This window comes from Nocardioides marmoriginsengisoli (assembly GCF_003725695.1).
Taxonomy (GTDB): Bacteria; Actinomycetota; Actinomycetes; order Propionibacteriales; family Nocardioidaceae; genus Marmoricola; species Marmoricola marmoriginsengisoli.
Genome location: NZ_RJSE01000009.1, coordinates 225,692 through 341,034, shown reverse-complemented (window position 1 = coordinate 341,034; position 115,343 = coordinate 225,692). Strand labels below are relative to the sequence as shown.

The 115,343-nt window shown below is 71.2% G+C and carries 99 protein-coding genes and 1 tRNA gene (2 of these 100 running past the window's edge); 58 read left to right on the top strand and 42 right to left on the bottom strand.

Going from position 1 to position 115,343, the window contains the following annotated elements; all coding sequences use genetic code 11:
- The 6 genes from EFK50_RS20230 to EFK50_RS20205 all read left to right on the top strand — a co-directional run.
- Positions 1-202: the 3' portion of an ABC transporter substrate-binding protein gene (locus EFK50_RS20230; RefSeq protein WP_123229394.1), read on the top strand. It extends 650 nt beyond the left edge of the window; only the last 202 of its 852 coding nucleotides appear in the window; its start codon lies beyond the left edge, outside the window; the stop codon is at positions 200-202.
- Positions 199-1,053: an amino acid ABC transporter permease gene (locus tag EFK50_RS20225; RefSeq protein WP_183407938.1), complete on the top strand. Its 855-nt coding sequence runs from the start codon at positions 199-201 to the stop codon at positions 1,051-1,053. The genes EFK50_RS20230 and EFK50_RS20225 overlap by 4 nt, the downstream gene beginning before the upstream one ends.
- Positions 1,050-1,784 carry an amino acid ABC transporter ATP-binding protein gene (locus EFK50_RS20220; protein WP_123229393.1) on the top strand — a complete coding sequence of 245 codons (735 nt, stop codon included), beginning with the start codon at positions 1,050-1,052 and terminating at the stop codon, positions 1,782-1,784. Before EFK50_RS20225 ends, EFK50_RS20220 begins: the two co-directional genes overlap by 4 nt.
- Before the next feature lie 66 nt (positions 1,785-1,850).
- A complete protein-coding gene (locus EFK50_RS20215; RefSeq protein WP_123229392.1) occupies positions 1,851-3,011 on the top strand; it encodes a CaiB/BaiF CoA transferase family protein in 1,161 nt (386 codons plus the stop codon).
- Positions 3,012-3,030: 19 nt separating this feature from the next.
- A complete protein-coding gene (locus EFK50_RS20210; RefSeq protein WP_123229391.1) occupies positions 3,031-3,366 on the top strand; it encodes a hypothetical protein in 336 nt (111 codons plus the stop codon).
- A 69-nt stretch (positions 3,367-3,435) separates the two neighbouring features.
- Positions 3,436-5,169 carry a choice-of-anchor Q domain-containing protein gene (locus EFK50_RS20205; protein ID WP_123229390.1) on the top strand — a complete coding sequence of 578 codons (1,734 nt, stop codon included), beginning with the start codon at positions 3,436-3,438 and terminating at the stop codon, positions 5,167-5,169.
- Here EFK50_RS20205 and EFK50_RS20200 read toward each other — a convergent pair.
- The gene (locus EFK50_RS20200; protein WP_123229389.1) at positions 5,156-6,355 is read right to left on the bottom strand and encodes a PucR-like N-terminal domain-containing protein; all 1,200 of its coding nucleotides are present in this window, start codon (positions 6,353-6,355) and stop codon (positions 5,156-5,158) included. The two genes, EFK50_RS20205 and EFK50_RS20200, sit on opposite strands and share 14 nt — an antisense overlap.
- 92 nt (positions 6,356-6,447) lie before the next feature.
- On the opposite strand from EFK50_RS20200, the gene EFK50_RS20195 reads away from it, so the two are divergent.
- Together EFK50_RS20195 and EFK50_RS20190 are read left to right on the top strand one after the other, a co-directional pair.
- Positions 6,448-7,572 carry a ferredoxin reductase gene (locus EFK50_RS20195; protein ID WP_123229388.1) on the top strand — a complete coding sequence of 375 codons (1,125 nt, stop codon included), beginning with the start codon at positions 6,448-6,450 and terminating at the stop codon, positions 7,570-7,572.
- A gap of 10 nt (positions 7,573-7,582) precedes the next feature.
- Entirely contained in the window at positions 7,583-8,821 is a 1,239-nt protein-coding gene (locus EFK50_RS20190; protein WP_123229387.1) for a fatty acid desaturase family protein, read from the top strand.
- Here EFK50_RS20190 and EFK50_RS20185 read toward each other — a convergent pair.
- From EFK50_RS20185 to EFK50_RS20175, 3 genes are all read right to left on the bottom strand, one after another.
- A complete protein-coding gene (locus EFK50_RS20185; RefSeq protein WP_123229386.1) occupies positions 8,818-9,510 on the bottom strand; it encodes a hypothetical protein in 693 nt (230 codons plus the stop codon). The two genes, EFK50_RS20190 and EFK50_RS20185, sit on opposite strands and share 4 nt — an antisense overlap.
- Before the next feature lie 73 nt (positions 9,511-9,583).
- Positions 9,584-10,087: a DM13 domain-containing protein gene (locus EFK50_RS20180; RefSeq protein WP_123229385.1), complete on the bottom strand. Its 504-nt coding sequence runs from the start codon at positions 10,085-10,087 to the stop codon at positions 9,584-9,586.
- Positions 10,088-10,108: 21 nt separating this feature from the next.
- A complete protein-coding gene (locus EFK50_RS20175; protein ID WP_123229384.1) occupies positions 10,109-10,858 on the bottom strand; it encodes a VldE C-terminal domain-containing protein in 750 nt (249 codons plus the stop codon).
- A 186-nt stretch (positions 10,859-11,044) separates the two neighbouring features.
- On the opposite strand from EFK50_RS20175, the gene EFK50_RS20170 reads away from it, so the two are divergent.
- The 4 genes from EFK50_RS20170 (at position 11,045) to EFK50_RS20155 (ending at position 16,911) form a co-directional block, all read left to right on the top strand.
- Positions 11,045-12,259, top strand: a complete 1,215-nt coding sequence (locus EFK50_RS20170; protein ID WP_123229383.1) for an acetyl-CoA C-acetyltransferase — start codon at positions 11,045-11,047, stop codon at positions 12,257-12,259.
- A 132-nt stretch (positions 12,260-12,391) separates the two neighbouring features.
- Entirely contained in the window at positions 12,392-14,578 is a 2,187-nt protein-coding gene (locus tag EFK50_RS20165) for a 3-hydroxyacyl-CoA dehydrogenase NAD-binding domain-containing protein (protein WP_123229382.1), read from the top strand.
- Between the two features lie 103 nt (positions 14,579-14,681).
- Entirely contained in the window at positions 14,682-15,383 is a 702-nt protein-coding gene (locus tag EFK50_RS20160) for an ABC transporter ATP-binding protein (protein WP_246004251.1), read from the top strand.
- Positions 15,358-16,911, top strand: a complete 1,554-nt coding sequence (locus tag EFK50_RS20155) for a hypothetical protein (RefSeq protein ID WP_148046243.1) — start codon at positions 15,358-15,360, stop codon at positions 16,909-16,911. The genes EFK50_RS20160 and EFK50_RS20155 overlap by 26 nt, the downstream gene beginning before the upstream one ends.
- A 16-nt stretch (positions 16,912-16,927) precedes the next feature.
- Here EFK50_RS20155 and EFK50_RS20150 read toward each other — a convergent pair whose 3' ends face one another.
- Complete coding sequence (locus tag EFK50_RS20150; protein WP_123229379.1) at positions 16,928-17,701, bottom strand: hypothetical protein; 774 nt, start codon at positions 17,699-17,701, stop codon at positions 16,928-16,930.
- A gap of 238 nt (positions 17,702-17,939) precedes the next feature.
- Here EFK50_RS20150 and EFK50_RS20145 point away from each other — a divergent pair, with 238 nt between their 5' ends.
- From EFK50_RS20145 to EFK50_RS20115, 7 genes are read left to right on the top strand one after another with little or no spacing between them, the layout of a single operon-like run.
- Entirely contained in the window at positions 17,940-18,485 is a 546-nt protein-coding gene (locus EFK50_RS20145; protein WP_123229378.1) for an LPXTG cell wall anchor domain-containing protein, read from the top strand.
- Positions 18,486-18,495: 10 nt separating this feature from the next.
- Complete coding sequence (locus EFK50_RS20140) at positions 18,496-20,259, top strand: DUF4012 domain-containing protein (RefSeq protein ID WP_123229377.1); 1,764 nt, start codon at positions 18,496-18,498, stop codon at positions 20,257-20,259.
- A gap of 58 nt (positions 20,260-20,317) precedes the next feature.
- A complete protein-coding gene (locus tag EFK50_RS20135; RefSeq protein WP_123229376.1) occupies positions 20,318-21,565 on the top strand; it encodes an acyl-CoA dehydrogenase family protein in 1,248 nt (415 codons plus the stop codon).
- A complete protein-coding gene (locus EFK50_RS20130) occupies positions 21,562-22,374 on the top strand; it encodes an SDR family NAD(P)-dependent oxidoreductase (RefSeq protein ID WP_123229375.1) in 813 nt (270 codons plus the stop codon). The genes EFK50_RS20135 and EFK50_RS20130 overlap by 4 nt, the downstream gene beginning before the upstream one ends.
- 2 nt (positions 22,375-22,376) lie before the next feature.
- Positions 22,377-23,459 carry a phosphotransferase family protein gene (locus EFK50_RS20125; RefSeq protein WP_123229374.1) on the top strand — a complete coding sequence of 361 codons (1,083 nt, stop codon included), beginning with the start codon at positions 22,377-22,379 and terminating at the stop codon, positions 23,457-23,459.
- Positions 23,460-23,472: 13 nt separating this feature from the next.
- Positions 23,473-24,141 carry a histidine phosphatase family protein gene (locus tag EFK50_RS20120; protein WP_123229373.1) on the top strand — a complete coding sequence of 223 codons (669 nt, stop codon included), beginning with the start codon at positions 23,473-23,475 and terminating at the stop codon, positions 24,139-24,141.
- Positions 24,142-24,163: 22 nt separating this feature from the next.
- Positions 24,164-24,913 (top strand): SDR family oxidoreductase, encoded by a 750-nt coding sequence (locus tag EFK50_RS20115; protein WP_123229372.1) that lies wholly within the window; start codon positions 24,164-24,166, stop codon positions 24,911-24,913.
- Here EFK50_RS20115 and EFK50_RS20110 read toward each other — a convergent pair.
- From EFK50_RS20110 to EFK50_RS20100, 3 genes are read right to left on the bottom strand one after another with little or no spacing between them, the layout of a single operon-like run.
- Positions 24,910-26,499, bottom strand: coding sequence for a PH domain-containing protein (locus EFK50_RS20110; RefSeq protein WP_123229371.1), 1,590 nt, complete (start codon positions 26,497-26,499; stop codon positions 24,910-24,912). The genes EFK50_RS20115 and EFK50_RS20110 overlap by 4 nt on opposite strands.
- Positions 26,496-26,987 carry a PH domain-containing protein gene (locus EFK50_RS20105; RefSeq protein ID WP_123229370.1) on the bottom strand — a complete coding sequence of 164 codons (492 nt, stop codon included), beginning with the start codon at positions 26,985-26,987 and terminating at the stop codon, positions 26,496-26,498. Before EFK50_RS20105 ends, EFK50_RS20110 begins: the two co-directional genes overlap by 4 nt.
- Positions 26,988-27,037: 50 nt before the next feature.
- On the bottom strand, positions 27,038-28,504 hold the full coding sequence (locus EFK50_RS20100; RefSeq protein ID WP_123229369.1) for an MFS transporter: 1,467 nt from the start codon (positions 28,502-28,504) through the stop codon (positions 27,038-27,040).
- A gap of 140 nt (positions 28,505-28,644) precedes the next feature.
- Between EFK50_RS20100 and EFK50_RS20095 the strand changes: the two genes are divergently transcribed.
- Positions 28,645-29,220: a TetR/AcrR family transcriptional regulator gene (locus EFK50_RS20095; protein ID WP_183407937.1), complete on the top strand. Its 576-nt coding sequence runs from the start codon at positions 28,645-28,647 to the stop codon at positions 29,218-29,220.
- Here the strand turns inward: EFK50_RS20095 and EFK50_RS20090 are convergent.
- A complete protein-coding gene (locus EFK50_RS20090) occupies positions 29,201-29,746 on the bottom strand; it encodes a QsdR family transcriptional regulator (protein ID WP_123229367.1) in 546 nt (181 codons plus the stop codon). The genes EFK50_RS20095 and EFK50_RS20090 overlap by 20 nt on opposite strands.
- 80 nt (positions 29,747-29,826) lie before the next feature.
- Between EFK50_RS20090 and EFK50_RS20085 the strand changes: the two genes are divergently transcribed.
- Both EFK50_RS20085 and EFK50_RS20080 read left to right on the top strand, forming a co-directional pair.
- Positions 29,827-31,485: an FAD-binding dehydrogenase gene (locus EFK50_RS20085; protein WP_123229366.1), complete on the top strand. Its 1,659-nt coding sequence runs from the start codon at positions 29,827-29,829 to the stop codon at positions 31,483-31,485.
- Between the two features lie 70 nt (positions 31,486-31,555).
- A complete protein-coding gene (locus tag EFK50_RS20080; RefSeq protein ID WP_123229365.1) occupies positions 31,556-31,933 on the top strand; it encodes a VOC family protein in 378 nt (125 codons plus the stop codon).
- Positions 31,934-31,939: 6 nt separating this feature from the next.
- Here EFK50_RS20080 and EFK50_RS20075 read toward each other — a convergent pair whose 3' ends face one another.
- On the bottom strand, positions 31,940-32,689 hold the full coding sequence (locus EFK50_RS20075) for a TetR/AcrR family transcriptional regulator (protein ID WP_123229364.1): 750 nt from the start codon (positions 32,687-32,689) through the stop codon (positions 31,940-31,942).
- Positions 32,690-32,773: 84 nt separating this feature from the next.
- Between EFK50_RS20075 and EFK50_RS20070 the strand changes: the two genes are divergently transcribed.
- Positions 32,774-34,930 carry an MMPL family transporter gene (locus EFK50_RS20070; protein ID WP_123229363.1) on the top strand — a complete coding sequence of 719 codons (2,157 nt, stop codon included), beginning with the start codon at positions 32,774-32,776 and terminating at the stop codon, positions 34,928-34,930.
- A 12-nt stretch (positions 34,931-34,942) separates the two neighbouring features.
- Here EFK50_RS20070 and EFK50_RS20065 read toward each other — a convergent pair whose 3' ends face one another.
- Entirely contained in the window at positions 34,943-36,769 is a 1,827-nt protein-coding gene (locus EFK50_RS20065) for a CocE/NonD family hydrolase (protein WP_123229362.1), read from the bottom strand.
- Between the two features lie 31 nt (positions 36,770-36,800).
- Positions 36,801-37,427 carry a TetR family transcriptional regulator gene (locus EFK50_RS20060; protein ID WP_183407936.1) on the bottom strand — a complete coding sequence of 209 codons (627 nt, stop codon included), beginning with the start codon at positions 37,425-37,427 and terminating at the stop codon, positions 36,801-36,803.
- Positions 37,428-37,501: 74 nt separating this feature from the next.
- On the opposite strand from EFK50_RS20060, the gene EFK50_RS20055 reads away from it, so the two are divergent.
- The 6 genes from EFK50_RS20055 to EFK50_RS20030 all read left to right on the top strand — a co-directional run bounded on the left by EFK50_RS20055 (position 37,502) and on the right by EFK50_RS20030 (position 43,397).
- Positions 37,502-39,151 (top strand): FAD-dependent oxidoreductase, encoded by a 1,650-nt coding sequence (locus EFK50_RS20055; RefSeq protein WP_123229360.1) that lies wholly within the window; start codon positions 37,502-37,504, stop codon positions 39,149-39,151.
- A 74-nt stretch (positions 39,152-39,225) separates the two neighbouring features.
- The gene (locus EFK50_RS20050) at positions 39,226-40,290 is read left to right on the top strand and encodes a CE1758 family FMN-dependent luciferase-like monooxygenase (RefSeq protein ID WP_123229359.1); all 1,065 of its coding nucleotides are present in this window, start codon (positions 39,226-39,228) and stop codon (positions 40,288-40,290) included.
- Positions 40,287-40,883: a CE1759 family FMN reductase gene (locus EFK50_RS20045; RefSeq protein WP_123229358.1), complete on the top strand. Its 597-nt coding sequence runs from the start codon at positions 40,287-40,289 to the stop codon at positions 40,881-40,883. The genes EFK50_RS20050 and EFK50_RS20045 overlap by 4 nt, the downstream gene beginning before the upstream one ends.
- 75 nt (positions 40,884-40,958) lie before the next feature.
- Positions 40,959-41,261 carry a hypothetical protein gene (locus EFK50_RS22565; protein WP_221177517.1) on the top strand — a complete coding sequence of 101 codons (303 nt, stop codon included), beginning with the start codon at positions 40,959-40,961 and terminating at the stop codon, positions 41,259-41,261.
- Positions 41,209-42,741: a sensor histidine kinase gene (locus EFK50_RS20035; RefSeq protein WP_123229356.1), complete on the top strand. Its 1,533-nt coding sequence runs from the start codon at positions 41,209-41,211 to the stop codon at positions 42,739-42,741. The genes EFK50_RS22565 and EFK50_RS20035 overlap by 53 nt, the downstream gene beginning before the upstream one ends.
- On the top strand, positions 42,726-43,397 hold the full coding sequence (locus EFK50_RS20030) for a response regulator transcription factor (RefSeq protein WP_123229355.1): 672 nt from the start codon (positions 42,726-42,728) through the stop codon (positions 43,395-43,397). Before EFK50_RS20035 ends, EFK50_RS20030 begins: the two co-directional genes overlap by 16 nt.
- On the opposite strand, the gene EFK50_RS20025 is transcribed toward EFK50_RS20030, so the two are convergent.
- Together EFK50_RS20025 and EFK50_RS20020 are read right to left on the bottom strand one after the other, a co-directional pair.
- On the bottom strand, positions 43,394-44,302 hold the full coding sequence (locus tag EFK50_RS20025) for a serine/threonine-protein kinase (protein WP_123229354.1): 909 nt from the start codon (positions 44,300-44,302) through the stop codon (positions 43,394-43,396). The two genes, EFK50_RS20030 and EFK50_RS20025, sit on opposite strands and share 4 nt — an antisense overlap.
- A gap of 61 nt (positions 44,303-44,363) precedes the next feature.
- Complete coding sequence (locus EFK50_RS20020) at positions 44,364-44,747, bottom strand: hypothetical protein (RefSeq protein ID WP_123229353.1); 384 nt, start codon at positions 44,745-44,747, stop codon at positions 44,364-44,366.
- A 158-nt stretch (positions 44,748-44,905) separates the two neighbouring features.
- On the opposite strand from EFK50_RS20020, the gene EFK50_RS20015 reads away from it, so the two are divergent.
- The 4 genes from EFK50_RS20015 to recD are packed head-to-tail and all read left to right on the top strand — an operon-like array spanning position 44,906 to position 53,855.
- Positions 44,906-45,412, top strand: coding sequence for a YflT domain-containing protein (locus EFK50_RS20015; protein WP_123229352.1), 507 nt, complete (start codon positions 44,906-44,908; stop codon positions 45,410-45,412).
- 36 nt (positions 45,413-45,448) lie between these two features.
- Positions 45,449-48,700: an exodeoxyribonuclease V subunit gamma gene (gene recC, locus EFK50_RS20010; RefSeq protein WP_123229351.1), complete on the top strand. Its 3,252-nt coding sequence runs from the start codon at positions 45,449-45,451 to the stop codon at positions 48,698-48,700.
- Positions 48,697-52,047, top strand: a complete 3,351-nt coding sequence (locus EFK50_RS20005; protein ID WP_123229350.1) for a UvrD-helicase domain-containing protein — start codon at positions 48,697-48,699, stop codon at positions 52,045-52,047. The genes recC and EFK50_RS20005 overlap by 4 nt, the downstream gene beginning before the upstream one ends.
- Positions 52,044-53,855, top strand: coding sequence for an exodeoxyribonuclease V subunit alpha (gene recD / locus EFK50_RS20000; RefSeq protein WP_123229349.1), 1,812 nt, complete (start codon positions 52,044-52,046; stop codon positions 53,853-53,855). The genes EFK50_RS20005 and recD overlap by 4 nt, the downstream gene beginning before the upstream one ends.
- A 19-nt stretch (positions 53,856-53,874) precedes the next feature.
- On the opposite strand, the gene EFK50_RS19995 is transcribed toward recD, so the two are convergent.
- On the bottom strand, positions 53,875-54,756 hold the full coding sequence (locus EFK50_RS19995) for a M15 family metallopeptidase (RefSeq protein ID WP_123229348.1): 882 nt from the start codon (positions 54,754-54,756) through the stop codon (positions 53,875-53,877).
- A gap of 72 nt (positions 54,757-54,828) precedes the next feature.
- Between EFK50_RS19995 and EFK50_RS19990 the strand changes: the two genes are divergently transcribed.
- Both EFK50_RS19990 and EFK50_RS19985 read left to right on the top strand, forming a co-directional pair.
- On the top strand, positions 54,829-55,974 hold the full coding sequence (locus tag EFK50_RS19990) for an acyl-CoA dehydrogenase family protein (protein ID WP_123229347.1): 1,146 nt from the start codon (positions 54,829-54,831) through the stop codon (positions 55,972-55,974).
- A gap of 97 nt (positions 55,975-56,071) precedes the next feature.
- Positions 56,072-56,755, top strand: a complete 684-nt coding sequence (locus EFK50_RS19985) for a hypothetical protein (RefSeq protein ID WP_123229346.1) — start codon at positions 56,072-56,074, stop codon at positions 56,753-56,755.
- Here EFK50_RS19985 and EFK50_RS19980 read toward each other — a convergent pair.
- Entirely contained in the window at positions 56,752-58,092 is a 1,341-nt protein-coding gene (locus tag EFK50_RS19980) for a cryptochrome/photolyase family protein (RefSeq protein ID WP_123229345.1), read from the bottom strand. The genes EFK50_RS19985 and EFK50_RS19980 overlap by 4 nt on opposite strands.
- A gap of 78 nt (positions 58,093-58,170) precedes the next feature.
- Here EFK50_RS19980 and EFK50_RS19975 point away from each other — a divergent pair, with 78 nt between their 5' ends.
- A complete protein-coding gene (locus tag EFK50_RS19975; protein WP_123229344.1) occupies positions 58,171-58,806 on the top strand; it encodes an ACT domain-containing protein in 636 nt (211 codons plus the stop codon).
- 4 nt (positions 58,807-58,810) lie between these two features.
- Here the strand turns inward: EFK50_RS19975 and EFK50_RS19970 are convergent, their stop codons facing one another.
- Positions 58,811-59,254, bottom strand: a complete 444-nt coding sequence (locus EFK50_RS19970; RefSeq protein ID WP_123229343.1) for a nitroreductase family deazaflavin-dependent oxidoreductase — start codon at positions 59,252-59,254, stop codon at positions 58,811-58,813.
- A gap of 63 nt (positions 59,255-59,317) precedes the next feature.
- Here EFK50_RS19970 and EFK50_RS19965 point away from each other — a divergent pair, with 63 nt between their 5' ends.
- The 5 genes from EFK50_RS19965 (at position 59,318) to EFK50_RS19950 (ending at position 62,553) form a co-directional block, all read left to right on the top strand.
- The gene (locus EFK50_RS19965; RefSeq protein ID WP_123229342.1) at positions 59,318-60,268 is read left to right on the top strand and encodes a 1,4-dihydroxy-2-naphthoyl-CoA synthase; all 951 of its coding nucleotides are present in this window, start codon (positions 59,318-59,320) and stop codon (positions 60,266-60,268) included.
- A 12-nt stretch (positions 60,269-60,280) separates the two neighbouring features.
- Positions 60,281-60,433, top strand: coding sequence for a hypothetical protein (locus EFK50_RS22380; RefSeq protein WP_183407935.1), 153 nt, complete (start codon positions 60,281-60,283; stop codon positions 60,431-60,433).
- Between the two features lie 9 nt (positions 60,434-60,442).
- Entirely contained in the window at positions 60,443-61,051 is a 609-nt protein-coding gene (locus EFK50_RS22560) for a hypothetical protein (RefSeq protein WP_221177491.1), read from the top strand.
- Positions 61,052-61,186: 135 nt separating this feature from the next.
- Positions 61,187-61,729 carry a hypothetical protein gene (locus EFK50_RS19955; protein WP_123229341.1) on the top strand — a complete coding sequence of 181 codons (543 nt, stop codon included), beginning with the start codon at positions 61,187-61,189 and terminating at the stop codon, positions 61,727-61,729.
- Positions 61,726-62,553: a nucleotidyl transferase AbiEii/AbiGii toxin family protein gene (locus EFK50_RS19950; RefSeq protein ID WP_221177490.1), complete on the top strand. Its 828-nt coding sequence runs from the start codon at positions 61,726-61,728 to the stop codon at positions 62,551-62,553. Before EFK50_RS19955 ends, EFK50_RS19950 begins: the two co-directional genes overlap by 4 nt.
- Positions 62,554-62,567: 14 nt before the next feature.
- On the opposite strand, the gene EFK50_RS19945 is transcribed toward EFK50_RS19950, so the two are convergent.
- The 12 genes from EFK50_RS19945 to EFK50_RS19895 form a co-directional block, all read right to left on the bottom strand.
- A complete protein-coding gene (locus EFK50_RS19945) occupies positions 62,568-63,269 on the bottom strand; it encodes a DUF3885 domain-containing protein (RefSeq protein WP_123229340.1) in 702 nt (233 codons plus the stop codon).
- Between the two features lie 202 nt (positions 63,270-63,471).
- Positions 63,472-64,602 carry a CU044_5270 family protein gene (locus EFK50_RS19940; RefSeq protein ID WP_123229339.1) on the bottom strand — a complete coding sequence of 377 codons (1,131 nt, stop codon included), beginning with the start codon at positions 64,600-64,602 and terminating at the stop codon, positions 63,472-63,474.
- Positions 64,599-65,075 (bottom strand): sigma-70 family RNA polymerase sigma factor, encoded by a 477-nt coding sequence (locus tag EFK50_RS19935; protein ID WP_183407934.1) that lies wholly within the window; start codon positions 65,073-65,075, stop codon positions 64,599-64,601. The genes EFK50_RS19940 and EFK50_RS19935 overlap by 4 nt, the downstream gene beginning before the upstream one ends.
- Before the next feature lie 83 nt (positions 65,076-65,158).
- Complete coding sequence (locus EFK50_RS19930) at positions 65,159-65,644, bottom strand: peptidase inhibitor family I36 protein (protein ID WP_123229337.1); 486 nt, start codon at positions 65,642-65,644, stop codon at positions 65,159-65,161.
- A 42-nt stretch (positions 65,645-65,686) separates the two neighbouring features.
- Positions 65,687-66,838, bottom strand: a complete 1,152-nt coding sequence (locus EFK50_RS19925) for an FtsX-like permease family protein (protein ID WP_123229336.1) — start codon at positions 66,836-66,838, stop codon at positions 65,687-65,689.
- Entirely contained in the window at positions 66,825-67,517 is a 693-nt protein-coding gene (locus tag EFK50_RS19920) for an ABC transporter ATP-binding protein (protein WP_183407933.1), read from the bottom strand. The genes EFK50_RS19925 and EFK50_RS19920 overlap by 14 nt, the downstream gene beginning before the upstream one ends.
- On the bottom strand, positions 67,514-68,398 hold the full coding sequence (locus EFK50_RS22375) for a hypothetical protein (RefSeq protein ID WP_183407932.1): 885 nt from the start codon (positions 68,396-68,398) through the stop codon (positions 67,514-67,516). The genes EFK50_RS19920 and EFK50_RS22375 overlap by 4 nt, the downstream gene beginning before the upstream one ends.
- Positions 68,395-68,907 carry a hypothetical protein gene (locus tag EFK50_RS19915; RefSeq protein WP_123229335.1) on the bottom strand — a complete coding sequence of 171 codons (513 nt, stop codon included), beginning with the start codon at positions 68,905-68,907 and terminating at the stop codon, positions 68,395-68,397. The genes EFK50_RS22375 and EFK50_RS19915 overlap by 4 nt, the downstream gene beginning before the upstream one ends.
- A 4-nt stretch (positions 68,908-68,911) precedes the next feature.
- Positions 68,912-69,334: a hypothetical protein gene (locus EFK50_RS19910; protein ID WP_148046242.1), complete on the bottom strand. Its 423-nt coding sequence runs from the start codon at positions 69,332-69,334 to the stop codon at positions 68,912-68,914.
- Positions 69,335-69,435: 101 nt separating this feature from the next.
- Complete coding sequence (locus EFK50_RS19905; protein WP_123229333.1) at positions 69,436-70,482, bottom strand: hypothetical protein; 1,047 nt, start codon at positions 70,480-70,482, stop codon at positions 69,436-69,438.
- Positions 70,483-70,522: 40 nt separating this feature from the next.
- Positions 70,523-72,016: a hypothetical protein gene (locus EFK50_RS19900; RefSeq protein WP_123229332.1), complete on the bottom strand. Its 1,494-nt coding sequence runs from the start codon at positions 72,014-72,016 to the stop codon at positions 70,523-70,525.
- Positions 72,017-72,026: 10 nt separating this feature from the next.
- Complete coding sequence (locus EFK50_RS19895; protein WP_123229331.1) at positions 72,027-72,404, bottom strand: winged helix-turn-helix transcriptional regulator; 378 nt, start codon at positions 72,402-72,404, stop codon at positions 72,027-72,029.
- A 92-nt stretch (positions 72,405-72,496) separates the two neighbouring features.
- Here EFK50_RS19895 and EFK50_RS19890 point away from each other — a divergent pair, with 92 nt between their 5' ends.
- The 6 genes from EFK50_RS19890 to EFK50_RS22370 all read left to right on the top strand — a co-directional run bounded on the left by EFK50_RS19890 (position 72,497) and on the right by EFK50_RS22370 (position 76,638).
- On the top strand, positions 72,497-73,084 hold the full coding sequence (locus tag EFK50_RS19890; protein WP_123229330.1) for an NAD(P)-dependent oxidoreductase: 588 nt from the start codon (positions 72,497-72,499) through the stop codon (positions 73,082-73,084).
- Positions 73,085-73,117: 33 nt separating this feature from the next.
- A complete protein-coding gene (locus EFK50_RS19885; protein WP_123229329.1) occupies positions 73,118-73,813 on the top strand; it encodes an NAD-dependent deacylase in 696 nt (231 codons plus the stop codon).
- On the top strand, positions 73,813-74,460 hold the full coding sequence (locus EFK50_RS19880) for a hypothetical protein (protein ID WP_123229328.1): 648 nt from the start codon (positions 73,813-73,815) through the stop codon (positions 74,458-74,460). The genes EFK50_RS19885 and EFK50_RS19880 overlap by 1 nt, the downstream gene beginning before the upstream one ends.
- Positions 74,432-75,178, top strand: a complete 747-nt coding sequence (locus tag EFK50_RS19875) for a VIT1/CCC1 transporter family protein (protein WP_123229327.1) — start codon at positions 74,432-74,434, stop codon at positions 75,176-75,178. Before EFK50_RS19880 ends, EFK50_RS19875 begins: the two co-directional genes overlap by 29 nt.
- A 96-nt stretch (positions 75,179-75,274) precedes the next feature.
- Entirely contained in the window at positions 75,275-76,402 is a 1,128-nt protein-coding gene (locus EFK50_RS19870; protein WP_123229326.1) for an NAD(P) transhydrogenase subunit alpha, read from the top strand.
- Between the two features lie 62 nt (positions 76,403-76,464).
- Positions 76,465-76,638 carry a hypothetical protein gene (locus EFK50_RS22370; RefSeq protein WP_183407931.1) on the top strand — a complete coding sequence of 58 codons (174 nt, stop codon included), beginning with the start codon at positions 76,465-76,467 and terminating at the stop codon, positions 76,636-76,638.
- Positions 76,639-76,649: 11 nt separating this feature from the next.
- Here EFK50_RS22370 and upp read toward each other — a convergent pair whose 3' ends face one another.
- On the bottom strand, positions 76,650-77,291 hold the full coding sequence (gene upp / locus EFK50_RS19865) for a uracil phosphoribosyltransferase (RefSeq protein WP_123229325.1): 642 nt from the start codon (positions 77,289-77,291) through the stop codon (positions 76,650-76,652).
- A gap of 104 nt (positions 77,292-77,395) precedes the next feature.
- Between upp and EFK50_RS19860 the strand changes: the two genes are divergently transcribed.
- Both EFK50_RS19860 and EFK50_RS19855 read left to right on the top strand, forming a co-directional pair.
- On the top strand, positions 77,396-77,887 hold the full coding sequence (locus EFK50_RS19860; RefSeq protein WP_246004250.1) for a tRNA adenosine deaminase-associated protein: 492 nt from the start codon (positions 77,396-77,398) through the stop codon (positions 77,885-77,887).
- 25 nt (positions 77,888-77,912) lie between these two features.
- Positions 77,913-78,341, top strand: coding sequence for a nucleoside deaminase (locus EFK50_RS19855; protein ID WP_123229600.1), 429 nt, complete (start codon positions 77,913-77,915; stop codon positions 78,339-78,341).
- Here EFK50_RS19855 and EFK50_RS19850 read toward each other — a convergent pair.
- The 4 genes from EFK50_RS19850 to EFK50_RS19835 form a co-directional block, all read right to left on the bottom strand.
- Entirely contained in the window at positions 78,297-78,701 is a 405-nt protein-coding gene (locus EFK50_RS19850) for a DUF779 domain-containing protein (RefSeq protein WP_123229323.1), read from the bottom strand. The two genes, EFK50_RS19855 and EFK50_RS19850, sit on opposite strands and share 45 nt — an antisense overlap.
- Complete coding sequence (gene adh / locus EFK50_RS19845; RefSeq protein ID WP_123229322.1) at positions 78,701-80,224, bottom strand: aldehyde dehydrogenase; 1,524 nt, start codon at positions 80,222-80,224, stop codon at positions 78,701-78,703. Before adh ends, EFK50_RS19850 begins: the two co-directional genes overlap by 1 nt.
- 33 nt (positions 80,225-80,257) lie before the next feature.
- Entirely contained in the window at positions 80,258-81,559 is a 1,302-nt protein-coding gene (locus EFK50_RS19840; RefSeq protein WP_123229321.1) for an HNH endonuclease signature motif containing protein, read from the bottom strand.
- Positions 81,560-81,621: 62 nt separating this feature from the next.
- A complete protein-coding gene (locus tag EFK50_RS19835; RefSeq protein ID WP_123229320.1) occupies positions 81,622-82,821 on the bottom strand; it encodes a GAF domain-containing protein in 1,200 nt (399 codons plus the stop codon).
- A 142-nt stretch (positions 82,822-82,963) separates the two neighbouring features.
- Here EFK50_RS19835 and EFK50_RS19830 point away from each other — a divergent pair.
- Positions 82,964-83,053, top strand: a tRNA-Ser gene (locus EFK50_RS19830).
- Positions 83,054-83,182: 129 nt separating this feature from the next.
- Entirely contained in the window at positions 83,183-83,554 is a 372-nt protein-coding gene (locus tag EFK50_RS19825) for a hypothetical protein (RefSeq protein ID WP_148046241.1), read from the top strand.
- Between the two features lie 20 nt (positions 83,555-83,574).
- On the opposite strand, the gene EFK50_RS19820 is transcribed toward EFK50_RS19825, so the two are convergent.
- From EFK50_RS19820 to EFK50_RS19810, 3 genes are all read right to left on the bottom strand, one after another.
- Positions 83,575-84,555: a glycoside hydrolase family 16 protein gene (locus EFK50_RS19820; protein WP_183407930.1), complete on the bottom strand. Its 981-nt coding sequence runs from the start codon at positions 84,553-84,555 to the stop codon at positions 83,575-83,577.
- A 223-nt stretch (positions 84,556-84,778) separates the two neighbouring features.
- On the bottom strand, positions 84,779-87,892 hold the full coding sequence (locus tag EFK50_RS19815) for an ATP-binding protein (protein ID WP_123229317.1): 3,114 nt from the start codon (positions 87,890-87,892) through the stop codon (positions 84,779-84,781).
- 76 nt (positions 87,893-87,968) lie between these two features.
- Positions 87,969-88,646, bottom strand: coding sequence for a Crp/Fnr family transcriptional regulator (locus EFK50_RS19810; protein WP_123229316.1), 678 nt, complete (start codon positions 88,644-88,646; stop codon positions 87,969-87,971).
- Between the two features lie 312 nt (positions 88,647-88,958).
- On the opposite strand from EFK50_RS19810, the gene EFK50_RS19805 reads away from it, so the two are divergent.
- Together EFK50_RS19805 and EFK50_RS19800 are read left to right on the top strand one after the other, a co-directional pair.
- Positions 88,959-101,768, top strand: a complete 12,810-nt coding sequence (locus EFK50_RS19805; RefSeq protein ID WP_183407929.1) for a tandem-95 repeat protein — start codon at positions 88,959-88,961, stop codon at positions 101,766-101,768.
- 17 nt (positions 101,769-101,785) lie between these two features.
- A complete protein-coding gene (locus EFK50_RS19800; RefSeq protein ID WP_123229314.1) occupies positions 101,786-102,892 on the top strand; it encodes an N-formylglutamate amidohydrolase in 1,107 nt (368 codons plus the stop codon).
- Here EFK50_RS19800 and EFK50_RS19795 read toward each other — a convergent pair.
- Positions 102,889-104,226 carry an anaerobic C4-dicarboxylate transporter gene (locus tag EFK50_RS19795; protein ID WP_123229313.1) on the bottom strand — a complete coding sequence of 446 codons (1,338 nt, stop codon included), beginning with the start codon at positions 104,224-104,226 and terminating at the stop codon, positions 102,889-102,891. The genes EFK50_RS19800 and EFK50_RS19795 overlap by 4 nt on opposite strands.
- An 80-nt stretch (positions 104,227-104,306) precedes the next feature.
- Entirely contained in the window at positions 104,307-104,885 is a 579-nt protein-coding gene (locus EFK50_RS19790) for a hypothetical protein (protein WP_123229312.1), read from the bottom strand.
- Between the two features lie 168 nt (positions 104,886-105,053).
- Here EFK50_RS19790 and EFK50_RS19785 point away from each other — a divergent pair, with 168 nt between their 5' ends.
- The 3 genes from EFK50_RS19785 to EFK50_RS19775 all read left to right on the top strand — a co-directional run bounded on the left by EFK50_RS19785 (position 105,054) and on the right by EFK50_RS19775 (position 109,592).
- Positions 105,054-107,072: a sensor histidine kinase gene (locus tag EFK50_RS19785; protein ID WP_123229311.1), complete on the top strand. Its 2,019-nt coding sequence runs from the start codon at positions 105,054-105,056 to the stop codon at positions 107,070-107,072.
- The gene (locus tag EFK50_RS19780; RefSeq protein WP_123229310.1) at positions 107,072-107,740 is read left to right on the top strand and encodes a response regulator transcription factor; all 669 of its coding nucleotides are present in this window, start codon (positions 107,072-107,074) and stop codon (positions 107,738-107,740) included. The genes EFK50_RS19785 and EFK50_RS19780 overlap by 1 nt, the downstream gene beginning before the upstream one ends.
- A 142-nt stretch (positions 107,741-107,882) precedes the next feature.
- Positions 107,883-109,592, top strand: coding sequence for an Ig-like domain repeat protein (locus tag EFK50_RS19775; protein WP_123229309.1), 1,710 nt, complete (start codon positions 107,883-107,885; stop codon positions 109,590-109,592).
- A gap of 19 nt (positions 109,593-109,611) precedes the next feature.
- Here EFK50_RS19775 and EFK50_RS19770 read toward each other — a convergent pair whose 3' ends face one another.
- Both EFK50_RS19770 and EFK50_RS19765 read right to left on the bottom strand, forming a co-directional pair.
- Positions 109,612-111,387: a glycoside hydrolase family 16 protein gene (locus EFK50_RS19770; RefSeq protein ID WP_148046240.1), complete on the bottom strand. Its 1,776-nt coding sequence runs from the start codon at positions 111,385-111,387 to the stop codon at positions 109,612-109,614.
- Positions 111,388-111,453: 66 nt separating this feature from the next.
- The gene (locus tag EFK50_RS19765) at positions 111,454-112,248 is read right to left on the bottom strand and encodes a M15 family metallopeptidase (protein ID WP_123229307.1); all 795 of its coding nucleotides are present in this window, start codon (positions 112,246-112,248) and stop codon (positions 111,454-111,456) included.
- Positions 112,249-112,306: 58 nt separating this feature from the next.
- On the opposite strand from EFK50_RS19765, the gene EFK50_RS19760 reads away from it, so the two are divergent.
- Positions 112,307-112,843 (top strand): SigE family RNA polymerase sigma factor, encoded by a 537-nt coding sequence (locus EFK50_RS19760; RefSeq protein ID WP_342772490.1) that lies wholly within the window; start codon positions 112,307-112,309, stop codon positions 112,841-112,843.
- A complete protein-coding gene (locus EFK50_RS19755) occupies positions 112,843-113,454 on the top strand; it encodes a hypothetical protein (protein WP_123229305.1) in 612 nt (203 codons plus the stop codon). The genes EFK50_RS19760 and EFK50_RS19755 overlap by 1 nt, the downstream gene beginning before the upstream one ends.
- A gap of 5 nt (positions 113,455-113,459) precedes the next feature.
- Here the strand turns inward: EFK50_RS19755 and EFK50_RS19750 are convergent, their stop codons facing one another.
- On the bottom strand, positions 113,460-115,343 hold the 3' portion of the coding sequence (locus EFK50_RS19750; RefSeq protein ID WP_123229304.1) for an MSCRAMM family protein. Its footprint extends 63 nt past the window's final position; only the last 1,884 of its 1,947 coding nucleotides appear in the window; its start codon lies off the right edge, out of view; it ends in the stop codon at positions 113,460-113,462.

Below are 115,343 nucleotides of genomic sequence, written 5' to 3'. Positions count from 1 at the left end.
CGAGATCGAGGGCTCGTCGATCCTCGGCCAGTTCCAGCCCACGACCGGCACCCAGGAGGAGTTCGGCCTGCTGCTGGCCAAGGGCAGTGAGCTGACCGGGTGCGTCGACAAGGCGCTGGGCACCCTGAAGGACAACGGCGAGCTGGCCGGCATCGAGAAGCAGTGGCTCTCCGAGACGGTCAACGTCCCCGTCCTGAAGTGAGCTCCTCGGACCTGACCTGGGAGCCGAGCCCGCGCGAGCAGGAACGGCGCGCGGTCCGGCGGGCTCTTCGCCGCCGCCGCGGTCTGCTGGCGGCGGTCGTGACGGTCACGGTCTTCGTCGCCCTCGGGCTGGTCGTCACCAGCTCCGAGGGCTGGGACCAGTTCAAGGCACTCTTCCTGTCCTGGCACCACGCCAAGGAGGCCTTCCCGGCGATCGCCAAGGGCTTCTGGATCAACATCAAGATGTTCGTGGTCGGCGAGATCCTGATCCTGGTCGTCGGCGTGCTGGTCGCAGTCACCCGCAACACCGTCACCCCGTGGCTGACCCCGTTGCGGATCGTGGCGGTGATCTACACCGACGTGTTCCGCGGGTTGCCGACCCTGCTGGTGGTCTTCGTGATCTGCATCGGCGTCCCGGCACTGCGGATCGAGGGCATCCCCACCAACGTGACCGTGCTCGGCACCTTCGCGCTGGTGCTCTGCTACGGCGCGTACGTCGCCGAGGTGATCCGGGCCGGCATCGACTCGATCCACCCGTCGCAGATCGCCAGCGCCGAGGCGCTCGGACTCGGGCGCGCCCAGACCACCCGGTACGTCGTCCTGCCGCAGGCGATCCGCCGGGTGATGCCGCCGCTGCTCAACGACTTCGTCTCGCTGCAGAAGGACACCTCGCTGGTGGCCTCGGTCGGGGTCTTCGAGAGCCTGTTCGCCGCCCAGGACTACGGCAACTACAACTTCAACTACACCCCGCTGCTGGTCAGCGGGCTCTTCTTCCTGGCGCTGACGATCCCGTTGGCGCGTCTCACCGACTGGCTCGGGCGCCGGGCACTGATCCGGGAGCGGGGCCGATGACCGAGGTGCTCCTGCAGGTCGAGAACCTGCGCAAGTCGTACGGCGACAACGTCGTCCTCGACGACATCGACCTGACCGTCGCCAAGCACGACGTGATCTGCCTGATCGGCTCCTCGGGCTCCGGCAAGTCCACCCTGCTGCGCTGCCTCAACCTGCTGGAGCAGGTCGACGACGGCGTGATCAGCTTCGGCGGACGGGAGATCACGGACCCGCGGATCGACCCGCGCGCGGTCCGGCGCGAGATCGGGATGGTCTTCCAGGCGTACAACCTGTTCCCGCACCTGTCCGTGCTGGCGAACTGCACCCTCGCCCCGGTCCGCGCCGGCGGGGTCGGCCGGCGGGACGCGGAGGACCGGGCGCGGACCCTGCTCGCCCGCTTCGGCCTGGCCGACAAGGCGTCCGTCCACCCCGACCAGCTCTCCGGCGGCCAGCAGCAGCGGGTCGCCCTGGTGCGCGCGCTCTGTACCGAGCCGAAGCTGCTGCTGCTCGACGAGATCACCGCCGCGCTGGACCCCGAGCTGGTCGGCGAGGTGCTGGAGATCGTCCGGGCGGAGGCGGAGGCCGGGATGACGATGATCCTGGCGACCCACGAGATGGCGTTCGCGCGCGACGTCGCCACCAGCGTCTGCTTCCTGCACCAGGGCCGGATCCTCGAGCAGGGCCCGCCGGCGCAGATCTTCACGGCGCCTCGCGAGGAGCGCACCCGGGCGTTCCTCCAGCGGGTGCTCTGAGGGTCGTTCCGGGTCAACCCTCGGGCGACGGGCCGACCGTGACAGTGACTCTGTCATGATCCCGTCATGACTATCGCGCTGGGACAGGGCACCGGACCGCTCAAGGGCATCAAGGTCGTCGAGATCGCCGGGATCGGGCCGAGCCCGCACGCCTGCATGATCCTGGCCGACCTCGGCGCGGACGTGATCCGGATCGAGCGGCCGGGCGGGCAGCTGCTGACCGGCGGCAGCCACGACTTCCTCAACCGCGGCCGTCCCAGCGTGGCGCTGAACCTCAAGGACCCGGCCGCGGTGGAGACCGTGCTCCAGCTGGTCGAGGACGCCGACGTGCTGATCGAGGGCATGCGCCCGGGCGTCACCGAGCGGATGGGGATCGGGCCGGAGGACTGCCTGGCCCGCAACCCGAAGCTGGTCTACGGCCGGATGACCGGCTGGGGCCAGACCGGTCCGTGGTCCCAGGTCGCCGGCCACGACATGAACTACATCGCGATCACCGGCACCCTGCACGGCCTCGGCCAGGTGCCGGGGAAGCCGCAGTTCCCGACGAACCTGGTCGGCGACTTCGGCGGCGGCTCGACGTACCTGGTGATCGGCATCCTCGCCGCCCTGCTGGAGTCGAAGGTCAGCGGCCAGGGCCAGGTCATCGACGCCGCGATCGTCGACGGCACCGCGAACCTGAACGCGATGACCGCAGCCTTCCTGGCCGGCGGCGGGTTCAAGGAGCAGCGGGCTACGAACCTGCTCGACGGCGGTGCGCCGTACTACGACATCTACGAGACCTCCGACGGCAAGCACATGTCGGTGGGTGCGCTGGAGCCGCAGTTCTACGAGGTCCTCGTCGACCTCCTGGAGATCCGCGAGGTGGCGCCGGACCGGTTCGACGCCTCCAAGGCCGACGAGCTGCGCGCGATCCTGACCGAGAAGTTCGGCAGCCGGACGCAGGCCGAGTGGTGCGCGGTCTTCGACGGCACGGATGCCTGCGTGGCACCGATCCTGCCGATCACCGAGGCCTTCGAGCACCCGCACATGAAGGCGCGCGAGGTCTTCGTCGAGCACCACGGGCTGATGCAGCCGCAGCCGGCGCCGCGGTTCTCCCGGACCGGCGCGACGCTGTCCTCCCCGCCGGCTCCCGGTGCCGGCGCGCACACCCGGGAGGCACTGGCGGCCTGGGGGATCGACGGCGTCGACGCCCTCGTCGAGAGCGGTGCGGCCGTCCAGGTCGACTGATCCGACGTAGGGTCGGCGCGTGGTCGGCAAGCCGAGGTTCCTGGTCGTCGTGATCGTGCTGGTCGCGTTCCTGGTCGCGACCATGCTCGGGGCGGCGTACGACTACTCGCTCGGGCTGGTGCTCTCCGTCGGCGTCCTGGCGATCGGCTGGGCGGTGCTGCTCAACCTGCGCCCCGACGGACGCTTCCTGGTGCGCCTGCTGCTGATCGTGCCGCTCGCCCTCGGCGTCGCGGTGATCGCCGGCTCGGCGAGCGAGGGCGGGCGCTCGCCCACCGCGCCGTTCCTGGTGCTCGCGTCGACCACCGCGGTGCACCTCGCCGTCCTGATGGGCGCCCGCCGGTTCGGCGGGCACTGACGAGCGGTTGTCTGGACCGCGCCGTCATTCCGCTGATACGGACCTGATCGGGTCAGTATGTTGTCGCCCGTGAAGAAGATCTCGGTGCTCATCGCCGCCCTCGTCGTCCCCGCATTTCCGATCCTCGGCGCGACGCCGGCGTACGCCGCAGACAACGTGATCTGCGTGGCGAACCCGGTCGGCGTCTCCTGCAACGAGACCGCCGCCACGATCCCCGCGGCGATCGCCACGGCCAGCGCCAACTCGGTCGCCGACGTCATCCGGGTCGGCGCCGGCACGTTCTCCGACGGCCCGTACACCCTGAGCGGGGGCGCCAACGGCCTCACCCTGCAGGGGTCCGGGCCCAGCACCGTGATCACGCTGCCGCCCGGCGGCATCCAGACCTACGTGTTCGCGACCGCCGCCACCGTGCGCGACCTGAAGATCCTGATGGCGACGACCACGACCGACGGCGACCGAGGGATCTGGGCCGGTGGCGGCTCGACCGTGCGGGACGTGACGATCGACGGTCAGACGGCCCAGAACGCGACCGGCCTGCAGGTTAAGGCCTCCGTCGTCGACGACGTGAGCATCCAGATGCTCGGCACCGGCACCCGCGCGGTGTACGGCGAGGGCGGAGCCACCGTCACGGACAGCACGCTGCTCGGTGCGGACGGCTTCGCACACTCCGGGACCGGCGACCCGGACGTCCTCTCCCGGGTCACCGTCAAGGTCGGCAACGGGACCGCGATCTCCACCGACACCGGCACGGTGAACGTGGACAACGCGGTGCTCGACCTGGGCGCCAACGGGAGCACCGGCCTGCGCGCCGCGAACTTCAACCCCGGCGGCACTCCGAAGTCGATCAACGCCGACCACGTCACCATCGTCGGGGGCACCCTCGGCTCGCGCGGCGTGTGGGCCTGGTCGGCCGTCCCCGGGAAGCAGCAGGAGAGCACGATCAGCCTCACGAACTCGATCGTCCGCGGAGTGGGTGATTCGCTGGTGGTCAACGCCGGCAACGACGGCGCTCAGGGCGGTCCGAGCAATGCGACCATCAACGTCAGCTACACCGACTACAAGAACAAGTCCGAGGCCATCGACGCCAACGGCGCCGGCGGTGTCGTCTCCGGTGCCGGCAACCTCATCGACGTCGACCCGCTCTTCGTCAACCCGGGGCCGGACTACCGCCTCACTGCCGGGTCGCCGCTGATCGACAAGGGCAACCCGGCTGCCGGAGGACCGGCGACGGATCGTGACGGTCACGCCCGGGTCAGCAACCTCGTGCGCGACCTGGGCGCGTACGAGTTCGCCGACCTGGTCGCCCCGCAGACCACGATCACCGGCGGGCCGACCGGAGCTACCCGGGACCGGACCCCCACCTTCACCTTCGCCAGCGAGCCGGGCGCGAGCTTCGCCTGCGCCGTCGATGGCGGCGCGTTCGCTCCGTGCACCGGTCCGTTCACGACGCCGACGCTCGCCGACGGTGCGCACACGGTCCGGGTGCGCGCGACCGACGCGGCCGCGAACACCGATGCGAGCCCCGCGACCCGCTCCTTCAAGGTGGACACGGTTGCGCCGAACACGCGCTGGGCGAGCAAGCCCGGCAAGACGGTCCGGACCAAGAAGGTCCGGTTCGGGTTCAGGTCCTCCGAGGCCGGCTCGACGTTCCAGTGCAAGCTGGACCGCGGCGCCTGGCGGAGCTGCTCCACCCCGCGCGTGGTCGCGGTGAGCAAGGGCCGGCACGTGTTCTCGGTCCGCGCACGGGACGCCGCCGGCAACCTGGACGCGACGCCGGTCAGGCACGCCTTCAAGCGGAGGTAGCGACCGCCGACTCGCCGAGCGCGATCGTCGCGTCCCGGACGAACTCCGGGTCGGTGAGCCGGTCGCCGTACAGGTCGCGGAGCTGGCCCATCCGGTAGCGGACCGTCTGCGGGTGCACGAAGAGCGCCCCGGCGATGTCGTCGCGGCGGCCCTGGTGCAGCAGCCAGGCGTTCAGGGTCTCGGTCAGCTTGGTCCGCGAGGTCGCGCTGACCGCGTCGAGCGGTGCCAGCACCCGGGCCCGGAGGTCGGCGAGCGCGTCGGTGTCGGCGTTGAGGACGACCCGGGCGAGGTGCAGGTCGGTGTCGCCGGTGAGGCCGAGCTGGTGGGCCTGCGCCACCCGCAGGTACGACGACCGTGCCTGGGTCCAGGGCCGGGCCGGACCGACGACCGCGGTGGCGTCCGCGAGCACCCGCAGCAGCACCGTCCGGCTGCGTCCGGCTGCGGCGGGGACCAGGAGCACCACCGAGCCGGAGGCCAGGTCGACGGTGCTGGCGTCGTCGGCCAGGAAGAGCGTGCGCGGGTCGAGGAGTCCGCGTACGGAGCGCACCTTGGACTCCGGCAGCACCACCGCGGTCAGTGACGCCGGTGGTTCCCAGTCCGCGCGTTCGGCCGCTGCGGCGAGCTCGGACTCGGAGGCGCCTTCGATCAGCCGGGTCGTCAACCGGTCCAGCCGGCGCTGGCGGAGCCGCCCTGAGGTGGCGAGCTCGTCGGCGTGGCCGCTGACGCTGGCGTCGGAGAGCTCGTCGATGTAGGCGAAGACCAGCTCCGCCAGCCGGGCCAGCATGGTCGCGGCGAGGCCGTTGTTGACCGCCGCCGAGCTCATCTCCCGCCAGGCCACCCGGGCCCCGACCCGGTACGCCTGGGCGAGGGCGTCCATGCTCCGGCCGCTGCGGGCCTCGCCGCGGCCGAGCGCGTAGGCCGCCTCGAGGACGGCCTCGACCTGCTCGCCGGCGTCGATCCCCTCGCGCCGGGAGGCGAGGTCGAGGAAGCCGTCGAGCGCGACCTTGACCGCGACCTCGATGTTGCGCCCCATCCGGCCCCGGAAGGGATCGCGATAGCTCGGCACCTCGCTGATCACCGCGGCGATCACCTGCTCGGAGACGCCCTCCATGTCGTGGCGCATCTGGGTCGCGATCGCGGCAGGGAGCCGGAGCGCCATCTGCTCCCGGGCGAGGTGGTCCGCCATCGCCGCTCCTTTGTTCGTAGAGAACAAATAGTACCTGGTGATTCACGTCTTGAGGTCAGGCTTTTAACCCCGCGCCCGGTCAGGCTTGCACCATGACCGACACCCTTGTCCGCCCGAACGACCTGGATCGCTCCTGGCGCTCCCGGTTGTCGCGGGTCGCGGAGGCGGCCACGACGCCGCTGCTGCCGGCCGACTACCTCGATCTCGTGGCGCCGCTGCGCTCCGGCACCGACCTGCGCGCGCGGATCGTCTCGGTCCACCCCGAGACCCGGGACGCCGCGACCATCGTCCTCAAGCCGGGCGCGGATTGGGCCGGCCACGTGCCCGGCCAGTACCTGCGGATCGGGATCGACGTCAACGGCGTCCGCGAGTGGCGGGCCTACTCGCTGACCCACGGCCCGCGCGCCGACGGCCTGATCTCGATCACCGTCAAGGCGGTGCCGGACGGCAAGGTCAGCAACCACCTGGTGCACGCCGCGCGCCCCGGCACCCTGGTCCACCTGGAGCAGGCGACCGGCGACTTCGTGCTCGACCCGTCGCAGACCCGCCTGCTCTTCGTCACCGCCGGCTCCGGGGTCACCCCGGTGATCGGGATGCTGCGGAACCTGTTCCCGGTGACCGACGCGGGCGTGGTCGACCTGCCGCGGAGCAAGCGGCTCGACATCGTCGTCGTGCACGTCGCGCCCAGCGAGCCGGACTCGATCTTCCTCGACAACCTGCGCGAGCTCGACTCGCACGGGTCGATCACCCTCGTCCCCCGGTACGACGACCAGCACGGCGTCCTCGACGTCGACGCGCTGGCCGACCTGGTCCCGGACCTGGCCGAGCGGACGACGTACGCGTGCGGTCCGGGCGGCCTGCTCGACGCGCTCACCGAGCACCACGCCGAGAAGGGCCTGGAGCTGTTCACCGAGCAGTTCCGCGCCGGTTTCGTCGAAGCCGGTGACGGCGGCACCCTGACGATCGGCGACATCACCGTCGAGGCCGACGGCGCCACCCCGCTGCTGGACGTCGCCGAGGCCGCCGGCGCCCTGATGCCGAGCGGCTGCCGGATGGGCGTCTGCTTCGGCTGCGTCGTGCCGCTCAAGGAGGGCGCCGTCCGCGACCTGCGCAACGGCGCCATCACCACCGCCGACCCGATCTCCTCCGCCAACGGCGGAGTCCCCATCCAGACCTGCATCAACGCCGCCGCCGGCCCCTGCACCATCGACCGCTGAGGACATAGCGATGACCACGATCCAGAAGAAGCCCGTCGACCCGACCGCGCACCTGACCGCCGAGGACATCGAGAACCTCGGCAAGGAGCTCGACGCCATCCGCCAGGAGGTGCTCGACACCCGCGGGGAGCGCGACGCGCGCTACATCCGCCGGGTGATCAAGGCCCAGCGCGGCCTCGAGGCGGGCAGCCGCGCGCTGCTGCTGTTCTCGATCTTCCCGCCCGCGTGGATCGCCGGCACCACCGGCCTGAGCATCGCGAAGATCCTGGATAACATGGAGGTCGGGCACAACATCATGCACGGCCAGTGGGACTGGATGCGCGACCCGAAGATCCACTCGACGACCTGGGAGTGGGACAACGCCACCCCGTCGGACATGTGGAAGCACTCGCACAACGAGCTGCACCACACGTACACGAACGTCGTCGGCAAGGACAACGACCTCGGCTACGGGATCATGCGGGTCGACGAGGACCAGCGGTGGCAGCCGTTCTTCCTGGCCCAGCCGCTGTGGAACTTCATCAACGCCTGCTTCTTCGAGTACGGCATCGCCGCCTACGACCTCGAGCTCGGCAAGAACCTCGCCATCCCGAAGGAGAAGCGGAGCGAGGAGTTCAAGACCGGCGTCAAGCGCACCCTCGGCAAGATCCGCAAGCAGGCGACCAAGGACTACCTGGTGCACCCGGCCCTGTCGATCCCGACCGGTTCCTTCCTGCCGACCCTGGCGGCGAACGTCACCGCCAACGTGGTCCGCAACCTGTGGACGCACTCGGTGATCATGTGCGGCCACTTCCCCGAGGGTGTCGAGACCTTCGAGAAGAAGTCGATCGACGGCGAGACCCGCGGTGAGTGGTACCTGCGCCAGATGCTGGGTTCCGCGAACATCTCCGGCGGCCGGGCCCTGCACATGATGACCGGCAACCTGAGCTTCCAGATCGAGCACCATCTCTTCCCGGACCTGCCCAGCAACCGGTACGCCGAGGTCGCGCCGCAGGTGCAGGCGCTCTTCGAGAAGTACGGCCTGGCGTACCACACCGGGCCGCTGCCGAAGCAGGTCTACTCGGCCTGGCACAAGATCGTCCGGCTCTCGCTGCCGAACGGCTGGCTCGCCGAGACCACCCCGGTCAACGCCCCGAAGCAGCTCGCCAAGCTCTACAAGATGACCACCGGCGGTCCGAAGGTGCGCCGCGCCATCGAGGCACGGGACCGGCAGGAGGCCCGGCGCCGCGCCGAGGCCGACGCGGCCTAAGCCTTCTCGTCCTCCGCGGCCGCCGCCCGCGCCCGTAGCTCCTGCTTGAGCTCGTCCTGCTTGCGACGGCGCTTGACCTCGTTCGAGGCGAGCCCGATCCCGATCAGGACGGGCACCACGTACTTCGCGTTGTTCAGGATCGTCTGCACCCAGCCAGGGAGGCTGAGGTCCGGCAGGTCGATGTCCGGGAGGTCCGGGATCAGGTCCGGGAGGTTCGGCCGGGGGAGCGAGGGCAGGTTCCAGTCCGGCCAGTCGATCCGGATCGCGAACCGGGCGACCAGGAGGGTCAGCAGGATCGGCAGCACCACCTTCGCGACGCCGGCCACCACGTGCCGGGCGGCGTACCGCTTCGGGTGTGCGCGCATCTTCTCCTCGCGCAGGGCGGCCTTGGAGCCGGGCTCCGGGTCGAGGTCGATCCCGCCGAACCCGATCTGGGCGGTGAGGTCGGCGCCGGGCTCGAACCAGGTCACCTGGCGTGACCGGCCGAGCGCGGTGAACAGGCAGCGCACCGACCCGTGCCCGCCGTCCGGGTCGGTGAGCACCAGCTTGTCCTCACCGGACTTCTTCTCGATCACGGTGGTGCCGTCGACCGACCACGTGATCACCCGGGTGATCCCGCTCGGGCGCACCGAGACCCGGTGCCGGCGACCGTCGATCGCCAGCTCCCAGTTCTGCACCTCCGCAGCCATGCTCCGACCCTAGGAATTGCTCGGCACCGGCGCATCGGTCCCGGGTCTCGGTGGACCCCCGACTTTGGTCGGGTCAGGCGAGCGAGACCGGCGCGGCCCCGAACGCGACGTTGAACTTGTCGCACCAGATCACCGCGGACCTGTACGCCGCCAGGTCGGCTCCCTCGGGGATCGGGTAGTTCTGGTTGCCGTGGGTGGCCTTGAGCTCGCCGAGGCGGAGGTACTCCCCGTCGTCGTACTTGAACCAGCTGCCGCCCGGCTTCCGGTCCGAGAGCCAGACGTGCAGGTCGGGCCCGTCCGAGGACGCGAGTCCCTCCAGCCGGAGGAACCGGCGGCCGTCGGCGAGCTCGATGATCCTGGCGGTGCCGCTGGTGTCGTGCTCGGCGTCGACGAAGTCGCCGGTGGAGAGCGTGGTCGGGGTGGCGGCCGCTGACGGCACCGCGGTCGCGTTCCCGGTCGGGTGCGCGGTCGGCACCGCCTCGTCGATCTCGCTGCTGGTGAACAGCCGCCACGGTTCGAACTGCCAGACGCCGATCGCGAGCACCGCGACCACGACGACGAGCACGGCCCGCTTCATGGGTCGAGTCTAGGTCGACCCTCAGTCCGCGACATCCACGTGCACGTGGTCGCGGTGCTCGAGGATCCTGACCGTCGCCGCCGAGCGGCCCTGCTTGCTCACGTTGTAGTCGCGCCACCCGCTCCGGGAACGGCGCTCGGTCCAGATCCGGCCGTCGAAGATCACCGTGTTGATCTCGAGCCGTTCCGCGTGCGCGACGAGGTACTGGGCGAGCGCCCAGCCGCGGGTCTTGTTGGCGCCGTTGATCGGCCGGAAGAAGATGTCGAGCGCCCGGCCCTCGTAGTGCGCCGACCCCGGCATGTGCCCGGTCCGGACCCCGCCCGGGGCGAACCCGCCGAGCGGGAGGTCGCCGAACCGGGACTCGACGTCGGCGCGGACCGTCTCGGCCCGGCCGGTCAGGCCCGCGGCGCTGAGCCGGTCCGACTCGCTGTCATCGGCGCCGCCGTACCGGCAGAACAGGGCGGCGCGGGCCCTGCCGGTGAGGGCCGCGGCGACGGCCGGCGCGTCACCGGCCGGCACCCCCGCCTTCCGCACCACGGCGGTGGCGGCGTCCGCGGCCGTGCCGGAGCGCCGTACGACGGCCGCGACCGCGGTGGCCGCGCGCTCGGCCCGCTCCCGGTCGAGGTGCACGGTGCCCTCGTCGGTCCGGACCGTGCAGTCGGGGCCGGCGAGCCGGCGGACCAGGACGACGGTGACGATCGCCATCACCAGGGCGAGCCCGACCAGTACGGCGATGCCGCGGGTGGTCGGGCGTGTTCGGGTCGCTGCCATGCCCCCATCCTCGGGGCGCGGCCAAGGCGCGGACCTCCTCCTCAGGTACTGGTGAGGTAGCCCACAGGACCGTTTTCCTTGACCCTGACAGTTCTACTGTCACAATGGGAGACGGACGCCTCGGAGCGCTCCGTGCAACACCTGGGCATCAACGCTCTCCCCATTCAACGACTAGTTGGGACGGTCATGGCACAACCCGAAGCTTTTGTGTACGACGCCATCCGCACGCCGCGCGGCAAGGGCAAGAAGGACGGGTCCCTGCACGGGACGAAGCCGGTCGACCTGGTCGTGGGTCTGATCGACGCGATCCAGGAGCGCAACCCCAACCTGGACCCCAGCCGCATCGACGACGTCGTCCTCGGCGTGGTCTCCCCGGTCGGTGACCAGGGCGGCGACATCGCCAAGACCGCCGCGCTCGCCGCCGGTCTCCCCGACACCGTTGCCGGCGTCCAGCTGAACCGGTTCTGCGCCTCGGGCCTCGAGGCCGTCAACCAGGCCGCCGGCCGGGTGCGCTCCGGCTTCGAGGACCTGATCCTCGCCGGCGGTGTCGAGTCGATGTCCCGCGTGGCCATGGGCTCCGACGGCGGCGCCTGGGCGTCCGACCCGCACACCGCGTTCGCGACGTCGTTCGTGCCGCAGGGCATCGGCGCCGACCTGATCGCCACCCTCGAGGGCTGGAGCCGCGAGGACGTCGACGCGTACGCGTCCGAGTCCCAGGCGCGTGCCGCCAAGGCGCAGGCCAACGGCCTCTTCGACAACTCGGTGATCCCGGTCAAGGACCTCAACGGCCTGACCGTGCTCGGCAAGGACGAGTTCATCAAGCCGGGCACCTCGGTCGAGTCGCTCGCCGGTCTGAAGCCCTCGTTCCAGATGCACGGTGACCTCGGCTTCGACGACGTGGCGCTGCAGAAGTACCACTGGGTCGAGAAGATCAACCACGTCCACCACGCCGGCAACTCCTCCGGCATCGTCGACGGCGCCGCCCTGGTGGCGCTCGGCACCGAGCAGGTCGGCAAGGACCTCGGTCTGACCCCGCGGGCCCGGATCATCGCCGCGGCCGTCTCCGGCGCCGACCCGACGATCATGCTGACCGGCCCGGCTCCGGCCGCCCGCAAGGCGCTCGCGAAGGCCGGCCTGGAGACCAAGGACATCGACCTCTTCGAGATCAACGAGGCGTTCGCCGCGGTCGCGATGCGGTTCATGCGCGACATGGGCATCTCCGACGAGATCACCAACGTCAACGGTGGCGCGATCGCGATGGGTCACCCGCTGGGTGCCACCGGCGCGATGATCCTCGGCACCCTGATCGACGAGCTCGAGCGTCGCGACCTGAAGCGCGGCCTGGCCACGCTGTGCGTCGGCGGCGGCATGGGCATCGCCACCATTGTCGAACTGGTCTGACTCGCGGAGCGAGTCCGACCAGTTCGCCGGTCATCGAGCAGCGTCCACGGATGAGGAACGAATCCGTGAAGAGCGTGTCGAGATGCGGTGACCTGCGTGGCCAACGCAACCAAACTCTTGAAGGAAGAACCAATGTCTGAATCCGCAGTGAAGTACGAGAAGGACGCCGACGGGATCGTCGTCCTCACGCTGGACGACCCCACCGCCAGTGCCAACACGATGAACGAGCTCTACGGCCGTTCGATGGAGGAGGCCGTCGCCCGCCTGGAGTCCGAGAAGGACTCGATCACGGGTGTCGTGATCACCTCCGCGAAGAAGACCTTCTTCGCCGGCGGCAACCTGAGCGACCTGCAGAAGGTCGGTCCGGACCAGGCCGACGAGATCTTCGAGAAGGGCCAGGCCGTCAAGGCCCAGCTGCGCCGGATCGAGAAGCTCGGCGTCCCGACCGTGGCCGCCATCAACGGCGCCGCGCTCGGCGGCGGTCTGGAGATCGCGCTCGCGTTCAACCACCGGATCGCGGCGGACGCCCGCCTCGAGATCGGTCTGCCGGAGTCGACCCTCGGCCTGCTGCCCGGTGGCGGCGGCGTCGTCCGGACCGTCCGCCTGCTGGGCATCCAGTCGGCGCTGATGGACGTCCTGCTTCAGGGCACCCGCTACCAGCCGGCCGCGGCGCTGGCCAAGGGCCTGATCCACGAGATCGTCCCGGCCGACCAGCTGGTCGCCGCCGCCAAGAAGTGGGTCCTGGACAACAAGGACAACGACGAGGCCAAGGCCCAGCCGTGGGACCGCCAGGGCTACCGGATGCCGGGCGGCACCCCGTCCAGCCCCTCGCTCGCGGGCATGCTGCCGGCCTTCCCGGCGACGCTGCGCAAGCAGCTCAAGGGTGTCCGGATGCCGGCACCCGAGGCGATCATGGCTGCTGCGGTCGAGGGCGCCCAGGTCGACTTCGAGACCGCCGCCACGATCGAGTCGCGCTACTTCGCGTCGCTGGCCACCGGCCAGACCGCGAAGAACATGATCCAGGCCTTCTTCTTCGACCTGCAGGCGATCAACTCGGGCTCGCTGCGTCCGCAGGGTGTCGAGAAGTTCAAGCCGACCAAGGTCGTCGTGCTCGGCGCCGGGATGATGGGCGCGGGCATCGCCTACGTGTGCGCCCGGGCCGGTCTGGAGGTCGTGCTCAAGGACGTCTCGCTGGAGGCGGCCGAGAAGGGCAAGTCCTACACCGCGAAGCTCAACGAGAAGGCCGTCTCCCGCGGCAAGCTGACGCAGGAGAAGTCCGACGAGCTGCTCGGCCGGATCACCCCGACCGACAACCCGGCCGACGCGAAGGGCTGCGACCTCGTCATCGAGGCGGTCTTCGAGGACCCGTCGCTGAAGCACAAGGTGTTCGCCGAGATCGCCGAGCACATCAACGCCGACGCGCTGCTGTGCTCGAACACCTCGACGCTGCCGATCACCGAGCTCGCCACCGGCGTGGACCGCCCGGCGGACTTCATCGGCCTGCACTTCTTCTCGCCGGTCGACAAGATGCCGCTGGTGGAGATCATCCGCGGCAAGGAGACCTCGGACGAGACGACCGCGAAGGCGATCGACATCGTCCAGCTCATCAAGAAGACCCCGATCGTCGTCAGCGACAGCCGCGGCTTCTACACCTCGCGGGTCATCGGCACCCAGATCAACGAGGGCATCTCGATGCTCGCCGAGGGCGTGCACCCGATGAGCATCGACCGCGCGACCACGATGGCCGGCTACCCGGTCGGTCCGCTCCAGATCAGCGACGAGCTGAACATGGAGCTGATGTACAAGATCCGCAAGGCGTCGATCGAGGCGACCGAGCGCGACGGCGGCACCTGGGTGACGCACCCGTCCGAGGCCGTCATCGACAAGATGATCGCCGAGGGCCGCTCCAGCAAGCTGGTCGGCAAGGGCTTCTACGAGTACGACGAGAACGGCAACCGGACCGGCCTGTGGCCCGGCCTGGCCGAGGCGTTCCCGGTCGCTGCCGAGCAGATCCCCTTCGAGGACATCCAGGACCGCCAGCTCGTCGTCGAGGCGATCGAGACCGTGAAGTGCTTCGACGAGGGTGTCCTGCACTCCGCCGCCGAGGCCAACATCGGCTCGATCTTCGGCATCGGCTTCCCGGCGATCCACGGTGGCGCGATCCAGTACATCAACGGCTTCGAGGGCAAGGCGGGCCGCGGCCCGGCCGGCTTCGTCGCCCGGGCCCGGGAGCTCGCCGCCACGTACGGCGAGCGCTTCGAGCCCCCGGCCAGCCTGGTGGCGGTCGCCGAGAGCGGCGGCACCTTCCCGGCGGCCTGATCGGCAGCTCGGTCCTCGAGCCTGTCGAGACGCTCAGCGCGTCTCGGCAGGCTCGAGCCCGGTTTTGAGGACGATCGCACCGGCGTAGTCCAGAATGTCCCTTATGGGGGATATCAAGGTCCGGGGCCTGCGGGTGCGGTTCGGGACGGTCGAGGCCGTCCGCGGCATCGACGTCACCGCGTACGGCGGCCGGGCGACCGCACTGCTCGGTCGCAACGGCGCCGGCAAGTCGACCACCATGCGAGTGCTGGCCGGCGTGGTGCCGCCGACCGCCGGCACGGTCGTCGTCGACGGCATCGACGTGGTCGCCGACCCGTTGCGCACCAAGCGGCGCACCGGCTACTGCCCGGACGTCGGCGGCCTGGTGCCGCGGGCGACCCCGTGGGAGCACCTCCAGCTCGCCGCCCGGCTGCGCCGCCTCGAGGACTGGGAGGACCGGGGCCGGGACCTGCTCGAGCGGTTCGAGCTCGGCGACGCCGCGCACCGAGTGACCGGAGGGTTCAGCCACGGCATGGGGCGGCGGCTCTCGGTCGTGCTCGCGGCGTTCCACGAGCCGCCGGTGCTGCTGCTCGACGAGCCGTTCGACGGGGTGGACCCGCTCGGCGTGGATGCCACCCAGCAGGTGATCCGGGAGGCCAAGGCCCGGGGAGCGGCGGTCCTCGTCTCCACCCACCTGCGCGATCTCGCCGTCGAGGCCTGCGAGGACGCCCTGGTCCTGCGCGGCGGCTCCGCGGTGGCCGGGATGGACGCGGCCGAGCTGGTCGGCGAGGCGGGTGCGCGTGCGTACCGATCGCTCCTGGACTGAGGACGGCCCGGTCGCGGTCGTCGCGACCGGGGTCGCCGACGTCGGCGCCCTGCTCACGTTCCGCCGAGCCGGCCTGCGGGCGGGTGCGCGCCGCCGGCTGCGGATCGGCGCCGGTCTGGTGCTCGGCCTGACCGTCGCGGCGATCGTCGTCCCGGCGCTGCTGCGGGCTCCCCTGGACGGCCGCCGGGTCGGCGACCTGGTGGCGGTGCTCCCGTCGGTCTACCTGGGCTTCGCGGTGCTGACCGTGGTGGCGGCGATCAGCTCCGGCGGCGGCCGCGAGCTGCTGCCCCGCGACCAGGCGGTCGCGTTCCCGGTCTCGGCGCTGACCGAGCACCTCGGCGCCCTGGTGCTGGCCCCGCTCAACGTCGCCTGGCTGATCCAGGCCTGGGCCCTCCTCGGCACGACGACCTACGTGCTGGGTCCGCGGCACCTGGCCGCGGCCGTGGTTCCGCTGCTGCTCTGGATCGCCGTCGCCACCGCCTTCGGGCAGCTCGTCGGCTGGGGTTTCGAGGGCCTGCGCCGCGGGCCGCACGGCGCGCTGGTCACCCGGTCGATCGTGGCCGTGGTGGCCGCCGGCGGGGTCGGGCTGGTGCTCGGCGGACGGACCACCGACCTGCTCGACCGGAGCCCGACGGTGGAGGTCTACCTGGCCGCCGCCGCGGCGACCGGCGGCCTCTGGTGGCACTGGCTGATCGCGGTCCTCCTGCTCGGCGGCCTCCTGGTGCTGCTGGCGCTCGCCGGCGGGATCCCGGCGCGCTGGGCGCTCAAGCGGCCGCAGCGCGAGGAGCTGCGCCTGGAGTCCGGGCACCGCGAACCGGGACCGAACCCGCGCTCGGACCTGGCCGCGATGATCCGGCTCGACCGGGCCTCGATCTGGCGGGCGGTGCCGCTGCGGCGCGGGCTGCTCGTGCTCGGGCTGATGCCGGGCGCGGTCGCCCTCGCCGGCGAGCTGACCTGGGACCTGGTCACCATCCTGCCCGGGCTGGTCGCCTCCGGAGGTGCGCTCCTCTTCGGCGTCAACACCTGGTGCCTGGACGGCGCCGGGGCGCTCTGGCGCGACAGCCTGCCGGTCGACCCGAAGGTCGCGTTCCTGGCCAAGGTGGTGGTGCTGTTCGAGGTGCTGCTGGTGGCCGGCGCGCTGACCATCGCACTGGCCGCCGTACGGGCCGGGGCGCCGAGCTCGGCCGAGCTGGCCTCGGTCCTGCTGGCGACGATCGTGGTGGCGGCGCAGGTGGTCGCCACCTCGCTGCGGTGGTCGGTACGGAGCCCGTACGCCGTCAACCTCCGCAGCGCCCGGGCGACGCCGGCGCCGCCGGTCGTGATGGCGGGCTACTCGGCCCGGCTGGCCGCCAAGACCACCGTGGTCGGGCTGATCTTCTCCGGGACCTCGCTGGCCGCCGACTGGCGAGCGGCGGCACTCGTCGCGGTGCCGCTGCTGTGCTGGTCGGCGTACCGGCTGGTGGGGACGGCCGAGGCCTGGGCGCACCCGGTGGTGCGGGCCCGGGTCGTCGCCACCGTGTCCGGCTAGGTCGAGAGGCCGAGCCCTACTTCTTGGACGCCTTCTCGCAGGCGATCGCCTTCTTGTTGGCGGCCAGCCGCAGCGCGTCGGCGTTGGGCGCCCGGAGCAGCTGCGCGACCAGGGTGGCCTCGACGGCGTCCGGCTTGATCCTCGCCTTCAGGCAGGTCTCCAGCTTCGCGGCGGAGAGCTTCTTGTTCTTCGCCGCGGCCTCGGCCGCCTGCAGCTTCAGGGTGTCGACGCAGGTGGTCGCGATCGCCTGCGCGAAGTCCTCGGCGGCCTTGGTGTCGTAGACCGCGCCGTCGTCGTTGAACGCGCCGGTGTCGTTGACGAACTTGATCGAGAAGAGCCGGTCGACGCCGGTGGCCTTGATGAAGGTGTCGACGACGCAGGTGACGTCCTTCGGGGCCAGCACGCCGGTGGTGATCGTCCCGTACGACGCCGTGACGTTGGCCCGGAGCTTGGCCAGCGTCTCGGCCTCGCCGACGCAGGAGAGCACCGCCTTCGAGTACGCCGCGGCGCTGGCCGCGTCGGCCAGGGCTCCGTTGCCGGCGTACGCGTCGTCCGCTCCGACCGCCTTGAGCGAGCGCATCTTCTTCACGCCGATGTCCGGCACGAACTTCTCCGCCACGCAGGTGGCCTTGTCGGCGTCCAGCAGCCCGCCGGCGGGCTTCGAGATGGCCGTCGCCATCGACGAGATCACCCGCTTCTCCTGCTTGTCGGCGGTGTCGTCGTTGCCGCCGCAGGCGGTCACGAGCACGAGCAACGAGGTGGCAACGGCCGCGAGGGCTGCCTTCTTCATGTGGACTCCGATGTCATGAGGGCGCCCGGTGCGGGCGCGCGGCCGGGTTCAACCCTGCCTTATTACAAGGTGTACGAAAGCACACCCACCCCCGTCGGGGATCCGGAGTTCGTCCCACTGGTCATTTCTGGTCCACTGCGTAACTTCGAGGTCCGGATCTCGTTGTGCCCCTTGTAGTTCGTCGCAAGGGTCCGGGGGGACCTTGGGATGTCGGGTGCGTCGTCCTGGGAGCCGTGGCATGAAAAAGTTCGGGTATGTCGCTGTTGCGGCAATTGCCGCGCTGCTCGTGACGCTCGGGATCACCTCCTCCGCCCAGGCCTATCCGGACGTCCAGATCAGCCTGACCGCGAGCAAGCAGGTCGTCTACGGCGGCGACTCCTTCACCGCGACGGCGACCGCGAACGTGGACTGCGACTGGAGCCTGGCCTGGGACGGGTCCACCCCGACCGGCGACGGCACCCGGTTCGTCACGACGTACCAGGCGCCGCAGGTCACCGAGATCACCAAGATCCCGCTGACCGGCAGCTGCGACTACGCGGACCCCTCCAAGTCCGCGCGCTCCGCGGCCGACCCGAGCTCGTTGCAGCGGCAGCTCACGATCACCGTGCTCCCGGTCGCCAGCGCCGGGGTGACGCCCTCGGACAACCGCGCGGACCTGCCCGGCACCGGCGGCCCGAACTGGATCTTCCTCGCCAGCGGCCTGGTGCTGCTCCTCGCCGGAGCCTCCGCCGTGGCCCTCGCCCGCCGTCGCGCCGAAGCCGAGCTTCCGGCGCGGACCGCCTAGTCTTCCCTCTGTGGGGAACACGCAGATCTTGACCCGCCGCAAGGTCGTCATCGGCCTGGTGGTGCTGGTCGCCTTCATCATCGGACTGTTCGTCTGGCAGGCGTTCAGCGCCTCGTTCGCGCTGAAGGACGCCCGGACCCACGCGGAGGCGGTGCAGCAGCACATCCGGGCCGGTGACTTCGACGCCGCGAACCGGTCGCTGGCCGAGCTCCAGGAGGACACCGACCGGGCGCACTCGCGGACCGGCGGCGTGCTCTGGGACGTCGCCAAGCACGTGCCGTACTTCGGCCGCAACGTCCGCGCCGTCCAGACCGTCTCCGAGGTGCTGGACACGGCCACCGAGATCAACGGGCCGATCGCGCTCCAGCTGAGCAAGGCTCTCGACGACGGCGTCTTCCGGCCGCAGGGCGGCAAGATCAACCTGGCCGAGATCGCGAAGCTCACCCCGAACGTGCGCCGGGCGGCCACCTCGATCGACAAGGCCGGCCGCGACCTCGACGAGATCCGGGTCAGCCAGCTGACCTTCCCCTTCAACGACCTGATCGGCGACCTCCAGGACCAGGTCGACCGGGCCCGGAGCGCGGCGACCGCCACCGCGACCGCGTTCGACCTGATGCCGGAGATGCTCGGCTCCTCCGAGCCCCGCAATTACCTGCTGATGATCCAGAACCCCGCGGAGGTCCGGTCCACCGGCGGGCTCCCGGGCTCGCTGGCGATCCTGCACGCCGAGGGCGGCAAGCTCACCATGGGCTGGCAGGGCTCGGCCGGCGACATCAACCCGTTCTCCGGCCCGGTCGTGAAGCTCCCGGCCGACACCGAGCAGATGTACGGCCCGTCGATGGCGACCGACTTCCGCGACATCAACTTCACCCCGGACTTCCCGGAGGCGGCGCAGGTCGCCCGGTCGATGGTCAAGCAGAAGCTGAACGTGAACGTCGACGGCGTGGTCTCGGTGGACCCGATCGCGCTGAGCAACCTGATGCTCGGCACCGGCCCGATCCCGGTCGCGGGCGTGCCGCTGAAGGCCGACAATGTGGTCGCCGCGCTCCTCAACGCGACGTACAAGAACCTGCAGAACGCGGGGGAGCAGGACCAGTTCTTCGAGGGCGCCGCCAAGGAGATCTTCAACGCGGTGATGAGCGGCCGCGGCGATCAGGCCAAGGTGATCAAGGGGCTCGCGGACAGCGCCGTGCAGCACCGGGTGCTGCTCTGGTCAGCGCGCGAGGACGAGCAGGCCCGCCTCGACGGTACGGCGGTCGGCGGCGGCCTGCCCGGCGACACCGGATCGACGCCGCAGGTCGGGATGTACCTCAACGACACCCTGGCCGGGAAGATGGACTACTACCTGGAGTACCGGGCCTCGGTCGCTGCCGTCGACTGCCGGCAGAACGGGAGCCAGGACCTGCGGGCGACGATGGCGCTGTCCTCGAAGGTGCCGAAGAACTACCAGGACCTCGGTCTCGGCGTCTACATCCTCGGCAACGGCCAGTACGCGCCGCAGGGCACGATCGCCTTCAACCTCCGGATCTACGGGTCCGCGGGCGGTGAGATCACCGGGTTGAAGATCAACGGGGTCGACCACTCGATCACCGCCGACGAGCACAACGGCCGCCAGGTGGCGTTCCTGCCGGTGGCGCTGAAGCCCGGCGAGGTGATCACGGTGACCGCCGACATCCGGACCGCGGGCGGGGCCGACGGAGACGGGGTCTTCAGCTTCACCCCCGGCATGGTCGCCACGCCCAACGGCATGAAGATCACCAGCGCTTGCGGTTGAGCGGATTACCCCGCTCCCTCTGTGTTCGGCTCGCGGTGACCTCGCTACTGTCAGCGCCATGGACTTCTCTCCCTCGCCCCGGGCCGCTGAGCTGGCCGCGCTGGTCTCCGCCTTCGTCACCGACGAGATCGAGCCGGTGCACGACGCCTACCACCACGACGTCGCCGCGGCCCGTGCCGCGGGCGAGTGGGCCGAGTCGCCGATCATGGGGGAGCTGCGCGCGAAGGCCCGCGCCCAGGGGTTGTGGAACCTCTTCCTGCCGGTCGGCCACGACCAGCCGTATGCCGAGAAGTACGGCACCCACGGCGGCGCCGGCCTGAGCAACTCCGACTACGCCCCGCTGGCCGAGCTGATGGGCCGGGCGACCTTCCTGGCGCCGTACGTCTTCAACTGCAACGCGCCGGACACCGGCAACATGGAGGTGCTGCTCAAGTACGGCACCGAGGAGCAGAAGGCCGCCTGGCTCGAACCGCTGCTCGACGGTCGGATCCGCTCCGCGTTCGGGATGACCGAGCCCGGGGTCGCCTCCTCGGACGCCACCAACATGGCCGCCACCGCGATCGTCGACGGCGACGAGGTCGTCATCAACGGCACGAAGTGGTTCAGCACCGGCGTTGGGCATCCGGACTGCAAGATCATGATCTTCATGGGGCTCAGCGACCCCAACGCCGACCGCCACCACCGGCACACGATGGTGCTCGTCCCGCTGGACAGCCCCGGCGTGACGATCGAGCGGATGCTCTCCACCATGAACGTGTACGACGAGCCGGTCGGCCACGGCGAGGTCACCTTCACCGACGTCCGGGTGCCGGCGAGCAACATCCTGCTCGGCGAGGGCCGTGCCTTCGAGATCGCCCAGGGGCGTCTCGGCCCGGGCCGGATCCACCACTGCATGCGGCTGCTCGGCCAGGCCGAGGTCGCCCTCGAGCTGGCCATCAAGCGCGGGCTCTCGCGGACCGCCTTCGGCAAGCCGCTGGTCAAGCTCGGCGGCAATTCCGAGCGGATCGCGGACGCCCGGATCGCCATCGACCAGGCCCGGCTGCTGGTGCTCAGCGCCGCCTGGAAGCTCGACGTCGGCGGCCCGATGAACGCCCTGTCCGAGGTCAGCCAGATCAAGGTGATCGTGCCGAACGTGGCGCAGCAGGTGATCGACATGGCGATCCAGCTGCACGGCGCCGGCGGTCTCTCCCAGGACGTGCCGCTCTCGGCGATGTGGACCAACGCCCGCGCGCTCCGGCTCGCGGACGGCCCCGACGAGGTGCACCGCGGGGTCGTGGCCCGCCTCGAGATCGGCAAGCACCTGTGACCAGTCCGGACGTCGAGCTTGTCGAGACGCCCGCACCTGCCCGCAGGGCCCTGGTCACCGGCGGTGCCTCCGGTCTCGGCGCCGCCCTCTGCCGGGCCCTGGTCGCGCGCGGCGACGAGGTGCTCAGCGCCGACGTGAACCCGCCGGGCGAGCCGATCGACGGAGTCGAGTACCTCCTCCTCGACGTGCGCTCGGACGACGACTGGGCCGCGGCGCACGAGCGGGTGCTCGCCACGTGGGGCAGCCTGGACCTGCTCTTCAACAACGCCGGCGTGGCCGGGGGCGGCCGGATCGAGGTGGCCGGCCTCGACGAGTGGCAGTGGATCACCGAGATCAACCTCTTCGGCGTGGTCCGCGGCACCAAGACCTTCGTCCCGCTGATGAAGGCGCAGCGGAGCGGCACGATCGTGAACACCGCCTCGCTGGCCGGTCTGGTGCACCCGGCCGGGATGGCGTCGTACAACGCGGTGAAGGCTGCCGTGGTGGCGTTCAGCGAGACGGCCGGTCACGAGCTCGCCGAGTACGGGATCCGGGTCGCCGTGGTCTGCCCGTCGTACTTCCGGACGCCGCTGATCGAGAACATGCAGGGCGCGGACACCGCCGTCGGTTCGGTGATCGGCGCCCTGGTCGCGAACTCGCCGACCAGCGCCGACGAGATCGCGGCCGCGGTGCTGGCCGGGATCGAGAACGGCGACGAGCTGATCCTCCCCGACGAGGCGGCCCGGGCCGCCTACGGACTCAAGGTCGCGGACCGCGACGGCTACAACGCGGTGATGCGCAAGCAGGCCGCCCGACTGAATGCGATGTGACGATGGCTGAGATCGAAGGCGCGGCAGCGGTCCGCGAGGAGGACGCGTTCGACCTGGAGGCGGTGCGGACCTGGCTCGCCGGTCACGGCGTCGCCCTGGTCGGCGACGTGGAGATCCAGCAGTTCGGCGGGGGCGCCTCCAACCTGACCTACTCGCTGCGCACGCCCGAGCACGACCTGATCCTGCGGCGACCGCCAGCCGGCCAGAAGGCGAAGGGCGCCCACGACATGGGGCGCGAGTACCGGATCCAGTCGGCGCTCCAGGAGCCGTTCGGCCTGGTCCCGGAGATGGTCGCCTTCTGCGAGGACGAGTCGGTGATCGGCTCGGAGTTCTACGTGATGCGGCGGCTGGACGGGATCATCCCGCGGCGCGACCTGCCCGAGGGCCTGGACCTCGACGAGACCCGGGCGCGGGCGCTGTGCACGACCTTCGTGGACACCTTGATCAAGCTGCACCGGGTGGACACCTCGCTGCCCGAGGTGGCCGCGATGGGCAAGGGCACCGGGTACGTCGAGCGCCAGATCGGCGGCTGGTCGACCCGCTACCGGAACGCGCACACCGAGGACGCCCCCGGGTTCGAGAAGGTGATGGCGTGGCTCGCCGAGCGGATGCCCGCCGACGTCGCGAACTGCGTGATCCACAACGACTTCCGCTTCGACAACGTGGTGCTCGCCGCCGACGACCCGAGCACGATCATCGGCGTCCTGGACTGGGAGATGGCCACCCTCGGCGACCCGCTGATGGACCTCGGCGGCAACCTCGCCTACTGGGTGCAGCCCGACGACGACGAAGGCTTCCAGCTCGTACGACGCCAGCCGAGCAACGTGCCCGGAATGATGACCCGCGCCGAGATCGTCGCGTACTACTGCGAGCAGATGGCCGACGTGATCGGGCGCAGCAGCATCACGCCCGAGGAGTGGAAGTTCTACGAGGTGTACGGGCTCTTCCGGTTCGCCGTGATCGCCCAGCAGATCTACTACCGCTACTTCCACGGGCAGACCACCAACGAGATGTACGCGTTGTTCGGGCAGGCCGTGCACTACTACGAGGACCGCTGCCTGCGGGTCATCGACGGCAGCATCTGATGGGGGCCGCCTGATGGGTCAGATCCTGCTGGTCCGGCACGGACAGGCGTCCTTCGGCTCGGACGACTACGACGCGCTCTCGCCGCTCGGCTTCGAGCAGTCCCGGCTGCTCGGGGCCGGCCTGGCCCAGCGACTGATCTCGGTCGACCGGATCGTGCACGGCACCATGCGCCGGCACCGGGAGACCGCGGAGACGTGCGCCGCCGCCGCGGGCTGGACCGCCGAGCCGTCGGTGGACGCCGGCTGGGACGAGTTCGACTTCCTCTCGGTGCTCGCGGTGCACCCGCACGAGTACGGTCCCGAGCCGACGAAGGCGGAGTTCCAGAAGCTCTTCGAGGCGGCCACGGCGGCCTGGATCGAGGGCGCCGACCGGCCCTACGCGGAGACGTTCGCCGGCTTCACCGAGCGTGTCGACGCCGCCCTGGAGCGGACGGCCGCGCTGGCCGCCGACGGCGACGTGGCGGTCTTCAGCTCGGGCGGACCGGTGGCCTGGGCGGTCGCGCAGGTGCTCGCGGACGGAGGCGACGGGATCGACCGTGCGCACCTCTGGACCCGGCTCAACCGGATGGCGGTCAACAGCGCCCTGACCCGCCTGATCAGAGGCGCCCGCGGCGTGAACCTGCTGTCCTACAACGAGCAGTCCCACCTCGACGCCGTACCCGGGACGCTCTCCTACCGTTGAGATCCAGACCTGGAGGACGACCATGAGCAAGACGATCCTGATCACCGGAGCGAGCAGCGGGCTGGGCGCCGAGATGGCCCGGCAGTTCGCGGCGAAGGGGTACGACCTGGCGCTCTGCGCCCGGCGTACCGAGAAGCTGGACGCGCTCAAGGCGGAGATCCTCGCCGCGCACCCGGGTCGCCGGGTCGAGGTGCGCGCCCTCGACGTCACCGACGACGACCAGGTCTTCGAGGTCTTCCGCGGGTTCGCGAAGGACTTCGGCACGATCGACCGGATCGTGATCAACGCCGGGCTCGGCAAGGGCGCGCCGCTCGGCACCGGCCGGTACGACGCCAACCGGGAGACCGCGATGACGAACTTCGTCGCCGCGCTGGCCCAGTCCGAGGCGGCGATGGAGATCTTCCGGGCCCAGAACGCCGGGCACTTCGTGATGATCAGCTCGATGTCGGCGGTGCGCGGGATGCCCAAGACGCTGACCACGTACGCCGCCACGAAGGCGGGCGTCGCGCACCTCGCCGAGGGCCTGCGCACGGAGCTCTACGGCAAGCCGATCAAGGTGACGGTGCTCTACCCGGGCTACATCGCCTCGGAGATGAACGAGAAGGTCGAGCAGTCGACGCCGCTGATGGCCTCCACCGAGAAGGGCGTCCGCGCGATGGTCGACGCGATCGAGAAGGAGAAGGCGTCGGCCGCGGTGCCGGGCTTCCCCTGGGCGCCACTCGGCGTGGTGATGAAGCACGCGCCGATGCCGATCTTCAAGAAGCTGATCTAGGTCCCGTCGCCGCGTCTCGACGCGCTCGACGTCCGGGGACCCGACGTCCGGGCCTCGACGTCCGGGCCGACGAACTGCTCGACCAGCCCCGGCACTGCCTCGGCCGCGAACGCGACCGCCAGCTCCTCGGGCACGTCGAGGATCTCGTAGGACTGCTGGCCGGCCGCGGTGGTCGCGGTCAGGCTGACCAGTCCGGCGCGGCGCTGGAAGAAGGTCTGCTTGATGTTCCAGCCGATGATCCCGGTCCGCTGCAGCGCGTCCCGCCGGCCGCGGAGCGATCCCCACCGGATCACCACGTAGTCCCGGGTCAGTCCGTGCCCCAGCCGGGCGTAGCGATCCTTGGCCAGCCCGAGTCCGGCGACGGGGGCGAGCAGCGCCACTAGCGCCGGCCAGAGCGGCCAGTCGGCCACGCCGACCAGGACGAAGAGCACGGCGGGCAGCAGCGACGTCGAGACCAGCGCTCGTACGTACCGGCGCCGCCGCGCGGCCGGACCGTGCGCGACCAGGGCGACGTCGAGCGGACCGGCTTCGCCGAGCACGTACTCGCCGACTCCCTCGACCACGGCTTGCGGAGCGGCCGGGACCAGGGGCGCGCTGCCGTCGGCGTCGGACTTGAAGCCGGTGACGATCGCGGTCAGCCGGCCGCCACCGGCCAGCCGGAGCCCCAGCGGCTGGTGGACCTCGACGCCGCGGAGCCGGTCCACGTCGATGCTGGTCTCCCGGGTGGTGAGCAGCCCGCGCCGGACGTGGAAGGTGCGGGCGAACTCGTCCCGGGTGAGCAGGAAGCCCCAGTTGGCGAGCAGGTAGCCGGCGATCGCCAGCACCGAGATCACCAGGACGAAGACCACCACCCCGGCGGGGATGGTCAGCGCCAGCGGCAGCGAGGTGACCTTCTCGTCGACGTCGGAGGCATTGAGCCCGGCCTCGATCACGTTGCCCAGGATCTGGGTGGAGGCACCCAGGGCGGCCAGCGCGATCACCAGCCCGGAGGTGGTCAGCGGTGCGTACCGGACCCAGGAGGGGTCGAAGCGCATCAGCACCTGCTCCGTCCCGGACATCGAGCTTGTCGAGATGCCGTCCGCCGTCGTCGCCCCGGACGCCGAGCCTGTCGAGACGTCCGCACCGGCCTGCGCGCCGCGGTGCAGCAGGTCGATCCGCAGCCGCCGGGCCTCGCCGACGCCCAGCGAGTCGAGCACCACCCGGCCGTCGCTGCTTCGGGAGGCGCTGCCGGTCCCGATCTCGACCTTGGCGAGCCCGAGCAGCCGGTGGATCGGCTTGGCGGTCAGCTCGACCGTGCGTACCCGGTCCAGCGGCGCGGTCAGGATGCTCCGGCTCAGTAGTCCCCGGCGCAGCTCGATCTGGCCGCCGGTGATCCGGAAGCTGGTGGTCGCGAACCGGGCCAGCCCGATCGCGATCGGCACCGCGACGCCGAGGTAGTGCCAGGGATCACCGGCGTCGCTGGAGCCGAGGATGAAGAGACCGATCAGCAGCGGCAGGAACCGGATGACCTCGTTCACCGGGTGCACGAGCAGCATCCGGGCGTCCAGGCGGCGCCAGTCGGCGTCGTACCCGAGATCGCCGCTCACGTGGCGTCGCCGGCCTCGGCCTCGGTACGCCGGGTGAGGTCCTCGACCAGCTTCAGTGCGACCGGCTGGTCCAGGCCCTCGATCTTGACCGGCCCGGCCGCGGACGCCGTGGTGACGGTGACGCTGGCGAGCCCGAAGATCCGGTCGATCACGCTCTGGTCGTGGTCGACGGTCTGCACCCGGGACATCGGCGCGATCCGGCGCTCGCGGCTGAGCCAGCCGCGCTGGGTGTAGACGGCCGTCTCGGTGGTCTCCCACCGGTGCACCCGGTAGCGGTAGACCGGCATCACCACGGTGTAGACGGCGACCGCGACGACGTACAGGACCCAGGCCCACCAGGGCACCGTGAACCAGTCGAAGATCGCGGCGGCGACGCCGACCGCGGCGAGGACGAGCCCCTGGACGACGGCGCCGGCCGCCCAGACCAGCGGGGCGCGGGTGGAGACGCGTTGGGCGGGTTCGCGCAGGGCGCCCGAGGTGTCAGCCATGTCCCCAGACTAGGCACACGGCTTGGGTGTGACACCCCGGGCGCCGGCGGTCAGACGGCGACCGGTGCGGCCTCGCCGCTGCGGGCGGCTTCGGAGTGCTCCTGGCTGTCGCGGCTGGAGATCAGGATCGCCGCGAGGATCGCCCCGACGACCGCGAAGCCCGCACCGATGGTGAACGCGTCCGCGAACCCCTCGGTGAGGGCGGTCGCCGGATCGGCCCCGGTCTTGAACGCGTCGTTGGTCGTGGCGGTTGCGATCGAGGCGAGGATCGCCAGACCGAGGGCGCCGCCGACCTGCTGCGAGGTGTTGATGAGGCCGGACGCGAGGCCGGCTTCGTGCGCCTCGGTGCCGGTCATCGCCGCGATCGTGACCGGGACGAACGAGGCGCCCAGTCCGACGCCGGCCAGGATCGAGGGCCCGAGGACGCTGCCGACGTAGGTGCCGTCCGGCTGGATCTGGGCGAACCAGATCAGCCCCGCCGCCACGAACAGCAACCCGACGACGAGCACGTTCTTGAACCCGACCCGGGTCACCAGGGCGCTGGAGATCCCGGCGCTGAGGATGATCGAGATCGCCAGCGGCAGGTAGGAGAGGCCCGCTTCCAGGGCGTCGTTGCCGAGGACCTGCTGCAGGTAGAGCGTGATCAGGAAGAACATCGAGAACAACGACATCCCGATCAGCACGCCGACGATGTTCGCGCCGCGCAGGGTCCGCTTCCGGAAGATCGAGAACGGCACCAGCGGCTTGCGGGTGCGCAGCTCGATGATGACGAACAGGGCGAGGAGCGCGACCGCGCCCGCCAGGCTCCAGATGGTCTCGCCGGAGGACCAGCCGACCTTCGTCGCCTGCACCATCGCGAAGACGCCGAGGGCCAGGCCGGCCGAGACGGTGATCGCTCCGGGCAGGTCGAGGGTCCGGTCGGTCTCCTCGTCGGCGGTCGACTCGGTCAGCCGCTTCGGTGCCTGCCAGACGATGAACGCACCGATCGGCACGTTGACGAAGAGCACCCACTCCCAGCCCGCCCACTGGGTGAGCACGCCGCCGAGCAGGACTCCGGCAGCACCGCCGGCGCCGGCGACCGCGCCCCAGATGCCGAGCGCCTTGTTGCGCTCCTGGCCCTCGGGGAAGGTGGTGGTGACGATCGAGAGCGCGGCCGGGGAGGCGATGGCGGCGCCGAGGCCCTGGACCGCGCGGGCAGCGTTCAGCCAGGTCTCGTTCTGCGCGAAGCCGCCGACCAGCGAGGCGATCGCGAAGAGCGCCATCCCGAGCATGAAGATCCGGCGGCGACCGAAGAAGTCGGCCAGCCGCCCGCCGAGGAGCAGGAAGCCGCCGAAGGTCAGCGTGTAGGAGTTCACCACCCAGGAGAGGTTGGCCTGGGAGATGTCGAGTGCGTCGCCGATGGACGGCAGCGCGACGTTGACGATCGAGGCGTCGATGACGACGACGAACTGGGTCATGGCCAGCAGGGCGAGGGCGAAGTTCCTCGCGCGCTGGGTACTGAGGTCGGGCTGGGACATGAAGACTCCTGAAGGCTTATACGGAACCGTAGTTCCTCTTCCGCTTAAGACCCTAGGGAAGGCCCGTTCCGCTTGTCAACGGAATATGCGGAGGTAACATTCCGCATGTCTACCGGAGCCCACCGACAGGAATGCAGGCCGTGAACGCAGAGCAGCGCCCGCTGCGGGCCGACGCCCAGCGCAACCTCGAGCGGATCACCGCGTCGGCGCAGGCGCTGTTCGCGGAGCGCGGGACGGCGGCCCAGATGGAGGACATCGCGGCGCACGCCGGGGTCGGCGTCGGCACCCTCTACCGGAGGTTCCCGACCAAGGAGTCGCTGCTGACCGCGCTGGTCCGGGGCCGGTTCCAGGAGTTCACCGTAATCGCGACCGAGATCGAGGCGACGATCGAGGACCCGTACGACGCGCTCGCCACCATGATGCGCCGGCACGCCGAGACCGTCGAGGACGACGCCGCGTTCCAGCTGGCGATGATGAGCATCAACAGCTTCCAGTGGGAAGGCATCGAGGAGGACAAGAGCGCGCTGAACGCGGTCGTCCTCCGGATCATCGAGCGGGCGCAGCGGGCCGGTGCGGTCCGCGCCGACCTGCGCATCGAGGAGTACGGGATGCTGATGTGCGCCACCACGGCCACGATGTACTTCCTGCACGACCGCGGCGTCTGGCGGCGCCACCTGGAGATCGTGCTGGACGGGCTCAGGTCAGCAACAGCCTGATCACGGCCAGGGCGTCGTCGACAGCAGGATCGTCCTGCAGGGTCGCGTCGTTGTAGACGAACCCCTCGATCAGCCGGACGATCCCGTAGGCGAGCACGCCGGTGTCCGAGCGCGGTCGCCAGTCGCCGCGCGCCGCCTCCTCGTCGATCAGGCTCCGGACCCGGTCGACCAGCCGGTCCTGGAACGGGCCGCGGGAGGTCAGCAGCCGCAGCGCGGTCTGGGTCTCGTTGCGCACGAAGGACTGCAGCGCGGACGACTCGACGATCGTGACGACGTACTGGCGCAGCGCCTCGAGCAGCCGGCTGCTGCCGCGGCGGCGGGCGGTCCGGGACCAGATGTCGGCGATGACCGCGTCGCTGAGCGCCCAGGCGACGTCCTGGATCAGCCGTTCCCGTCCCCCCGTCCAGCGGTAGAGGGTGTTGCGGGAGACGCCGAGCTCGCCGGCCAGCTGCCGCATGTCGAGGCGCTGTCCGGCGAGGTAGGTCCGCGTGGCGGCGGCGTACGCGTCGGCCGGTGTTGCGCTCATGCCAGCACCCTACCGGCTGTGAGGACACACACAGGATGTGTCACTTGTAGGACACATCGCGGATGTGTGACGCTGAGCGCATGCCTACTGATGCCGACGTCATCGTCGTCGGGGCCGGTCTCGCCGGTCTCGTCGCCACCGCTGAGCTCGCCGATGCCGGCAAGAAGGTGCTGCTGCTCGACCAGGAACCCGAGCAGAGCCTCGGCGGCCAGGCGTTCTGGTCGCTCGGCGGGCTGTTCCTGGTGGACACCCCGGAGCAGCGCCGGATGGGCATCAAGGACTCCCGCGAGCTGGCGCTCCAGGACTGGATGGGCAGTGCCCAGTTCGACCGCGAGTCCGACCACTGGCCGCGCAAGTGGGCCGAGGCGTACGTCGACTTCGCGGCCGGCGAGAAGCGGCAGTGGCTCCACGACCAGGGGCTGCGGATCTTCCCGGTCGTCGGCTGGGCCGAGCGCGGCGGCGGACTGGCGGGCGGGCACGGCAACTCGGTCCCGCGGTTCCACCTCACCTGGGGCACCGGTCCCGGCGTGGTCGCCCCGTTCGAGCGGCGGGTCAAGGAAGCGGTGGGGAAGGGCCTCGTCGAGATCCGCTACCGCCACCAGGTCGATGACCTGGTCAAGACCGACGGGGTCGTCACCGGCGTCGTCGGCACCCTGCTGGCGCCGGACGCGATGGACCGCGGCCGGCCCTCGAACCGGGAGGCGGTCGGCGACTTCTCCTACTCCTCGCAGGCAGTGATCGTGACCTCCGGCGGCATCGGCGGCAACCACGACCAGGTCCGCAAGCAGTGGCCGGTGGACCGGCTCGGGCAGCCGCCGAAGACGATGGTCGCCGGCGTACCGGCGCACGTGGACGGCCGGATGCAGTTCATCACCGAGGCGGCCGGAGCCGAGATCATCAACCCGGACCGGATGTGGCACTACACCGAGGGCCTGCGCAACTGGGACCCGATCTGGGAGAACCACGGCATCCGGATCCTGCCCGGCCCGTCGTCGCTCTGGCTCTCCGCGACCGGTGAGCGGTTCGGTGCGCCGTACCTGCCGGGCTTCGACACCCTGGGGACGCTCGGCGCGATCATGCGCACCGGCTACGACTACTCCTGGTTCGTGCTCACCCAGAAGGTGATCGAGAAGGAGTTCGCGCTGTCGGGGTCGGAGCAGAACCCGGACCTGACCGGCAAGGACCTCAAGCTGCTGCTCAAGCGGATCGGCTCCGGGGCGCCCGGTCCGGTGGAGGCGTTCAAGCAGCACGGTGAGGACTTCGTCGTCGCGGACAACCTCGAGGACCTGGTCGCCGGGATGCACCGGGTCTCCGGCGACTCGCTGATCACGGTGGAGTCGCTGCGCAGGACCATCACCGAGCGCGACCGCGAGCTCGACAACGACTTCACCAAGGACATCCAGATCACCTACCTGCGGGGGCACCGCAGCTACCGCGGCGACAAGCTGATCCGGGTCGCCTCCCCGCACAAGTTCCTGGATCCCAAGAACGGCCCGCTGATCGCCGTACGGCTCAACATCCTGACCCGCAAGACCCTCGGCGGCCTGCACACCGACCTCGACGCCCGCGTCCTCCAGCCCGACGGCACCCCGCTCCCGGGCGTGTACGCCGCCGGCGAGGTGGCGGGGTTCGGCGGCGGCGGGGTGCACGGCTACAACGCGCTGGAGGGCACCTTCCTCGGCGGCTGCATCTTCTCCGGCCGGATCGCCGGCCGAGCCGCGGCGAAGGCGCTCGGGTGACGGAGGTGCGGCGGAGCGGTCACCGGCGACGCCCTGGGGTGGGCGACCTGCTCCCGCTAGGCTGGGCGCCATGACTGGACGTGTCGTTCACTTCGAGATCCCGTACGACGACGGGGACCGCGCCCGGAAGTTCTACGCCGAGGCCTTCGGCTGGGACATCCAGGAGATCCCGGACATGCACTACGCCATCGTCCGGACCGGCCCGACCGACGCGGACGGGTTCCCGTCGGAGGGCGGCTACATCGGCGGCGGCATGCTCAAGCGCGAGTCGCCCACCGACCGTCCGGTGATCACGATCGACGTCGAGGACATCGACGCCGCCGTGGCCCGCGTCGAGGAGCTCGGCGGGATGGTCGTGCTCGGCCGCCAGGACGTCGGCGACATGGGCTACGCGGCGTACTTCAAGGACGTCGAGGGCAACCTGATGGGGCTCTTCCAGAAGCGCTGAGCCGGCTCAGCGGGCCAGCAGGTCTCGGATCAGGGTGCGGAGGCGGGGGAGCTCGTCGACCAGGCCCAGGGGCGCTGCCTGGTCCTCGATCATCGCGCGGAAGAGGTGCGCCTCGTCGACGATCCGCGGGTCGATGTGCCGGAAGACCTCCAGCGTGACGGTGCCGTAGAGGCGCGACCAGGCGCGCTCCAGGATCCAGACCAGTCCGCGCATCTCCTCCGGTACGCCGGTCAGGTCGGCGGGGACCTGCGGGTCGCGGAGGATGGTGGCCAGGCCCGGTTCGAGGTCGGTCAGCGCGGGGATCGGGAACCGGTACTTCTCCCAGAGCTCGAACAGCAGCGCCGAGAAGATCATGCCGGTGCCGGGTGAGCTGACCTCGTCGACGCAGTCCACGTCGACGTTGGTGAAGACCAGCGAGAACTCCTCGCGGTTGTCGAGCGCCCACTGCCGGAACTCGACGGCCGCCGCGATCAGCCGGCCGGCCGGGTCGTCGGCGGGCTGGCCGTCGGCGGCGCCGGTGATCCGCTCGGCGACGTCGGTGTCGATCGAGATCGCGACCATCCGGACCAGCTCCTCGTGGCTGGCGGCGTACCGGTAGAGCGCCGGGGCGGTCATGCCGAGCTCGCGGGCGACCGCGCGCAGGGTGACCTCGCCACGATTCACGAGCAGCGTGCGCGCCGCGGCGACGATGCGCGCCGTGGTCGCGGCGTGCGTCTGCGCCCGAGTGCTCGACGCGCTGGTCGGTGCGGTGGTCACGGGACTCCTCGGTGAACGGACTTGACAACCTCCAGTTTACACCGTTTACAGTTAACGGTGTAAACCCCCTCCCGAGGAGTCTTCATGCTGAACCGTTGGACCCAGTTCCTGCTCAGCCGGGCGAAGTTCGTCCTGGCCACCGGCATCGTCGCCACGATCGCCGCCGCGACGTACGGGCTCGGCGTCTTCGACGCCCTCGGGCAGGGCGGGTTCGACGACCCGTCGACCGACTCGTCCCAGGAGCTGGCGCGCGAGCGGGCCGTGTTCGGCAACAAGAACGTCGACGTGGTGGCGATCTTCCGGAGCGAGAGCCTGGCCGCGACCGACCCGCAGTTCAAGGCGGACGTCGAGGAGACCCTCGCCGGCGTCCCGAAGGACGCGGTGACCTCGGTGCTCACCGCCTGGGACACCGGCGATCCGGCGATGATCAGCACTGACGGCCATGCCGTCCAGGTGCTCGTCTCGCTGGCCGGTGAGACCCAGAACGACCAGGCCGACAGCAACGACGTGGTGATGCCGGCGCTCGAGCGCACCGCCGGCGACCTGGAGGTCGACCTCGCCGGCCCGTGGGCCGTCTACACCGGTGTCAACGAGACCGTCTCGGAGGACTTGGCCCGGGCCGAGCTGATCACCCTGCCGATCGTGCTGATCCTCTCGCTGCTCATCTTCGGCAGCCTGGTCGCCGCCGCGATGCCGGTCATGGTCGGCGCGATCTCGGTGCTCGGCGCACTCGCACTGGTCCGGATCCTCACGCTGTTCGGCGAGGTCTCGGTCTTCTCGATCAACGTCATCTCGTTGCTCGGCATGGGTCTGGCGATCGACTACGCCCTGTTCATCATCAGCCGCTTCCGCGAGGAGCTCGCCGAGCTGCCCGAGGACGACGAGAACGCCGCGAGGACGGCGATGCGGATCACCCTCGGCACGGCAGGGCGCACCGTGCTCTTCTCCGCGTTCACCGTCGCGGTGGCGATGTCCGCGCTGCTGGTCTTCCCGCAGAACTTCCTGCGCAGCCTCGGGTACGGCGGCATCGCGGCGGTGCTGATCGGTGCCGTCACCGCGCTGACGATCCTGCCGGCCGTGCTGGTCCTGCTCGGCCGCCGGATCGACGCGGGCCGGATGCCGTGGCGCCGCGGCAAGGCAGTCGCGACCGACACCAGCCACGGCGCCTGGGCGCGGCTGGCGCACGCGGTGATGAAGCGCCCGATCGTGGTGATGATCGCGATCGTCGGACTGCTGCTGCTGGTGGCCTCGCCGTTCCTCGGCGTGAAGTGGGGCTCGGTCGACTACCGGGTGCTCCCGCCCGACCACCCGGCGCACGTCGCGGCCGAGAAGCTCAACGACCAGTTCGGCGAGGAGAAGTCGACGGCCAACGTGCTCCTCGAGACCGCCGACGAGACCGAGATCGACTCCTACGTCGCGAGCGCGAGCAAGGTGGACAAGGTGCTCGACGTCCGGCCGGTCGAGACGAAGGACGGCGTCACCCTGCTGCGCGCCACCTGGTCCGGCAACAGCCAGACCGAGGCGTCCCGCGGGGTCGTCGAGGACCTCCGCGAGATCCCCGGGCCGGACGGCAGCAAGGTGCTGATCGGCGGGCTGAGCGCCGACACCGTCGACCTGCTCTCCTCGATCAAGACGCACCTGCCGTGGATGGGCGCGATCATCGTCGCCGCGATGCTGGTGCTGCTGTTCCTGGCGTTCGGATCGATCGTGCTGCCGATCAAGGCGGTGGTGATGAACCTGCTCTCGATCAGCGCCTCCTTCGGCGTGATCACCTGGATCTTCGGCGGCGGCCACCTGGAAGGGTTCCTCGACTACAGCTCCACCGGGTTCCTGGACGCGACCCAGCCGATCTTCATGCTGGCGATCCTGGTCGGCCTCTCGATGGACTACGAGGTCTTCCTGCTCAGCCGGGTCCGCGAGCAGTGGGACAAGGACGCGGACTCAGGGATGAGCCCGTCGGACCGGAACACCCACGCAGTCGCGGTCGGGGTTCAGAAGACCGGGCGGATCATCACGTCCGCGGCGCTGCTGCTGGCCGTCGTGATCGGCGGCTTCTCCACCAGCGGGATCGTCTTTATGAAGATGATCGGCGTCGGCATGCTGGTGGCGCTGCTGGTCGACGCGACCATTGTCCGCGCGCTGCTCGTGCCCGCGACGATGAAGCTGCTCGGCAGATGGAATTGGTGGGCACCCGGCCCGCTCCGCCGTTTCTGGGAGCGGTACGGGATCCGCGAAGCCTGAGCCGGTGCCGCATCACTTCACCACCGGGAGCCGGAGCACCTGGGCCGTGCTCCCGGAGGTGATCGTCACCAGGTTCGCGCCGAGGCCGCCGCGGTAGTTCAGCGAGCTCGCCGCCACCACCAGCCGGATCCGGTGGCCCGGGGCGAAGCGGTGCACGAACGCGGGCATCGTCACCGTGAACGGCTTGGAGGCGTCCGGGATCCGCACCGGGGCGGTCAGGTTCTTGATGTCGCTGGCCTTCCCGTCCGGTGCGACGTCCTGCATCCGGATCAAGAGCACCAGGTCGCCGGCCGGGCCGAGCTTCTGGGTCGCCTCGGCGGCGGCCGCCGAGACCTTGAGGGTCAGCTTGGGGGATCCGGCGACGGCCACCGGGCTGGTGAGCGCGGCGCTGTTCCAGGCGGCCGTCGTCCCGGGCAGGTCGAACTCGGGGACCGAGATCTTCGCGAAGTACGAGATGGCGTCCAGCGCGGTCAGGTTCGTCGGCAGTCCGGCCGGCGCGGTCACCAGGCTCTGGGTGCCCTTGACGAGGCCGGTCGCCGACGGCGTCAGGCCCTTGCCGGACAGGTAGTAGGACCGGGTGCTGCCGACCGGGAACGAGGCCGAGGTGGCGTACGCCGGGGAGGCGTTGCCGGAGTACTTGACCCAGTCCCGGAAGTAGGCGAACTCGGGTCCGGTGCCGACCTTCCGGCCCTTCAGGTAGCGCTCGAACCAGGCCGAGATCCGGCCGGTCTCGTACTGCGTCGCCGGGTTCGGACGGGAGAGGTCGATCTCGCCGGGCGCCGGGCTGCTGTCGGAGTGTCCCCACGACTGCCAGATCATCTTGACCTCGGTGCCCTGCGCCTGCAGGCCGCGGTAGTTGGCGATGCCCTCGTTGAGGTTGAACAGGGTGTCGCCCTCGCCCTGGATGAGCAGGGTCGGAATCTTGATCTTCGGCAGGTACGACGACGCCGACGCGTGCCGCAGCTTGGCGGTGGAGCCGGCGTCGAAGTAGCCGAGGGTCCCGGCCTGGACCAGGGCGGCGCAGACGAAGGACGCGAAGTTCGGGCAGGGCAGGAACCGGGTCGGGTCGACAGCGGCGTTGTTCAGGCCGTTGATGATGCCGAGGGCGGTGAAGCCCAGCCCCCAGGTGAGCTTCGTGGCCCCCGGCGTCGAGGTCCGGACCCCCGAGACCTGGGTGGTGTTGTTCGGGCCGAGCGAGTAGGACAGGTCGCTCCAGGTGATGATCGGGACGATGGCGTCCAGCCGCGGGTCGACCGAGGCGATCGCGAACTGGATCTGGCCGCCGTACGAGCCGCCGACCATGCCGACCCTCGGGTCGTTGGCGAGCCGCTTGCCGTTGTGCGCCTTCGCGTCCCGCCGGATCACGGTGAGGACCGGCGCGGGCTTGGTGTGCTTGGCGTCCTTGAAGGCGATCCCGCGGGCGCCGCCCAGGTAGGAGATCAGCTGCCTGCCGGCGACGCCGTCCCAGTCCGGGTCGTCGAGGGTGATCTGGCAGCCGGACCCGCCGAAGCCGAGGCCGGAGTAGGAGAGCACCGCGTACCCGCGCTGCGAGAACGCCTTGCCGATGCCGGCCTGGTCGGCCTTGGAGCCGCCGAAGCCGTTGGTGGCGAGGATCGCCGGGACGCGCTTGCGGCTGCTCACCCCGGCCGGCAGGTAGAGGTCGCCGACGATGTCGCAGGTCTTCTTGGCGCCCGGGCCGACCTTCACCTTGAAGTGCAGCGGGGTGACGGTGTACTTCGCGGCGGCGGACGCGGGAGTCGACAGGCCGGCCGTCGCGAGCGCGCCGGCCGCCAGGGCGAGGGCGACGAGGGGAGCGATCGAGCGGGGTGAGAAGCGCATGACCGGGACAACGATGGCTGCGTGACCCCGGTTACGCGCCGGTAGCCTCGGAGACCGGCGCGGTCAGCATCCCGGCGATCATCGCGACCGTCTCGGTGATGGTCGCGTCGTCGTCGGCGATCGCGCGACCCTCCGCCTGCGCCGCTCGTTCCAGGTCGGCGATCAGCCCGGCCATCACGGTCGTCAGTGCGTCCATCCGCCGTCGCCGGGTCTCCCGCGGCAGCTCCTTGAGGGCGAGGCTGAGCCGGTGCGCGACGATGCTGACGACCGGCCAGCGCTCGCTGCTGAGCAGGCCCTCGGTGACCGCGGGCAGCCGGCGTACCTGCTCGAGGAACCGGGCGTAGTGGGTCGAGCCCTCGGCGTACGGGACTTCGAACATCGGCCGGATCAGGATCTCCAGCAGCGCGACCACGGTGTCGGGACGGCCGCTGGTCTCGTGCGCGGAGAGCAGCTCGACCTGCCGGTCGGCGAGGTCGGCGAGCCGGCGCTCGAGGATCGCGGTGATGAGTCCGTCGCGGGCGCCGAAGTGGTACTGGACCGCCGACCGGTTCCGCTGCCCGGCGGCTTCGACGATCTCCTGGGTCGGCACCGAGAGGCCGCGCTCGGCGATCAGTCGCTCGCCGGCGACGAGCAGCTTCTCTCGGGCGGTGCGCGCCACGGATCCTCCTGGTTCTCTCGGTGCGGTAATACTACAGGTTGACAAGTCTAATACAAACGTATTAGAACTCGGGCATGACTGAGCAGCAGGAGCAGGACGTCGACCTGGTGGTCGTGGGCAGCGGCGCCGGCGGGATGGTGGCCGCGCTGGCGGCCCGTGCGGCCGGGCTGGACGTGGTCCTGGTCGAGAAGGCGCCGTGGTTCGGAGGCACCACCGCGCTCTCCGGCGGCGGTATCTGGGTGCCCAACAACCCGACCCTGGTCGAGGCCGGGGTCAGCGACCCCGAGGAGTCGGTCCTGACCTACCTGCGGGCCCTCGTCGGGGACGCGGTCGACGACGCCCGGATCCGGACCTACGTGCAGGAGGGTCCGAAGGTGATGGCGTGGCTGGAGCAGGCGAGTCCGCACCTGCGCTTCGAGCACGTCGCCGGATACAGCGACTACCACCCGGAGCTGCCCGGCGGCCGCCCCGAGGGCAGGACGGTCGAGGCGCTCCCGTTCGACACGACCCTGCTCGGGGGACTGGCCCGGACGATGCGCCGGACCCCGCTGGCCGCGCCGATGGGGCTCTACCTGACCGAGGCGGAGTACGCCGCCGTCGCGATGATGCGGCGCACCTGGCGAGGGCGCCGTACGGCGCTGCGGATGGCCGGCCGCGGCATCCTCGACCGGGTCCGGCGGCGCCGGATGGTCGCGCTCGGCCAGGCACTCGTCGGGCGGCTCCGGCTGGCGCTCGAGGAGGCCGGCGTCCCGGTCCGGCTGGAGTGCGAGCTCACCGGCCTGGTGGTGGCGGACGGCCGGGTGCGCGGGGTCGAGGTCCGGCGGGACGGCGTGGCTTCCCGGTTGGGCGCCCGGCGCGGGGTGGTCCTCGCGAGCGGCGGTTTCGACCACAACCAGCAGCTGCGCGATGCCGAGCTGCCGGCGCTGGCCGCGGCGGACGCCAGCGGCGGCGCGAACACCAACACCGGCGACGGGATCCTCGCCGGCCGGGCGATCGGCGCGGCCACCGACCTGATGGACGACGCCTGGTGGATGCCCGTGGTCCGGCTGCCCGGCGACCGGATCCAGGTCCTGGTCTCGGAGCGGTGCATCCCGGGGTCGCTGATCGTGACGCCCGAGGGGCGGCGGTTCGTGAACGAGAGCTCGCCGTACGTGAACTTCGTGAAGGACCAGCTGCGGGCCGGGCACCGCACGGTCTGGCTGGTGATGGATGCCCGGGCCCGGTCGCGCTACCCGTTCGCGGGGATCCTGCCGGGGCAGCCGTTCCCGCGGTCCTGGTACGAGTCCGGGCTGGTGCTGCGGTCGTCGTCCCTGGACGTGCTCGCCGGCCGGATCGGGGTGGAGGCCGACGTGCTCGCCGCGACGGTCGACCGGTTCAACGAGCACGCCCGGGAGGGGGTCGATCCCGACTTCGCCCGCGGCGAGAGCGCCTACGACCGGTACTACGGCGACCCGACGCTGCCGAACCCGACGCTGGCGCCGCTGGAGCGCGGCCCGTACTACGCGGTCCGGATCGAGGCCGGCGACCTGGGCACCAAGGGCGGCCTGCTCACCGACCCGGATGCCCGGGTGCTCGATGTCGGCGGCCGGCCGATCGAGGGGCTCTACGCGACCGGGAACACCAGCGCGTCGGTGATGGGTCCCGAGTACGCCGGCGCCGGGGCGACGATCGGTCCGGCGATGGTCTTCGGGTGGATCGCGGCGCGGCACGCTGCGGGCGTCTGACCCAGGAATGGACTTCCTCCTCAGTTTGTTGAAGGATCAACTACCGGACCTGAGTCCGAACCGAGGAGGACCTGATGGAGTACGGCATCTTCACCGTCGGCGATGTCACCACCGACCCGACGACCGGTCGCACGCAGACCGAGCACGAGCGGATCAAGAGCACGGTCGCCATCGCGGTCAAGGCCGAGGAGATCGGCCTGGACGTCTTCGCCACCGGCGAGCACCACAACCCGCCGTTCGCCGCGCCCGCCAACCCGCCGGTGCTGCTCGCGCACATCGCCGCGAAGACCGAGCGGATCAAGCTCTCCACCTCGACCACGCTGATCACCACCAACGACCCGGTGCGGATTGCCGAGGACTACGCCTACCTGCAGCACCTGGCCGACGGCCGGATGGACCTGATGCTCGGCCGCGGCAACACCGGCCCGGTGTACCCGTGGTTCGGCAAGGACATCCGTGAGGGCATCCCGCTCGCCATCGAGAACTACGCGCTGCTGCACCGCCTCTGGCGCGAGGAGAACGTCGACTGGCAGGGCAAGTTCCGGACGCCGCTGCAGGGCTTCACCTCGACGCCGCGCCCGTTGGACGGCAGCCCGCCGTTCGTCTGGCATGGGTCGATCCGCAGCCCCGAGATCGCCGAGCAGGCGGCGTACTACGGCGACGGGTTCTTCTCCAACCACATCTTCTGGCCGGCCGAGCACACCGCCCGGATGATCGCGCTCTACCGCGCCCGCTTCGAGCACTACGGCCACGGCACCGCCGACGACGCGATCGTCGGACTCGGCGGTCAGGTCTACCTGGCGCGGAACAGCCAGGACGCCGTCAAGGAGTTCCGCCCGTACTTCGACAACGCCCCCGTCTACGGCCACGGCCCGTCGCTGGAGGAGTTCACCGCGCAGACGCCGCTCACCGTCGGGTCGCCGGCCGAGGTCGTCGAGAAGACGCTGGGCTTCAAGGAGTACGCCGGCAACTACAACCGCCAGCTGTTCCTGGTCGACCACGCCGGGCTGCCGCTCGACGCGGTGCTCAAGCAGCTCGACCTGCTCGGCGAAGTCGTCGCCGAGCTCCGGTCCCACGAGACGCCCAGCCCGGACGTCGAGCTTGTCGAGACGCCCGCACCCGAAGGGAGTGCCTCATGACCCACCAGATCGTCGTCGTCACCGCCGGCCTGAGCGACCCGTCGTCGACCCGGCTGCTCGCCGACCTGCTCGCCGGCGCGGCCGGGACGGCGCTGCCGGAGGCCGAGGTCACCGTGATCGAGCTCCGGCCGCTGGCGCACGCGCTCACCGACCACCTGCTGACCGGGTTCGCCACCGGCGAGCTGGCGGAGGCGCTGGCGAAGGTGGCCGCGGCCGACGGCCTGATCGTGGTCAGCCCGGTGTTCAGCGCGTCGTACAGCGGACTCTTCAAGACGTTCTTCGACGTCCTGGAGACGGGCGCCCTGGACGGCACCCCGGTGCTGATCGCCGCCACCGCCGGGACCGCGCGGCACTCGCTGGTCCTGGAGCACGCACTGCGGCCGCTGTTCAGCTACCTGCACGCGGTCGTCGTCCCGACCGGGGTGTTCGCCGCGACCGACGACTTCGCCGGGGACGCGCTCCGCCGCCGGGTCGACCGGGCGGCCGCCGAGCTCGCGGCCCTGGTCGCGGCCCGGCCGCGGACGGCCAAGCCGGACCAGTTCGATCGGGACCTCGCCGCGATGGGCGACTTCGAGAGCCTGCTCAACGGTTGAGCTTCATGAGAGGTCTCTCATGAAGGACTCATCCAGGACCCATCCCGGTCGGGGATGATGCTGCAGGTGGGCACCGTGACGCGTTTCGTGATCGTCGGCGTCGTGATCCTCGTCGGACTCGGCGTCGGGGTCGGGGCGCTGGCCAGTCGCGGCGGTCCCGACCCCGGACCGCTGCAGCCGATCGTGATCACCGAGCCCCCGGCGCCCACCCCCAGGCCGACGCCCACCGGCAAGCCGACCCCCACCGGCAAGCCGACGGCGAAGCCGACCGGGAACGGCGTCACGGTGGTGCCGCCACGGCCGACCCGGGTCGATGACGACGACGATGACGACGACGAGCGCGACGACGACCGCGGCCGGGGCGACGATGACGACTGAGGGAGCGCGGCCGGGCCACGCGCTGACCGTGCGCACCCGGATCACCGCCACCGTCGCGGTGCTCGGTGCGCTCGCGCTGAGCGTCGCCGGGGTGCTGGTGTACCTGCTCGAGTCGGGCCGGATCGACGAGCGGGTCAACGACCGGATCACCCAGGAGGTCGCCGAGCTCCGCGTCTTCGAGGAGACCTCGGTCGACCCCGACACCGGCCGGCGGATCAGTGACGCGGACCGGCTGATCGAGGTCTTCCTGACCCGGAACGTGCCCGACGAGGACGAGCTGCTGGTGCACTACGCCGCCGGCAAGCCAGCGTTCCGGAGCCCCCACGAGGACGCCGAGGAGCTGCTCGCGGCGCCCGCCTACCGGCAGGCCGTCGCCGGCATTCTCGAGCGCGGCGGCAACGTCGAGGTCGACATCTCCGGGCTCGGCGAGGTCTGGGTCACCACGGTGCCGGTGGTCGACACCCGGAGCAGCGGCTCGATGGCGATCGTGCACTTCCTGGACTCCGACCGCGCCGAGCTGTCCAGCACGATGCGGACCTACGCCGTGGTCGCCGGGATCGCGCTGATCCTGATGATCGCGGTCGCGGCGGTCTACTCCGGCCGACTGCTCGCACCCCTGCGGGTGCTGCGCTCGACGGCCCAGGAGATCAACGCCACCGACCTCTCCCGCCGGATCCCGGTCCGAGGTCAGGACGACATCGCCGCACTGACCAGCACCGTCAACGCCATGCTGGACCGGCTCGAAGCGGGGTTCGCCACCCAGCGGGAGTTCCTCGACGACGCCGGTCACGAGCTGAAGACGCCGCTGACCATCCTGCGCGGGCACCTCGAGCTGCTCGATCCGGCCGATGCTGCGGAGGTCGACGAGACCCGAGTCCTGCTGCTCGACGAGGTCGACCGGATGTCCCGGCTGGTCGAGGACCTGATCCTGCTCGCCAAGTCGGAGCGCCCCGACTTCCTGGCGCCGGCACCCACCGACGTCGCCACCCTGCTCGAGTCGGTCCGGGCCAAGGCGAGCGCGCTCGGCGACCGGGACTGGGTCACCGAGACGGACGCGGCCGGCGAAGCGGTGGTCGACGAGCAGCGGATCACCCAGGCGGTGCTCCAGCTGGCGGCCAACGCGGTCAAGCACAGCGAGGACGGGTCCCGGATCGTGCTCGGTGCCTGGGTCCGCGGCAACGAGCTCCAGCTCTGGGTGCGGGACCGCGGCGCCGGCGTACCGGAACTGGATCGGCAGCGGGTCTTCGAGCGGTTCGGACGCTCGACCGGGTCGCCGGACGACGACGGCTTCGGCCTGGGTCTCTCGATCGTCCGGGCGATCGCCGAGGCGCACGGCGGGCGTGCTTGGGTGGAGGACGCCGTACCGGGGGCGCGGTTCGTGATCGCGGTCCCGTGGGTACGCCGGGACGCGAGCGACGCCGAGCAGACCCTGATCATCCCCGTACCGGAGAGCGAGGACCGGACATGGCTCGGATCCTGATCGTCGAGGACGAGACCCGTATCGCGTCCTTCCTCGACAAGGGCCTGCGGGCCGAAGGGCACCTGACCACGGTCGTCGGGGACGGCCCGACCGGGCTCGACGTCGCGCTCAGCGGTGAGCACGACCTGATGATCCTGGACATCGGGCTGCCCGGCATCGACGGCTTCGAGGTGCTCGACCAGCTCCGGTCCCAGGGGTCGGCGATCCCGGTGATCGTGCTGACCGCCCGGGACTCGGTGGGCGACACCGTCTCGGCGCTCGAGGGCGGCGCCGACGACTACATGGCGAAGCCGTTCCGGTTCGCCGAGCTGCTCGCCCGGGTCCGGCTGCGGCTCCGGGCGCCCGGCGGGGCGAACGACGGCGACCGGTCCGAGATCCTGGAGAGCGGCGGGGTCCGGCTCGACCTGCGCACCCGGCGCGCGGTGGCGGACGGGCGGGAGGTGGAGCTGTCGGCCAAGGAGTTCACCCTGGCCGAGATCTTCCTGTCGCACCCCGGGCAGGTGCTCTCCCGCGAGCAGCTGCTCGACCACGCCTGGGGCTACGACTTCGACCCGGGCTCGAACGTCGTCGACGTCTACGTCGGGTACCTGCGGCGCAAGCTCGGCGCGGCTCGGATCGAGACGGTCCGCGGCGCCGGCTACCGGTTCCGGGGCTAACCGCGCACCTTGAACCCGGCCAGGTGGCCGCGGGGGATCGCGGCGAGCACCGGGGCGAGGTGGTCGGCCACCTCCGCCGGGCGCGGCCGGTCCGCGGGATGCCGTTCGAGCATCGCCTCGACGATCACCCGGACCGGACCGGGGACCCGGTCGGGAAGCGGGTCGGTCTCCTCGATCAGCTGCGGGTGCCGTTCCGCGGCGCTGCCGGCGTCGGGGTCGCCCTGGCGGAACGGCCGTGACGCGGTGATCGCCTCGTAGAGGGTCGCGCCGACTCCCCAGACGTCGGCGGCGACCGTCGGGACGCCGTACCGGCCGCCCGGTTCGCACTGCTCGGGCGCCATGTACGCGTCGGTCCCGATCAGGTGCCCGAGCGCCGCGGCGTCCTCGTGCGTCCGGGCCACCGACAGGTCGATCAGCCGGGCCGGGGCGCCCATGATGACGTTGCTGGGCTTGATGTCGAGGTGCACGTAGCCGACCCGGTCCAGGTAGTGCAGCGCCGAGCAGATGTCGATCGCCAGCGGCAGGTACTGCTGCTCCTGGAGCGGGCCGTAGCGCCGGATCAGGCTGGACAGCCGCGGTCCGTCGACGTTCTCCAGCACCACGTGCGGGCGCGGGCCGTCGAGGACGTGGCGCAGTCCGCGGACCACCACCGGGTGGTTGATCGCCGCCAGTGCAGCGACCTCGCGCCGCAGCCCGCGCAGGGCCGAGCCGTCCTCGACCTGGCTCGGCCGCACCACCTTGGCGACCGCCGGGCCGTAGGTGATCTCGTCGAACGCGAGGTACGCCTCGTACGCCGCCCCGCCGCCGAGCAGGCGGACGGCGGTCAGCTCGTCGGTGAGCGGGTCGCCCTCGGCGAGGGCCCAGGAGTCGGCGACCACGTCGGGTCGGGCTGCGGTGATCGTCATCAGGTGCTCCGTCCGGTCGGGGGTGCGGTCCGTGCGGACCGCACCCCGGTGGCGCCGAGGATCAGCGGCGGGTGTCGTTGCGGCTGCGGTCGTTGGTCAGGTTCGCCGACCGGTCACGGGTCCGGTCCCCGCCGTCCCGGGTCCAGTCCCGGGTCTTGTCGCTGCGGGAGAGGTCCCGGTCGCGGCTGACCTTGGTGAAGTTGCTCCGGGTGTGGTCGCGGGTGCTGCGCGAGACCCCGGTGTTGCGGGTGTCGCGGCTGCGGGTGTCGGCCAGCCGGTCGTTGGTGTCGTCATCGTCGTCGTCGGCGACGAGGACCAGCTCCGGGCTGTCCTCGTCGCGCTTGTTCGCGTTGTCGGCCGAGCTCGGGCTCTGGATCGCCAGCACGCCGACGGCCAGCAACCCGGCCATGCCGAGCAGCGGGGCGGTCAACAGGGACTTCTTCATGGTCGTTCCTCTCGTCGTGGTCCCGTGGCCGGAAGGCCCGAGGACGTCTACGAGAGGACTCTGACGGTCGCAGGTGAGGCAGTCGTGAGCGTCGGATGAGAGCGTCCTCATCCAGCCGGATCGGGCGCGGACCACCGGTCGGGGAGCACAATGGGCTCATGGCACCTGCACAGCAGCCCCGGACCACGAAGCTCCTCACCCTCGACTTCCCGCAGTCGCTGGCCGTCTACACCGAGTACAAGGACGCCCAGAAGGCGGTCGACTACCTGTCCGACCACGAGTTCCCGGTGCAGAACTGCATGATCGTCGGCACCGAGCTCAAGCAGGTCGAGCGGATCACCGGCCGGCTCACGAACGCCCGGGTGGCCGGCATGGGCGCGCTCTCCGGTCTCTGGCTCGGCCTCTTCGTCGGTCTGATCTTCTCGTTCTTCGGCAAGGACGGGAACGCGCTCGCGATGGTGCTGTCCACCGCGCTGCTCGGGGCGGCGTTCGGCACCGTCTGGTCGCTGCTCGGCTTCATGGCGACCCGGGGGCAGCGCGACTTCTCCTCGGTCACCGCAGTCGTCGCGACCCGGTACGAGGTGCTCGTCGAGCACAAGGTGCTCGGCCAGGCGCAGCAGCTGCTGCAGCAATTGCCCGGAGCCACACCCAACCCCTTCGCCTGAGACGGCCGTGTCGGGCGGGCCCTCTAGGGTGACCGCGTGACGTTCCTGGTGCATCGGGCCGAGCGGGCCGACCTCCTGGCGGAGGGGCTCGCCGACCTGCTGCGCACCCCCCTTCCGGACCCGTTCGCGCGGGAGCTCGTCATCGTCCCGGCGCGGGGCGTCGAGCGTTGGCTCTCCCAGCGCCTCTCGCACCGCGTGGGGAACGGCGGCGGGCGCGGCGACGGGGTCTGCGCCGGCGTGGACTTCCGGTCGCCGGGGTCGCTGATCGCGGAAGTGCTCGGCACCCGGGACGAGGATCCGTGGTCGCCGGAGGCGCTGATGTGGCCGCTGCTCCGGGTCATCGACGACGCCCTCGGCGAGCCCTGGGCGAAGGTGCTGGCCGAGCACCTCGGTCACGACGTCCCCGGGGAAGAAGGCGACCTGCGCCGCGGCCGGCGGCTCGCGGTCGCGCGGCGGCTGGCCCGGTTGTTCGCGTCGTACGCCGTCCAGCGCCCGGCGATGCTCGCCGACTGGGAGGCCGGGGGATGCGGGGACGGTGGCGGCGGTGACCTCCCCGACGACCTCGCCTGGCAGCCTGAGCTCTGGCGCCGGAGCGTCGCCGCGATCGACCTGCCCAGCCCGGTCGTCCGGCACGCCGAGGTGGTCGCCGACCTGCGGGCGCGACGGCTGACCCTGGACCTGCCCGCCCGGATCTCCCTCTTCGGCCACACCCGCCTCAGCTCCACCGAGGCGGAGCTGCTCGCGGCGCTCGGCACCGACCGCGAGGTGCACCTCTGGCTGCCGCACCCGTCGGCGCCGCTCTGGGAGGCGCTCCGGTCGCAGCCGCTCACCGGCTGGCGGCGGGACGACGACAGCCACCTCCAGGTGGGTCACCCGCTCCTCGCCGCGATGGGCCGCGACATCCGGGAGACCGAGTCGGCGCTGCTCACCGCCGGAGCGGTGGAGGCGCCGGCACCGCCGGTCCTCCCGAGACCCGCGACGGTGCTCGGCCACCTCCAGGGCGACATCGCCGCCGACCGGGCCCCGACGCCGTGCGAGCACCAGGACGCCTCGGTCCAGGTGCACGCCTGCCACGGACCCGCACGCCAGGTCGAGGTGCTGCGCGAGGTCATCCTCGGCCTGCTCGCCGAGGACCCGACCCTGGAGCCCCGGGACATCCTGGTGATGTGCCCGGACATCGACGAGTACGCGCCGTTGATCAGCGGCGCCTTCGGGCTCGGTGACGCCGTCGCCGGCAGCCACCCCGGGCACCAGCTCCGGGTGATGCTCGCCGACCGCTCGGCCCAGCAGACCAACCCGCTGCTCGCGGTGCTCTCCCAGCTGGTCGACCTGGCCGACGGGCGGGCCGAGGCGAGCCGGGTGCTCGACCTGCTCGCCGCCGAGCCGGTACGCCGGCGGTTCGGGTTCAGCGAGTCCGACCTGGAGACGATGACCTCCTGGGTCGCCGAGTCGGGGATCCGCTGGGCCTGGGACGTCGAGGGCCGGCAGCGCTACGGGCTCGCGGACTTTCCCCAGAACACCTGGCGCTTCGGCCTGGACCGGATCCTCACCGGGGTCGCGCTCTCCGACGACTCGGGCCTGTGGCTGGGACCGACGCTGCCGCTCGACGACGTCTCCACCACCGACATCAGCCTGGCCGGCAGGTTCGCCGAGGCGATCGACCGGCTCGCCGCGCTGACCGCGGAGCTCGGCGGAGAGCACGACGTCACGCACTGGATGGACGTTCTCGCGGGCGGCGTCGAGCAGCTCGCCCAGGTGCCGCGCGACGACGAGTGGCAGGTCGCCCAGGTCCGTCGCGAGCTGGCCGGACTGGGGGTGGCCGCCGGGGACCGTCTCTCTCTCCGGCTCGCCGACATCCGGGCGCTGCTCGGCTCCCAGCTCGCCGGCCGGCCGACCCGGGCCAACTTCCGGACCGGGACGTTGACCGTCTGCACGATGACGCCGATGCGCTCGGTCCCGCACCGGGTCGTCTGCCTGCTCGGCCTCGACGACGGCGTCTTCCCCCGCGGCGGCTCGCTGGACGGCGACGACGTCCTCGCCCGGTTGCCGCGGGTCGGCGAGCGCGACGTGCGCAGCCAGGACCGGCAGCTGTTCCTGGACGCGATCATGGCGGCGACCGACACCCTGGTGATCACCTACACCGGGTTCAGCGAGTCCTCGGGGCTGGAACGGCCGCCGTCGGTGCCGTTGCGCGAGTTCCTCGACGTGGTCGAGCCGACCAGCCCGGCGTTCGAGGTGCGCCGACACCGGTCGCAGGCCTTCCACCCGGAGTACCTGGACGCCGCGAACGGCCCGGCCTTCTCCTTCGACCCGGACGCCGCGCGGGCAGCCCGCTCGGCAGCCGGCACCCGGACCCCGGTGGCCGCGCTGGCCTCGGTGGTTGCTGCACCGGCTCCGGCCGCCGACATCGATCTGGCCGAGCTGATCAGCGTAATCGGCAACCCGGTGCGCGGGTTCCTGCGCTTCCGGCTGGGGGTGGACCTCCCGCGCGAGGAGGACGAGGTCAGCGACTCGCTCCCGGTCGAGCTCGGCGGCCTGGCGCGCTGGCAGGTGGGCGACCGGATGCTCGCCGAGATGATCGCCGGTCGCGACCCCGCCGACGCGATGCAGGCCGAGTGGCGACGCGGCACGATGCCGCCGGGCCGGTTCGGGTGGCGCCAGACCGCGCAGCTCGCCGCCGCGGCCGCGCCGATCACCGAGATGTTCGCCGCGTCGACCCAGGGCATCGCGGCGAAGGCGTACGACGTGGACGTCGACCTCGGCGACGGCCGCCGCCTGCTCGGCACCGTTCCGGACCTCTACGACTCCCGGCTGGTGCGGGCCACCTTCTCCCGCCTGGGTGCCCGCCACCGGCTCGACACCTGGATCAGCCTGGTCGCCCTCTCGGCGTCCGTGCGGGGCGACTGGGTGGCGCGGATGATCGGGCGCTCCGCCGCCGGCGACGATCCGGTGCGGGCGACGTACGGGGTGGTCGTGGAGCCGGCCGCGGTGCTCGCCGACCTGGTGGCGTTCTACGACCTGGCGCTGCAGCGGGTGCTTCCGTACGCCGCCGAGACCTCGCGGCTGGCGGCCCGCTCGGCCACCTCGAGCCGGCCGGGCTGGATGGTGCAGCGCGAGCTGGGCGACCAGTGGCGCAAGGACAACGCCGGCATCGAGATGTCCACCGCGTGGGGACACCGCCCGAGCTGGGACGAGGTCACCGCCGAACCCGGGACGTCCGGCAGACCGCTCTTCGACGAGCTCGCCGACCGCGTGTGGAAGCACGCCCTGACGGCGGAGGTCGAATGAGCGACGACACGGTCGCCTCCTGGCCGACCTTCGACCTGGCAGGTCCGTTGCCGGGCATCGGGACGACGGTGCTGGAGGCGAGTGCCGGCACCGGCAAGACGTACGCCGTCGCCGCGCTGGCGACCCGGTTCGTCGCCGAGGACATCGCCCCGCTCGACCGGATGCTGGTGATCACCTTCAGCCGCGCCGCGACCCAGGAGCTGCGGGACCGGGTGCGGGAGCGGTTCGTGCACGCGGCCGAGGCGCTCGCCGACCCGGCGCGGGCACGTGTCTCCGGTGAGCGCGACATCGCGGTCCTGACCCGGGCCGCCGATGGCAGCGACCTGTCCGACGACGAGGTCGCCGTACGCCGGCGCCGACTCCTCGACGCGATCGCCAACTACGACGCGGCCACGATCGCGACCACCCACGAGTTCTGCCACGCGGTCCTGCGCTCGCTCGGCGTCGCCGGTTCGCTGGACGCCACCGAGACCCTTCGCGACGACCTCACCGAGCTGCGCGACGAGGTGGTCGACGATCGCTTCCTCGCGCTCTACGCCAACGAGCCGGTCGACCCGCCGGTCGACTACCGGACCGCGCGCAACGCCGCCCGCCGCGCGGTCGAGAGCAGTCATTCCGTCCTGCGCCCGATCGACCGCGAGGACCCCGAGGCGAAGGCACTGGTTGCGTTCGCCGAGGAGGTGCGCGGCGAGATCGAGCTCCGCAAGCGCCGCGCCGGGGTCTTCACCTTCGACGACATGCTGACCCGGCTGGCGAAGGCGGTGGCCCCGACCGAGGACGAGCCGACACCCCCGGCCGCCGAGCGGATGCGGGCGCGCTGGGACGTCGTCCTGGTCGACGAGTTCCAGGACACCGACCCGGTCCAGTGGGACGTGCTGCGGCACGCCTTCAGCACGGGGACCCGGCTGGTGCTGATCGGCGACCCCAAGCAGGCGATCTACGCGTTCCGCGGCGGTGACACCCCGACCTACCTGCGTGCCGTCCGGGACGCGACCGTGCAGACCCTCGGCACCAACTACCGCAGCGACGCCGCGGTCGTCGACGCCCTCCAGGCGCTCACCCGCGGAGCCGAGCTCGGCGACGAGCGGATCCGGGTGCACGAGGTGGCCGCGAAGCGGACCCGGTCCTCGCTCTCGGTCGGCGGCGGGGTCCGGCTGCGCCAGGTACGCCGCGACGGGTTCGCGCTGACCAAGTCCGGGACCATCAACATCGGCAAGGTCCGCGACCACATCGCCGCCGACCTGGCTGCCGACATCGCCCGGCAGCTGGCCGAGGGCGTCACCCTGGACGGCCGGCGGCTGGACCCCGGCGACATCGCGGTGCTGCTGCACTCGGTCAAGGACGACGCCCCGAGGATCCAGGCGGAGCTGGCGAAGCGCGGCATCCCGTCGGTGATCAACTCCGCCGAGAGCGTGATGAGCAGCGCGGCCGCGCAGCACTGGCTCCGGCTGCTGGAGGCGATGGAGAAGCCGCAGCTCCCGGGCCGGATCCGGGCCGCGGCGCTGACGCCCTTCTTCCCGGACACGCCCGAGGGGCTTCTCGTGGACGGCGACGACCGCACCGACGAGCTGGCCGAGCGGATCCGGAGCTGGCTCGACCTGCTCCGATCCCGGGGCGTCGCGGCGGTCACGAGCGCCGCGCACGCCGCCGGCCTGGCTCCCCGGGTGCTCGGCCAGCAGGGCGGCGAACGGGTCCTCACCGACCTCAACCACGTCGGCCAGCTGCTGCACGCAGCCGCCCAGGAGCACCGCCTCGGGATCAGCGGCCTGCTGGTCTGGCTGCGCGAGGCGGTGTCCGAGGGCAACCGCAACGACGCGCGCCGGCGCCGGCTCGACGTGGACGCCAAGGCGGTCCAGTTCGTGACCATCCACGGCTCGAAGGGCCTGGAGTACCCGGTCGTCTACCTGCCGCAGCTCTTCGACCGTCCGATCCGGGACTGGCCGACCGTGCACGCCTACCACGAGGGCGACGTGCCCTGCCTCGACCTCGCGGACAGCCCGCGGGCCAAGGCTGCTGCCCGCTCCGAGGAGGCCCAGGAGGAGCTGCGGCTCGCCTACGTGGCGCTGACGCGCGCCCGCGCCCAGGTGGTGGCGTGGTGGGCGCCGACCTACAACGGCCCGAACGGCGCCCTGACCCGGCTGATCTTCGGCCGCGGCCCCGGAGACGCGATCGTCCCCGACCGCGCCGCCTTCGGCCAGGACGACGACGAGGCCGACGCGGTCCTCGGCCGCTGGGCCGGCCTGGGCGCGTTCCGGGTCGAGGCGAGCCGCGTCGGCGACAGCACGGTCGAGCTCGCGGACCCGCCAGCGGCATTGTCCGAGCGCACCTTCGACCGGGACGTGGACGTCGAGTGGCGGCGGACGTCGTACAGCGGGCTGATCCGGGCCGAGGAGCTCGCCGGGCCGGCACCGCAGAGCGAGCCGGAGGCGCAGGGGACCGTCGACGAGGACGAGCCGGTGGAGGTCCCGGAGGTCACCGAGGACGCCGATGCCGGGTTCGATCCCGGACTGCTCTCCCCGATGAACGCGATGGCCGGGAGCGCCACCTTCGGCTCCCTGGTGCACGCGGTCCTGGAGCACACCGATCCGCAGGCCGCCGACCTGCGCGCCGAGCTGCTTGCGAAGGTGGAGGTCGAGCGACGGTGGTGGTCGGTGCCGTCGACCAGCGAGGAGCTGGCCGATGCGCTGCTGCCGATGCAGCACACGTCGCTCGGACCGCTGGCCGACAACCTGACGCTGACCCGGATCGGTACGGCGGACCGGCTCTGCGAGCTGGACTTCGAGATCCCGATGGCCGGTGGGGACCTGGACGCCGGACCGGACCGCGGGCTCCCGCTGGCGGCGTTCGCCGACGCGTTGCGGAGGCACCTCCCCGAGGACGACCCGATCCGCCCGTACGCCGACAAGCTGGAGGCTCCGGGGCTCGGCGACCAGGTACTGCGCGGCTACCTGAGCGGCTCGATCGACGTGGTGCTGCGGGTCCCCGGATCGGTCGGCCCGCGCTACGTCGTGGTCGACTACAAGACCAACACGCTCGGCGAGCCCGGCCGGCCGCAGTCGGCCTGGGACTACGCGCCGGACAAGGTGACGGCGTCGATGCTGCACTCGCACTACCCGCTGCAGTCGTTGCTGTACTCGGTGGTCCTGCACCGCTACCTGCGCTGGCGGCAGCCGGACTACGACCCGGAGACGCACCTCGGCGGCGTGCTCTACCTCTACGTCCGCGGCATGGTCGGCGCCGAGACTCCCGAGGTCGACGGCGTGCCGTGCGGTGTCTTCTCGTGGCGGCCGCCGGTGGCCCTGGTGCTGGCACTCTCCGCGATCCTCGACGGGGAGGCGGACCGATGAGCCCGATACCCGAGGTCGCGGCGGCCGGCCCCGACCCGTACGCCCGGCGGATCGCGCAGCGGGCTCCGAGCCTGCTGGGCGTGTTCAACCGTGCCGGGGTGCTCGAGGCGTCCGACGTGCACGTCGCCGTCCGGCTCGGCGCACTCGGGGACGAGGCCGACGAGACGGTCCTGCTCGCGGTGGCCCTCGCGGTCCGGGCGGCCCGGCTCGGTGCCGTCTGCGTCGACCTGAGCGCGGCCCCCGACCAGCCGCTGGAGCTGCTCGACGAGGTGACCTGGCCCGACCCGGCCGGCTGGCGGGACGCGGTCGCGGCCAGTCCGCTGACCGCGCGCGGGGTCCTGCGGCACGAGGGCGACCTGCTCTACCTCGATCGCCACTGGCGCGAGGAGCGCCAGGTCTGCGACGACCTGCTGGCCCGGCTGGCGCGGCGCGCCCCCGAGGTGGACGAGGCGGTGCTCGCTGCGGCGGTTCCGCGGCTCTTCCCCGACGGCTGGGACCAGCAGCGCGACGCGGCGCTCGCGGCGGCGCGGCGCTGGACCACCGTGCTGACCGGCGGACCCGGCACCGGGAAGACCGCGTCGGTGGCCCGAATGGTGGCGCTGATCGCCGAGCAGCTCGAGCTCGACGCTGACCGGGCGCCCCGGATCGCGCTGGCCGCGCCCACCGGCAAGGCGGCCGCCCGGTTGCAGGAGTCGGTCGCGCGCGAGGCGGCCGGTCTCGACCCGGTCGACCGGGCCCGGCTCGCCGACCTGCGGGCCAGCACCCTGCACCGGTTGCTCGGCTGGCGACCGGACAGCGGCACCCGGTTCCGGCACCATCGCGAGAACCCGCTCTCGTACGACGTCGTGGTGGTCGACGAGGTCTCGATGGTCTCGCTCTCCCAGATGGCCCGCCTCCTCGAGGCGGTCCGGCCGACCACTCGGCTGATCCTGGTCGGCGATGCCGATCAGCTCGCGTCCGTCGAGGCCGGCGCCGTGCTCGCCGACCTGGTGAACGGGTTCGCGGGGTCGGCCGACTCGCCGGTGCTCCGGCTGACCCAGACCCACCGGACCAAGGCCGGGGCCGCCGGTGCGGAGCTCGACGCGCTCGCCGACGCCCTGCGCCAGGGGGACGCCGACCTCGCCTTCGACCTGCTCACCTCGGGGACCGACGCGGTCCGGCTCGTCGATCCCGCCGACCAGGAGCAGCTGGCCGGGGTCCGGGCCGAGGTGACCGACGCGGCGTACGCGGTCACTCGCCGGGCGCTGGCCTTCGCCGACCCGGAGGACCGGGTCCCGCTGACCGACCTGCTCGACGAGCACCGGCTGCTGTGCGCCCACCGCGAGGGCCCGTTCGGGGTGAGCAGCTGGAACCGTCAGGTCGAGCACCTGCTCGCCGAGCGCGCGGACGTGGCCCACCTCGACGAGTGGTACCCGGGACGCCCGATCCTGGTGACCGCCAACGACCGCGGGCTCGGGGTCTCCAACGGGGACATCGGCGTCGTGGCGCGGATGCCCGACGGCCGGCTCCGGGTGGTGGTCCGGACCGGGACCGAGGTCAAGCTGTTCGCCCCGACCCGGCTCAGCGGCATCGAGACCGTCTACGCGATGACGGTGCACAAGAGCCAGGGATCCGAGGCGCGGGCGGTCACCGTGGTGCTGCCGCCGGAGGATTCCGCGCTGCTGACCCGCGAGCTGTTCTACACCGCGGTCACCCGGGCCAAGGAGAAGGTCACGATCGTCGGCACCGAGGCCGCCCTGCGCGCGGCGATCGGCCGCCAGGTGCAGCGCGCCTCGGGTCTCGCGGAACGGCTCGGCGGGTCGAGCTGACCCACGTCAGCCGCCGGACTCAGCCGCCGGACCGGGAGAAGTGCTGCAGGTCCTTCAGTGATCGCCAGGTGCCGCCCCAGGTCCAGCCGATCGCGGTGAACGCGCGCACGACCGGGCCGTCGGGCAGGATCATCCCGGGACGCTTCCAGGTCCGGTCGGTGTAGGAGCCGGCCAGCTCGGGAAGCACCAGACTGCCCTTCTGATAAGGGTTCTGGAACGGGTTGACGTCGACGGCCAGCCCGTAGGCGTGCTGGCTGTACGTCGTCGCGCCGCGCACCGGGCGGCAGTTGAACGAGCCGGTGTCGTTGCCGTCCCCGGTCGGCGGCGCGGTCTGCTCCGCCTTCGTGGTGATCCGCATCTGCTCGATCGGGAAGCGGTCGTCGTACAGGGACCGGAAGACCGCGACGAGGTCGGTGGCGGCAGCGCTGTTCACGAGGAGCTCGCCGGTGTGACGCCGGTCGTCGAAGCCCCAGAAGGTCAGCCGGATCCAGGCGAGGTCGGTGGCCGCGACCGGGCACCCGGGAGCCCAGGTGGAGCGGGCGATCACCGCGGCCGGTGCCGGGTCGGCGATCCTCGAGGCGAAGCCGGTGCCGGGCAGCTCGGGCATCGTGTCCGGCAGGGTGAAGCGCCGTTCCCGGAGCGCCCGCGGGGTCGGGCGCTGCACGCCGAAGCCTGCCTCCGTCACCGGCAGCACCCGGGTGCCGAGCCACGGCGGCGGCCGGGTCCCGGGAGCCGGGGTGGTGGACGTCGTCGCGGGCGCCGACGGGACCGGCGCGCTCGTGGTCGCGCTCGTGGTCGTGACCGGCGGCACGGTGGCCGGCGGCTCGGTGGCGGGTGACCCGGTGGCGCCGCACCCGGCCAGGACGGCGGCGACCGCGACGAGAGCCAGGTACCTGCGCACAACACCGACGTTAGCGCTGCTGTGAGCGAGGGCACGTACTCACGAGTAGTCGGCGGAACTACGATGGCGCGCATGGAGCGCACGATCTACGACGATGACCACGAAGCCTTCCGTTCCTCCGTGAAGGAGTTCCTCGACCGCGAGGTGGTCCCGAACGTCGAGGAGCACGCCGAGGCGCACGCCCTTCCGCGGGACTTCTGGCTCGGCGCCGGCAAGCAGGGCTTCCTCGGCCTGGAGATCCCCGAGGAGTTCGGCGGCGCGGAGGCCGGTGACTACCGGTTCAACGCAGTCCTCACCGAGGAGATGGCCAAGGTCAACATGGCGCTCGCCTCCTGCGTCGGCATCCACGCCGACATCGTGGCGCCGTACCTGGTGCACCTGACCAACGACGAGCAGCGCAAGCGCTGGCTCCCGGGCTACGCCGCCGGCGAGATCCTCGGCGCGATCGGGATGACCGAGCCCAGCGTGGGCTCCGACCTGGCCAACCTGAAGACCACCGCGGTCCGCGACGGCGACGACTGGGTGATCAACGGCTCGAAGACCTTCATCACGAACGGCTTCAGCGCCGACCTGGTCGTGGTCGCGGCACGCACCGCGCCGGAGAAGAAGGCGAAGGGCATCTCGCTGTTCGGCGTCGACACCACCAAGGAGGGCTTCTCCCTCGGCCGCAAGCTCGACAAGGTCGGCCAGCCCGAGTCGGACACCGCGGAGCTCGCCTTCACCAACGTCCGGGTCAGCAACGACGACCTGATCGGCCCGCTCGACACCGGCTTCATCTCGATGATGCAGTTCCTGCCGCAGGAGCGCCTCAACTGCGCCATCGCGAACGTCGCGCACGCCAAGCAGATCCTGGCCGAGACAGTCCAGTACGCCCACGACCGCAAGGCGTTCGGCCAGTCGATCGGCAACTTCCAGTGGAACAAGTTCCTGCTGGCCGAGCAGGTCACCAAGATCGAGGTCACCGAGGCCTGGCTCGACCAGTGCGTGCTCGCGCACACCAAGGGCAAGCTCACCGCGACCGACGCGGCCAAGGCGAAGTACTGGACCTCGCAGGTGCAGAACGAGGTCATCGACCACTGCGTCCAGGTCCACGGCGGCTACGGCTACATGAACGAGTACCGGGTCGCTCGCGCCTGGCGGGACGCTCGGGTCACCAAGATCTGGGCCGGCTCGAACGAGATCATGAAGGAGCTCATCGGCCGCGACCTGGGCTTCTGAGCCCTCTAGGCCATTCTCCGGATTCCTGGTGGGGCGTCCCCGCAACCGCGTAGCGTCGCCCTCACCTCCCTGGAACCTGACCGGAATTGCGCCCTAGATGACCGTGTCGAGCAAGCACAAGCACGCCCGCAGACGCGCCCCCGCGCGCCTGCCGGGCACGCCTGTCCGGGTGCTCGTCGCGGTCGTCGCGGTGGCCGGTGCGGCCCTGCTGCTGCGGCTCGTCCTCGGGGGCGAGGATGCCGCCGACGACGGGCAGACGCCGGTCGGGGCCGCGCTGACCACGGTCGGCAACACCTGGAAGACGGCGGCCGGTGACTCCTACCGGCTCACGATCACCCCGATCAACGAGCCGGTCAACGTCGGTTCGAACGACGGCTGCGTGCCGGCCCCGAGGGCGGGGCGGACCAACCTGCGCTTCACGGTGCGGATCGACAACGAGGGCGCCGCGCCGGCCCAGGTGCCCCGTCTCGAGTTCGGCGCGAACGTGACCGCGGCCGGAGCGGTCAGCCCGGGACTCACCTTCACCAAGGCGTCCAAGGCGATCGCGATCACGCCGCAGCGGAAGGCCCGCGACTGCGCTGCCGCCGCACGGGTCAACAAGGGCGACGACGAGATCGCGCCGGCGAGCGCAGCGATCTACACTGGCCTGATCGGCGGCATCAAGACTCCGGTCGGCGCCGGTCTGTCGCTGATCGTCCGCTACGAGTACGCCGACCCCGGCGGTCCGGGCGGGAGCAGCACCAAGGACCTGGTGGCCCGCTTCCCGAAGGTCGCCGGCTAGCCGCGGGCGGCGTACCGGTCCAGCGCGGTGCGGCGCTCCTGGTCGTGGTCGACGATCCGCCTCGGGTAGTCGCCCTCGTAGCCGGTCGGGTGCTTCCACGGCTCGTGCGCGGCGGCGCCGGGCAGGTGGGCGAGCTCGGGGACCCACCGCCGGACGTAGTCGCCGTCCGGGTCGAACTTCCTGCCCTGGGTCACCGGGTTGAAGACCCGGAAGTACGGCGACGCGTCGGTGCCGGTGCCCGCGACCCACTGCCAGCCGTGGCAGTTCGACGCGAGGTCGCCGTCGACGAGGCAGTCGAGGAAGTGCCGCGCGCCGACCGGCCACCAGGTGTGCAGGTCCTTGGCGAGGAAGCTGCCGGTGATCATCCGGACCCGGTTGTGCATCCAGCCCTGGTGACGCAGCTGCCGCATCCCGGCGTCCACGATCGGGTAGCCGGTCCGTCCCTCCCGCCACGCTAGGACGGCGTCCGGGGCATCGTCGTAGTCGATCGCCAGCGGTCGCAGGTCGGCCCAGGCGGAGTCCGGGCGGTGCCAGAGCACGTCGGCGTAGAAGTCCCGCCAGGCGAGCTCGGTGCTGAAGCGGTCCGTCCCGGGGGAGCCCGGGCCGAGGTCGGCGAGCAGCGTCCTCGGGTGGATCGCGCCGACCTTGAGGTACGGCGACAGCCGGGAGGTGGCGTCCTCGGCCGGCAGGTCCCGGGCGGTGTCGTAGTCGGCGAGATCGGCGTCCCGGAACTCCCGCCAGCGGGCCAGGGCCGCGGCGCTGCCGGCGGCGGGCAGCACGATCGGTGACTCCTCGATCGCCCGGGCGAGCAGCGCGGCGGCGGCCGGATCCGCGTCGGCCGACACCCAGGCGACGTCCGGTGCCGCCGTCGGCTGGTCCCACCCGGTCCCGCGCCAGGCCCGGGAGAACGGGGTGAAGACCTGGTACGGCTCGCCCTTCAGCGTGCGCACCGTCCCCGGATCGACCGCGTACGGCGTCCCGAGGCCGACCCGTCCGACCCCGGCGGCGTCGAGGGCCGCGGCGACCCGGCGGTCGCGGGCGAGTCCGTACGGCGTCGTCTCCCGGGTCAGGTGGACCGAGTCGGCACCCGCCTCCCGCGCGGTGGCCGGGACGACGGCCGCCGGGTCGCCGTACCGGATCACCAGGTTGCCGCCGGTCTCTGCGTCGAGAGCGAGCACCGAGGCGGCGATCCAGGCCCGGCGTACCGGCCCTGCGGACTCCCAGAGCCGCGGATCGACCACGAAGAGGCCGAGGACGGGGCCTGCCTCGGCCGCCGCAGCGAGCGCCGGGTGGTCGGCCAGGCGCAGATCGCGGCGAAACCACAGCAACGTCGTCACCGACCGAGACTAGACGCTCCCGGGGCGCGGGACTGAGACGAAACCCGGGCGAAACCGTCGTTGGCTAGGGTCGAAGCCATGTCGTACCTGCTGCGCGTCGAACTTCCCGACGTCCCTGGTTCCCTGGGGCGGCTGGCGAGTGCCATCGGTGACGCGGGGGCGAACATCGAGGCCCTCGAGATCGTCGCGAAGGATCCGGTCGGCGGCATCGCCATCGACGACGTGTTCATCGCGGCCGACGGGATCATGCCGGACAGCATCGTCTCGGCGTGCACCGCGCTCGACGGGGTGAAGGTGCTCTGGATCTCCCGGTACGCCGCCGGCGGCAACCTCTTCATGGACCTGGAGGCCGTCGAGGCGATGACCCAGGACCCGACGGTCGCGATCGAGAAGCTGGTCAACGCGGTGCCGGACGTCTTCCGGGTCGACTGGGGCCTGCACATGACCCGCACCGGCGACGGAGCCGCGATCGTGCACGGGACCGTCTCCGCGCCGACCGAGGTGCCGAGCGGGGTCCGCTGGCCGGAGAACCTCGAGAAGGCTCAGGTCATCGACGTGGCGGAGTGGTCCGAGCTGGTCGTCGCGGCGTCACCGCTCAGCGCCGACGAGCTCGTGGTGGTCGGCCGTCGCGGCGGTCCCGAGTTCCTCGACTCCGAGATCGCAAGGCTCGCTCATCTCGTGGCCATGGCGGCTTCCCTCCGCCGCAACGCTTAGACCGTCAGCTCGTCGGTTCGAGCAGGAAGACCGGGATCTCGCGCTCGGTCTTCTTCTGGTACGACGCGTAGGTCGACCAGGTGTCGACCGCGTGCTGCCACCAGTCGGCGCGCTCGTCGCCGGTGAGGACGCGGACGCTGTAGGTCTTCTTGACCGGACCGTCCTGGAGGTCGACCTCGGGGTGGGCGACGAAGTTGTAGTACCACTCGGGCTGGTCGTCGGCTCCGCCCTTCGAGGCGATCGCGACGTACTTGCCGTCGCGCTCGACCCGCATCACCGGGTTCTTGCGCAGGTTGCCGGACTTCGCGCCGACCGAGGTGATCACCACGATCGGGTGCGGGCCGCCCTGCAACGTGTTCGCCTCGGCGCCGTTGGAGGCCTCGAAGGCGGCGACCTGATCGCGGACCCAGCCCGCCTTGCTGGGGACGTACGTTCCTTGAAGAGTCATACCGCTCACAACAGCACGCTGCCGGCGAAGATTCCAGAGAGCAGCACCGATAGCCTCAGCGGCATGAGTGCTCTTGACGGCGTCAGCGACATCTTCGACCCGGCCGACTGGGACGAGGTCCCCGGCTTCGAGGATCTGACCGATCTCACCTACCACCGCGCCAAGGAGCACGGCACGGTCCGGATCGCTTTCGACCGCCCGGACGTGCTCAACGCCTTCCGACCGCACACGGTCGACGAGCTGCTGCGCACCCTGGAGCACGCCCGTACGTCGGGTGACGTCGGCTGCGTGCTGCTGACCGGCAACGGGCCGAGCACCAAGAACGGGAAGCACGCGTTCTGCACCGGCGGCGACCAGCGGATCCGCGGCAAGGCCGGCTACCAGTACGAGACCGCCGGGACGGAGGCGCGAACCGGGAGCGACGCGGGCGCGCCCCCCAACCCGATCGACCAGGCCAAGATGGCCCGGCTGCACATCCTCGAGTGCCAGCGGCTGATCCGGTTCATGCCAAAGGTCGTGATCAGCCTGGTCAACGGCTGGGCGGCCGGCGGGGGGCACTCGCTGCACGTGGTCAGCGACCTCACCCTGGCGAGCGCCGAGCACGGCCGGTTCAAGCAGACCGACGCCGACGTGGGTTCGTTCGACGGCGGCTTCGGGTCGGCGTACCTCGCGCGCCAGGTGGGTCAGAAGATCGCCCGCGAGATCTTCTTCCTGGGCCAGGAGTACTCCGCCGACGAGGGCGTCCGGATGGGCACCGTCAACCGCGCCGTCCCGCACGCCGAGCTGGAGAAGACCGGCCTGGAGTGGGGCCGGATCATCAACGGCAAGAGCCCGACCGCGCAGCGGATGCTGAAGTACTCGTTCAACCTGATCGACGACGGCCTGGTCGGCCAGCAGCTCTTCGCGGGCGAGACCACCCGGCTCGCGTACATGACCGAGGAGGCCCAGGAGGGTCGCGACCAGTTCCTCGAGAAGCGCGACCCGGACTGGTCGCCGTACCCCTGGTACTACTGATTCGACATCTACATGATCGGCGACATCAACATCGAGGCCGACGAACCGTGGGCCGACGTTCCAACACCCGCGCTGGCCTTCTCGCACGAAACGGTGGAGCTGATGGCGCAGCTTGGCTGCCATCTCGACGTTGATCAATACGTCGGCGCTCCGGACGACGAGTAGCGTCCGACTGTGCTGCTGCATGAACTCTGGGACGACCCTGAGGACGAAGGCCGATACACGTTCTGTCTGAGCGGTCTGCGCGGTGCCGATGCGCGCGCATTGCTCTCCTCGTCGGCGAGGCTCGTCTGGACGGTCGAGGCGGCGAGCCACTTCGACGCGATGACGGCCTACTACGAGCACCAGGGTTGGGGTGTCTATACGACCGACCAGGAGTGGGATCACAAAACGTACGTCGAGCACGGATGGGAGAACGACGGTCAACCAGCTCGCGGCGCCGAGTCGCAGGCCGCCCATCTCACTCGGATGCTCAGGCGCAGCGGCGATCCGCTCTTTGCGCGCATCAGGGATCTGCTGCCTGAGTGCGGCGTCGATGTCGAGACGGTGGTCCTTGCCCAGTTCTTCCCGGACGACGGCGATCAGGAGTTCGGTGTGCTCGTCACTACCGAGCGCGAGGTGTTCACGTTCGTCCTCTACATGGGCCGCCGCGGCGACCTCAAGGCCCAGCTTCAGTCGTCGAAGATCGGTGATTGGAATGACATCACCCGCACGTGGGAGACGTCGGCCTACCGGAGATACGTGAAAGAAGCCCTCGCACTGCCGGAGGGATGGGATCAATGACCGTTAGCGATCTCCGACTGGATGGCGAGTCGACCATCGACCGCTCGACTTGTCCCGACTGCGGAACGGACTACTTGCTGCTCAAGAGCTAAGCTGACTCTGTCACAACACTACCGTTTTCGGTATAGTTGTGACATGGCCGCTGAGGTGAAGTACCGGGACATCGTGCGCGAGATCGCGCTCGATCAGTACGGCTACGTCACGACCAAGCAGGCGGCCGAGGCCGGGGTTCCCGCCGTCGAGCTTCCCAAGCTTGCTGCTCGTGGCGGTCTGAACAACGTCGCCTATGGGCTCTATCGAGTGCCGGATGCTCCTACCAGCGCGTTCGATCAGTTCGCCGAGGCGCTACTACGCGCGGGTGAGGGGTCGTACCTCCATGGAGACTCGGTGCTCGCCTTGTTCGGGCTCGCCGATGTGAACCCTCGACGGATCAGGGTCGCCGTTCGGAAGCGCACGCGGCCGAAGCTGCCGCCGTTCATCGACCTGACGCGGGTGAAGGACGATGTCACCACCACGCTGTATGAAGGCCTGAGGTCGCAACGTGTTGCGGACGCGATCCTCGAATGCCGCGGGCGCATCGAGCGGAGCCGGCTGATGGATGCTGCTGAGGAAGCGCGAAAGGAAGGTCTGATGACCACCAAGGAGTGGCAGCGGGTCAGGAAGGAACTTCGATCGTGAGCTACGCCGATGTGCCGAACAGCGTCCGGTCGTTGGAGCAGCGCATCCGCAACCTCGAGAGCAGCGAGGAACTCGCCGTTCGGCGACGCGTCGGCATGGCGCTCGTCGTGGTCGGCCAAATGCTTCCCGAGGGAGCCATCAAGGGCGGCAGCGCGATGGCGCTTCGCTACGGCCGCGGCACTCGGTTCACCCAGGATCTCGACGCGGCTCGCGTGCAGCCGCTGGCTCGGTTCCGCAGCGACTTCGAGGACTCGCTGGCTGCCGGATGGGCGGGCTTCACCGGCAGGCTAATCGAGAGGGCTGCACCGCGGCCTACCGGCGTGCCAACGGCGTACGTCATGCAGCCGTTCAACGTGAAGCTTGACTACCGCGGCCGACCTTGGTGCACCGTGAAGTTCGAGCTCGGACACAACGAGATCGGCGATGCGGAGGAACCGGAGTACCAGCTCGCGGACGGCTTGGCCCAGCTCTTCACCGAGGTTGGCCTCGAAGTGCCCAAGCCGGTGCCGGTGATGCGGGCCGATCACCAGGTCGCCCAGAAGCTGCATGCGGTCTCGGACCCTGGCAGCGAGCGATCGCGCGACCTCGTCGACCTTCAGCTGCTCGACAAGGGCGAAGACCTCGACCTCGCGCAGGTCAAGGCCACGTGCGTCCGGCTCTTCGCGTACCGGCGCCAGCAGCTATGGCCGCCGACCATCGAGACTGGTGCCGGTTGGGACACGCTGTATGAGGCCGCGATCGAGGACATAGACGTACTGCCTGACGTGGGTGCCGCCGTGGCCTGGGTCAACGAGTTCGTGCAGCGCATCGCGGCTGGTGCATAGCCGCATTGTCAGCTTCAGAGACCGCCTGGGTACGAAGACAACCAGCCGGCATGACGGGCCTTGAGGCCGTCGCGCGCGACCGCACTTGGAAGTACAACGTCGGCGCCACCGTCGTAAGGGCAGTAGAGCCATTCGAGATTGGGAGCGCCGATGACGAAGCGGCCTTGGTCGTCTGCCGCCGCCAGCAGAAGAGAGTCGACCTCGGCGTCAGACAGTCCTGACGCCGCCCAGAAGTAGTTGCGTCCGGTGTCTGGGTCGTCGTCCGCTTGGCCAATGCGCCATGGCCACGCGCCGGACACCTTTCGCCTTGACCAGCCTGCGGCCGAATCCCGCCAACCCCAGTCCGCAGCGATTACGCACAAGTCGGCGGTGCCGGCGGAGCCTTGGAGCTCTCGCAGGACGGTGCGATGCCGCCGGAGGATCTCGTCGTACTCCACCTCGTTCTCGGCGTATCGCTTCGACTCGGGAAGGCTATGGAACCGGACCCACTGATCGGCGTATTCGACTCGCAGCACGTAGCCGAGCGGTTCGGCCCTGGGCCACGTGCGCTCCCACAGCTCGGTCAGCTGCACTGCACGAATACTGACCTCGCCGTGCTCGAACGCGCCGTGGTGACCGCGCACTCGCCGCCAGCGGCTCTTGATCGCCCAGCGCGTCTGGAGAGACTTGAACCCGACCCACCCACGTAGGGAGTCGACGACTTTGGGCACGGGCATGACGAACAGGGTAGTGACGCCCGATCAGCCGCACGCGTGCGTGGCAAGAACGTGGCAGCAGAGTCGTCGGAGCCCGTCGACCGCCAACGCCCACCATCACGTTTGCGCAGGTCAGCGGCACATCGCCGTCGATGACTACCAACACCCGCTGAGCTTGCCGTGCTTCCCCTGGTACTACTGACCAGGTCCGAACCATCGCCGCTCAGTACCGCGTGGTGGTCCGGCTGTCCGGCACCTCTCCCTGCTCGACCCGGTCCGCGCTCGCGAGCGCGGTGAACGCGACCACCGCCGGCGGCTTGAACCCCAGATCCTTGTTCGGCTTCACCAGGATCGACTCCGACCCGAGGTACCTCCCGGTGTCGGGGTCGATCAGGACGAGCGTCCGTTGGGTGGGGTCGGTCGCGTCGGCCACGAGCACGACCGCGTCCCGGCCCAACCGGTCCTTCGTCGTACCGAGGGTGGTGATCGTCGGCTCGGTCGCGAGCAGGCGCCAGAGGCGCGCGGTCACGGATGGTGCCACCACGTAGCCGGTGAAGAGGTCGTTGACGGCACCGAGCAGGCACCCGCCGGCGACGCCGCCGCAGCCGTACGGGGGAGCCAGCAGCTTCCGCAAAGCGGGGACCGACTCCGGCAGCGTGCCGGGGTAGTCCGCGCCCAGGTCGTTGGTGAAGGTCTCGTCGGTGGTCGACGGCACCGCGCTCCACGAGCCCGGCTGGTCCGTGGCCCGGCCGTCGGCGTCCAGCGGTCGGCCGCGGCGCTCGATCGAGCGCCGGGTCCCGTCCGGGAGCTGGTAGACCTCGACGTGCCGCGGGACCAGCACGGTGGCGGGTCCGCGGTCACGATCGGCGGGATCCGTCGACGACCACCAGGCATCCAGGACGACCCGTTGCACCGGCAGGTCCGCCGCCGGGGGCTGCCCCTCCGCGCGCCCAGCCAGGTTCTCCAGCAGCGCCCGCGCCGGTGCGCCCGCGCCGGGGAGGTGATCCCCGTCCACGCCGGAGAACGTGAGCATCGGCGGGGTCTCCGCGGCCGCGGGCCGCGGTCCCGCACCCGGCTCGACGACCACCAGCGCGATCGCGATCACCGCGCAGGCGACCCCGGCGGCGAGCAGACCCAGCACGGTACGCCGACCGCCGACACGGAGCCGCAGGTCAGGCCGGACGAAGCGGCGCCCCTGGCCCCGGCCGCGAGGTTGCTCGAGGATGCGCCCGAGCATCGCCTGCGCCCGAGCGGTCGACTCCGGATCGGACTCCGGTACGACGTTCTCGTGCAGCCCGATCGAGTCGAGGAGCTTGCGCAGCTCCGGGTCGTCGTTGGGTCGGAGGTTGCTCATTCCCGGGCCTCCTTGTCCACGATCTCGCGCAACCTGCCGCGCGCCCGGGTACGGCGCTTGGCGGCCGCCGCGGTCGAGCACCCGAGGATCCGCGCGGTGTCGCCGAGGTCGAAACCGGCGTTGAACAAGAGGATCACCTCGCGATCGTCGACGGAGAGCTGCTGGAGCAGGTAGGTGACGCGGGCCTCGTCGTCCACATCCGTCGCCGACCGCCCGGTGGCCGCCACCTTCACGGGCTGGGCGACGAGTCGTTCGGCGAGAGCCTTCCGGCGGCGCCGGGACCGGTACTCGTTGCGGATGTGCCCGGTCAGCACCTGGTAGGCCAGGGCGTGCAGGCCGCGCTCCTCCTCCGGGGACTCCGGGAAGGCCAGGTCCTTGCCCCAGAGCGTGGTCAGGGTCTCGGCGACGACGTCCTCGGCCCCGGCCGGGTCGAGCTGGTTGCGCGCAAACCTGAGCAAGGGGGGTTGCAGCACCCAGAACACCTTCTCAAACTCGCGCGCGTCCATCCGAGCCCCTCCGCAGCATGGGCCAAGGATGCCATTCGCGAGCGACTAGTTCAGCATGATGCTCCTGCGGAGAGCTGGACCTTCGCCGGCTGCTGGTAGCCAACCGTCAGCGAGGACTTCTTGTCGCCGGCCGCGTAGCAGGTCGACGACGTTGCCGCGTTGTTGTAGAGCCGGGCCGCCTGGCCGCGGTTGTTCCAGAACGACTTCACGGTCGTGCTCAGCGGCTTCGTCACGCCGCTGCCGGTCACGTAGGAGAACGAGCCGGTGTACGACGCCGAGGTCCACATGCAGAACCGCCCGCTCGAGCACTCGCTCAGCGACATCGTGTCCGCGGGGACCGCCACGAACCCGCTGCCGTCCGGGTAGACGACCTCGTGGTCGGTGCGCAGCACGCCACCGGGGTGGTCGCGGAGATAGGACTGGGCGGTCGCGGTAGCTGCCGGAGCGGGCGCCGTGGTGGCGCCGACCGGGATGGCGCCGGCACCGATCGCGAGGGCGGCGAGGGTCGGTGCGAGCAGGAATCGGATGCGGGTCATGACAGTCAGATGTCCGGCAGGAGCCCGATCGGGACAGCCGTCTTAGGAGAGCTTCGGCTCGAGGACGTCGAGGGGGTCCTGGGTGGTCGCCCGGACCACCGGCCAGGCCGAGGCGACGACGAGCACCACGACGGAGCCGAGGACCAGGCGGGGGATGGCGGCCGGGTTGACCAGGTCGGCGTCCGCGTCGAAGGTCGCCTGCGCGACCCGGTCCGCGAGCGGCTGGGAGGCGAGCGCGAGCACGATCGCGGACGCGACGCCGAGGACGACGGTGGCGAGCACCTCGACACCGACCAGCAGCGCGACGTGGACGCGCCGCGCCCCCAGCGCCAGGCTCAGCCCGAAGAGCCACATCCGGTCCCGCACCACGATCAGCTGCGAGACCAGGAGGCCGAGCGCCCCGAGGATCAGCACGCCCCACCCGATCACCCCGAAGATGGTCTTGATGCCGGCGCTCGCCGCCCGCACCTGCTCACCGCGGTCGAGCCGGCCGATCGTGACCGTCACCTCGTCGACGGTGACGCCGAACTTCGTCGCGTCCGTGCCGAGCTCGGCCTGCAGCGCGGACCGGATTGCCGGGATGCTGTCCGGCTGGCCGGTCGTGACGACGAACCGGTAGGCGATCGGTTCCGAGGACATCAGAGCCGCGGACGACTCGTACGCCGGGGCGAGCGTCAGCCCGTCACCCCAGCGGTTCTTGTCCGCGGCCGACGGGACGAAGATCGCTCGCGCCGGCACCGCGGCACCGGCGAGGCAGACCTTGGTGTCGCCGGGGAGCGAGCCGCCGTACCGGAGCGGGTACGGCGTCCCGTCGGCCCGGTAGACGAAGCGGACCATCCCCGACCCGAGCACGTCGTACGGCGGGCACTCGGGCCGGATGTCGGGGTAGCCGACGACGTAGCTGACCGGCGCGCTGCTGATCCGCTGCAACCGGTGCACGACGCGCTCGACGAAGGCGGTGCGCCCCAGCCCGAAGGTCGTCTGCGTCTCGACCGAGTACGACCCCTCGGCCCCGGACTCGGAGTCGATCGCGTCGTCGAGACCGCGGGTTCCGATCTGGGAGAGCTGGGAGACGATCAGGAACACCGTCATGGCGATCGCGACCAGCAGCACCGAGAGGAGCAGCCGGACCCGGGCCGCCCGAGCTAGCTGGAGCGCGAGCCTGACGGTCGAACCGGCCTCACGCCCGAGCATCGCGGATCCGACCTCGGACGAGCTCCAGCCGGGTGTCCGCCAGCCGCGCGATCGCCTGGTCGTGGGTGACGATCACGACCGCGGTGCCGTACTGCCCGGGCAGGGCGAGCAGCTTTTCCGCGACCGCGCCGGCAGTCTCCTCGTCCAGGTTGCCGGTCGGCTCGTCGGCGACCAGCAGGGTGGGACGCGCGAACACCGCGCGGGCGATCGCGACGCGCTGGCGCTGACCGCCGGAGAGCGCGTTGGGCCGTCGGCCGGCCAGGTCGGCGATGCCCAGCGAGTCGAGGTCGTCGGTGGCGCGGGCGACTGCCTGGGACCGGCTCAGGCCGGCGTGCCGGAAGTTCCACCCGAGCATCACGTTCTGCAGCACCGTCAGCGACGGCTCGAGGTGGAACGCCTGGAAGACGATGCCGATCCGTGCGGACCGGAGCACCGACCTGTTCGCGTCGCTCATCAGCGCCGCGTCCTCGCCGTCGAGGAGCACCTTGCCGACGGTCGGCTCGCGGAGCAGGGACAGCACCGAGATCAGGGTGGACTTGCCGCTGCCCGACCGGCCGACGATGGAGGTCGAGCTGGCCGGGCGGCAGGCGAAGCTGACCGAGTTCAGCGCCAGCACGCTCTCCGAGTCGGTGGCGTAGGCGACGGAGACGTCGAGGAGCTCGGCGGCGTACCCGGTCACGGATCCGCCGTCACCGGGGGAGCGAGCTGGTCGCCGGCCCGGACGGCTCCCCGGATCACCCGGACCACGCCGTCGGTCACCCCGACCTCGACGGGCACCCGGACTACGTCGCCGTCCCGGATCACCGAGACGGAGTAGCGGTCGGTGCGCTCGTCGTACCCGATGGAGAGGTTGGGGGCCAGCAGGACGTCCTTCAGCTCGGTCGACCGCATCGTCACCGTGGACCGCAGCCCCGGTGCGGTCTGGACGCCGGCGGGGAGCCGGCAGTGCAGGGCGGCGGCGCTCTCGTTCGTCGCCTCGACGGGGGTGCTCCACAGGGCGGCGCAGCGGACCGTCGTCGGGCCGAGCACGGTCTCGACCTGGGCGGTGCCGGAGAAGGGCATCGAGAGGTAGCGCAGGTACTGGATCGGCGTCAGCGCCGCGACCACGTCCAGGCCGGGCGCGGCGAAGGAGGGCGCCCGCCCGGACGCGTGCAGGACGGCGTCGACCGGAGCCCGGACCTCGCGCTGCTGCGCCTCCAGTCCGGCGAGCCGGGAAGCTGCCCCGCCGGCCCCGGGCGCGGACAGCGCGTCTCGCGCGGCCTGCGACACCACCAGCCGGCCGACCGGCGTTCCGGCCTGGACCGTGCGCTGGTCCGGGCCGCCGCGGGGCACGAACCGCAGCTGGTCGTTGGTGACGATGGCGATCCGGTCGCTGCGCGCGGTGACCGCGTCCAGCGTGTACTCCAGCTTCAGGTCGGCCCGCCTGATCGTGGGAGGTGCCGTGGCCGGAGACTCCGAGTCCGCAGACCCCGGACCGTCGTCGGACCTGGTTGTGCTTGCGCATCCCGACATGAACGCAAGCACAACCAGGACCCCCAGCGCCCCGAGGCGCTGGGTCACTGCACCTCCTTCAGGGAGTCTTCGATCGTCGGTCCGGAGACGTCTCCGGGAACCGCCGGGATCCAGTGGCCGCACGACGACGGTCCCTCGAGATAGGCCCGCAGCTGGCTCGGGTCACCGCTGAGGATGCGCGCCACCAGGTGCTCGCGGATCCCGCGGGCGTCCGTGTACGACGGCTCCTGGGGCGAGCGCACCGCCGGCACCGGCGCGAGCTCGGGGCGGACTCCCGTGGTCAGCCACGACCGGTACGCCGCGGCGACCTCGCGGCAGGTCACGAAGTTGATCACGATGCCCTGCGCCATGCTGTCGCGCGCGGAGTCGGTCTCCTCCTCGGCGATCTTGCGGCTCGCGTCCGGGTTCGCCAGCACCTCCGCGACGACCTTGCCGTCGAGGCCCTGGAAGACCGGTGCGTCCGCCCGCAGCGAGGCCGGTTCGTCGCTGCCGCATCCGGCCGCGAACGCGGCGCACGCCAGGGCGCACGCCGCGATCGCCAGCCGCTTGGTTCGCAACGGCCTAGTTGGTCGAGGTGGCCGTGTACGTCACGTCGTAGCTGCCGTCGCTGAACGGGTTCAGCGGGGAGCAGTCGCTCGGGACGTACTTGCGGGCGCGCACGGTGTAGGTGCTCGGCAGCACGCCGTTCCAGGTGACCGTGTCCCCGGTGCTGGTGTGCTTGTAACCGAGGTCGTTGCCGTTCGACGACCGCGCGGTCCAGTCCGTACGACGGTCGTCGGTCGCCGAGTTCTGCTTGATCTTGAACGTGCCGCTGTGGCCCTGGACGAGCGAGACCCCCGTCTTGACCGAGGTCGCGTTGCAGTCGATGTCGTTGATCGTGCCCGTCTTGACGGTCGCGCCGGCCGGCGACAACCCGGTGGCGAGGAGGATGCCCATCCCCATGGTCAGAGCCGCGATCCGTCGTACCTGCGTGGAAGTAGCCACTGGTTGCCCCTAGAGCTCGGGCGCGCCCCTCGGATGGGACGTGCTCATCAGCCAGATGTCCGGCTGCGAGGGATCCGGGACACCTGGTGACGAGAAACTTCCTAGGGAGCTACCGGCACTTCCGCCGGCGTCTCCGGCCGGCGTGCCCGGGCCGCCGCCCCGATCAGCACCAGACCGCCGAGCGCGCACGCGCCGACCTCCCACCAGGTCGGGCGGTTCGCCATCAGCGCGATCGTGGCGATCGGGATGATCAGGACCGCGCTGCCCGCGACCAGCAGCCGGAAGCCGACGTGGCCGGTGCTCAGCGCGCAGCCGAACCAGAACAGCGCCAGGGCGAGGCAGAACAGCAGGACGATGTAGACGTCGTTCTGGTACGGATCCTCGCCGACCCCGGAGAAGAAGTGTCCGCCGGGGAGGTCGTCCATCTCCGCGAAGTCCGTCTCGTCGTCGAAACCCGAGACCCGGAACTCGGAGAAGGCCACCGTCATCGCGCGGATGGTGCCGAGCGACATCAGGACCCCCGCCATCGTCGCGAGCCCGGCGATGCCGACGACGATTCCGGTGAGCTCACGGGTCGCCGGCAGCAACCAGCCGGCGGCGGTCGCGACCATCACGAAGATCATCACGGCGGCGCCGATGACGATGAACTGCGACCCCTCGTCCCCTTCGTCGATGACGTCGTCGAACAGCTTCGCGTAGAGGACGACCAGCGCCGCGAGGGAGCTGAGCACGAACGGCGCGGCCCGGGTGAGGAGGTAGCCGGCGACCGACAGCACCAGAGCGAGACCAGCGCCGGCGTAGATCGAGACGTCGTCGTTCGAGATCAGCACGCTGAGCATCACGCCGAGTCCGGCCGCGCCGGCCGCACCGGGCCACGAGACCAGGCCCGCCCGGCGCTCGGCGTCCGGGACGACCAGGTGCGCCACCACCGCGAACCCGAGCAGGCCGAGCGCGGAGAGCGCGCCCATCACGAAGTTCGAGGTGTCCAGGTCGCCGGTGTTGCGGGTGTACATCGCCGAGACCACCACGGCCGCGGAGACCAGGGCGACGCCGGCCGCGGTCGCCGCCGTGGGCAGCCGGGAGAGGTCGAAGGTGATCGTGAAGGTCCGGCCGGGGCGCTCGCCGGGTGATTCCAGGTACTCGGTCATGGCAGCCAACCTAGAGGTCGGCGGCCCGTCGTACCGGGGTTCAGCGACAGTCGGTCGCGATCTTCTGGATCTTCCGGACCACGGCCGGGTCGTCCTTGCCGAGGTTCGGGTTCTGGAGCTCGGCAACCGGGAACTGCTCGATCATCTGGTGCGCGAAGCACTTCGCGGTGTCCGCGTTGGCTCCCGCCTGGAGCACGCCGACCCCCAGGTACGCCCGCGTCGCGACCAGCTCGACGGCGGTGGTCGAGTGGTCCTTCCCGAGCTCGGCCGAGGTGCCTGGGTCGCAGGACTCGAACACGATCCGGTCGCCGTCACGGGTGGCCTCGGCCTTCGAGCCCGGCACCGCGGCGATCCAGGTCCGCAGCGCCGCGAGCAGCCGACCCGTCGCGGCGTCGTCCTTGGTCGCGTAGGAGACCCGGGCGCACTTGACGTCGTCGCGGGTGAACGCGACGAACGCGTCGCCGTCCCAGCCGTCGGTCGCGGCGAGCGCGTCGAGCACGGGGATCCGCTGGGCCAGCATCAGGTACGTCGTCAGCGCGCCGATCTGGCCGGAGTCGAACTTCTTCTCGCCGTCCTCCAGGCCCGGTACGGCGACGTCGGCGATGTCCGTGTCGCCGGTGGCGGCGGCCATCGGGTCGACCAGGACGGAGTCGTTGGTCGGCGGGTCGCGGAAGAGGTCGTCGACGTCGTCCTTGTCCTCCTCGGCGACCGCCTCGGTCAGTGCCTGGCCGAGCGCGTACGGCGCGCTGATCAGCGAGACCACCACGCCGGGGACCTTCTCCAGGCCCTTCTGGGCGTCGCCCTGGTCCTCTTCCTCGGCCTTCGCCAGGGCCTTCTGGTCGGCGGCGGAGAGGGTCTTCCGGTACAGGTCCGCGGTGCGCTCGGCGTCGCCCTCGACGATCGCCTCGAGGGCGTCGTACGCGGTGGTGGGCTTCCCGCTCTCGGTCTCCTTGGAGAGCCGGTCCATCCGGTTGCCGATGTCGAAGCGCTGGTCCTGGAGCGCGTGGGTCAGCTCGTGGACGAGCGTGGCGCGGACGGCGAGGGAGAGCTCCTTGCCCTTGACGGTGATCCGCTGGTCGTCGAACGAGTAATACGCCAGCGTGCCGGAGCCGTAGGCGTCGTTGAAGGCCTCGAAGAGGTCCACGTCGCCGTCGATCAGGCCGAAGGCCCGGAACAGGGAGGTGACCTCATCGATCTCGCGACGCTCCTTCTTGTCGAGGTCCTTGTCCTCGCTCTTCACGGTCTTCTCGAACGCGGCGGCGTCGAGGAAGCGGACCTCGACGGGGTGCTTGAAGGTGAGGCGGCGCTCCTTCTCGACGATCTTCACGTACGGCGCGATCCGGGAGTCCCAGGTCTTCGGGTAGCTCGGCTCGTCGCCGTCGTCCTTGAGCACGAGGAAGGCGACCAGACCACCGGCGATCAGGGCCAGCACCACCAGGACGGCGACGATCGCGGCGACCGGGACGCGGCGCTTCGGCGGGACCGGCGCCTCCGGTCCGTCCGGTGCGTACGCGAACCATCCGGTGTCAGTCATGGCGGTGAGGCTACCGGTCGTACACCTCGCGGTTCGCCACGATCCGGGACGCGTGCTGCTCGGCCCAGTGCCGGATCGCGTCGATCGGCACCAGCAGGTCCCGGCCGAGATCGGTCAGCTCGTACTCGACCCGCGGGGGGACCTCGGCGTACACCGTCCTGGTCAGGACGCCGTCGCGCTCCAGCGCGCGCAGGGTCTGCGTCATCACCTTGGGGGTGATGCCCTCGATCCGGGTGCGGAGCTCGGAGAACCGCAGCCGGCCGTCCGCCAGGGCACCGACGACCAGCACCGTCCAGCGGTCGCCGATCCTGTCGAGCACCACCCGGGAGGCGCAGTCCTTCGCGAACGCGTCCGGCGGGAAGGCGCTGGAAGACGCAATAGTTTCCATGAGGTATCTATAGCACGTTGAAGTGCTCGGTATCAAATAGATACTGTCTCTGTTGAGCATTCAACCATCGACGTCCCACCAAGGAGATACCCATGAAGATCGCCCTGTACGGCGCCACCGGCGCCATCGGAAGCGCCATCGCCACCGAGGCCACCACCCGCGGCCACCAGGTCACCGGGATCAGCCGGCGCGGCAGCGCGCTCACCGGCGACGCCCTCGACCCGGCGTTCGCCGCCGACGTCGCCGCGGACCACGAAGTCGTCGTCTCCGCGATCGGCCCGAGCCGCACCGACGACGACGGCACCCGGTTCGTCGACTCGGTCGCCAACCTGGTCGACACCCTCGGCGACCGCCGCCTGGTCGTCGTCGGCGGCGCCGGCAGCCTCACCGTCGACGGTGTCCGGCTGCTCGACACTCCTGAGTTCCCGGAGATCTACAAGGCCGAGGCCACCAAGGGGGCGGCGACGCTGGAGCTGCTGCGCGAGACCGACGACGTCGTCGACTGGACCTACCTCTCCCCGGCTCCGGTGATCCAGCCCGGCGAGCGCACCGGGTCGTTCGTGCTCGGGTTGGAGTCGCCGGTCGGGGACACCGTCAGCATCGAGGACTACGCGGTGGCACTGGTCGACGAGATCGAGACCCGGGCGCACGTGCGGCAGCGCTTCACCGTCGCCAACTGACCTCCCGAACAGCCCGGGGATAACCTTCGGGACGTGAAGGTCGTCGTTCTCACCGGTGCCGGTATCTCTGCGGAGAGCGGGCTGGCGACCTTCCGGGACGCCGACGGCCTCTGGGAGAACCACCGCCCGGAGGACGTCGCCACCCCGGAGGCGTTCGCCGAGGACCGGGCTCTGGTGCAGCGCTTCTACGACGAGCGTCGTGCTGTCCTGGCCCGGGTCGCTCCGAACGCGGCGCACCGGGCGCTGGCCGAGCTCGAGAACCTGATCGGCGACGACCTGTTCCTGGTCACCCAGAACATCGACGACCTGCACGAGCAGGCCGGCTCGCGGCGGGTGCACCACATGCACGGCGAGCTGCGCGCGGCGTGGTGCGTGTCCTGCGATTCCCGGATGCCGTGGACCGGCACGCTGGCCGACGAACCGCCCTGTCCGCGCTGCGGTGTCGCCGCGCTCCGGCCGGACGTGGTCTGGTTCGGCGAGATGCCGTACGGCATGGACGACATCCACCGGGCGCTCTTCACCTGCGACCTGTTCGTCTCGATCGGGACCTCCGGGGTGGTCTACCCGGCGGCCGCGTTCGTGGACTACGCGATCGCCGGCGGCAGCGACACCCTGGAGCTCAACCTGGAGCGTGCTGCGAACAGCGACTTCCGGGTCTCGCGGCAGGGCCTGGCCAGTGAGCTGGTCCCGGCCTGGGTCGCCGAGCTCGGTGCCGGGGTCGGTGGCTGATGCGACCGGCGGCCCTGCTCGCGCTGCTGCTCGTCACCGGCTGCGGCAGTACCACCACCTCCGAGACGCCGGACATCGACAGCATCGCGGGCAGCCAGGTCGGCGCGATGGCCGAGCGCCAGCTGGAGACCACCCACCCGGGGATGGCACCCGGCGAGCTGACCTGTCCGGACCTGGACTTCGAGGTCGGCAGCGAGGTCCGCTGCGAACGGGTCGCCGAGCTGAGCGGCGGCCGGCTGATCCGGGTCTCCGGAACGGTGAGCGTCACCAGTACCGAGGGCGGCGGCCGGCTGCACGTGAAGCTCGACGACGAGGTGGCCGAGTTCGGCATCACCGGTGACGCCCTCGAGGACGACCTGCGGAAACGGGCCGCGGCGAAGCTCAAGGCGGAGCCGGACGAGGTCACCTGTCCGTACCTGACCGGCGAGGTCGGCACGAAGGCCCGCTGCCGGGTGCGGCTCGACGACAAGGTCGTGGTGGTGGTCGCGGTGATCACCGGCCGGGAGCCGGAGGAGAACCTGACCCGGTACCGCTTCGAGTGGAGAGCCGACAAGGCGCGGATTCAACGCAGCCTTGCCTTCGTTGCGACCGGACCGTCCGGCGTGGTGGATTGGCACCGTGACCACCGAAGCCGAGCTGCCGCCTGACGCCGAGATCGGACCGCACGAGCACGAGCCGCACCACGAGAGCACCTCGGCGCTGCTGAACTGGTTGCGCGCCGCGGTGCTCGGTGCCAACGACGGCATCGTCTCGGTCGCCGGCCTGGTGATGGGCGTGGCCGGTGCCACCGACAGCCGGCACACCCTCTTCATCGCCGGCGCTGCCGGCCTGGTCTCCGGCGCCCTCAGCATGGCGGCCGGCGAGTACGTCTCGGTCAGCACCCAGCGCGACACCGAGCAGGCGCTGATCGCCAAGGAGCGCCAGGAGCTCGAGGACGATCCCGAGGACGAGCTCGCCGAGCTGGCCGGGATCTACCGGGACAAGGGACTCAGCGAATCGCTCGCGATCCAGGTCGCCGAGGAGCTGACCGCCCACGACGCGCTGGCCGCGCACGCCGACGCCGAGCTCGGGATCGACCCGGACGAGCTCACCAGCCCGTGGCAGGCGGCCGTCGCCTCGCTGATCTCCTTCGTCCTGGGCGCGGCGCTCCCGCTGCTCACGATCACCCTCTTCAGCGAGTCGTCCCGGATCTGGGCCACCGTGGTCGCGGTGGTCCTGGCGCTGGCCCTGACCGGCTTCGCGTCGGCCAGGTTCGCCGAGGCCGACGTCCGCCGCGCGATGATCCGCAACGTCGTCGGCGGCCTGCTGGCGATGGCCGTCACCTACGGGATCGGCTCGGTGGTAGGCGGCGTCTCCAGCACCTAGCCGCTCTCCGTCGAACGGGCTGTTCTGGTCTGCCGAGCGGGCTGTTCTGGTTCGTCGAACGGGCTGTTCTGGCCGGCGCTGGAATACCGTGCAGGGGTGAAGGTCGCGGTGGTCAGGGAGACCCGTCCCGGTGAGGCCCGGGTGGCGATGGTGCCCGAGCTGGTCGGCGAGCTCACCGCCCTCGGCTGCCTGGTCCTGGTCGAGCCGGGTGCCGGCGACCGGGCCGAGTTCACCGACGAGGCGTACGTCGACGCGGGCGCGGTCCTGGACGAGGGCGCCGTGCGGCAGGCGGACCTGGTGCTCGCGGTGCAGCCGCCCGACCCGGCCGTCGTCCGGGAGATGCGGTCCGGGGCCGCGCTGATCTCGTTCCTCCCGGTGCGCCAGGAGCGGGAGGTGGTGGTCGCGCTGCGCGACGCCGGGGTGACCTCGTTCGCGATGGAGCTGGTGCCGCGGATCTCCCGGGCCCAGCCGATGGACGCGCTCTCCTCGCAGGCCTTCGTCGCGGGCTACCGGGCGGCGATCGTGGCCTCGGGGCTACTGCGCCGGTTCCTGCCGATGAGCATCACCGCCGCCGGAACGGTGCCGCCGGCCGAGGTGGTGGTGCTCGGCGCCGGGGTGGCCGGCCTGCAGGCGATCGCGACGATGCAGCGGCTGGGGGCCGTCGTCCGGGCGTACGACGTGCGTGCGTCCGCAGCGGAGGAGATCGCCTCGCTCGGGGCGGTCCCGATCGACCTCGGCCTGGCCCCTCTCGACGGAGCGGCCGGCTACGCGCGGGAGATGACCGCGGCCAGGTCCGCCCGGCAGCAGGAGCTGCTGGCGCCGTACGTCGCGAACGCCGACGTGCTGATCACCACCGCGGCGGTGCCCGGGCTGCGTGCACCGGTGCTGGTCAGCCGGGCGATGGTCGAGGCGATGCGCCCGGGCTCGGTGGTCGTCGACATCGCCGCCGAGGCCGGCGGGAACGTCGAAGGGGTCCGGCCCGGTGAGATCGTTCGGATCGGGCAGGCCCAGGTCTGGGGCGGAGCGGACGTGACCAGCCAGCTGCCCGCTCCGGCCTCGCAGCTCTACGCCCGCAACGTGCTCAGCCTGCTGACGTCGATGACTCTTCCCGGTGACTCCGCCGTCTTCGCGCCCGACTTCGCCGACGAGATCGTCGCGGGCTGCGCCGTCACCCGCGACGGCGCGATCGTGCACCCGCCGACCCGCGACCTGATCGGCGGATAGCGCGGCCGCGGAGCCTGTTGCATCCACGACCACCGGCGTACCGTGGAGGTGGAGGTACTGCCATGGCACGTATCGATGAGTTCAAGATCAGCCCGGACGACGGGTATCGGTACTCCGCGCCGGAGAAGGACCGCGACCGGCAGGACCGGGAGGGCGGCTACCTCATCCTGGTGCTGATCGTGGCGCTGGTGATGCTCGCGACCGCCACCGGTCAGGTCACGGTTTTCTACTACTGAGCCAGCTTCTACTACTGAGCCAGCCCGTACAGGCGGTCGCCGGCGTCACCGAGCCCGGGCACGATGTAGCCCTTCTCGTTCAGCCGCTCGTCCAGCGCCGCGGTCACCACGGTGATCGGGATGTCGAGGTGCGCGATGCCCGCCTCCAGGTTGGCCACGCCCTCCGGCGCCACCAGCAGGCAGATCGCGGTGATGTGGTCGGCGCCGCGGTCGACCAGGAACTCCAGCGCCGCAGCCAGGGTGCCGCCGGTGGCGAGCATCGGGTCGAGCACGTAGCACTGCCGGCCGGACAGGTCCGCGGGCAGCCGTTCGGCGTACGTCGACGCCTCCAGGGTCTCCTCGTTGCGGACCATGCCGAGAAAGCCGACCTCGGCGGTCGGGACCAGGCGCATCATCCCGTCGAGCATGCCGAGGCCGGCCCGCAGGATCGGGACCACGAGCGGACGCGGCCGGCTCAGCGCGACCCCGTGCGCCGGTGAGACGGGCGTCTGCACCGTCACCGGCTCGACCCGCACCTCCCGGGTGGCCTCGTAGGCGAGCAGGGTGACCAGCTCGTCGGTCAGTCGGCGGAACTCCGGCGAGAGCGTGCGCTCGTCGCGCAGGGTCGTGAGCTTGTGGGAGACCAAGGGGTGATCGACAACGTGCAAGCGCATGAACGGCAGCCTACGCAGAGGCCAACCCAGTTGGCGCGGACCCGGTGTTCTGCCACCATCAGGTAAGGCCCACCCGGGACCGGAGGCGGTGCGACGTGTCGGACGTGACTGATGCCGAGGTCAATGACATTGACCTGGCCGTCGTCGCCTACCTGGACGACGGCGCCTGGAACGTCGCCGAGCTGCCCGGCCGCTGCCTCGACGACGTCGAGTCGATCGCCAAGGAGCTGCGCCGCTACCCCGGCATCTCGGGGGCGCTGGCACTGATCTCGATCGACGAGGACTTCGTCCTGCTGGTGCGCGCCGAGGGCTCGCGGGTCCGGGTGCTGCTCTCGGACGCGTCGGCCGCCCCGGACTGGACCCTGGCCCGCTCGGCCGTCGACCACCTCGGGGTGCACGTCGAGGTCGACGAGGAGGAGCAGGCCCCGGCCGGCGACCTCGGCATCGTCGCGGACCTCGGCTTCTCGGCCGCCGACATGGGCGAGCTGCTCGACGACCTCGACCTCTACCCCGAGGACCTGCTCGGCGAGATCGCGTCGCAGATCGGGTTCGGTGACGCGTTCGACGAGTACGTCGACGACGTCGAGGCGGACTAGCCCCTTGTCGACCTGGGACGCCGCGATGCGGCAAGCGCTGGAGCGCGCCGCCGAGGCCGGCCAGGACGTGCCGATCGGCGCGGTGGTCCTCGACCCGGACGGAGCGGTGATCGGCTCGGGCGTGAACATCCGGGAGCGCGACGGCGACCCGACCGGGCACGCGGAAGTAGTCGCGCTGCGTGCCGCCGCGGTCACGCGCGGCGAGTGGCGGCTCGACGGCTGCACCCTGGTGGTCACCTTGGAGCCGTGCACGATGTGCGCCGGCGCGATCGTGCTGTCCCGGGTGCAACGCCTCGTCTTCGGCGCGTACGACGACAAGGCCGGCGCGGTCGGCAGCCTCTGGGACGTCGTACGGGATCGGCGGCTGAACCACCGCCCTGAGGTGATCGGCGGGGTGCTTGCCGAGGAGTCAGCCGCGCTGCTCGACGCCTTCTTCGCTCAGCAGCGCCGCTGACTCCTGGTCGGTGAAGAGCCGCGAGCGGATCAGGAAGCGGACCCCTTCCGGTGCCTCGACGGAGAAGCCCGACCCCCGTCCGGGCACCACGTCGACGGTCAGGTGGGTGTGCGACCAGTAGGCGAACTGCGATCGCGACATCCAGAACGGGACCGGCCTCTCCAGGCCGATGTCGAGGTCGCCCAGATGGACGTCCGCCTCGCTGGTGAGGAAGTCGCCGTCCGGGAAGCACATCGGCGAGGAACCGTCGCAGCACCCTCCGGACTGGTGGAACATCAGAGGGCCGTACTGGCCGACGAGGCGGCGGAGAAGCTCCGCCGCCTCCTCGGTGACATCCACCCGTCTGGTGGAGCTGTACATCAGAAGAAGCCCAAGGCATCCGGGGAGTACGACACCAGCAGGTTCTTCGTCTGCTGGTAGTGGTCGAGCATCATCTTGTGGTTCTCGCGCCCGATCCCGGACTGCTTGTAGCCGCCGAACGCGGCGTGCGCCGGGTAGGCGTGGTAGCAGTTCGTCCAGACCCGGCCGGCCTGGATCCCGCGCCCCATCCGGAACGCCAGGCCCGCGTCCCGCGACCAGACGCCGGCACCGAGCCCGTACAAGGTGTCGTTGGCGATCTTGAGCGCGTCGTCCTCGCCGGCGAACGAGGTCAGCGCGACCACCGGCCCGAAGATCTCCTCCTGGAAGATCCGCATCGAGTTGTCGCCTTCGAAGATCGTCGGCCGGACGTAGTACCCCTCGGCGAGATCGCCCTCGAGGACGTTGCGCTCACCGCCGGTGAGCACCCGGGCGCCCTCGGCGCGACCGATGTCGAGGTAGCTCAGGATCTTCTCGAGCTGGTCGTTGGAGGCCTGCGCGCCGATCATCGTGTTGTCGTCCAGCGGGTTGCCCTGGACGATCTTCTCCACCCGGGTCACCGCGTCGGAGACGAAGTCGGCGTAGATGCCGTCCTGCACCAGCGCCCGCGAGGGACAGGTGCAGACCTCGCCCTGGTTGAGGGCGAACATCGCGAAGCCCTCGAGCGCCTTGTCGTAGAACGCGTCGTTGGAGCTCGCGACGTCGTCGAAGAAGATGTTCGGGCTCTTGCCGCCGAGCTCGAGGGTGACCGGGATCAGGTTCTGGCTGGCGTACTGCATGATCAGCCGGCCGGTGGTGGTCTCCCCGGTGAAGGCGACCTTCGCGATCCGGTTGCTGGAGGCGAGCGGCTTGCCGGCCTCGACGCCGAACCCGTTGACGATGTTGACGACGCCGGCCGGGAGCAGGTCGCCGATCAGCTCGAACAGCACCAGCAGCGACCAGGGGGTCTGCTCGGCGGGCTTGATCACCACGGCGTTGCCGGCGGCCAGCGCGGGCGCCAGCTTCCAGGTCGCCATCAGGATCGGGAAGTTCCACGGGATGATCTGCGCGACCACGCCGAGCGGCTCGTGGAAGTGGTACGCGTAGGTCTCGGCGTCGATCTCGCTGATGCCGCCCTCCTGGGCGCGGATCGCGCCGGCGAAGTAGCGGAAGTGGTCGACGGCCAGCGGCAGGTCGGCGGCCTTGGTCTCGCGGACCGGCTTGCCGTTGTCCCAGGTCTCGGCGACCGCGAGCAGCTCCAGGTTCTGCTCGATCCGGTCGGCGATCTTGTTGAGGATGTTCGCGCGCTCGGCGGGCGACGTACGGCCCCAGGTCGGGGCGGCCGCGTGCGCGGCGTCGAGGGCCTTCTCGATGTCGGCCTCGGTGCCGCGGGCGATCTCGGTGAACGGCTTCCCGTTGACCGGGCTGATGTTCTCGAAGTACTGACCGGTGGCGGGCGCGACCCACTCGCCGCCGATGAAGTGGTCGTAGCGGGGCTTGACCGGGACCAGCGAGTCAGCGGATCCGGGAGGTGCGTAGACAGTCATCGTCGACTCCAGAAGGTGAGGTAGTGGTGTGGCTCACACGCTAGGAACGACGACGTTGCGTGCACGTTGCGCGAGCGGAGGCTCGTGGCGCTGGTGGAAGGCGATCGACCCGTCGGGTTGTCGGTGGTGGACGTAGTGCTGGTCGTGGATGCGCCGGTGGTGGAAGTGGCACAGCGGGACCGCACGGGCCAGATCGGTCTTTCCGAGGTGTGACCACGGGACGTCGTGGTGCAGCTCGCACCAGGCGAAAGGTCTCTCGCAGCCGTCTGCGGCGCAGGCTCGGTGGGTGGTGCCCAGGGCGGTGCGCTGGGCTTCGCTGAACAGTCGTGCGGATCGACCCAGGTCGAGGGGAAGTGACGCGCCGCCCAGGACGACGGGCAGGATCCGGGCGGTGCAGGCCAGACGACGTGCCTCGCCGGCGGAGAGGGCCTCGTCGGTGTCGAGGTGGGCGACCTTGAGTGCGTGGCGCAGGGTGGCCTCGTCGACGGTGACGACCAGGGTGGCGGCGGTCCTGGGGTGCAGGTGGTCGGTCGGAAGGTGGTCGACGAGTTCGCAGAACGCTTCGCCGCGGGCCCGGTCCCAGTCGGTGCGCGCCTCGCGGTCCCCGACCTGGGCGCGAGACGCTCCCGGTCGTCCGCGGCGCGGGGCCGTGATGGTGTCGAGGATCTTGCGCAGCAGGTGGCCTTGCGCCGTGGGGACGGTGAAGTGCCCGGTGACGGTGCCGTCGTCGTTGTCGTGCAGGGTCAGCCGGGTCCGGGTCCTGGCGTGCTGCTCGAGGTCGCGGACCAGCTCGTTCTCGTGGGCGTCCACGGCGGCGACGTCGTCCTCGATCGCGGTCAGCGCCCGGCGGGCGACTCTGCGGAGCGCGGACGGCGACAGGACCTGGGCCTTGGTGACCAGTTCCTGCTCGACGACCTCGCGCTGGGCGGTGGTCACGTGCGCGGGGAGCTGGCGGTCCGCGTGCACGATGACCTCGGCGTGCTCGGGGCTGATCACTCCGCGGGCGAGCGCGGCGCCGGCCGCCGGTCGGTCGTCGAGTCCTCGGGCCAGCCGAACCTGCCGCTGCGCGACGACCTGGTCGCTGTTGGTCAGCCGTGCGGCCCACTGGCCGGTCGAGGCGGCACCGACCCTCGCGGCGGTGCGGGACCGTTCGGCCGAGGCGAGTGCCTGGAGCTTCTTCGCGGTCGCCACGGCCACCACCTGGGACAACGACTGCACGAGGCGGGCCTGCCCGTCCGGGTCCAGTGCGTCGGTGTCGATCGCCGTGATCGTGTCCAGGCAGGCCTGCAGATCCGGCGCGGGTGCCGGATCGAGGTGCTCTGCCGTGGTTGTCATGACTCCATCCTTGATCGAACAGATGTTCGAATCAAGAGGAGCTCAGAATTTGTGGATAACCCTCATCCGAGCTCGCGATCGAGCCGGGCCAGCTGGCCGTCGATCAGCGCCAGCATCGGCGAGGTCGTGCCGACCGCGTCGCGCTGCGCCTGCCAGACCTCGTAGTCGTCGCTGCCCCAGCTGGACCGGGTCCAGGTCGACATCAGGTCGGCCTGGCCGCTGGTCCGGACCGCCTCGCGCAGGCTCATGTGCAGCTGCTCGCGGAGCCGTACGACGCCGGGCGCGACCGAGCGCGGCAGGATCGGCCCCCGGTAGGCACGCATCGCCGAACGCAGGTCGCCCGCGGCGAGCAGCGCCTCGGTCGCCAGCCAGTCGGCGTTGACCGAGCCGGCCAGCCGGTACGGCCGCGAGCTCAGCACGTCGTCCCCGAGCAGGTTGCGCAAGCGGTTGAGCTCGGCGCGCAACGTCGAGGAGGCGCCGTCGTCCTCGTAGACCAGCACCGCCAGCTCGTCCCCGGACAACCCGCGGGGGGCGGAGGCGAGCAGCACCAGGATCTCGCTGTGCCGCGGCGAGAGTCGCAGCTGGTGCCGGTGCCCGCGGCCGTCGTCGACGGTCAGCAACGAGTCGTTGCGGCCGAGCGACTCGATCATCAGGTACAGCGAACCGGGCTCGGTCTGCGCCGGCTGGATCCGGCTGAGCATCTCCCGGGCGAGCTCCGCCTCGGCCATCCGGGCGGCGGCCCGCACCATCGCCATCGTCTGCGGCACCGCGATGTCGTCGTTCCCGGTGATGTCCAGGACGCCGAGCAGGCTGGTGGAGCTGGGGTCGTGGATCGGGGTGGCGGCGCAGGACCACTGCTGGACCGAGTGCCGGAAGTGCTCGGCCCGCCGTACCTGCGCCGGGCGGTCCAGCCGGAGCGCCAAGCCGGGCGCATTGGTGCCGGCGAGGCGCTCGTCCCAGTTGCTGCCCTCGACGAACCCGATCGCCTCGGCCTTGCGCAGCGTCGCCGGGGTCCCGCAGACCCAGAGCAGCTGGCCGTGCGCGTCCGAGACCGCCATCACCGCGTCGCAGTCCCGGGCGGCCTGGCCGAGGACGTCGTCGAGCAGCGGGAAGACCTGGGCCAGCGGATGCGCGGCCCGGTGGTCGCGCAAGGCGTCCTCGGCGAGCGTGATCGGGGCCTCGACCTTGTCCGCGGACACGCCGGCGGCCGCGGACAGGTGCCAGGAGTCGGCAACCTCGGGACGCAGGGCACGCGGGGTCATGGTTCCAGTAGACAGCGTCATCGGTGAGCCCACCAGGGGTCGTGGGTCCGGCCAGCGTGCGCGCGCCGACGTTGCAACCACGTTGCATCCACTCCGGTGGGCGATTTCAGCCCGGGACCCACCCTCCGGTAATCTCTCCGGCGGTGGCGTGTCCGAGCGGCCGAAGGTGCAACACTCGAAATGTTGTGTGGGGTCAAACCCACCGTGGGTTCAAATCCCACCGCCACCGCCAGTTCGCATCACGTAAGACCCCCGACGAGATCCTCGTCGGGGGTTCTTTCGTTCCGATTCCGGCTGCAGGCACGTCGGCAGGTGGCCGACGCTTGGTACAAAGGAGAGGTCGACTCGAAAGAGGACCATGGTGAGCTACAGCCTGTTCGGGATCCAACTCGGAGTCTTGGTGGTCGTTGGCGTGTTGGTGGTGCGTGACAACGTCGAACTCGCCGCGCTGCTGATGGTCGGGAGCCTGTTGGTTGCCGTGGTCGCGCCGCCTCCACCTGGAGCACCTGATGGCTCCGAGCGGTCGTATCGCCGGTTGAAGGGCACAGTTCTCGGACTTCGGGCGGTCGAACTCGCGTTCGCTCTCGGGAGCCTTGTGTTGGCGGTGGCCTGGGGGGTTTCGGCCCTGGACAAGGATCCCGATACGGCGCTGGCGTATCTCGCAGCATTGCTTGCCTGTGTCGCAATGATCGCCCGGTCTTGGAAGGTCACCTTTCGCGCGGCGGTCCGGTAGGGGCCGTTCGCCGGACAGCCCTACCTCCACACCCTCAGGTAGTCCACGTTCATCGTCGCCGGCAAAGGCGCCCGCCCGTCGTACGCGTTCCCCGCGACTCCGAGGAGCTGGGTCAGCACGACCAGGTACGGCTTCTGGAACGCAGCGTCGCCGGAGGTGTTGACCAGGCAGGTCCTGCCGTTCACCTTGATCTCGATCCGGGACGGACCCCACTCCAGGGTGTAGGTGTTCCACTCGCCACGGGCAGCCGTGCAGTCCCACGCGGTGTTCGTTCCGGGGACGCTTCCCCGGGCGTCGGCGGCGTAGTGCAGGAACGGGATCGAGAGGCTCGGGTGCGAGGAGTAGGTCTCGCTGATGTCGATCTCCCCGGCGTACGGCCAGACCGCTGTGGAGGGAAACCGGTCGTCTGGCCAGAGCCAGAACGCTTCGTGCAGGCCCGGGTCCGTGGTCGCGGTGGTCCTGATCCGGGCCTCGAACCGTCCGTACTGCTGGCTGAACAGGTGATAGGTCATCACGCCGCCGGCGATGAGGTGGGTGGGCCCGCTCAGGCCGGCGAAGCTGCAGGTGACCGGGTCGCTGACCTTGCGCACGCTGAGGTTCAGGGAGCCGCCGGACTGGCTGACCACCGACGGGTCGTCCCGGTAGCAAGCATGGGCTGCCCGGACACCGGAGGCGAAGTTCGTCTGCGGCACCCACGTCGTACGGTCCAAGGACGTGCCGGTGAACTCGTCGTGAAGGGTGCAGCTCCACAGGGATCCGTCCGGCTTGGTCGGCCGCACCCCGCACGTGTCGGTGGCCGGCCGGACGACTCGCACCACCTGGGCTCGGGAGGTCGCTGATCGGCGCGGGAGCGCGGCCCGGTACCGGGTGGTGCTGACCGGACGCACCCAGGTCAGGTAGCGGCCGTTCCGGGCGGCGACCCGCTTGACCAGGACCCACCGGCCGGAGATCCGCCGCTCGAGCCGCACCTTCGAGACGTGGCCGGGTACCTTTCCGCGCACCAGCACAGGCTGGCCGCTGGTCACGCTCGCCGGCGCGCGGAGGGAGACCCACGGCGTACGGGCGTCCGCCGGAGGTGTGGTCAGGAGGGTTCCGGCGGCTACGGCTGCGGTCGCCAGGAGCGAGGTTCGTCTGCTCGATTTCGTCGTGGGGTGCACAAGGTCTGTTGACGTCGATCGACCGTCCTCGATAACACGGTGTGAGGAACACCACTAAGACGCGAAGTCAGGCGAGCGCCGCGAGCTCGCGCCGGATCATCGGCTCGAACGCATCCGCACCGGTCGCCTCGACCTGGCGCATCGCCGAGGACAACAAGACCTCGATCCGGCCCGGATCAGCACCAGGCGCCGACCGCAGCACCTGAGCCAGCGTGATCGGCGCGATCAACGCACAGGCCCCGAGTCCACGGGCGTCCGCAATCGCCGCAGCCTCCTCGGCGGCCGCCACAGCATCCTCGATCTCCCCGAGCGCAAGCCTCGCCAGCGCGACGGTCGAGAGCAGCACCGGCTCGAAGTACAGGCCGATGCGGTGCTCGCGAACCGTGGCGAGCACGGCCCCCGCGCCGGCCGCGGCGTCCGAGGGAAAACCCGCGCCGACCTGGGCGAGATGCAGCGGGACCAAGCACGCGATCACGTGCACGGCATTTGCAGCCTCCTCGGCGATCGCCAGTCCGAGCGAGGCGTTCTCGAGTGCCTGCGAGGGATCGCCGAAGCTCGCCTGGACCATCGCGTACGCGGCGTACGTGGCGGATACGGTCTCGTCGTCCCCCTGGGAGCGGGCCAGCTCGATCGCCAGGTCGAAGTCTCGTACGGCGCCGACGAGGTCCCCCTGGTAGCCGCGGCAGAGCACGCGTTGGCTGTACGCGTGAGCGAGCGGGCTGATGAAGGCCAGCCCCGATCCCACGGTCGGATCGCCGGCTACGAGCGGGATCGCGTGGTCGGTGGCCGCCACCCCCTCGGTAAGGTCGCCCGAGACCCAGCTCGCGTACGCGACCCCGCTCGACGCGGTGAGGATAAGTCCCGGATCGCCGGAAACCAGGGCGTCACGACTGGCCGCGAAGAAGCCGTCGAGGCCCTCGCGCTCGTTGCCGCTGTGCATCAGGAAACCCGAGTGGAAGAGACGGGCCCGGCCGCGGTCGATCTCGTCGCCGGTGTCCGGCTGGGCTGCCGCCTCCTCGTCCGGTGACAGCCCGAGCCGCCAGCCCAGGCTGAGGATGCCGAGGCGTGCCTTCGCCGCCAAGGCCTCCTGCTCGACGGACGGCACGAGGGTGGCAGTCAGGTCGCGGAGCCGCCGCCAGTGCCGCATGCCCTCCGCCGGGGAAGCGACCTCGGCCCATGCCGCCGCCCGGGAGTGCCAGGTCGCGGCGCCCCGTACGTCGCCCGCAGCCTCGTAGTGGTGGGCGAGCAAGGCGGCGCGCTCGTCCAGCACCTCGGCGGACGTGCGCTCGATCGCGGCCGCGACCCTGCCGTGCGCGCGCTGCCGCCACTCGGAGAGCTGCGACCGGTAGGCGACCTCCTGGGTCAGCGGGTGCTTGAAGAGGTACGCCGCGCGGGAGCCGCCGGGAACGATCCACTGGCCGTGCTCGAGCGTCTGCATCGCGGCAGCCAGCTCGTCCGGCGGGAGGTCGGCGATCTCGGTCAGCAGGTCGCCGGGGATCTCCTGACCGACGACGGACAGCACCTGGACAAGGGCCCGCTCACGACGCGGCAGGTCGTCGATCCGTGCTGCCAGCACCGCTTCGACGGTGGCCGGCAAGGTCAGGTCGCCGACCTCGCCCACCAGCCGGTAGTCGCCGGCCATCCCCGCGAGCTGACCGTTCTCCACCAGCGCCTGCACGACCTCCTCGATGAAGAACGGGTTGCCCCGGGTCCGCGCATCGATCAGGTCGGTGAGCTCGCCGACGGACGGGTCGGTGCCGACCAGTCCGGTCAGCAGGTCTTCGGTCTCCGCCGGTTGCAGCGGCTTGAGGGCGATCCGCGCGTGCGGTGCGTCGCCGGTCCAGGCGTCGTCGTACTCGGACCGGTAGGTGGCGAGCAGCAGGATCCGGGTGCCGGCGATCGCCTCGACCAGCTCGGTCAGGAACGCGTCGCTCGCATCGTCGATCCAGTGCAGGTCCTCGAGGACGATCACGGTGGCCTCCGTCGGACCGCTCGCGGTCAGAGCCCGTACGGCGACCTCCAGCAGCCGGCGCCGGTGGTCGAGTGCCGCCTGCTCGCCGGGCACGGGACCCGGCTCTGCGATCCCCAGGAATTCGAACAGCATCGGTAGGTCGTCGGCCCAGCGCGGTCCTCTCGGCAGCATCGCCGCGCGCACCTGGGCCCGCGCGATCGCGGGGTCGGTGTGCGCTCCTACACCGAAGTAGTTGCGGTAGAGAGCGAGCACGGGCAGGAACGGCACGTACCGCCCGTGCGCCACGCCGCCCGCGGAGTAGACCGCCAGCCCACGCTCGACGCCGGCGGCGACGAACTCGTGCACCAGCCGGCTCTTGCCGATGCCGGCGTCGCCCACGATCCCGACCGCGCTTCCTCGGCCGGCTGAGGCGTCGTCCAACGCCGAGCCCAGGACCGCGCGCTCGGCTCCTCGCCCGACGAAGGGCACCAGTCCGCGGGTCGAGGCCATCGCCTCCAGCCGGTTCTGGGCCGTCCCCGGCCCGACGAGCTCGAGCACCAGCTGCCGGCCGAGCACGCCCTTGAGGTCGAACTCGCCGAGTTCGCGCACCTCGAACTCACCCCTGACCAGAGCAGCGGTGGCAGCGCTCATCGCGGTCGAGCCGACCGGGGCCAGCTCCTCGATCCGCTTGCCGATCGCCGTGGTGTTGCCGACCGGCACGAAGTCCATGTGCACGTCGTCGCCGATCGCGCCGACGACCACCTCGCCCGAGTTCAGACCGCACCGGACCGCCAGCTCGACGCCGTACTCCTGACGGATCTCCGTCGACAGCTCGTGCACCCGGCGCTGCAGCTCGAGTACCGCCAGGCACGCGCGACGGGCGTGGTCCTCGTGGGCGACCGGTGCACCGAAGACCGCCAGCATCCCGTCGCCGGTGAACTGGTTGACGGTGCCCTCGAACGCCTGCACGGACGCTGCGGACACCGCCAGGAACCGGTCGAGGACGAGGCCCCAGCGCTCGGCGTCCAGCGACCGCGTCAGGTCCATCGAACCGACGACGTCGGCATACATGACGGTGACCTGCTTGCGCTCGCCCTCGATGCCGGTACGCCGCTGAGCGGGGACCTGCGGCGGCGTTGACGGAGGCGTCAGCACGGCGCCGCACCATTCGCAGAAGCGGGCCTGCCCGGACGCCGAGTGCCCGCACTCGGCGCAGTGCCTCGTCGTCATCGTCCCCTTGCCGTGCGCCTACCCCGTCCGGTCAGCGTAGGCGTGTTCAGTCGGGCTCAGCGGGCCTTTTCCGACTTCACCCGGTACGGCGGGTGAGGGCCTCGACGTCGAGCAGCGTGATCCGTCGTCGTTCGGTCGTGATCCAGCCCTGCTCGCGCATGGAGCGCAGTGCTTCGGCGACGCCGGCGCGCGACGACGCCGTCCAGCTGCCGAGGTCTGCCTGGGTCACCGGGAGCCGGATCCTGATCCCGTCGGCGACGGGGTCGCCGTACCGGTCGGCGAGCTCGAGCAACCGGGCGGCGAGCCGGCCGGACGTGTCCAGGTCGCCGAACTGGACCCGGGCGTCGTTGGCGTAGCGGAACCGCCGGCTGATCACGTCGATCAGGGTGAGTGCTGCCGTCGGCTGCTGGACGAGGAAGCCGCGGAACGCCGCGGACGTGAGCACCTGCGCGCTGACCGGTTCGATCGCCGTCGTGCTGGCCGACCGGGGTTCGCCGTGGGTGAAGGTGAGCTCGCCGAGAACGTCCCCGGGTCCGCGGAAGCTGAGGACCACCTCACGACCCCGGACGTCGACGTGGCTCGCCTTCACGTGGCCCTCGAGCAGGACGACGACCCGGTCGCCGGGCTCGCCCTGGTGCATCAGCCGCTCGCCGGTCGCGAAGGCACGGGTGCCGCCCAGTCCGGCGAGCGCCTCGCGGTCCGCTGCCGAGAGCAGCGCCGCGAACGTGCCTGGCTCAGGACGGGTGGAGGCCACGGAACGATGCTAGTCAGAACCCTCCGGGTCGGGCGTCTTTCCCGAGCCGGCCTCGTCCTCGGTACTGGGAAGCCGACCACCGCAGCGCCGGCAGAACCGGGCGTTGACCGACGCGACCTGCGCGCACACGGTGCAGACCGCAGGACTCGCTTCTTCCATCCCGCGACGCTACGTCGCCGCTCTGAGCGCGACCATCCAGTTCTGGATACTCCGCGGTCCGGGGTTGTCCTACGTTGCGTCCGAGACGGCTCCCTCCCACCTTCGGTCCTCGCGGTGCACGGGCGCGACCCTGCACACGGAAACGGCGAACCGATGACGGCAAGCAACGGGTTGGGAAAGCGAAGCCTCGGTCGCGCGGCGGTGGTCGCCGTCGTGGCGCTGGTCGCGGCAACGCTGCAGGTCGTGAGCTCGAGCAGTGCCGACGCGGCCCGGTGCACCATCACCGGCAACGCGCGGCCGAACCATCTCGTGGGCACCCACCGTGCCGACCGGATCTGCGGCTTCGGCGGTGGCGACCGGCTCCTGGGCAACAGCGGCAACGACCGGTTGTCGGGCGGCGCCGGCAACGACCGCCTGCTCGGTGGCAGCGGCAGCGACTGGCTGTACGGCAACAGCGGCAACGACCGGCTGTCGGGGGGCACCGGTGTCAACGACCGGGTCTCCGCAGGCAGCAGCGGCAACGACCGGCTCTTCGGTGGCAGCGGCAACGACCAGCTGACCGGCGGGGGTGGCGGCAACGACCGGATGTCCGGCGGCACCGGCAACGACCAGCTCTCCGGCGGCAAGGGGAACGACCAGCTCTCCGGCGACAGCGGCAACGACCGGATCACGGGCGGCACCGGCAAGGACAAGCTGTCGGGCGGCAGCGGCAACGACGTCATCTACGCCCGCGACGGGGAACGCGACGCGGTGACCTGCGGCTCCGGCACGGACCGGGTGGTCGCGGACCTGAGTGACGCGGTCGACGCGACCTGTGAAGCGGTGAACCGCAGGCGCGCTCCGACGAACGTGTCCCTGAATCCGGCCAGCGTCCCCGAGCACCGTCCTGCCGGCACCCGGGTGGGCACCCTGACGGCAGCCGACCCCGACAGCGGGGACAGCCACCGGTTCCGCCTGGTCCCCGGTGCGGGCTCCACGGACAACTCTCGTTTCGTGGTCTCCGGTCGGTACCTGAACACCGCGGCCGTCCTCGACGCCGACGATCCCGAGCTGTCGATCCGGGTCCGTGCGACCGACCTCGACGGGCTCTCCGTCGAGCGGGCGCTGCAGGTCACCGTCACCGACGTCGTGGTGACCAACGAGGCCCCCTCGGTCGTGGACGTCGAAGGAGCTGCGCTGGACTACGGCGAGGGCGACGGTGCCCTTCCGGTGACGGGGTCCGGCTCGGTGGTCGACGGCGATTCGGCGAACTTCGACGGCGGCACCCTGACGGTGGACCTGACGGCGGGAGGCGGGCCCGCGGACCGTCTCGACGTCCGCGACCAGGGCACCGGCGGAGGACAGATTGGCGTCTCCGGGGCGAACGTGACCTACGCCGGCACGACGATCGGATCGTTCGCCGGAGGAGACGGCAGCACCCCTCTGGTGATCACCCTGAACGCCGCCGCGACCCCGGCCGCGACTCAGGCGCTGCTCCGCAGCATCACTTACGAGAACGACTCCGAGAACCCCTCCACGGTCATCCGTACGGCGCAGTTCGTGCTGACCGACGGTGACGGCGGGACCAGCGCGCCCGCGACCCGCGACGTCGACGTGATGGCCGTCGACGACGACCCGGAGGCCGTCGACGACGACGCGACGGTCGGACCGGGCTCGGCTGCTGCGGACGTCCCGGTGCTCGACAACGACACCGACGTCGACGACGGACCACGGACGATCACGGCGGCGTCCGACCCCGGCCACGGCACGGTAGTCCTGACAGGCGGATCGGCCGGCGCGCACACCGGGCTGACCTACGCCCCCGATGCCGGCTACTGCAACGACCCGACCGGTGGCCCGGCGGACACGTTCACCTACACCCTCCGCGGTGGAAGCACCGCGACCGTGTCGATCACCGTCACCTGCGCCGTGAACACCGCGCCGGTGATCGCGGACGTCGAGACTTCGGCCCTCGGGTACGACGAGAACGACCTGCCGACCCCGGTGACCGCTACCGGCACCGTGACCGACGCGGACTCCGCGGACTTCGACGGCGGCAGGCTGACGGTCGACTTCTCCGCGGGCGGGCTGGCCGAGGACCGGCTGGCGATCCGCAGCCAGGGCTCCGGCGCCGGACAGATCGGGGTCTCGGGCACCGAGGTCTCGTACGGCGGCACCGTGATCGGCACCTTCACCGGCGGCACCGGAGCCACGGCTCTGGACGTCGTCCTGGACGGCGATGCGACCCCGGCGGCGACCCAGGCGCTGCTGCGTGCCATCACCTACCGCAACAACTCCGACACGCCGTCGGAGGCCGGCCGCACCGTTCGGTTCGTGCTGGACGACGGCGACGGCGAGACGAGTGCGCCCGCTACCCGGGACGTCGCTGTCACCGCCGTCAACGACGATCCGGTGATCGCCGGGATCGAGGGCCCTCCTCTCGCCTACGCCGAGAACGGGGCGGCCGCGCCGATCACTGCGTCCGGCACCGTCGCCGACGTCGATTCGGGGAACTTCGACGGTGGCACCCTGACCGTCGATCTGTCCGCAGGCGGCGGCTCGGCGGACCGGCTCGACCTCCGCAACCAAGGCACCGGCGCCGGCCAGATCGGCGTCTCCGGAACGGAGGTCACCTACTCCAACAACGTCGTCGGCACTGTCTCCGGCGGCATCGGTACCGCCCCGCTGGTGATCACCCTGAACGCGGTCACGACTCCGTTCGTGATCCAGGCCCTGCTGCGCAACGTCACCTACCGCAACGTCTCCGACGACCCGTCCACGACGACGCGGACGGCGCGGTTCGTGCTGACCGACGGTGACGGCGGCACCAGCAGCCCGGCGACCCGGAACCTCGCGCTCACTGCGTCCAACGACGCCCCCGACCTGGCCGGCTTCGAGGCCGGAGCCCTGACCTACGACGAGAACGACCCGGCCACTCCGGTCACGGCGGCCGGCACTCTCGCCGACCCGGACTCCGCGGACTTCGACGGCGGCACCCTGACGGTCGGCCTCGAGGTCGGCGGGGAGGCCGACGATCGGCTCGCGATCCGTGACGAAGGCACCGGCGCCGGGCAGATCGGCGTCTCCGGAGCGGACGTCAGCTACGCCGGTACGACGATCGGAACCTTCACCGGAGGCAGTGGCACCACCGACCTGGTGGTCAGTGTGAACGCCGCCGCGACTCCGGCCGCGATCCAGGCGCTGCTGCGCGGCATCACCTACCGCAACGTCTCCGACGATCCGTCCACGACGACGCGGACGGCGCAGTTCGTGCTCACCGACGGCGACGGCGGCACCAGCGCGCCGGAGAGCCGGAACATCGCGGTCACCCCGGCCGACGATCTGCCGGTGGCGGTCGACGACGCCGCGACCGTCGGCCAGGTCGTGGTCGCGGCCGAGATCCCGGTGCTCGACAATGACACCGATGTCGACGCCGGACCGCGGACGATCGCCACCGTCTCGGATCCTGCCCACGGCACCGTGACGCTCTCCGACGGCGTGCTCGGTGCGTACAGCACCCTGAGCTACCTGCCGGACGCCGGCTACTGCAACGACCCCCTCGGAGCGCCGGACACCTTCACCTACACCGTCAACGGCGGCAGCTCCGCGACCGTGTCGATGACGGTCAGCTGCACCCCGAACACGGCACCGGTGGTCGCCGCGATCGAGACCGGGCCGCTGGCCTACACCGAGAACGATGCCGCTACGCCGATCACCGCCGCTGGCACCGTGGCGGACACCGACTCCGCCGACTTCGCGACCGGAAGCCTGACCGTCGCCATGACCAGCGGTGGACTGGCAGAAGACCGGTTCGGGATCCGCAACGAGGGCACCGGAGCCGGACAGATCGGGGTCTCGGGCTCCACCGTGAGCTACGGCGGCACCGTGATCGGCACGTCGAACGTCGGCACCGGCCTGCTCCCCCTGACCATCGCCCTCAACGCCGCCGCGACCCCCGCCGCGACCCAGGCGCTGCTGCGGAGCATCACCTACCGCAACGCCTCCGAGAACCCGTCGGGGGCGGCACGAACGGTGCGCGTCGTCCTCACCGACGGTGACGGCGGCACCAGCACGGCCGTCACCCGGGGCATCACCGTGACCTCGGTCAACGACGCCCCGACCCTCTCGATCCTCGATCCGGCGCCGGTGGGCTACCCCGAGAACAGCGGGGCTCTACCGCTGGCGCTGTCGACCACCCTCACCGATCCCGACTCCGCCGACTTCGCGGGCGGCACGTTCACCGTCGACTTCTCCGTCGGCGGGACGGCGGACGACACCCTCCAGATCCACGCCACGGGCACCGGACCCGGCCAGATCTCGGTCTCCGGCGCGAACGTCGGCTACGGCGGCACCGTGATCGGCACGTTCGCCGGAGGGAGCGGCGGTACGGCGCTGGTGGTCGCCCTGAACACGAACGCGACCCCGGCCGCGCTCGGGATCCTGGCCCGCGCCATCTACTTCCGCAATCCGTCCGACGACCCGTCGGTCGCCCCCCGGACCGCACGGTTCGTGGTGACCGACGGTGACGGCGGCACCAGTGCGCCCGCTACCCGGGACATCGACCTGCACGCGGAGGACGACGCACCGGTGGCCGTCGACGACACCGCGACCGTCGGCCAGGGCGTCTCCCCGGTGGACATCCCGGTGCTCGCCAACGACACCGACGTCGACGGCGGCCCGAGGACGATCTCCTCGTTCCTCCCTCCTGCCCACGGAACGGTCGTCCTGACCGGCGGGACGGCCGGTGCCCGGACCGGGCTGACGTACGAGCCGGCGCCCGGCTACTGCAACACCCCCGGCAGCGCACCCGACACCTTCGAGTACACCGTGAACCCGGGCGCGAGCTCGGCGACCGTGTCGATGACGGTGACCTGCGACCCGAACACGGCCCCGGCCATTGCCGCGGTCGAGACCGGCGCACTCGCCTACGCCGAGAACGCTGCCGGTACGCCCGTCACCGCGACCGGCACGGTGTCCGACGAGGATTCCGCCGACTTCGCGACCGGCACCCTGACGGTGGACTACGCGGCAGGCGGCTCGGTCGACGACCGCCTGGAGATCCGCAACCAGGGCTCGGGCGTCGGTCAGATCGGGGTCTCCGGCGCCAGCGTCAGCTTTGCCGGCACCCTGATCGGCACGTTCGCCGGCGGTAGCGGCACCACGCCGCTGGTGGTCACCCTGAATGCCGCCGCGACTCCGGTGGCGACCCAGGCGCTGCTGCGGAACGTCACTTTCCGCAACGTCTCCCACACCCCGTCGACCGCCGCGCGCGCCGCGCGGTTCGTGCTGACCGACGGCGACGGCGGCACCAGCAACGCCGCGACCCGCAGCATCGCCGTCTCCGCGGTCAACGACCGTCCGGTGATCGCGGCGATCGAGGCCTCGGCCCTGGCCTACGCCGAGGGAGCAACGGCGACTCCGGTGACGGCCACCGGCACGGTGTCGGACGTCGATTCGGCGGACTTCGCGACCGGCACCCTGACGGCGAGCTTCTCCGTCGCGGGCACCGCGGACGACCGCCTGGAGATCCGCAACCAGGGCACCGGCGCGGGTCAGATCGGAATCTCCGGCGCGAACGTCAGCTACGCCGGGACGACGATCGGCACGTTCGCCGGCGGCACGGGCACCACCCCGCTGGTGGTCACCCTGAACGCCGCCGCGACTCCGGCGGCGACCCAGGCGCTGCTGCGGAACGTCACCTTCCGCAACGTCTCCGCCTCGCCGGTCGTGTCGACCCGCACCGTGCGGTTCCTCCTCGCCGACGGCGACGGCGGCACCAGTACGGCGGTCACCCGGGGTGTCGCGGTCTCCGCGTTCAACACCGCCCCGGTGATCGCCGCCGTCGAGACCAGCACGCTGGCGTACGCCGAGAACGCCGGGCTGGTGCCGATCACGGCGACCGGCACCGTCACCGACGACAACGCCTCCTTCAGCACCGGCGTCCTGACCATCGACTTCTCGGTCGGCGGCCAGCCCGAGGACCGGCTCGAGGTTCGCAACCAAGGTTCCGGAGCCGGTCAGATCGGCGTCGACAACCAGACCGTGAACTACGGCAGCAGCACCATCGGGCAGCTCTCGAACGGCGCCGCAGGGCAGCCGCTGGTGATCACCCTCGACGCGGGCGCGACCCCGGTCGCCGTCCAGGCGCTGCTCCGGAACATCGGCTACCGGAACTTCTCCGACAACCCCTCGACCGCTGCTCGGACCGCGCGGTTCGTGCTCACCGACGGCACCGGGGGGACCAGCAACGCCGCGACCCGGGCGATCGCGGTCAGCCGGTCGAACGACGCGCCGGTGATCGAGAACTACGACGCGGAGATGCTGTCGTACGACGAGTCCGCACCGCCCCGGCCGGTATCGCTGCTGATGACGGTGGTCGACGTCGACTCGGCCGACCTCGCCGGTGGAAAGCTGACCGTCGACTACTCCGTCGGCGGGCTCGCCGAGGACCGCCTGGGCATCATCGACGGGGGCACCGGTGCTGGTCAGATCGGTGTCTCCGGGAGCAACGTCACCTACGGCGGTACGGCGATCGGCACCTTCGCCGGTGGATCCGATACCACGCCGCTGGTGATCACCCTGAACGCCAGCGCGACGCCGGCGGTGACCGAGGCCCTGGCCCGGCGGATCGCCTACTCGAACGACTCCGGCACCCCGTCGACGGCTGTGCGCACGGTGCGGTTCGTGCTCACCGACGGCGACGGTGGCACCAGTGCGCCGGCGACCCGTCAGGTCACGGTGGTCCCGCTCAACACCCCTCCGGTCGTCACGGGGGTGGAGACCACGATGCTGAGCTACACGGCCGGGTCCCCGGCGACGCCGATCACGGCGACCGGAACCGTCGCGGACGTCGACTCGGCGAACTTCGACACCGGGTCGCTCACCGCTGGCTATGCCGTCGCCGGCAACGCCGACGACCGCCTGGAGATCCGACACCAGGGCACCGGCCCCGGGCAGGTCGGCGTCTCCGGTGCCAACGTCAGCTACGCCGGGACGACGATCGGCACCTTCACCGGAGGCGCCGGCGCCACCCCGCTGGTGGTGACCTTCAGCGCCGCCGCCACCCCGGCCGCAGTCCAGGCGCTGCTGCGCAACATCACCTACCGCAACGTGGCCGTCGTCCCGCTCTTCGGCCCCCGGACCGTGCGTTTCCAGGTCAACGACGGCGATGGCGCGATCAGTGCGGACACGGCCCAGCGGGCGATCAACCTGACCCTCGGCAACGTCGCCCCGTTCGTCCAGGTGCCGGAGACCGCCCCGCTCGGCTACGTCCCCGGAACAGCGGCCCTGCTCGTCACGCCGGGTGCCATCGTCCTCGACGGGGACTCCGCCGATCTCGCCACCGGCACGCTCGCGGTGGCCAACACCGGGAGCACCACGGCGAACGACCGGATCGAGATCAGGAACCAGGGCACCGGCGCTGGCCAGATCGGTGTCTCCGGCGCCAACGTGACCTACGCCGGGACGGTGATCGGCACGTTCATCGGCGGCGCCGGGACCACGCCGCTGCTGGTGACCCTCAACGTCGGCGCGACTCCGGCGATCGCCCAGGCGCTGATCCGGAACGTCACCTTCCGCACCCTCACGAGCGTGATCGGCACCAGCAGCCGCTTCCTCCAGATCACGCTGAGCGACGGTGACGGCGGGTCCGGCGGCGCTGGCCGCGGCGTCACCGTCACCGGTACGACGGCACCCCCGGTGATGACCACCAGCGGCGGCGCGACCGCCTTCACCGAGCAGCAGCCGCTGGCACCCGCGATCGACCCGGGTCTGACGATCTCCGATGCCGACAGCACGCTCCTGGTCGGTGCGACCGTCCAGCTCACCGCCGGCTCCACGAGTGGCGACCAGATCCTCGGGGTCAGCACCGGCAACATCACCTCGTCCTTCGACGCGGCGTCGGGGAAGCTCACGCTGACCGGCAGCGAATCGGTCGCGGTCTACCAGTCCGCGCTGCGGGTGGTGGCGTTCTACAACAACGGCAACAACCCGGGGAGCCTGGCCCGCACCCTCACGTTCACCGTGACGGACGGCACTGCGACCAGTGCACCGGTCACCAAGCAGGTCGCCGTCACGCCCGTCAACGACGGCCCGAGCCTGGGCATGGAACCCTCCGCGCTCGCCTACACCGAGGGTGCCGGCGCCGTACCGATCACCACCACCGGCACGGTCAGCGACGTCGACTCGCCGGACTTCGCAACCGGCAAGCTGACGGTCGACTTCGCTGCCGGCGGCCAGGCCGAGGACCGGCTGGCGATCCGGAACCAGGGCACCGGTGCCGGCCAGATCGGAGTCTCGGCCAGCAACGTCTCCTACGCCGGTACGACGATCGGCACCTTCGCCGGCGGCACCAACGGGTCGACCCCGCTCGTGATCACCCTCAACGCGAGCGCGACCCCGGCGATCACCCAGGCCCTGCTCCGCAACGTCACCTACCAGAACGTCTCGGCGGATCCGTCGACCGTCGCGCGGTCGCTCCGCGCCGGGCTGACCGACGGCGACGGCGGCGCCAGCGGTACGGCGCTCCGCACCCTCAACGTCACCCCGACGACGGCCGCGCCGGTGGTCGCCGCAGTCGAGACGACTGCGCTGGCCTACACCGAGAACGGCGCCGGATCCGTCCTCACGGCGACCGCGACACTGGCCGATGCCGACTCGGCCAGCTTCAGCACCGGCGTGCTCTCGGTCTCCCTCAGTGCCGGCGGCCTGGCCGAGGACCGGCTCGAGATCCGGAACCAGGGCACCGCGGCCGGCCAGATCGGCGTCTCCGGGTCCACCGTGACCTACGGCGGGGTGGCACTGGGCACCTTCACCGGCGGCACCGGGACCCTCCCGCTGGCGATCACGCTCAACGCGACCTCGACCGTCACGGCGACCCGGGCGTTGATCCGCAACCTCGTCTACCGCAACGTCTCCGACAACCCGTCGACGGCTGCCCGGGCCGCGCAGCTCGTCCTGAGCGACGGCAGCGGCAGCTCCAGCGTCCCGGTCACCCGGCAGATCGCGGTCACGGCCGTCAACGACGTGCCGGTCGTCGCCGGGCTCGAGACCGCGGCACTCGCCTACACCGAGAACGATGCCGCCACGTTGATCACCGCGACCACGACGGTGACCGACCTCGACTCCGCGAACTTCGACACCGGAACGCTGTCGATCGGCTTCACCGCGAATGGCCATGCCGACGACCGCCTGACGATCCGCAACCAGGGCACCGGTGCCGGACAGATCGGGGTGGCCGGCAACGTCGTCTCCTACGCCGGTACGTCGATCGGCACCTTCGCGGGCGGATCCAGCGGGCTCTCGTCGCTGACGATCTCCCTGAACGCCAACACCACCCCGGCCGTCGTCCAGGCTCTCGCGCGCAACATCGGCTACCGCAACGTCTCGGAGAGCCCGAGCACACTGACCCGCACGATCAGGATCCTCGCCACCGACGGAGACGGCGGCGGAACCAGCACCGTGGTCACCCGCCAGATCGCCATCGCCGCAGTCCCGGACCTCCCGGTGATCGCCGCCGTCGAGGGGACCGCACTGGCCTACGCCGAAAACGCCGCAGCAACGCCGGTCACCGCGACCGGCACCGTCGCCGACGTCGACTCCGCGAACTTCGACACCGGCACCCTGACCGCCTCGCTGCCCACCGGCGGGATCGCCTCCGACCGGCTGGAGATCCGCAACCAGGGCGTCGCGACCGGCCAGATCGGCGTCTCCGGCGCCAACGTCAGCTACGCCGGCGTCACCCTCGGCACCTTCGCCGGAGGCAGCGGCACCACGGCCCTGGTGATCGCCCTGAATGCCAGTGCCACTCCGGCCGCCACCCAGGCGCTGCTCCGCAACGTCACCTACCGCAACATCTCCGACAACCCCGGGAGCACCGCGAGGACGGTCCGGTTCGTCCTCGCGGACGGGGACGGCGGCACCAGTGCGCCGGTCACCCGGCAGGTCGCGGTGACACCGGCCAACGACGCACCTTCCGCCGTGAACGACACCGCCACCACCGCGGAGGACACCTTCGTCGACATCGACGTGCTGGCCAACGACACGGACGCCGAGACCGCCAACGCCGGCCTCACCGTGACCTCGATCGCCGCGGTCGTCGGTGGAACCGCGGTCCTCCAGCCCGGCAACCGCGTCGTCCGGTTCACCCCGACCGCGAACGCCAACGGGCAGGGCGGCTTCACCTACAAGGCGAACGACGGCACGGTCAGCTCCACCAACACCGGCACGGTGACCGTCACGGTGACGCCGGTCAACGACGCCCCCGTCGTCACCACCACCGCCGGCACGACCTCGGCCAACCAGCAGGCGGCCACGGTCGTCGACGGCGGCGTCACCGTGGCCGACGTGGACAGCACCATCACCGGTGCGACGGTGCGTCTGACCACCGGTTTCGTCTCGGCGCAGGACACCCTGGCGCTGCCCGGGCAGCCGCGGACCGGCGGTATCACCGCGACGTACGCGGCGGGCGTCCTGACCCTGACCGGGTCGACCACCCCGGCCAACTACCAGGCTGCGCTCCGCGCAGTGACCTACACGAACTCCAGCATCACGCCGAGCACGACGGTCCGGACCTCGCGCTTCCAGGTCACCGATGCCGCAGGCTCGCTCAGCAGCTTCGCCGACCGTGCGATCCAGCCGGTCGACCTCCCCGAGAGCGCGACGCCGGTCGACGCCGGGGAATCGATCACGGCCACCGGCAACACCCGCCTGTACGTCGAGACGCCGGCCGCGGCAGGCGTCCCCGCGCGTACGTCGGCCACCGGCAACGTGCTCGACAACGCCACCGACTCCGACGGTCCGCACAGCGCGCTCACCGCGGTGAACGCCACCGCCCCGGCGCACGGCACCGTCACCCTGAGCACCGACGGCTCCTACGTCTACACGCCCGACCGCGGCTACACCGGTCCGGACTCGTTCACCTACCGGGTCTCCGACACCTTCGTGCTCTCGGCGCCGTCGACGGTGAGCATCACGGTCGCCAACCGGGTCTGGTACGTGAACAACAGCGGCGCCGCCGGCGACGGTCGTTCGACCTCGCCGTACAACACCCTCGAGGCGGCCGACGTTGCCGCCGACGCCCCCGGCGACGTGATCTACGTGCAACGGGGCACCGGCACGATCACCGGGCTGACCACCGGCGTCGACCTGCTGGCCGACCAGCAGCTGATCGGCGAGAAGGCAGCTCTCGTCGTCGCTGGCGCGACGCTCGCCCCGGCCGGCTCACCGGCACTGCTCAAGGGTTCGGTCGTCCTCGGCAGCGGGAACACGCTCGCCGGCTTCAGCCTGGCCGGCGACGGGGTGACGGCTGCCGTCGCGGGCGGTGCCGGCGATGCCGGCGGCACCTTCTCCGACCTCCAGGTCACCAGTTCCACCACCGGAGGCTTCGACCTCGGCGGCACCACCGGCACCTGGACCTTCACCAACGTCACCGCGGACGCCACCTCGCCGACGGCGCCGGCCCTGCGCGCCTCGTCGGCCGGCACCCTGAGCTTCACGCCGACCGGCACGGTCAGCTTCAGCAGCGCCGGTGCCGGTCCGCTCCAGCTCTCCGGCAGCACCCTGTCCGGGACCATCGACACCGTGACGGCGGCAGCCGGCAGCACCGCCGGCATCGACGTCCAGAACACCGGCGGCTCGCTGACGATCGCCAACGTCGCCGTGAACACCAGCGGCCCCGGCCTGAAGCTCGCGGGCGCCACCGCGATCACCATCGCCGGCGGCTCGGTGACGTCGACCGGGGGAGACTTCGGGATCTCGGTCGCGAACTCGTCGAGCTCGGCGATCGCGATCGGGTCGGGGTCGCTGACCGGGTCGACGACCGCGGCCTTCATCGTCTCCGACGGCAGCGGCGACGTCAGCTACGGCGGCGCGATCGGCAACGTCGCCGGCTTCTCGGCTCAGGTCGCCAACCACACCGCCGGCACGGTCCGGCTGAGCGGGGCCATCAACTCCAACGGCGGCTTCTTCGCTACGGGGACCGCCGGCCTGGTCGAGGTCACCGGCACCAGCAACGTGCTCAACGTCGTCGGGAGTACAGCGGCGTACGTCGCTGCACCGATCGGTCCCGGCGGGATCCAGTTCAGGAGCATCTCGGTCTCCGGGACCACCTCCGACGGCATCTACGTCGGGAAGACCGGGACCGGGGCCTTCAAGGTCACCGGGACGGGGACCTCCGGATCAGGCGGCACCCTCACCAACGCACTGGTGCGGGTCACCGGCTCCACCGGCCCGGTGGTGCTCGACGGGCTGCTGATGAACGGCAACGGCATCAAGGTCACGAACGCGACCCGGTTCGCGCTGCGCAACTCGAAGATCACCGGCGAGGTGTACACCGGGATCGATGTCGACACCTTCGACGACGGCGCGCACGACTACGTGATCGAGAACAACGTTGTCGCCCTGACCGCGGGCGGCAACAATTTCGGGATCACGTACTCCAACAGCCAGACCAGCTCGCCGGTGAACAACCTCTGGCTGCGGAACAACACCGTGAGCGGGGTCGACGTCTCCGGCATCGAGGTGAGCTTCATGGGCGGCACCCGGACGATCGGCCAGATCTCCGGCAACGACATCAGCGGCTACGGGCAGGGCGGCATGTCGCTCCTGACCAGCATCGGCGAACCCGACGTCGATCTCACGGTGACCAACAACCGGATCCACGACTACACCCCGCCGACCGTCTTCTCGGGTCTGCGGGTGCAGGCCGGAACCGGCTGCACCGGTGGCGCCGGCCAGTCCGTCTGCGACGGCGGTTCGCTCTGCTTCGCCGCCACCGGCAACCTGGTGGGGAGCGGGGGGAGCGGCAACGACTTCACCCTCGGCTCGGCCAAGGGCGCGTTCCTGATGCCCGGGCTCACCGGGGACCCGTTGGCCAACTTCTACAACAACAACCCTGACGCCGGCATGTTCGGGCAGATCCTCAACGACAGCCTGTCGCGATTCTCCAGCGGAACCTGTGCGACCCTGGGAACCCCGCCGGTCTGAGCACTAGCCTGGGGAACGTGCCCGACACCGAGCCCCTGTTCCTGGACGACCGCCGGACCTTCACGGCCGAGGAGATCGTGTTCTACGCGGACTCCGGCACCCGGTCGCTCGAGGACGCGCTGGCGACCGCGGACCTGCTGATCAGCTGCCCGCACTCCGGCGCCGCGATCCCCGGCGAGCTGCGGCCGTTCCTGGTCCCGGAGTTCACCCGCCGGCTGCAGTTCGACTACACCGACTGCTCGACGGCACCGATCGTGCGCCGCTGGGCGGAGCTCGACCCGAGCGTGATCTACGTGGAGAACCCGCACCCCCGGCTGGTGCGCGACCCCAACCGGGCTCGCCCCGACGACCTGGCGGCCAACCTCGCCGAGGCGCTGAAGCGGGTGCGGGACGCCGGCGCCTTCCAGCGGGTCGACCTGACCGGCGTCGACGCGATCCGGCCGGTGACGTTCTCGTTCTTCCCGATGCTGGTCGTCCCCGACGACGATGACGGGGTCGAGGAGCTGGTCGCGGCGTTCGTCGAGGCCGGCTCGCGGGGCGTCGACGTCTACCAGGCGACCCGGGAGGACCTGCTGGAGCAGATGCTCTCCCGTGCCCTGTCGGGGGAGGGGCCGGGACGTCTCACGACGCTCTCGTTCCACGACACCATGAACCGTACGACGACCCGGGACGGCGCGGTCGACGTCGAGCGCGACCCGAAGGACCGGCTCCCGGCGGTCGTCTCCCTCTCCAACCGAGGCGACGCGAACGGAGGTCCCCGGACGGACGACCCGATCGTGACGATGGATCCGGCCCGGCTGCGGATGCTCGCGGAGGCGCACCGCACGGGCTTCGAGGTCTCCTCCGCCGACGACGTCCTGATGAACCAGCCCTACCTGGGCAGCCAGGAGATCATCAGCGCCGGTGCCCGGTTCCGGGAGGTGGCGACCGAGGCGCAGGCGGCCGGAGTCAGCCTGGACGCCGTCCAGGCGGAGTTCCTGCGCGAGCTCCTCCTCGGGGCGGCGAATGCCGCGCACATCAGCGCACCCGGTCAGGACTGGCCGGAGCCCGACCCCGAGCACGTCGACCTGATCGCCCGCCGGTGCGCGGCCTCCTGGGCTGCGTACCGCGAGCAGATGCCCTAGCCCAGCACCACGCCGAGCAGCGCACCCGCCGCGATGGTCGTGACGGCGAGGACGATGGTCGGGATCGCGAACGAGTGGTCGACCAGCTTGGTGCCGAGCTTGGTGCTGCCGGTCTCGTCGAAGTTGGCTGCCGCGATCTGGGAGCCGTTGGTCGGCAGCAGGTAGATGCCGGCGAACGCGCCGGCCCACATCCCCGACAGCAGCCCGGGTGCGATCCCGGCAGCGAGCCCGATCGGCACGATCGTCCGGGTGGCCGTCGACTGGCTGGTCGTCAGCACGCAGACGATGAAGACGCCCAGGGCGAAGATCCACGGCGCGTTCTCCACCAGGTCGCCGATCCCGTCGACGATCTCGCTGGTGTGCGCCGAGATGAAGGTGTCGGTCATCCAAGCCAGGCCGAACAGCGCGATCGCCGAGACCATGCCGGCCCGGAAGACCGTCTGGTCCGGGATCGCCGCGACCTTGACCTTGGAGACCATCAGGATCAGAGTGCCGGCGACGAACATGATCATCTCGATGATCGGCGTCATGCTCAGCGGATCACCGGCGGCGTTCTCCGGGCGCAGGCCCTTGAACAGTCCGAAGACGACGATCGCCAGGACGCCGAGCAGGAAGATGATCGCGGCGTTGCGACCCTCGGTGGTCGCCTTGACCTCGAGCTCCTTGGCGGTGGAGGCACCGGGGGCGGGGAGCTTGCCGGACCGGATCAGCTCCTGGATCTCCTGGTCCTCCTCGATGTCCGCGCCGAGCTTGTTCACGACGAGCGAGCTGAGGACGATGCCGATGATCGCCGCCGGCAGGGTGATCTTGATGACGTCGAACATCTCGAAGTTGTAGGGACCGACCTCGGTCAGGGTGATCATCGCGGCCATCGCCGCCGACACCGGGCTGCACGCCAGCGCGACGCCGGTCGCGACCACCGACAACGACAGCGGGCGCGACGGCCGGATGCCGTTGCGGTAGGACAGGTCACTGATCACCGGCAGCAGCGGGTACAGGATGTTCGACGTACCGGCGCCGACCGAGAACAGGAACGCGACCAGCGGCGCGATCAGGGTGATCTGCTTCGGCCGCGCCTCGATGATCTTGGCCGCCACCGTGACCAGCCAGTCGATACCGCCGGCCAGCTGCATCATCGAGGACGCGAGCACCACCGACAGCACGATCAGCAGCGCGTCGACGGGCGGGCTGCCGACGTCCTCGCCGAAGACCAGCACCAGGACTGCCACCCCGGCACCGCCCCAGAGTCCCAGCGCGACTCCGCTGGACCGGGTGCCCATCACGATCGCACCGAGCACGACCAGCAGCTCGAGAACCACGACGACGTTGTCCACGACGACTCTCCCTCCGTGACCGGACTCGGACCCTCGCAAGGCAACCTAGCGTGTCCGAGCCGGTCCCGGCAGGGTGCGACTCAGCTGCGACGACCCAGGACGATCCCGGCGAGAGCGATCGAGCCGGCCGCCAGGAAGTTCCACGCCCACCAGGTCCACTCGAAGGTGAAGACGAAGCTGGAGAGCGCGACCGGGCAGAGCAGCGCCAGCGGCAGCACCGCCAGCCGGTAGCGGATCGGCCAGGCCCGGTTGCACCCGGCGACCACGACGGCCAGCGTCAGCGCTCCCATCAGCGTCCACATCGTGTAGTCCGAGAACGAGTCCGCGCCCTCCGATGCCGGCTCGGCCCAGACCGCGACGGCGCCGGCGGCCGCGGCCAGGATCGCCAGCAGGGTCGTCGTACCGGCGACACGGCCGGCCCAGCCGGACCAGCCCCCGGTCCGGGCGATCGCGGCCAGGGCGACCCCGAGTCCGAGGATCGCGCAGAGGAAGGCGATCGACAGGTCGCTGCGGGTCTCGTCGCCCTGCCAGTCGGTGGCGTAGCGCAGCGTGATGCTCAGGTGCGCGGCGGCGAGGGCCGCGGCCGCGAAGGCAGGACGCCACCCGGTGCTGCGGTGGACGTTCGGGGTGCGGCCGGCGGCCGCGGTGGTGCTGCTCATGTCGGTTCCTCTCGGTAGCGGCCGACGTTCGCCGGCCACCTTCAAGGTCGGCCGCCGGAACCCCGGGAGAGCAGGGCGGTCGGCCCCGATCCTGGCGACCGGATTCCCGGCCGGAACCGGGGGCGCAATCCCGTCCCGACCGGGAACTCCCGCTGGCACGATGTGCGGATGCACTCGATCCCGGCCCGGCGCGTGGTCGCGCTCTGCGTCGTGGGTCTCGCGGTGCTGCTGCTCGCGGCCGGGCTCTGGCTGGATCTCGGCGAGTCCGAGGAGCTGGTCGCCCGGGCCTGGACCAGCGCCGTCCCCGGAACGCTGCTGGCGCTGACCGGAGCGGCGCTGCTCTGGCAGCTCGGCGGGCATCCGATCGCGGTGCTGATGTCCGGCTTCGGCCTCTGGGCCAGCATCTGCGGCGTGGGCGCGGCCTGGGTGAACCGCTCGGCGGCGCAGGTCGACCCGCTCCCGTTCGAGGGCCTCGGGGTGGTGCTCAACCAGCGGCTTTCGGTCTCGGTCTTCGTCATCATCCCGGCCCTGCTGGTGCTCTTCCCGGACGGCCGGCTGCCCCGGGCGCGCTGGTTGCGGCTGGTAGCGGTGGTCGCCCTCGCCCTGCCGATCGCGATGGCGGTGGCGAGCCTGCTGGTGCCGTGGGAGGTGCTCGGCGAGAACGTGGTGACGCCGTCCTCCGTCGTCGTCGAGCGGTACGGCGACACCTGGGCGCTGCCGCTGCCCGCGGACTGGTGGTACTTCCCGCCCGAGATGATCCCGGTCTCGCTGGTGACCAGCCTGCTGCTCGCCCCGCTGGTGCCGTTGTGGCGCTGGCGGCACGGCAGCCCGCAGGAACGCCTGCAGCTGCGCTGGCTCGCCTGGGGTGGTGCGTTCGCGACGGTGGGCGTCTGCCTGGCCGCGGTCCTGCTGCCCTACCTGGTGGCCACGGTCGTGCTGATCGGCTGCATCGCGCTGCTCTGCGTCGCCGTGCTGGTGGCCGTCACCCGGCACGGTCTCTACGGCCTGGACCGGGTGCTCAGCTGGACCGTCGTGTACGGCGTCCTGGTGGCCGCAGTGGTCTCCGTCGACGTCCTGCTGGTGGCGCTGCTCGGCAGCCGCACCGACGACCGGGACGTCGCCCTGCTCTCGGCGATCGTGGTGCTGCTCGCCTACGCACCCCTGCGGGAACGGTTGCTCGACACCGCCCAGCGGCTGGTCGCGGGCCGGCGCGGCGACCCGTACGGCGCGGTCTCGGCGCTCTCGTCCCGGCTCGCCGAGAGCCTCCGGCCCGAGGACCAGCTCGACCACCTGGTCCGGGTGGTCAGCCGTACCTTCGCGACGTCGTACGTGCAGGTCGAGGTGGCCACCCCGCACGGCGGGAGGCTGGCCGTGGCCAGCGGCTCGCCGACCGCCACCGCGGTCTCGATCGACGTCCTCCACCAGGAGGAGCGGATCGGCACGCTGCAGCTGGCGCCGAGCCGGGTCGCGCTGAGCCTGCGCGACGAGCAGCTCCTCTCCGACCTGGTGCGGCAGGCGGTCACCGCGGTCTGGGCGACCTCCGCCGAGGCCGAGCTGCGCCGGATCCGGCAGCAGCTGGTCAGCTCGCGGGAGGCCGAGCGACGCCGGCTGCGGCACGACCTGCACGACGGGCTCGGTCCGTCGCTGGCCTCGGTCAAGCTCCGGATCGAGGCTGCCAGGAACCTGGCCCCGACCGCACCGGACCGGGCCGAGGAGCTGCTCGAGCAGGCTGCCCGCGGGGTCAGCGAGGCGGTCGAGGAGATCCGCCGGGTGGCGCACGGACTCGGCCCGGCCGCGATCGACGACCTCGGCTTCGCGCGTGCGATCGAGCACCTCGCCACCGGCTTCGGCGACGTCGCGGTGACGGTTGACGCCCCCGGGCTGACCCCGGCCCACGAGGTCGCGCTGCACCGGATCGTCGGGGAGGCACTGACCAACGCCCGCCGGCACGGGCAGTCGGTCCGGGCTCAGGTCGAGATCCACCGCGGCGAGGGCCAGGTCCGGGCCCGGATCACCGACGACGGCACCGGGATCGCCGACGACGCGACCGACGGCGTCGGGCTGGAGTCGATGCGCGAACGCGCCGCGGAGCTCGGCGGCCGGCTGCACGTCGAGTCCTCCGCCGCCGGTACTACGGTGCTGGCCGTGCTGCCCTGCCCCGACGACGCCGAAGACGGAGTGACCTGATGACCGAGACCACCGGACCGCGAACCGTTCGGATCGTGCTCGTCGACGACCACCCGGTCTACCGGGACGGTCTCGGGGTGCTGCTCGGCTCGATCGGCGACTTCGAGGTCGTCGGGGTGGCCGGCGACGGCGCCGAGGCACTGGCCGTCGTCGACGCCGAGCGCCCGGACGTGGTCGTGATGGATGTGTCGATGCCCGGCATGGACGGGATCGAGGCGACCGACCGGCTCCGGGAGTCGCACCCGGAGATCGGCGTGCTGCTGCTGACCATGTCCGAGGACGACGCCACCGTGGTGCACGGCCTCAGCGCCGGTGCCCGCGGCTACGTCCTCAAGGGGGCGGACCAGGCGGACATCTCCCGGGCGATCCGGGCGGTCGCCGACGGTGACGCGATCTTCGGCGGCGGCATCGCGGGCCGGGTGCGCAGCTACTTCGACTCGGTGCGCTCGGCTGCCTCGGACCTGCCGTTCCCGGACCTGACCCCGCGCGAGCGGGAGATCCTCGACCACATCGCTGCCGGCCGGTCCAACCCGCAGATCGCCACCGCGCTGTACCTCTCCCCGAAGACGGTCAGCAACAACATCTCCACGATCTTCGCCAAGCTGCACGTCCAGGGGCGCTCGGAGGCGATCGTGCTCGCCCGCGAGGCCGGGCTCGGCCACCTGTAGCTGCTTCCCGGCGTACCCGGGTGACGTCTCCCGGTGAGGTCGGGTCGCCGGGCCCTGCCGTCCTGGGAGCACGTCCCGCGAGGCTCGGAGTGCCGGCACGGAGCCGGCCCCGACCTCCGGGTCGTGTCCAGAGGAGAAACACATGTCCCGCCGCCTCGGCGTCGTCCTGACGTCCGCTGCCCTGCTCCTGGCCCCCGTGCCCGCCTTCGCCGATAGCGGCGACGACTTCGAGCCGCCCCAGATCGCCGTCAGCACCCCGCCCGGGGTGGTGAACGGCTGGTCGGCGGCACCCTTCAGCGCGACGGTGCGGGTGACCGACACCGGTGGCTCCGGCGTGATGTCGGCCGAGTGGTGGCTCGCCGGCGCCACCGAGGGCTCCGGGATCATCAACGGGACCACGGCCACGGACATCGCGATCACCGGTTCCGGCCGGACCACCCTCAGTGTCGCCGCGAGCGACCGCGAGGGCAACGAGAGCAGCGCCGACCGCGAGCTCGGCGTCGACACGGTCGCGCCGTCGATCGTGCTCGGCCCGGAGCTGACCAACCTCGACGACAGCAACGTGGCTCCCGGCACCACGGTCACCGCCGACTACACCTGCTCGGACGCCGACTCGGGCGTGGTGGCCTGCGACGCCCGGGTGGCCGCCGGCTCTCCGCTCTCCACCGACGGTGCTCACGAGCTGGTGATCACCGCCCGGGACGGCGTCGGCCGGACGAGTCAGCGCACGGTCTCCTGGAACGTCGACGCACTGCCCTGGACGCTGCACGGCGTGCTGCGCCTGAACGCGATCCCGGTCCGGGTCGACGTACCGGCGACGATCTTCCCGGCGGACTTCAGCCCGCTGCCGGACTCGGTGTCGTACCAGTGGTACCGCGACGACGCCCAGATCCCCGGAGCCACCGGGACGACGTACCTCCCGGTCGCGGCGGACGCCGGCCACCAGCTCTCGTTCACCGCTCGACCGCACAAGAACGGGTACGCCGAGACCACGTTCACCAGCATGAAGTGGAACGTCGCCGCGCCGGTGATGGTCCACCAGGGCCAGGACCCGCAGCTCACCGGCATCCGCCGGGTGGGGCAGACGCTGACCGTCAGCGCGCCGACCACGTTCACGCCGGCCGCCTCCGGGGTGAGCTACCAGTGGCTGCGCAACGGAGTCCCGATCGACGGGGCCACCGGAACCAGCCACCTGCTGACCCCGGCCGACGTGAACCGGGTGGTCGGCGTCCGGATCACCGCGACGACCGCGTCGGCCGGCTACCAGCCCTGGGTCTTCGAGACCGGGACTCTCGCGGCACCGGTCAGCCCCGGTGAGCTGGCTCTCCTCGGCACGACCGGGATCCACGGCACGGCGCAGGTCGGCCGGACCCTGGTGGCCGTGGTGCCGGTGTTCAGCCCGATCGCGACGGTCGGCTACCAGTGGCTGCGCAACGGCACCGAGATCCCGGGCGCGGTCCGGTCGACCTACCTGGTCGGTGCCGCGGACGCGGCGGCCCGTCTCTCGGTGCGGGTGCGGGCGACGGCGTCCGGCTACCTCCCGGCCAGCCAGACCTCGGACCCGACGGCCGCGGTCGCGCGGACGACCTCGATCGCCAAGGCCACCGGCAAGGCCATGAGCGGGCGTCGCGTCTCGGTGACGGTCCAGGTCAAGGCGGTCGGGGCGACCGCGACCGGCCCGGTCACGCTCACCCGCGGCACCCGGGTCGTCGCCCGCGGCCAGCTGCGCAACGGCAAGGTCGTCTTCACGCTGCGCCAGCAGCCGCGCGGCAAGCAGGTCTACAAGGTCCGCTACCTCGGCAGTAGCGCGGTGGCGGCGTCCGGCACCAAGGTCACGGTGCGGGTGCGCTGAGTCACCGGATGCGGGTCGGCTACTTCCATACCCGGAGGTAGTCGACCTGCATCGTGGCCGGCAACGGGGCGCGCCCGTCGTACGCGTTGGTCCCGGCGCCGAGCGCGGCGGTGAACAGGAACATGTACGGCTTCTGGAAGGCGCTGTCGCCCGAGGTGTTCGACAGGCAGAGGGTGCCGTTGACGTAGATGCCGATCCAGTCGGCCCGCCACACCATCGTGTAGGTGTTCCAGACGCCGCGGGCGGCCGCGCAGTCGTAGGCGGTGTTGACGCCGTGGATGCCGCCCTCGCTGTCGAGGCGGTAGTGCAGGAACGGGATCGAGAGCTCCGGGAGGTTCGAGTACGTCTCGGAGATGTCCATCTCGCCGGCGACCGGCCACAGGTCCGGAGAGGGGACCCGGTCGTCCGGCCACATCCAGAACGCCTCCTGGAGGCCGGGGAGCTCGGTGGCCCGGGTCTTGATCCTGGCCTCGATCCGGCCGTACTGCTGGGTGAAGCGCTGGTAGGTCATCAGGCTGCCGGCGATGAAGTGCGTCGATCCGGAGAACTGCGCGAACGTGCACGACACCGGCTGCTCGACCCGGACGACCGACAGCGAGAGCACCCCGCCGCCGACCGAGACCGTCTCGGGGGTGTCGCGGTAGCAGGCGAACGTGTCGGGGGAGCCGGTCGCGAAGATCTGCTGCGCGTACCAGCGGGTCGGGTCGTAGTCGGTCCCGTCGAAGTCCTCGCCGAAGGTGCAGACCCAGGGGGTGCCGTCGACCTTCAGCAGCTCCGGCCCGCACTGCGGCACCTCGACCTCGGCCTCCGGGGTGACCAGCCCGGTCACGCTGCGGGTCGACTCGACGCCGCCGGTGCGCACGGTGCTGACGGCGAACGCGTACGCCGTTCCGTTGCTGAGGCCGCCCACGGTGAAGGTGCCCTCGTGCCGGCGGTCCAGCGGGGTCTTGGTCACCAGCGTCCAGGGTCCTGCGACCGAGTCCGCCCGGTAGAGGTTGTAGCCGTCCAGGTCGACCGCGTCCGACGGGTCCCAGGTCACGATCGCCTGCCCGTCCGCCGCAAGCGCCGCCGTACCGGTCGGTCCGGGCGGCGGCACGACCACGATCGCGCGCGCCGCCGAGGCTGTCGTCGGAGCTCCGCCCGCGGCGAGGGTGCGCACCCGCAGCTGGCGTCGTCCCGGTTGGACCAGGCCGACCTTGAACGTCGATCGGCCGACGCCGTCCTGAGCGCCGGACGCGATCCGGCTCCAGGTGGTGCCGTCCCACCCCTGCAGCTCCGTGCGCCGGCCCGGCCGCGCCGGGCCGAAGGTCCCCGCGACCGCCACCGTGGACTTCGCGGGGGTCGAGGCCGGCGCCTCGATCCGGGCCGTGGGTGCCACCGTCCGGACCGTCCGGGTCCGGGTCACGACCGCCCGCAGCCGGTGCGATCCCACCTTGGCCTTCCGGGCGACGACTCGCAGCGCGATCCCCGTCCTGGCGGCGGCCGGCGGGCGGTAGCGGAAGGTGAACTGCCCCGTGCGGGTCGTCCTGGCGTTGGCCACCCGGACCCAGCTGCCGCGGTCGCGGTGCTGCAGCTGGACGGGCCGCCGGCCCCGGGTGCCGCTGGCACCGGTGACCGTCACGGTCTCACCGGCGATGACGACCGTCCGGGAGACCTTCAGCGCCGGGGCGGTGGCGGCGTACGAGGCGTCCGGGATCAGTGACACCAGGCCCGCGATCAAGCAGACCACCAGGGCGGCGCCCGAGAGACGGCCCGAGAGATGGCCCGAGAAGGCATACCGCAAGCGGAGTGGCACGGATCGAATCCCCACAGACCGAATCCAGGTGAAGGTGCTCCTGACGCGCCCCGGAGGGCCCTCGCATCATGGCACAGGCGGGTAGTCCCCGCCCGGGACGCCGAAGTACTCCTCCAGCGACCCGGCCCCGGTCTCGCGCAGCTCCCGCGCCAGGGCCGGGCCGACGTACCGGAGGTGCCAGGGCTCGGCCGAGTAGCCGGTGCGCTCCTCGTTCTCGGGGGTGTAGCGGATCACGAAGCCGAAGCGCCAGGCGTTGCCGGCCAGCCACCTGCCGCCGGGCGTCCCAGCGAAGCACGGCTCGAAGTCGCAGCGGCCGTCGGCCGGGGTGACGATGTCGACCGCGAGTCCGGTCTGGTGCTCGCTGTGGCCGGGACGTGCCGAGATCCGGTCCGCGGCGGCTTCGCCCTGGGCCGCGACGAGCTGCTTGTGCACCGAGTCCTGGTAGCCGTACGAGCGGAAGGCGCTGGCGATCTTGAAGCCGAGACCCTGCCGGTCCGAGGCGTCCAGCAGCCGGGTCAGCGGGCCCGCGGCCGGGTCCGCGACCTGGTAGCCCCGGACGATCGAGAGCTCCGGCCGGAACTGCGACGGGGTGATCGGGTGGGACTTGTTCACGATCACCCAGGTGCTCGACGGGTCGGTGGTCGAGTGCGCGGACCGGTCGAACGTGCGCGGTACCGGCCGATCCGCCTGCCGCGAGTGCTGCGCCGTGACCTCGCGCTGCGCGGCCGGCGGTGCCTGTGCCGGGGCCGGGGCCGGAGCCGCCGGGTCGCTGCGCAGCGCCCACCAGCCGCCGGCGAGCAACGCCCCGACCAGCAGGGTGAGCACCGTGGTGACGATCGGGTCCCGTCGCGTTCTCCTCATGTGCACCAGACGGGTACGGCGGGTGATCCGGTTGCACGGTCCGACTAGCCTCAGCAGGGTGGTGAGAGCAAATCAGCGGGACGCCGAGTTCGTGGCGTTCGTCAGCACCCGCCGCCAGGACCTGGTGCGGACGGCCGTCCTGCTCTGCGCCGGCGACGAGGCCACCGCCGAGGACCTGGTGCAGACGACGCTGACCCGGCTGTACCTCTCCTGGGCCCGCGTACGACGCGCCGACAGCCCGATCGCCTACGCCCGCGCGAGCCTGACCAACGCCTTCGTCGACGAGATGCGCCGCGCCCACCGCCGTCGGGAGTCGACCCTGGCCGACCCCACGGTGCTGCTGGTCCGCGAGGAGGGTGCCCGGGCTCCCGATCCCGACCTCCAGCGACTGGTGCTCGCCGCGCTGGCCGAGCTCGGTCCCCGCCAGCGTGCGGTCGTGGTGCTGCGGCACTGGCACGACCTGGACACCGCCGAGACCGCCCGGATCCTCGGCTGCTCGGTCGGCACCGTGAAGTCCCAGAACGCCCGGGCGCTGGCCCGGCTGCGCCAGGTCCTCGGCACCGTCCAGCAGGACCTGTTGGTGGGGTTGGGCTGATGAGCGATCACGACGACCTGAAGCGGGCCCTCGGCCTGGCCGCCACCGGCGACCGGGCGATGCCGGCTGCCGGCGAGGACCTCGCCCGTGCCCGGGAGGCGCTCAGGGCCCGGACCCGGCGCCGCTACCGGACCGGCCTGGGCGGGCTCGTCCTCGCCGCCGCGGTCGGGTTCGGCACGGTCGGCGTGCTGGCCGACCGACCGGACACCTCCGACCGGGTCCAGCTGGTCGCGGAGCGCTTCGTCGCCGCGCCGTACACCTTCGACCTGACGCCGAAGGGCTGGTCGGTGCAGGCGCAGAACCCGTACGCCGTCACGATCGTCCCCGACGACGGCAGCATCTCGACCCACCCGGACGACTTCGTCGGCAAGCTGGTGATCACCTTCGACGAGAACCCGCTCTCCGGGCACTCGGTCGAGCACGACGGCCGGAGGATCTGGATCTCGACGAGCGACGACTACACGAGCATGGCGACCCGGACCCGCACCGGTGAGCCGAGCGGGATCGTCCGGATCCAGTACCCGCAGGACACCCACTGGAACGAGGCCGCGATGCTCGACTTCCTGGCCAGCGTCCACGTCGGCCCGGCCGCGAGGCACGGGCACGGCTGAGGGCGCTAGGCCCGAGTCGGCCGTCGCCGGGAGATCCCGACAGCGGCGAGCCCGGCACCGAGCAGCCCGAAGCCGAGCAGCAGCAGCGGCCGGCTGACCGGGGAGCCGGTGTCGGGCAGGACACCCCCGCCCGGCTCGGTCGGCTCGGGCTCGGGCTCGGGTGTCGGGGTCGGAGTGGTCGTGGTCTCCGCAGCGATCACGAAGTCCTGGCCCGAGCGGATCTCACCTTGCGCCGTGATCGTCACCGTCCGGACGACGCCGCCGACACCGTCGAACCCGTCGGGCACCGCGATCCGGATCTCGTACGTGCCGGCCGCCAGCCCGTCGAGGAAGTAGTTCCCGTCGGCATCGGTGGTCAGCGTCCTCGGGCCGCCCGGTCCGTCGACCGTGATCGTGACGCCCCCGCGGACCTCACCGGTCGGCGTACCGAGGTGCACGGTGCCGCCGAGCGCCCCGGGCCTGACGAGCGCGAAGTCCTGGTCGGGGACGTCCTGGGTGTTCACGGTGACGTCGTTCCGCGACGCCGCCGGCGTGAAGCCGGCCGGGGTGTCGATGGTGATGTCGTACGTGCCCGCCGGCACCCGGTCGAAGCGGTACGTGCCGTCGCCGGCAGTCACCGTGGTGAGCGGCGGTCCCGCGGTCGGGGTCAGCGTCACGGTCACCCCGCCCAGTCCGCTCCCGCCCCCGGTGACCTTGCCGGAGACGTTCGGGTCGGCGGTGAGCGCGAAGTCCTGGCCGGTGATCGGGGTCGCGACGATGTCGAAGTTCGGCAGCTGGTCCGTCCCGGTGTAGCCGTCCGGGACGTCGATGGTGACGAAGTAGTCCTCGTTCGCCGGGTTGTTGTCGAAGAGGTAGCTGCCGTCCGCGGCGGTGGTCGTGGACTTGGGTCCGCCCACCGAGTGCAGCGTCACGGTGACGCCGGCCAGCGGGGTGCCGCCGGCGGTGACCTTGCCGGAGACCGGCTGCGGGATGATCGCGCGGACCAGGAAGTCCGCGGTGGCGTCGGCGGCCGCCGTGCTCACCGTCTGGGTCCGTGCGCTCAGCGCGATGCAGGTGGCCGGCGGCTCGATGCTGACGACGTACCCGGGCTGGGTCGCGCGCTGACCGAACGAGTACGCGCCGGTGGCGTCCGGCGTCGTGGTCCCGAGGTCCTCGCCGTTCGGGCCGACGAGCCGGACGGTGACGCCGGTGACCGGGCAGGGGACCGGCAGCCCGAGGTCGGTGACGGTGCCGCTGATCGTCCGCGCCACTGCCGCGAACCAGGTCTGGTAGACCGGGAAGCCCGAGCGGCGGGTGAACGAGAGCGTCAGCGTCGACAACGCGACGGTCGGCTCGAACCAGCCGGTGGCGCCGAAGGTGTCGGTCGCGCCGGGGTTGCCGGTCAGCGTCCGGGTGCCGGCGTCCCAGGTGGGCACGTCGCCGACGCTCGCACTGCACCCGGCCGGCCGCGGCGTACCGAAGTCGCAGAGGTTGAACCCGCCGGCGAAACCGAGCTCGGCAGCGGTCACCGGGGCCCCGGAGGCGTCCTTCGCGCTGATCGTGACCGCGTCGGCGTCGATGTCGCCGAGGACGAACGCCCAGCCGGTCGGCGGTGTCGGGGTGGCGAACGTGTAGGTCGTGGTCGACGGGGCAGTGGCGTTGTCGGCCTTGGGTCGCAGGTTCAGGTAGGGCCGGTTCAGGCTGGAGCCGTACTTCGCCCCGACCGGCGTCCCGGGCCCGAAGAAGACCGAGCTGCCGCTCTGCACCCCGACCGAGCCGGACCGGGAGTCCGAAGCCACCGCGGCGGCCGGGAACCCGGCGACCGGCAGTTCCATCGACGTCGTGTAGTCGTTCGACGCGCCGGCCAGCGGTTCCCAGTCGGCGTAGCCGGTGGTGCGTACCGCCTGCGC

What these genes read in the sequence shown, in the direction of transcription:
- EFK50_RS19905 (WP_123229333.1), bottom strand. Translation starts at nt 70,482, where the DNA reads ATGACCGAGTACCTGGAATCACCCGGCGAGCGCCCCGGCCGGACCTTC.
- EFK50_RS20165 (WP_123229382.1), top strand. Translation starts at nt 12,392, where the DNA reads ATGTCTGAATCCGCAGTGAAGTACGAGAAGGACGCCGACGGGATCGTC.
- EFK50_RS20090 (WP_123229367.1), bottom strand. Translation starts at nt 29,746, where the DNA reads ATGAGCGCAACACCGGCCGACGCGTACGCCGCCGCCACGCGGACCTAC.
- EFK50_RS19855 (WP_123229600.1), top strand. Translation starts at nt 77,913, where the DNA reads ATGCGGCAAGCGCTGGAGCGCGCCGCCGAGGCCGGCCAGGACGTGCCG.
- EFK50_RS19785 (WP_123229311.1), top strand. Translation starts at nt 105,054, where the DNA reads ATGCACTCGATCCCGGCCCGGCGCGTGGTCGCGCTCTGCGTCGTGGGT.
- EFK50_RS20160 (WP_246004251.1), top strand. Translation starts at nt 14,682, where the DNA reads ATGGGGGATATCAAGGTCCGGGGCCTGCGGGTGCGGTTCGGGACGGTC.
- EFK50_RS20025 (WP_123229354.1), bottom strand. Translation starts at nt 44,302, where the DNA reads ATGACGATCACCGCAGCCCGACCCGACGTGGTCGCCGACTCCTGGGCC.
- EFK50_RS20035 (WP_123229356.1), top strand. Translation starts at nt 41,209, where the DNA reads ATGACGACGACGAGCGCGACGACGACCGCGGCCGGGGCGACGATGACG.
- EFK50_RS19775 (WP_123229309.1), top strand. Translation starts at nt 107,883, where the DNA reads ATGTCCCGCCGCCTCGGCGTCGTCCTGACGTCCGCTGCCCTGCTCCTG.
- EFK50_RS19790 (WP_123229312.1), bottom strand. Translation starts at nt 104,885, where the DNA reads ATGAGCAGCACCACCGCGGCCGCCGGCCGCACCCCGAACGTCCACCGC.
- EFK50_RS20120 (WP_123229373.1), top strand. Translation starts at nt 23,473, where the DNA reads ATGGGTCAGATCCTGCTGGTCCGGCACGGACAGGCGTCCTTCGGCTCG.
- EFK50_RS20055 (WP_123229360.1), top strand. Translation starts at nt 37,502, where the DNA reads ATGACTGAGCAGCAGGAGCAGGACGTCGACCTGGTGGTCGTGGGCAGC.
- EFK50_RS19815 (WP_123229317.1), bottom strand. Translation starts at nt 87,892, where the DNA reads ATGACGACGAGGCACTGCGCCGAGTGCGGGCACTCGGCGTCCGGGCAG.
- EFK50_RS19900 (WP_123229332.1), bottom strand. Translation starts at nt 72,016, where the DNA reads ATGACTGACACCGGATGGTTCGCGTACGCACCGGACGGACCGGAGGCG.
- EFK50_RS19755 (WP_123229305.1), top strand. Translation starts at nt 112,843, where the DNA reads ATGAGCGATCACGACGACCTGAAGCGGGCCCTCGGCCTGGCCGCCACC.
- EFK50_RS20145 (WP_123229378.1), top strand. Translation starts at nt 17,940, where the DNA reads ATGAAAAAGTTCGGGTATGTCGCTGTTGCGGCAATTGCCGCGCTGCTC.
- EFK50_RS19945 (WP_123229340.1), bottom strand. Translation starts at nt 63,269, where the DNA reads ATGCCCGTGCCCAAAGTCGTCGACTCCCTACGTGGGTGGGTCGGGTTC.
- EFK50_RS20150 (WP_123229379.1), bottom strand. Translation starts at nt 17,701, where the DNA reads ATGAAGAAGGCAGCCCTCGCGGCCGTTGCCACCTCGTTGCTCGTGCTC.
- EFK50_RS20015 (WP_123229352.1), top strand. Translation starts at nt 44,906, where the DNA reads ATGGCACCTGCACAGCAGCCCCGGACCACGAAGCTCCTCACCCTCGAC.
- EFK50_RS20065 (WP_123229362.1), bottom strand. Translation starts at nt 36,769, where the DNA reads ATGCGCTTCTCACCCCGCTCGATCGCTCCCCTCGTCGCCCTCGCCCTG.
- EFK50_RS20195 (WP_123229388.1), top strand. Translation starts at nt 6,448, where the DNA reads ATGACCGACACCCTTGTCCGCCCGAACGACCTGGATCGCTCCTGGCGC.
- EFK50_RS19850 (WP_123229323.1), bottom strand. Translation starts at nt 78,701, where the DNA reads ATGTACAGCTCCACCAGACGGGTGGATGTCACCGAGGAGGCGGCGGAG.
- EFK50_RS19925 (WP_123229336.1), bottom strand. Translation starts at nt 66,838, where the DNA reads ATGCTCGGGCGTGAGGCCGGTTCGACCGTCAGGCTCGCGCTCCAGCTA.
- EFK50_RS20050 (WP_123229359.1), top strand. Translation starts at nt 39,226, where the DNA reads ATGGAGTACGGCATCTTCACCGTCGGCGATGTCACCACCGACCCGACG.
- EFK50_RS19990 (WP_123229347.1), top strand. Translation starts at nt 54,829, where the DNA reads ATGGAGCGCACGATCTACGACGATGACCACGAAGCCTTCCGTTCCTCC.
- EFK50_RS19880 (WP_123229328.1), top strand. Translation starts at nt 73,813, where the DNA reads ATGCGACCGGCGGCCCTGCTCGCGCTGCTGCTCGTCACCGGCTGCGGC.
- recD (WP_123229349.1), top strand. Translation starts at nt 52,044, where the DNA reads ATGAGCCCGATACCCGAGGTCGCGGCGGCCGGCCCCGACCCGTACGCC.
- EFK50_RS20190 (WP_123229387.1), top strand. Translation starts at nt 7,583, where the DNA reads ATGACCACGATCCAGAAGAAGCCCGTCGACCCGACCGCGCACCTGACC.
- EFK50_RS20080 (WP_123229365.1), top strand. Translation starts at nt 31,556, where the DNA reads ATGACTGGACGTGTCGTTCACTTCGAGATCCCGTACGACGACGGGGAC.
- EFK50_RS20105 (WP_123229370.1), bottom strand. Translation starts at nt 26,987, where the DNA reads ATGGCTGACACCTCGGGCGCCCTGCGCGAACCCGCCCAACGCGTCTCC.
- EFK50_RS20135 (WP_123229376.1), top strand. Translation starts at nt 20,318, where the DNA reads ATGGACTTCTCTCCCTCGCCCCGGGCCGCTGAGCTGGCCGCGCTGGTC.
- EFK50_RS20005 (WP_123229350.1), top strand. Translation starts at nt 48,697, where the DNA reads ATGAGCGACGACACGGTCGCCTCCTGGCCGACCTTCGACCTGGCAGGT.
- EFK50_RS19765 (WP_123229307.1), bottom strand. Translation starts at nt 112,248, where the DNA reads ATGAGGAGAACGCGACGGGACCCGATCGTCACCACGGTGCTCACCCTG.
- EFK50_RS20115 (WP_123229372.1), top strand. Translation starts at nt 24,164, where the DNA reads ATGAGCAAGACGATCCTGATCACCGGAGCGAGCAGCGGGCTGGGCGCC.
- EFK50_RS20175 (WP_123229384.1), bottom strand. Translation starts at nt 10,858, where the DNA reads ATGGCAGCGACCCGAACACGCCCGACCACCCGCGGCATCGCCGTACTG.
- EFK50_RS19780 (WP_123229310.1), top strand. Translation starts at nt 107,072, where the DNA reads ATGACCGAGACCACCGGACCGCGAACCGTTCGGATCGTGCTCGTCGAC.
- EFK50_RS19840 (WP_123229321.1), bottom strand. Translation starts at nt 81,559, where the DNA reads ATGACAACCACGGCAGAGCACCTCGATCCGGCACCCGCGCCGGATCTG.
- EFK50_RS19985 (WP_123229346.1), top strand. Translation starts at nt 56,072, where the DNA reads ATGACCGTGTCGAGCAAGCACAAGCACGCCCGCAGACGCGCCCCCGCG.
- EFK50_RS20220 (WP_123229393.1), top strand. Translation starts at nt 1,050, where the DNA reads ATGACCGAGGTGCTCCTGCAGGTCGAGAACCTGCGCAAGTCGTACGGC.
- EFK50_RS20200 (WP_123229389.1), bottom strand. Translation starts at nt 6,355, where the DNA reads ATGGCGGACCACCTCGCCCGGGAGCAGATGGCGCTCCGGCTCCCTGCC.
- EFK50_RS19930 (WP_123229337.1), bottom strand. Translation starts at nt 65,644, where the DNA reads ATGACCCGCATCCGATTCCTGCTCGCACCGACCCTCGCCGCCCTCGCG.
- EFK50_RS22380 (WP_183407935.1), top strand. Translation starts at nt 60,281, where the DNA reads ATGATCGGCGACATCAACATCGAGGCCGACGAACCGTGGGCCGACGTT.
- EFK50_RS20085 (WP_123229366.1), top strand. Translation starts at nt 29,827, where the DNA reads ATGCCTACTGATGCCGACGTCATCGTCGTCGGGGCCGGTCTCGCCGGT.
- EFK50_RS19965 (WP_123229342.1), top strand. Translation starts at nt 59,318, where the DNA reads ATGAGTGCTCTTGACGGCGTCAGCGACATCTTCGACCCGGCCGACTGG.
- EFK50_RS20170 (WP_123229383.1), top strand. Translation starts at nt 11,045, where the DNA reads ATGGCACAACCCGAAGCTTTTGTGTACGACGCCATCCGCACGCCGCGC.
- EFK50_RS19835 (WP_123229320.1), bottom strand. Translation starts at nt 82,821, where the DNA reads ATGACCCCGCGTGCCCTGCGTCCCGAGGTTGCCGACTCCTGGCACCTG.
- EFK50_RS20180 (WP_123229385.1), bottom strand. Translation starts at nt 10,087, where the DNA reads ATGAAGCGGGCCGTGCTCGTCGTCGTGGTCGCGGTGCTCGCGATCGGC.
- EFK50_RS20020 (WP_123229353.1), bottom strand. Translation starts at nt 44,747, where the DNA reads ATGAAGAAGTCCCTGTTGACCGCCCCGCTGCTCGGCATGGCCGGGTTG.
- EFK50_RS20215 (WP_123229392.1), top strand. Translation starts at nt 1,851, where the DNA reads ATGACTATCGCGCTGGGACAGGGCACCGGACCGCTCAAGGGCATCAAG.
- EFK50_RS20070 (WP_123229363.1), top strand. Translation starts at nt 32,774, where the DNA reads ATGCTGAACCGTTGGACCCAGTTCCTGCTCAGCCGGGCGAAGTTCGTC.
- adh (WP_123229322.1), bottom strand. Translation starts at nt 80,224, where the DNA reads ATGACTGTCTACGCACCTCCCGGATCCGCTGACTCGCTGGTCCCGGTC.
- upp (WP_123229325.1), bottom strand. Translation starts at nt 77,291, where the DNA reads ATGCGCTTGCACGTTGTCGATCACCCCTTGGTCTCCCACAAGCTCACG.
- EFK50_RS19890 (WP_123229330.1), top strand. Translation starts at nt 72,497, where the DNA reads ATGAAGATCGCCCTGTACGGCGCCACCGGCGCCATCGGAAGCGCCATC.
- EFK50_RS20030 (WP_123229355.1), top strand. Translation starts at nt 42,726, where the DNA reads ATGGCTCGGATCCTGATCGTCGAGGACGAGACCCGTATCGCGTCCTTC.
- EFK50_RS19940 (WP_123229339.1), bottom strand. Translation starts at nt 64,602, where the DNA reads ATGAGCAACCTCCGACCCAACGACGACCCGGAGCTGCGCAAGCTCCTC.
- EFK50_RS20045 (WP_123229358.1), top strand. Translation starts at nt 40,287, where the DNA reads ATGACCCACCAGATCGTCGTCGTCACCGCCGGCCTGAGCGACCCGTCG.
- EFK50_RS20125 (WP_123229374.1), top strand. Translation starts at nt 22,377, where the DNA reads ATGGCTGAGATCGAAGGCGCGGCAGCGGTCCGCGAGGAGGACGCGTTC.
- EFK50_RS20100 (WP_123229369.1), bottom strand. Translation starts at nt 28,504, where the DNA reads ATGTCCCAGCCCGACCTCAGTACCCAGCGCGCGAGGAACTTCGCCCTC.
- EFK50_RS20185 (WP_123229386.1), bottom strand. Translation starts at nt 9,510, where the DNA reads ATGGCTGCGGAGGTGCAGAACTGGGAGCTGGCGATCGACGGTCGCCGG.
- EFK50_RS22370 (WP_183407931.1), top strand. Translation starts at nt 76,465, where the DNA reads ATGGCACGTATCGATGAGTTCAAGATCAGCCCGGACGACGGGTATCGG.
- EFK50_RS19955 (WP_123229341.1), top strand. Translation starts at nt 61,187, where the DNA reads ATGGCCGCTGAGGTGAAGTACCGGGACATCGTGCGCGAGATCGCGCTC.
- EFK50_RS19975 (WP_123229344.1), top strand. Translation starts at nt 58,171, where the DNA reads ATGTCGTACCTGCTGCGCGTCGAACTTCCCGACGTCCCTGGTTCCCTG.
- EFK50_RS19805 (WP_183407929.1), top strand. Translation starts at nt 88,959, where the DNA reads ATGACGGCAAGCAACGGGTTGGGAAAGCGAAGCCTCGGTCGCGCGGCG.
- EFK50_RS19970 (WP_123229343.1), bottom strand. Translation starts at nt 59,254, where the DNA reads ATGACTCTTCAAGGAACGTACGTCCCCAGCAAGGCGGGCTGGGTCCGC.
- EFK50_RS19895 (WP_123229331.1), bottom strand. Translation starts at nt 72,404, where the DNA reads ATGGAAACTATTGCGTCTTCCAGCGCCTTCCCGCCGGACGCGTTCGCG.